The organism is Cellulomonas sp. P1_G12_2 (genome assembly GCF_056405535.1).
Genome location: NZ_JBFUBX010000006.1, coordinates 55,721 through 164,626, shown reverse-complemented (window position 1 = coordinate 164,626; position 108,906 = coordinate 55,721). Strand labels below are relative to the sequence as shown.

Annotated in this window: 120 protein-coding genes, 1 tRNA gene and 1 riboswitch (2 of these 122 only partly in view); of the genes, 62 read left to right on the top strand and 59 right to left on the bottom strand. The window is 72.9% G+C overall.

Annotated features, from left to right (window positions below; genetic code table 11):
• From AC1DXT_RS17705 to AC1DXT_RS17685, 5 genes are all read left to right on the top strand, one after another.
• Positions 1-623, top strand: partial view of an ABC transporter ATP-binding protein gene (locus tag AC1DXT_RS17705; protein WP_477062613.1) — the final stretch only. 1,261 nt of this gene lie to the left of the window's left edge; the window shows 623 of its 1,884 coding nt (coding positions 1,262-1,884); its start codon lies beyond the left edge, outside the window; the stop codon is at positions 621-623.
• Positions 620-2,407 carry an ABC transporter ATP-binding protein gene (locus tag AC1DXT_RS17700; RefSeq protein WP_477062612.1) on the top strand — a complete coding sequence of 596 codons (1,788 nt, stop codon included), beginning with the start codon at positions 620-622 and terminating at the stop codon, positions 2,405-2,407. The genes AC1DXT_RS17705 and AC1DXT_RS17700 overlap by 4 nt, the downstream gene beginning before the upstream one ends.
• 80 nt (positions 2,408-2,487) lie before the next feature.
• The gene (locus AC1DXT_RS17695) at positions 2,488-3,483 is read left to right on the top strand and encodes a chymotrypsin family serine protease (RefSeq protein ID WP_477062611.1); all 996 of its coding nucleotides are present in this window, start codon (positions 2,488-2,490) and stop codon (positions 3,481-3,483) included.
• Positions 3,484-3,539: 56 nt separating this feature from the next.
• Entirely contained in the window at positions 3,540-3,755 is a 216-nt protein-coding gene (locus AC1DXT_RS17690; protein ID WP_477062610.1) for a hypothetical protein, read from the top strand.
• 103 nt (positions 3,756-3,858) lie between these two features.
• Entirely contained in the window at positions 3,859-5,295 is a 1,437-nt protein-coding gene (locus AC1DXT_RS17685; RefSeq protein WP_477062609.1) for a GGDEF domain-containing protein, read from the top strand.
• A gap of 27 nt (positions 5,296-5,322) precedes the next feature.
• Here AC1DXT_RS17685 and AC1DXT_RS17680 read toward each other — a convergent pair whose 3' ends face one another.
• From AC1DXT_RS17680 to AC1DXT_RS17665, 4 genes are read right to left on the bottom strand one after another with little or no spacing between them, the layout of a single operon-like run.
• Positions 5,323-7,272, bottom strand: coding sequence for an NHL domain-containing thioredoxin family protein (locus tag AC1DXT_RS17680; protein ID WP_477062608.1), 1,950 nt, complete (start codon positions 7,270-7,272; stop codon positions 5,323-5,325).
• A 28-nt stretch (positions 7,273-7,300) separates the two neighbouring features.
• Positions 7,301-7,966, bottom strand: coding sequence for a hypothetical protein (locus AC1DXT_RS17675; protein ID WP_477062607.1), 666 nt, complete (start codon positions 7,964-7,966; stop codon positions 7,301-7,303).
• Positions 7,967-7,998: 32 nt separating this feature from the next.
• The gene (locus tag AC1DXT_RS17670; protein WP_477062606.1) at positions 7,999-9,141 is read right to left on the bottom strand and encodes a methyltransferase; all 1,143 of its coding nucleotides are present in this window, start codon (positions 9,139-9,141) and stop codon (positions 7,999-8,001) included.
• A gap of 4 nt (positions 9,142-9,145) precedes the next feature.
• Positions 9,146-9,763: a TetR/AcrR family transcriptional regulator gene (locus tag AC1DXT_RS17665; protein ID WP_477062605.1), complete on the bottom strand. Its 618-nt coding sequence runs from the start codon at positions 9,761-9,763 to the stop codon at positions 9,146-9,148.
• Positions 9,764-9,899: 136 nt separating this feature from the next.
• Here AC1DXT_RS17665 and AC1DXT_RS17660 point away from each other — a divergent pair, with 136 nt between their 5' ends.
• The 5 genes from AC1DXT_RS17660 to AC1DXT_RS17640 all read left to right on the top strand — a co-directional run bounded on the left by AC1DXT_RS17660 (position 9,900) and on the right by AC1DXT_RS17640 (position 14,914).
• Positions 9,900-11,153 carry a sigma-54-dependent transcriptional regulator family protein gene (locus tag AC1DXT_RS17660; protein WP_477062604.1) on the top strand — a complete coding sequence of 418 codons (1,254 nt, stop codon included), beginning with the start codon at positions 9,900-9,902 and terminating at the stop codon, positions 11,151-11,153.
• A gap of 120 nt (positions 11,154-11,273) precedes the next feature.
• Complete coding sequence (gene exaC / locus AC1DXT_RS17655) at positions 11,274-12,797, top strand: acetaldehyde dehydrogenase ExaC (RefSeq protein ID WP_477062603.1); 1,524 nt, start codon at positions 11,274-11,276, stop codon at positions 12,795-12,797.
• Positions 12,798-12,865: 68 nt separating this feature from the next.
• Positions 12,866-13,255, top strand: a complete 390-nt coding sequence (locus AC1DXT_RS17650) for a DUF779 domain-containing protein (protein ID WP_477062602.1) — start codon at positions 12,866-12,868, stop codon at positions 13,253-13,255.
• 64 nt (positions 13,256-13,319) lie between these two features.
• On the top strand, positions 13,320-13,847 hold the full coding sequence (locus tag AC1DXT_RS17645; RefSeq protein ID WP_477062601.1) for a DinB family protein: 528 nt from the start codon (positions 13,320-13,322) through the stop codon (positions 13,845-13,847).
• A 137-nt stretch (positions 13,848-13,984) separates the two neighbouring features.
• Positions 13,985-14,914, top strand: a complete 930-nt coding sequence (locus AC1DXT_RS17640) for a hypothetical protein (RefSeq protein WP_477062600.1) — start codon at positions 13,985-13,987, stop codon at positions 14,912-14,914.
• On the opposite strand, the gene AC1DXT_RS17635 is transcribed toward AC1DXT_RS17640, so the two are convergent.
• Together AC1DXT_RS17635 and AC1DXT_RS17630 are read right to left on the bottom strand one after the other, a co-directional pair.
• Entirely contained in the window at positions 14,911-15,825 is a 915-nt protein-coding gene (locus tag AC1DXT_RS17635; RefSeq protein ID WP_477062599.1) for a transglutaminase family protein, read from the bottom strand. The two genes, AC1DXT_RS17640 and AC1DXT_RS17635, sit on opposite strands and share 4 nt — an antisense overlap.
• Positions 15,822-18,407 carry a circularly permuted type 2 ATP-grasp protein gene (locus tag AC1DXT_RS17630; RefSeq protein ID WP_477062598.1) on the bottom strand — a complete coding sequence of 862 codons (2,586 nt, stop codon included), beginning with the start codon at positions 18,405-18,407 and terminating at the stop codon, positions 15,822-15,824. Before AC1DXT_RS17630 ends, AC1DXT_RS17635 begins: the two co-directional genes overlap by 4 nt.
• Before the next feature lie 103 nt (positions 18,408-18,510).
• On the opposite strand from AC1DXT_RS17630, the gene AC1DXT_RS17625 reads away from it, so the two are divergent.
• Positions 18,511-18,888 carry a nuclear transport factor 2 family protein gene (locus AC1DXT_RS17625; protein ID WP_477062597.1) on the top strand — a complete coding sequence of 126 codons (378 nt, stop codon included), beginning with the start codon at positions 18,511-18,513 and terminating at the stop codon, positions 18,886-18,888.
• Positions 18,889-18,895: 7 nt separating this feature from the next.
• Here the strand turns inward: AC1DXT_RS17625 and AC1DXT_RS17620 are convergent, their stop codons facing one another.
• A complete protein-coding gene (locus AC1DXT_RS17620) occupies positions 18,896-19,135 on the bottom strand; it encodes a hypothetical protein (protein WP_477062596.1) in 240 nt (79 codons plus the stop codon).
• 73 nt (positions 19,136-19,208) lie between these two features.
• Between AC1DXT_RS17620 and AC1DXT_RS17615 the strand changes: the two genes are divergently transcribed.
• Positions 19,209-19,814 (top strand): GNAT family N-acetyltransferase, encoded by a 606-nt coding sequence (locus AC1DXT_RS17615; protein WP_477062595.1) that lies wholly within the window; start codon positions 19,209-19,211, stop codon positions 19,812-19,814.
• Positions 19,815-19,823: 9 nt separating this feature from the next.
• On the opposite strand, the gene AC1DXT_RS17610 is transcribed toward AC1DXT_RS17615, so the two are convergent.
• Positions 19,824-20,591, bottom strand: a complete 768-nt coding sequence (locus tag AC1DXT_RS17610; RefSeq protein ID WP_477062594.1) for an ion transporter — start codon at positions 20,589-20,591, stop codon at positions 19,824-19,826.
• A 318-nt stretch (positions 20,592-20,909) separates the two neighbouring features.
• Between AC1DXT_RS17610 and AC1DXT_RS17605 the strand changes: the two genes are divergently transcribed.
• Positions 20,910-22,514 carry a methyl-accepting chemotaxis protein gene (locus AC1DXT_RS17605; RefSeq protein ID WP_477062593.1) on the top strand — a complete coding sequence of 535 codons (1,605 nt, stop codon included), beginning with the start codon at positions 20,910-20,912 and terminating at the stop codon, positions 22,512-22,514.
• A 68-nt stretch (positions 22,515-22,582) separates the two neighbouring features.
• Here AC1DXT_RS17605 and AC1DXT_RS17600 read toward each other — a convergent pair whose 3' ends face one another.
• The 3 genes from AC1DXT_RS17600 to AC1DXT_RS17590 all read right to left on the bottom strand — a co-directional run bounded on the left by AC1DXT_RS17600 (position 22,583) and on the right by AC1DXT_RS17590 (position 24,104).
• Positions 22,583-23,374 (bottom strand): SRPBCC family protein, encoded by a 792-nt coding sequence (locus AC1DXT_RS17600; RefSeq protein WP_477062592.1) that lies wholly within the window; start codon positions 23,372-23,374, stop codon positions 22,583-22,585.
• Entirely contained in the window at positions 23,371-23,949 is a 579-nt protein-coding gene (locus AC1DXT_RS17595) for a winged helix-turn-helix domain-containing protein (RefSeq protein ID WP_477062591.1), read from the bottom strand. The genes AC1DXT_RS17600 and AC1DXT_RS17595 overlap by 4 nt, the downstream gene beginning before the upstream one ends.
• 81 nt (positions 23,950-24,030) lie before the next feature.
• Positions 24,031-24,104: transfer RNA gene (locus AC1DXT_RS17590), tRNA-Gly, on the bottom strand.
• Between the two features lie 124 nt (positions 24,105-24,228).
• On the opposite strand from AC1DXT_RS17590, the gene AC1DXT_RS17585 reads away from it, so the two are divergent.
• Positions 24,229-25,920 (top strand): SulP family inorganic anion transporter, encoded by a 1,692-nt coding sequence (locus tag AC1DXT_RS17585; protein WP_477062590.1) that lies wholly within the window; start codon positions 24,229-24,231, stop codon positions 25,918-25,920.
• 3 nt (positions 25,921-25,923) lie between these two features.
• On the opposite strand, the gene AC1DXT_RS17580 is transcribed toward AC1DXT_RS17585, so the two are convergent.
• The gene (locus tag AC1DXT_RS17580; protein ID WP_477062589.1) at positions 25,924-26,907 is read right to left on the bottom strand and encodes an aldose epimerase family protein; all 984 of its coding nucleotides are present in this window, start codon (positions 26,905-26,907) and stop codon (positions 25,924-25,926) included.
• Positions 26,908-26,935: 28 nt separating this feature from the next.
• Positions 26,936-29,398, bottom strand: a complete 2,463-nt coding sequence (locus AC1DXT_RS17575) for a glycoside hydrolase family 94 protein (protein WP_477062588.1) — start codon at positions 29,396-29,398, stop codon at positions 26,936-26,938.
• Positions 29,399-29,673: 275 nt separating this feature from the next.
• Between AC1DXT_RS17575 and dcd the strand changes: the two genes are divergently transcribed.
• From dcd to AC1DXT_RS17555, 4 genes are read left to right on the top strand one after another with little or no spacing between them, the layout of a single operon-like run.
• Positions 29,674-30,249: a dCTP deaminase gene (dcd, locus tag AC1DXT_RS17570; protein WP_056086984.1), complete on the top strand. Its 576-nt coding sequence runs from the start codon at positions 29,674-29,676 to the stop codon at positions 30,247-30,249.
• Between the two features lie 3 nt (positions 30,250-30,252).
• Complete coding sequence (locus tag AC1DXT_RS17565; RefSeq protein ID WP_477062587.1) at positions 30,253-31,392, top strand: hypothetical protein; 1,140 nt, start codon at positions 30,253-30,255, stop codon at positions 31,390-31,392.
• A gap of 13 nt (positions 31,393-31,405) precedes the next feature.
• Positions 31,406-31,921, top strand: coding sequence for an AAA family ATPase (locus AC1DXT_RS17560; RefSeq protein ID WP_477062586.1), 516 nt, complete (start codon positions 31,406-31,408; stop codon positions 31,919-31,921).
• On the top strand, positions 31,918-32,379 hold the full coding sequence (locus tag AC1DXT_RS17555; protein WP_477062585.1) for an NUDIX hydrolase: 462 nt from the start codon (positions 31,918-31,920) through the stop codon (positions 32,377-32,379). Before AC1DXT_RS17560 ends, AC1DXT_RS17555 begins: the two co-directional genes overlap by 4 nt.
• On the opposite strand, the gene AC1DXT_RS17550 is transcribed toward AC1DXT_RS17555, so the two are convergent.
• Genes AC1DXT_RS17550 through AC1DXT_RS17525 form a run of 6 tightly spaced genes read right to left on the bottom strand, consistent with a single transcriptional unit; the run spans position 32,372 to position 37,247 of the window.
• Complete coding sequence (locus tag AC1DXT_RS17550; RefSeq protein ID WP_477062584.1) at positions 32,372-33,187, bottom strand: MBL fold metallo-hydrolase; 816 nt, start codon at positions 33,185-33,187, stop codon at positions 32,372-32,374. The genes AC1DXT_RS17555 and AC1DXT_RS17550 overlap by 8 nt on opposite strands.
• 4 nt (positions 33,188-33,191) lie before the next feature.
• Entirely contained in the window at positions 33,192-33,809 is a 618-nt protein-coding gene (locus AC1DXT_RS17545; RefSeq protein ID WP_477062583.1) for a DinB family protein, read from the bottom strand.
• Positions 33,810-33,850: 41 nt separating this feature from the next.
• Positions 33,851-34,492, bottom strand: coding sequence for a hypothetical protein (locus tag AC1DXT_RS17540; protein ID WP_477062582.1), 642 nt, complete (start codon positions 34,490-34,492; stop codon positions 33,851-33,853).
• On the bottom strand, positions 34,489-34,977 hold the full coding sequence (locus AC1DXT_RS17535) for an RNA polymerase sigma factor (protein WP_477062581.1): 489 nt from the start codon (positions 34,975-34,977) through the stop codon (positions 34,489-34,491). Before AC1DXT_RS17535 ends, AC1DXT_RS17540 begins: the two co-directional genes overlap by 4 nt.
• Before the next feature lie 30 nt (positions 34,978-35,007).
• Positions 35,008-35,355: a VOC family protein gene (locus AC1DXT_RS17530; RefSeq protein ID WP_477062580.1), complete on the bottom strand. Its 348-nt coding sequence runs from the start codon at positions 35,353-35,355 to the stop codon at positions 35,008-35,010.
• Entirely contained in the window at positions 35,352-37,247 is a 1,896-nt protein-coding gene (locus AC1DXT_RS17525; protein WP_477062623.1) for an ABC transporter ATP-binding protein, read from the bottom strand. The genes AC1DXT_RS17530 and AC1DXT_RS17525 overlap by 4 nt, the downstream gene beginning before the upstream one ends.
• Positions 37,248-37,399: 152 nt before the next feature.
• Here AC1DXT_RS17525 and AC1DXT_RS17520 point away from each other — a divergent pair, with 152 nt between their 5' ends.
• The 4 genes from AC1DXT_RS17520 (at position 37,400) to AC1DXT_RS17505 (ending at position 41,193) form a co-directional block, all read left to right on the top strand.
• Positions 37,400-37,813, top strand: coding sequence for a MarR family winged helix-turn-helix transcriptional regulator (locus AC1DXT_RS17520; protein ID WP_477062579.1), 414 nt, complete (start codon positions 37,400-37,402; stop codon positions 37,811-37,813).
• A 125-nt stretch (positions 37,814-37,938) separates the two neighbouring features.
• Positions 37,939-39,471, top strand: coding sequence for an HNH endonuclease signature motif containing protein (locus tag AC1DXT_RS17515; protein ID WP_477062578.1), 1,533 nt, complete (start codon positions 37,939-37,941; stop codon positions 39,469-39,471).
• A 140-nt stretch (positions 39,472-39,611) separates the two neighbouring features.
• Positions 39,612-40,877 (top strand): threonine/serine exporter family protein, encoded by a 1,266-nt coding sequence (locus tag AC1DXT_RS17510; RefSeq protein WP_477062577.1) that lies wholly within the window; start codon positions 39,612-39,614, stop codon positions 40,875-40,877.
• A gap of 124 nt (positions 40,878-41,001) precedes the next feature.
• Positions 41,002-41,193: a hypothetical protein gene (locus AC1DXT_RS17505; protein WP_477062576.1), complete on the top strand. Its 192-nt coding sequence runs from the start codon at positions 41,002-41,004 to the stop codon at positions 41,191-41,193.
• Positions 41,194-41,211: 18 nt separating this feature from the next.
• Here AC1DXT_RS17505 and AC1DXT_RS17500 read toward each other — a convergent pair whose 3' ends face one another.
• From AC1DXT_RS17500 to AC1DXT_RS17490, 3 genes are all read right to left on the bottom strand, one after another.
• The gene (locus tag AC1DXT_RS17500; RefSeq protein ID WP_477062575.1) at positions 41,212-42,984 is read right to left on the bottom strand and encodes an ABC transporter ATP-binding protein; all 1,773 of its coding nucleotides are present in this window, start codon (positions 42,982-42,984) and stop codon (positions 41,212-41,214) included.
• Positions 42,985-43,201: 217 nt separating this feature from the next.
• Positions 43,202-43,645, bottom strand: coding sequence for a pyridoxamine 5'-phosphate oxidase family protein (locus tag AC1DXT_RS17495; protein WP_477062574.1), 444 nt, complete (start codon positions 43,643-43,645; stop codon positions 43,202-43,204).
• A complete protein-coding gene (locus AC1DXT_RS17490; RefSeq protein WP_477062573.1) occupies positions 43,642-45,729 on the bottom strand; it encodes a (Fe-S)-binding protein in 2,088 nt (695 codons plus the stop codon). Before AC1DXT_RS17490 ends, AC1DXT_RS17495 begins: the two co-directional genes overlap by 4 nt.
• Before the next feature lie 209 nt (positions 45,730-45,938).
• On the opposite strand from AC1DXT_RS17490, the gene AC1DXT_RS17485 reads away from it, so the two are divergent.
• From AC1DXT_RS17485 to AC1DXT_RS17455, 7 genes are read left to right on the top strand one after another with little or no spacing between them, the layout of a single operon-like run.
• Positions 45,939-49,016, top strand: coding sequence for a Na+/H+ antiporter subunit A (locus AC1DXT_RS17485; protein ID WP_477062572.1), 3,078 nt, complete (start codon positions 45,939-45,941; stop codon positions 49,014-49,016).
• A gap of 5 nt (positions 49,017-49,021) precedes the next feature.
• Positions 49,022-49,501: a Na(+)/H(+) antiporter subunit C gene (locus AC1DXT_RS17480; protein ID WP_477062571.1), complete on the top strand. Its 480-nt coding sequence runs from the start codon at positions 49,022-49,024 to the stop codon at positions 49,499-49,501.
• Positions 49,498-51,042 (top strand): Na+/H+ antiporter subunit D, encoded by a 1,545-nt coding sequence (locus AC1DXT_RS17475; RefSeq protein ID WP_477062570.1) that lies wholly within the window; start codon positions 49,498-49,500, stop codon positions 51,040-51,042. The genes AC1DXT_RS17480 and AC1DXT_RS17475 overlap by 4 nt, the downstream gene beginning before the upstream one ends.
• The gene (locus AC1DXT_RS17470; protein WP_477062569.1) at positions 51,039-51,590 is read left to right on the top strand and encodes a Na+/H+ antiporter subunit E; all 552 of its coding nucleotides are present in this window, start codon (positions 51,039-51,041) and stop codon (positions 51,588-51,590) included. Before AC1DXT_RS17475 ends, AC1DXT_RS17470 begins: the two co-directional genes overlap by 4 nt.
• Positions 51,587-51,997 carry an MrpF/PhaF family protein gene (locus tag AC1DXT_RS17465; protein WP_477062568.1) on the top strand — a complete coding sequence of 137 codons (411 nt, stop codon included), beginning with the start codon at positions 51,587-51,589 and terminating at the stop codon, positions 51,995-51,997. The genes AC1DXT_RS17470 and AC1DXT_RS17465 overlap by 4 nt, the downstream gene beginning before the upstream one ends.
• The gene (gene mnhG, locus AC1DXT_RS17460) at positions 51,994-52,395 is read left to right on the top strand and encodes a monovalent cation/H(+) antiporter subunit G (protein ID WP_477062567.1); all 402 of its coding nucleotides are present in this window, start codon (positions 51,994-51,996) and stop codon (positions 52,393-52,395) included. Before AC1DXT_RS17465 ends, mnhG begins: the two co-directional genes overlap by 4 nt.
• A gap of 16 nt (positions 52,396-52,411) precedes the next feature.
• The gene (locus tag AC1DXT_RS17455; RefSeq protein ID WP_477062566.1) at positions 52,412-53,908 is read left to right on the top strand and encodes a phytoene desaturase family protein; all 1,497 of its coding nucleotides are present in this window, start codon (positions 52,412-52,414) and stop codon (positions 53,906-53,908) included.
• On the opposite strand, the gene AC1DXT_RS17450 is transcribed toward AC1DXT_RS17455, so the two are convergent.
• Positions 53,862-54,149, bottom strand: coding sequence for a DUF4235 domain-containing protein (locus tag AC1DXT_RS17450; RefSeq protein ID WP_056087069.1), 288 nt, complete (start codon positions 54,147-54,149; stop codon positions 53,862-53,864). The two genes, AC1DXT_RS17455 and AC1DXT_RS17450, sit on opposite strands and share 47 nt — an antisense overlap.
• Before the next feature lie 87 nt (positions 54,150-54,236).
• Positions 54,237-54,352, top strand: a riboswitch (TPP riboswitch).
• Positions 54,353-54,418: 66 nt separating this feature from the next.
• On the opposite strand from AC1DXT_RS17450, the gene AC1DXT_RS17445 reads away from it, so the two are divergent.
• Genes AC1DXT_RS17445 through AC1DXT_RS17430 form a run of 4 tightly spaced genes read left to right on the top strand, consistent with a single transcriptional unit; the run spans position 54,419 to position 59,030 of the window.
• Positions 54,419-55,447, top strand: coding sequence for a thiamine ABC transporter substrate-binding protein (locus AC1DXT_RS17445; RefSeq protein ID WP_477062565.1), 1,029 nt, complete (start codon positions 54,419-54,421; stop codon positions 55,445-55,447).
• A gap of 5 nt (positions 55,448-55,452) precedes the next feature.
• Positions 55,453-57,195: an ABC transporter permease gene (locus tag AC1DXT_RS17440; RefSeq protein WP_477062564.1), complete on the top strand. Its 1,743-nt coding sequence runs from the start codon at positions 55,453-55,455 to the stop codon at positions 57,193-57,195.
• A complete protein-coding gene (locus AC1DXT_RS17435; protein WP_477062563.1) occupies positions 57,189-58,178 on the top strand; it encodes an ABC transporter ATP-binding protein in 990 nt (329 codons plus the stop codon). Before AC1DXT_RS17440 ends, AC1DXT_RS17435 begins: the two co-directional genes overlap by 7 nt.
• 45 nt (positions 58,179-58,223) lie before the next feature.
• Positions 58,224-59,030 carry a hypothetical protein gene (locus AC1DXT_RS17430; protein WP_477062562.1) on the top strand — a complete coding sequence of 269 codons (807 nt, stop codon included), beginning with the start codon at positions 58,224-58,226 and terminating at the stop codon, positions 59,028-59,030.
• On the opposite strand, the gene AC1DXT_RS17425 is transcribed toward AC1DXT_RS17430, so the two are convergent.
• Positions 59,017-60,126, bottom strand: coding sequence for an N-acetyltransferase family protein (locus tag AC1DXT_RS17425; RefSeq protein WP_477062561.1), 1,110 nt, complete (start codon positions 60,124-60,126; stop codon positions 59,017-59,019). The two genes, AC1DXT_RS17430 and AC1DXT_RS17425, sit on opposite strands and share 14 nt — an antisense overlap.
• Before the next feature lie 69 nt (positions 60,127-60,195).
• On the opposite strand from AC1DXT_RS17425, the gene AC1DXT_RS17420 reads away from it, so the two are divergent.
• Together AC1DXT_RS17420 and AC1DXT_RS17415 are read left to right on the top strand one after the other, a co-directional pair.
• Positions 60,196-60,828 (top strand): hypothetical protein, encoded by a 633-nt coding sequence (locus AC1DXT_RS17420; RefSeq protein WP_477062560.1) that lies wholly within the window; start codon positions 60,196-60,198, stop codon positions 60,826-60,828.
• Positions 60,829-60,986: 158 nt separating this feature from the next.
• Positions 60,987-62,234 (top strand): Nramp family divalent metal transporter, encoded by a 1,248-nt coding sequence (locus AC1DXT_RS17415; RefSeq protein ID WP_477062559.1) that lies wholly within the window; start codon positions 60,987-60,989, stop codon positions 62,232-62,234.
• Positions 62,235-62,344: 110 nt separating this feature from the next.
• Here AC1DXT_RS17415 and AC1DXT_RS17410 read toward each other — a convergent pair whose 3' ends face one another.
• The 6 genes from AC1DXT_RS17410 to AC1DXT_RS17385 all read right to left on the bottom strand — a co-directional run bounded on the left by AC1DXT_RS17410 (position 62,345) and on the right by AC1DXT_RS17385 (position 66,338).
• Positions 62,345-62,566 (bottom strand): hypothetical protein, encoded by a 222-nt coding sequence (locus AC1DXT_RS17410; RefSeq protein WP_477062558.1) that lies wholly within the window; start codon positions 62,564-62,566, stop codon positions 62,345-62,347.
• Positions 62,567-63,412: 846 nt separating this feature from the next.
• Positions 63,413-64,939, bottom strand: coding sequence for an RNA polymerase sigma factor (locus AC1DXT_RS17405; RefSeq protein WP_477062557.1), 1,527 nt, complete (start codon positions 64,937-64,939; stop codon positions 63,413-63,415).
• Positions 64,936-65,163 carry a YciI family protein gene (locus AC1DXT_RS17400; protein ID WP_477062556.1) on the bottom strand — a complete coding sequence of 76 codons (228 nt, stop codon included), beginning with the start codon at positions 65,161-65,163 and terminating at the stop codon, positions 64,936-64,938. The genes AC1DXT_RS17405 and AC1DXT_RS17400 overlap by 4 nt, the downstream gene beginning before the upstream one ends.
• Positions 65,160-65,558, bottom strand: coding sequence for a YciI family protein (locus AC1DXT_RS17395; protein WP_477062555.1), 399 nt, complete (start codon positions 65,556-65,558; stop codon positions 65,160-65,162). The genes AC1DXT_RS17400 and AC1DXT_RS17395 overlap by 4 nt, the downstream gene beginning before the upstream one ends.
• Positions 65,559-65,637: 79 nt before the next feature.
• Positions 65,638-65,988 carry a YciI family protein gene (locus tag AC1DXT_RS17390; protein WP_477062554.1) on the bottom strand — a complete coding sequence of 117 codons (351 nt, stop codon included), beginning with the start codon at positions 65,986-65,988 and terminating at the stop codon, positions 65,638-65,640.
• Entirely contained in the window at positions 65,985-66,338 is a 354-nt protein-coding gene (locus AC1DXT_RS17385; protein WP_477062553.1) for a YciI family protein, read from the bottom strand. The genes AC1DXT_RS17390 and AC1DXT_RS17385 overlap by 4 nt, the downstream gene beginning before the upstream one ends.
• Before the next feature lie 110 nt (positions 66,339-66,448).
• Here AC1DXT_RS17385 and AC1DXT_RS17380 point away from each other — a divergent pair, with 110 nt between their 5' ends.
• The 4 genes from AC1DXT_RS17380 (at position 66,449) to AC1DXT_RS17365 (ending at position 68,739) form a co-directional block, all read left to right on the top strand.
• Positions 66,449-66,739, top strand: a complete 291-nt coding sequence (locus AC1DXT_RS17380) for an ArsR/SmtB family transcription factor (protein ID WP_477062552.1) — start codon at positions 66,449-66,451, stop codon at positions 66,737-66,739.
• The gene (locus AC1DXT_RS17375) at positions 66,736-67,128 is read left to right on the top strand and encodes a VOC family protein (protein ID WP_477062551.1); all 393 of its coding nucleotides are present in this window, start codon (positions 66,736-66,738) and stop codon (positions 67,126-67,128) included. The genes AC1DXT_RS17380 and AC1DXT_RS17375 overlap by 4 nt, the downstream gene beginning before the upstream one ends.
• Before the next feature lie 35 nt (positions 67,129-67,163).
• On the top strand, positions 67,164-67,871 hold the full coding sequence (locus AC1DXT_RS17370; RefSeq protein ID WP_477062550.1) for an SDR family NAD(P)-dependent oxidoreductase: 708 nt from the start codon (positions 67,164-67,166) through the stop codon (positions 67,869-67,871).
• A gap of 136 nt (positions 67,872-68,007) precedes the next feature.
• Positions 68,008-68,739 (top strand): PadR family transcriptional regulator, encoded by a 732-nt coding sequence (locus AC1DXT_RS17365; RefSeq protein WP_477062549.1) that lies wholly within the window; start codon positions 68,008-68,010, stop codon positions 68,737-68,739.
• Between the two features lie 51 nt (positions 68,740-68,790).
• Here the strand turns inward: AC1DXT_RS17365 and AC1DXT_RS17360 are convergent, their stop codons facing one another.
• The 3 genes from AC1DXT_RS17360 to AC1DXT_RS17350 all read right to left on the bottom strand — a co-directional run bounded on the left by AC1DXT_RS17360 (position 68,791) and on the right by AC1DXT_RS17350 (position 71,604).
• Positions 68,791-69,963 (bottom strand): low temperature requirement protein A, encoded by a 1,173-nt coding sequence (locus AC1DXT_RS17360; RefSeq protein WP_477062548.1) that lies wholly within the window; start codon positions 69,961-69,963, stop codon positions 68,791-68,793.
• 41 nt (positions 69,964-70,004) lie between these two features.
• On the bottom strand, positions 70,005-70,724 hold the full coding sequence (locus tag AC1DXT_RS17355; RefSeq protein ID WP_477062547.1) for a YqjF family protein: 720 nt from the start codon (positions 70,722-70,724) through the stop codon (positions 70,005-70,007).
• 148 nt (positions 70,725-70,872) lie between these two features.
• Positions 70,873-71,604, bottom strand: a complete 732-nt coding sequence (locus AC1DXT_RS17350) for a hypothetical protein (protein WP_477062546.1) — start codon at positions 71,602-71,604, stop codon at positions 70,873-70,875.
• Positions 71,605-71,712: 108 nt separating this feature from the next.
• Here AC1DXT_RS17350 and AC1DXT_RS17345 point away from each other — a divergent pair, with 108 nt between their 5' ends.
• A complete protein-coding gene (locus AC1DXT_RS17345) occupies positions 71,713-72,429 on the top strand; it encodes a TetR/AcrR family transcriptional regulator (protein ID WP_477062545.1) in 717 nt (238 codons plus the stop codon).
• 148 nt (positions 72,430-72,577) lie between these two features.
• On the opposite strand, the gene AC1DXT_RS17340 is transcribed toward AC1DXT_RS17345, so the two are convergent.
• The 3 genes from AC1DXT_RS17340 to AC1DXT_RS17330 all read right to left on the bottom strand — a co-directional run bounded on the left by AC1DXT_RS17340 (position 72,578) and on the right by AC1DXT_RS17330 (position 74,890).
• A complete protein-coding gene (locus tag AC1DXT_RS17340; RefSeq protein ID WP_477062544.1) occupies positions 72,578-73,630 on the bottom strand; it encodes an NAD(P)-dependent alcohol dehydrogenase in 1,053 nt (350 codons plus the stop codon).
• Positions 73,631-73,667: 37 nt separating this feature from the next.
• A complete protein-coding gene (locus tag AC1DXT_RS17335) occupies positions 73,668-74,489 on the bottom strand; it encodes an SDR family NAD(P)-dependent oxidoreductase (protein ID WP_477062543.1) in 822 nt (273 codons plus the stop codon).
• A gap of 62 nt (positions 74,490-74,551) precedes the next feature.
• A complete protein-coding gene (locus tag AC1DXT_RS17330) occupies positions 74,552-74,890 on the bottom strand; it encodes a VOC family protein (protein ID WP_477062542.1) in 339 nt (112 codons plus the stop codon).
• A 149-nt stretch (positions 74,891-75,039) separates the two neighbouring features.
• Between AC1DXT_RS17330 and AC1DXT_RS17325 the strand changes: the two genes are divergently transcribed.
• Together AC1DXT_RS17325 and AC1DXT_RS17320 are read left to right on the top strand one after the other, a co-directional pair.
• Entirely contained in the window at positions 75,040-76,233 is a 1,194-nt protein-coding gene (locus AC1DXT_RS17325; RefSeq protein WP_477062541.1) for a sensor histidine kinase, read from the top strand.
• Positions 76,230-76,877: a response regulator gene (locus tag AC1DXT_RS17320; protein ID WP_477062540.1), complete on the top strand. Its 648-nt coding sequence runs from the start codon at positions 76,230-76,232 to the stop codon at positions 76,875-76,877. The genes AC1DXT_RS17325 and AC1DXT_RS17320 overlap by 4 nt, the downstream gene beginning before the upstream one ends.
• On the opposite strand, the gene AC1DXT_RS17315 is transcribed toward AC1DXT_RS17320, so the two are convergent.
• Genes AC1DXT_RS17315 through AC1DXT_RS17305 form a run of 3 tightly spaced genes read right to left on the bottom strand, consistent with a single transcriptional unit; the run spans position 76,874 to position 78,752 of the window.
• Entirely contained in the window at positions 76,874-77,209 is a 336-nt protein-coding gene (locus AC1DXT_RS17315) for a hypothetical protein (protein ID WP_477062539.1), read from the bottom strand. The two genes, AC1DXT_RS17320 and AC1DXT_RS17315, sit on opposite strands and share 4 nt — an antisense overlap.
• Positions 77,206-78,048, bottom strand: a complete 843-nt coding sequence (locus tag AC1DXT_RS17310; RefSeq protein WP_477062538.1) for a class I SAM-dependent methyltransferase — start codon at positions 78,046-78,048, stop codon at positions 77,206-77,208. Before AC1DXT_RS17310 ends, AC1DXT_RS17315 begins: the two co-directional genes overlap by 4 nt.
• On the bottom strand, positions 78,048-78,752 hold the full coding sequence (locus AC1DXT_RS17305; RefSeq protein WP_477062537.1) for an SAM-dependent methyltransferase: 705 nt from the start codon (positions 78,750-78,752) through the stop codon (positions 78,048-78,050). Before AC1DXT_RS17305 ends, AC1DXT_RS17310 begins: the two co-directional genes overlap by 1 nt.
• Positions 78,753-78,873: 121 nt before the next feature.
• Between AC1DXT_RS17305 and AC1DXT_RS17300 the strand changes: the two genes are divergently transcribed.
• Both AC1DXT_RS17300 and AC1DXT_RS17295 read left to right on the top strand, forming a co-directional pair.
• The gene (locus AC1DXT_RS17300; RefSeq protein WP_477062536.1) at positions 78,874-79,662 is read left to right on the top strand and encodes a DUF6345 domain-containing protein; all 789 of its coding nucleotides are present in this window, start codon (positions 78,874-78,876) and stop codon (positions 79,660-79,662) included.
• 28 nt (positions 79,663-79,690) lie between these two features.
• On the top strand, positions 79,691-80,482 hold the full coding sequence (locus tag AC1DXT_RS17295) for a hypothetical protein (RefSeq protein ID WP_477062535.1): 792 nt from the start codon (positions 79,691-79,693) through the stop codon (positions 80,480-80,482).
• A gap of 54 nt (positions 80,483-80,536) precedes the next feature.
• Here AC1DXT_RS17295 and AC1DXT_RS17290 read toward each other — a convergent pair whose 3' ends face one another.
• Positions 80,537-81,184: an NADPH-dependent F420 reductase gene (locus tag AC1DXT_RS17290; protein ID WP_477062534.1), complete on the bottom strand. Its 648-nt coding sequence runs from the start codon at positions 81,182-81,184 to the stop codon at positions 80,537-80,539.
• Between the two features lie 52 nt (positions 81,185-81,236).
• Between AC1DXT_RS17290 and AC1DXT_RS17285 the strand changes: the two genes are divergently transcribed.
• The 3 genes from AC1DXT_RS17285 to crcB are packed head-to-tail and all read left to right on the top strand — an operon-like array spanning position 81,237 to position 82,515.
• Complete coding sequence (locus AC1DXT_RS17285; RefSeq protein WP_477062533.1) at positions 81,237-81,746, top strand: universal stress protein; 510 nt, start codon at positions 81,237-81,239, stop codon at positions 81,744-81,746.
• Positions 81,743-82,153 (top strand): fluoride efflux transporter FluC, encoded by a 411-nt coding sequence (locus AC1DXT_RS17280; RefSeq protein ID WP_477062532.1) that lies wholly within the window; start codon positions 81,743-81,745, stop codon positions 82,151-82,153. Before AC1DXT_RS17285 ends, AC1DXT_RS17280 begins: the two co-directional genes overlap by 4 nt.
• A complete protein-coding gene (gene crcB, locus AC1DXT_RS17275; RefSeq protein ID WP_477062531.1) occupies positions 82,150-82,515 on the top strand; it encodes a fluoride efflux transporter CrcB in 366 nt (121 codons plus the stop codon). The genes AC1DXT_RS17280 and crcB overlap by 4 nt, the downstream gene beginning before the upstream one ends.
• On the opposite strand, the gene AC1DXT_RS17270 is transcribed toward crcB, so the two are convergent.
• The 3 genes from AC1DXT_RS17270 to fabI form a co-directional block, all read right to left on the bottom strand.
• A complete protein-coding gene (locus tag AC1DXT_RS17270) occupies positions 82,512-82,823 on the bottom strand; it encodes a DUF2249 domain-containing protein (RefSeq protein WP_477062530.1) in 312 nt (103 codons plus the stop codon). The two genes, crcB and AC1DXT_RS17270, sit on opposite strands and share 4 nt — an antisense overlap.
• A 76-nt stretch (positions 82,824-82,899) precedes the next feature.
• On the bottom strand, positions 82,900-84,354 hold the full coding sequence (locus AC1DXT_RS17265) for a nitronate monooxygenase (protein ID WP_477062529.1): 1,455 nt from the start codon (positions 84,352-84,354) through the stop codon (positions 82,900-82,902).
• 86 nt (positions 84,355-84,440) lie between these two features.
• Complete coding sequence (gene fabI, locus AC1DXT_RS17260) at positions 84,441-85,208, bottom strand: enoyl-ACP reductase FabI (RefSeq protein WP_477062528.1); 768 nt, start codon at positions 85,206-85,208, stop codon at positions 84,441-84,443.
• Between the two features lie 111 nt (positions 85,209-85,319).
• Between fabI and AC1DXT_RS17255 the strand changes: the two genes are divergently transcribed.
• Together AC1DXT_RS17255 and AC1DXT_RS17250 are read left to right on the top strand one after the other, a co-directional pair.
• Positions 85,320-85,904 carry a TetR/AcrR family transcriptional regulator gene (locus AC1DXT_RS17255; RefSeq protein ID WP_477062527.1) on the top strand — a complete coding sequence of 195 codons (585 nt, stop codon included), beginning with the start codon at positions 85,320-85,322 and terminating at the stop codon, positions 85,902-85,904.
• Positions 85,905-85,924: 20 nt separating this feature from the next.
• Entirely contained in the window at positions 85,925-86,794 is an 870-nt protein-coding gene (locus AC1DXT_RS17250; RefSeq protein WP_477062526.1) for an alpha/beta fold hydrolase, read from the top strand.
• Here AC1DXT_RS17250 and AC1DXT_RS17245 read toward each other — a convergent pair.
• Both AC1DXT_RS17245 and AC1DXT_RS17240 read right to left on the bottom strand, forming a co-directional pair.
• Positions 86,791-87,432, bottom strand: a complete 642-nt coding sequence (locus AC1DXT_RS17245; RefSeq protein WP_477062525.1) for a cation efflux transmembrane domain-containing protein — start codon at positions 87,430-87,432, stop codon at positions 86,791-86,793. The two genes, AC1DXT_RS17250 and AC1DXT_RS17245, sit on opposite strands and share 4 nt — an antisense overlap.
• Positions 87,417-87,749: an ArsR/SmtB family transcription factor gene (locus AC1DXT_RS17240; RefSeq protein ID WP_477062524.1), complete on the bottom strand. Its 333-nt coding sequence runs from the start codon at positions 87,747-87,749 to the stop codon at positions 87,417-87,419. The genes AC1DXT_RS17245 and AC1DXT_RS17240 overlap by 16 nt, the downstream gene beginning before the upstream one ends.
• Positions 87,750-87,810: 61 nt before the next feature.
• On the opposite strand from AC1DXT_RS17240, the gene AC1DXT_RS17235 reads away from it, so the two are divergent.
• Positions 87,811-89,013: an MFS transporter gene (locus AC1DXT_RS17235; RefSeq protein WP_477062523.1), complete on the top strand. Its 1,203-nt coding sequence runs from the start codon at positions 87,811-87,813 to the stop codon at positions 89,011-89,013.
• Positions 89,010-89,336, top strand: a complete 327-nt coding sequence (locus AC1DXT_RS17230) for an ArsR/SmtB family transcription factor (protein ID WP_421742948.1) — start codon at positions 89,010-89,012, stop codon at positions 89,334-89,336. The genes AC1DXT_RS17235 and AC1DXT_RS17230 overlap by 4 nt, the downstream gene beginning before the upstream one ends.
• A 1-nt stretch (position 89,337) precedes the next feature.
• Here AC1DXT_RS17230 and AC1DXT_RS17225 read toward each other — a convergent pair whose 3' ends face one another.
• Both AC1DXT_RS17225 and AC1DXT_RS17220 read right to left on the bottom strand, forming a co-directional pair.
• On the bottom strand, positions 89,338-89,823 hold the full coding sequence (locus AC1DXT_RS17225) for an N-acetyltransferase family protein (RefSeq protein WP_477062522.1): 486 nt from the start codon (positions 89,821-89,823) through the stop codon (positions 89,338-89,340).
• An 8-nt stretch (positions 89,824-89,831) separates the two neighbouring features.
• The gene (locus tag AC1DXT_RS17220) at positions 89,832-90,206 is read right to left on the bottom strand and encodes an ArsR/SmtB family transcription factor (protein WP_477062521.1); all 375 of its coding nucleotides are present in this window, start codon (positions 90,204-90,206) and stop codon (positions 89,832-89,834) included.
• 106 nt (positions 90,207-90,312) lie between these two features.
• Between AC1DXT_RS17220 and arsM the strand changes: the two genes are divergently transcribed.
• Positions 90,313-91,080 carry an arsenite methyltransferase gene (arsM, locus tag AC1DXT_RS17215; RefSeq protein WP_477062622.1) on the top strand — a complete coding sequence of 256 codons (768 nt, stop codon included), beginning with the start codon at positions 90,313-90,315 and terminating at the stop codon, positions 91,078-91,080.
• 3 nt (positions 91,081-91,083) lie between these two features.
• Positions 91,084-91,257: a hypothetical protein gene (locus AC1DXT_RS17210; protein WP_421742950.1), complete on the top strand. Its 174-nt coding sequence runs from the start codon at positions 91,084-91,086 to the stop codon at positions 91,255-91,257.
• A gap of 15 nt (positions 91,258-91,272) precedes the next feature.
• Here AC1DXT_RS17210 and AC1DXT_RS17205 read toward each other — a convergent pair whose 3' ends face one another.
• The 8 genes from AC1DXT_RS17205 to AC1DXT_RS17170 form a co-directional block, all read right to left on the bottom strand.
• On the bottom strand, positions 91,273-92,502 hold the full coding sequence (locus AC1DXT_RS17205; RefSeq protein WP_477062520.1) for an APC family permease: 1,230 nt from the start codon (positions 92,500-92,502) through the stop codon (positions 91,273-91,275).
• The gene (locus AC1DXT_RS17200; protein WP_477062519.1) at positions 92,499-92,912 is read right to left on the bottom strand and encodes an arsenate reductase ArsC; all 414 of its coding nucleotides are present in this window, start codon (positions 92,910-92,912) and stop codon (positions 92,499-92,501) included. Before AC1DXT_RS17200 ends, AC1DXT_RS17205 begins: the two co-directional genes overlap by 4 nt.
• Positions 92,909-93,814, bottom strand: a complete 906-nt coding sequence (locus tag AC1DXT_RS17195) for a metalloregulator ArsR/SmtB family transcription factor (protein ID WP_477062621.1) — start codon at positions 93,812-93,814, stop codon at positions 92,909-92,911. The genes AC1DXT_RS17200 and AC1DXT_RS17195 overlap by 4 nt, the downstream gene beginning before the upstream one ends.
• Positions 93,815-93,860: 46 nt before the next feature.
• Positions 93,861-95,105, bottom strand: a complete 1,245-nt coding sequence (locus AC1DXT_RS17190) for an MFS transporter (RefSeq protein WP_477062518.1) — start codon at positions 95,103-95,105, stop codon at positions 93,861-93,863.
• A 34-nt stretch (positions 95,106-95,139) separates the two neighbouring features.
• Complete coding sequence (locus tag AC1DXT_RS17185) at positions 95,140-95,580, bottom strand: type II toxin-antitoxin system PemK/MazF family toxin (RefSeq protein WP_477062517.1); 441 nt, start codon at positions 95,578-95,580, stop codon at positions 95,140-95,142.
• 18 nt (positions 95,581-95,598) lie between these two features.
• A complete protein-coding gene (locus tag AC1DXT_RS17180) occupies positions 95,599-96,072 on the bottom strand; it encodes a hypothetical protein (RefSeq protein ID WP_477062516.1) in 474 nt (157 codons plus the stop codon).
• A gap of 82 nt (positions 96,073-96,154) precedes the next feature.
• Complete coding sequence (locus AC1DXT_RS17175) at positions 96,155-96,718, bottom strand: GNAT family N-acetyltransferase (protein ID WP_477062515.1); 564 nt, start codon at positions 96,716-96,718, stop codon at positions 96,155-96,157.
• Positions 96,715-97,122: a type II toxin-antitoxin system VapC family toxin gene (locus AC1DXT_RS17170; protein ID WP_477062514.1), complete on the bottom strand. Its 408-nt coding sequence runs from the start codon at positions 97,120-97,122 to the stop codon at positions 96,715-96,717. Before AC1DXT_RS17170 ends, AC1DXT_RS17175 begins: the two co-directional genes overlap by 4 nt.
• A gap of 45 nt (positions 97,123-97,167) precedes the next feature.
• Between AC1DXT_RS17170 and AC1DXT_RS17165 the strand changes: the two genes are divergently transcribed.
• From AC1DXT_RS17165 to AC1DXT_RS17135, 7 genes are all read left to right on the top strand, one after another.
• Complete coding sequence (locus AC1DXT_RS17165; protein ID WP_477062513.1) at positions 97,168-97,596, top strand: nitroreductase/quinone reductase family protein; 429 nt, start codon at positions 97,168-97,170, stop codon at positions 97,594-97,596.
• Positions 97,597-97,625: 29 nt separating this feature from the next.
• The gene (locus AC1DXT_RS17160; protein WP_477062512.1) at positions 97,626-98,735 is read left to right on the top strand and encodes an AAA family ATPase; all 1,110 of its coding nucleotides are present in this window, start codon (positions 97,626-97,628) and stop codon (positions 98,733-98,735) included.
• A complete protein-coding gene (locus AC1DXT_RS17155) occupies positions 98,714-99,340 on the top strand; it encodes a class I SAM-dependent methyltransferase (protein ID WP_477062511.1) in 627 nt (208 codons plus the stop codon). The genes AC1DXT_RS17160 and AC1DXT_RS17155 overlap by 22 nt, the downstream gene beginning before the upstream one ends.
• A 79-nt stretch (positions 99,341-99,419) precedes the next feature.
• On the top strand, positions 99,420-99,839 hold the full coding sequence (locus AC1DXT_RS17150) for a YciI family protein (protein ID WP_477062510.1): 420 nt from the start codon (positions 99,420-99,422) through the stop codon (positions 99,837-99,839).
• 23 nt (positions 99,840-99,862) lie between these two features.
• On the top strand, positions 99,863-101,134 hold the full coding sequence (locus tag AC1DXT_RS17145; RefSeq protein ID WP_477062620.1) for an RNA polymerase sigma factor: 1,272 nt from the start codon (positions 99,863-99,865) through the stop codon (positions 101,132-101,134).
• 92 nt (positions 101,135-101,226) lie between these two features.
• On the top strand, positions 101,227-102,210 hold the full coding sequence (locus AC1DXT_RS17140) for an ABC transporter ATP-binding protein (protein WP_477062509.1): 984 nt from the start codon (positions 101,227-101,229) through the stop codon (positions 102,208-102,210).
• Complete coding sequence (locus AC1DXT_RS17135) at positions 102,207-103,205, top strand: ABC transporter permease subunit (protein WP_477062508.1); 999 nt, start codon at positions 102,207-102,209, stop codon at positions 103,203-103,205. The genes AC1DXT_RS17140 and AC1DXT_RS17135 overlap by 4 nt, the downstream gene beginning before the upstream one ends.
• Before the next feature lie 5 nt (positions 103,206-103,210).
• Here AC1DXT_RS17135 and AC1DXT_RS17130 read toward each other — a convergent pair whose 3' ends face one another.
• Complete coding sequence (locus AC1DXT_RS17130) at positions 103,211-103,987, bottom strand: ABC transporter permease (RefSeq protein ID WP_477062507.1); 777 nt, start codon at positions 103,985-103,987, stop codon at positions 103,211-103,213.
• Positions 103,984-104,925, bottom strand: coding sequence for an ATP-binding cassette domain-containing protein (locus AC1DXT_RS17125; RefSeq protein WP_477062506.1), 942 nt, complete (start codon positions 104,923-104,925; stop codon positions 103,984-103,986). The genes AC1DXT_RS17130 and AC1DXT_RS17125 overlap by 4 nt, the downstream gene beginning before the upstream one ends.
• Positions 104,926-105,011: 86 nt before the next feature.
• Here AC1DXT_RS17125 and AC1DXT_RS17120 point away from each other — a divergent pair, with 86 nt between their 5' ends.
• Together AC1DXT_RS17120 and AC1DXT_RS17115 are read left to right on the top strand one after the other, a co-directional pair.
• Positions 105,012-105,788: a TetR/AcrR family transcriptional regulator gene (locus AC1DXT_RS17120; RefSeq protein WP_477062505.1), complete on the top strand. Its 777-nt coding sequence runs from the start codon at positions 105,012-105,014 to the stop codon at positions 105,786-105,788.
• Between the two features lie 9 nt (positions 105,789-105,797).
• Entirely contained in the window at positions 105,798-106,058 is a 261-nt protein-coding gene (locus tag AC1DXT_RS17115; RefSeq protein ID WP_477062504.1) for a GlsB/YeaQ/YmgE family stress response membrane protein, read from the top strand.
• Between the two features lie 43 nt (positions 106,059-106,101).
• On the opposite strand, the gene AC1DXT_RS17110 is transcribed toward AC1DXT_RS17115, so the two are convergent.
• Positions 106,102-107,994, bottom strand: coding sequence for a glycoside hydrolase family 11 protein (locus AC1DXT_RS17110; protein WP_477062503.1), 1,893 nt, complete (start codon positions 107,992-107,994; stop codon positions 106,102-106,104).
• A 176-nt stretch (positions 107,995-108,170) separates the two neighbouring features.
• A protein-coding gene (locus AC1DXT_RS17105) for a hypothetical protein (protein ID WP_477062502.1) crosses the window boundary here: on the bottom strand, positions 108,171-108,906 show its 3' portion. It continues 344 nt past the right edge of the window; 736 of the gene's 1,080 nt are visible here — the last part of the coding sequence; its start codon lies off the right edge, out of view; the stop codon is at positions 108,171-108,173.

The window sequence follows — 108,906 nt, the reverse complement described above, 5'->3', positions numbered from 1 at the left end:
CGGGCCGCCTGACTGTGGACGGGACCGACCTGGCGGACCTCGACGTCGTCGCCTGGCGCCGCCAGGTCAGCGTGGTCTTCCAGGACTTCGTCCGGTACGAGCTGTCGGCGGCGGACAACATCCTCGTCGGCGCCGTCCACGCCCCGCGGGACCCGGCCGTGGTCCGGGGTGCCGCGGAGCGGGCCGGGATCGCCGACGCCATCGACGCCCTGCCGGCCGGCTTCGACACCACCCTGTCCCGCGCTTACGAGGGCGGCGCCGACCTGTCCGGGGGCCAGTGGCAGCGGATCGCCATCGCCCGCTCGCTGTACGCGCTCGAGGCGGGAGCGCGGCTGCTGGTGCTCGACGAGCCGACCTCGGCGCTCGACGTCCGCGCGGAGGCGGACTTCTTCGACCGGTTCGTCGAGCTCACGCGGGGAGCGACCTCGGTGCTCATCTCGCACCGGTTCTCCAGCGTGCGCCGGGCGGACCGGATCGTCGTGATCGACGCCGGCCGGGTGGTCGAGCAGGGCACGCACGACGAGCTCGTCGCGGCCGACGGGCACTACGCCCGGCTGTTCCGGTTGCAGGCGGAACGGTTCGCCGCCGGGCTGGACGCCGACGGGAACGCGGTGGACGCATGAGGCAGACGGCGCAGGGGAGCTGGGCGCTGCTCCGGCTGGCGGCGAGCATCAGCCCCGGCAAGCTGGTGCTCTCCGCGGTCCTGATGGTGCTGCAGTCGGTGGCGCTTCCGCTGGCCGCGCCCGCGCTGGCCGCGCTGACCGACGCCGCCGTGGCGGGGGACGCCCGGAGTGCGTCGGTGGCGGCGGTGCTCGTCGCGGTGCTGGTCGTCGCCGCGCTCACGGCCGGGCACTTCGCGCACATCTTCTACTTCGAGCTGGGCGACGAGGCGGTGATGCGCCTGGAGCGGGACCTCATCGGCCTCTCCCACGACTCGCCGGGGATCGAGCACCACGAGCGGCCGGAGTACGCGGACCGGCTGCAGGTGCTGCGCACCGAGCTGGACCGGTCGGGCTGGGGCTCCATGCAGGCGCTGCTGTCGGCGATCGGGCTCGGCGTCGCGCTGCTCATCACGGGGGTCCTGCTGGCCCAGCTGAACCCGTGGCTGCTGCTCCTGCCGCTCGCCGCCGTGCCGCCGCTGGTCCTGGGCCGCCGTGCGGAGAGCGTGCTGGGTGCCGCGCGGACCGCCGCCGCGACCGACAACCGCCGCGCGCGCCACCTGTTCGTCCTGTCGCTCGACGCGTCAGCCGCCAAGGAGCTGCGCACCTGCGGGCTGGGCGAGGAGGTGCGCTCCCGGCTGGCGCGCTCGTGGGACGCGGCGACGGCCGTGCTCTGGGCGGGGGAGGTGCGCGCGGACGCCCTGCGCGCCGCCGGTCAGCTCGCGTTCGCGGTCGCGTACGTCGCCGCGACCCTGCTCGTCCTGCGCGACGCCGTCGCCGGCCGGCGCACGGTCGGTGACGTGGTGCTGGTGATCACGCTGGCGTCGCAGGTGAACCAGCAGGTCACCGCCGCGGTGACCATCCTCCAGCAGCTGCAGCGGGCCGCCCGGACCATGACCGACCTCGCCTGGATGCGGTCGCTCGTGCAGGCACAGACCGTGCAGGGGTCGTCGGTCCCCGCCCCGGACGTGCTGCGCGTCGGCATCCGGTTCGACGGAGTCTCGTTCACCTACCCCGGGACGGACGCTCCGGTCCTGGAGGGCGTCGACCTCGTGCTGCCGGCCGGGACCAGCGTCGCCATCGTCGGCGAGAACGGTGCCGGCAAGACCACGCTGGTCAAGCTCCTGTGCCGGTTCTACGCACCGACGACCGGCACGATCACGGTGGACGGCATCGACCTGCACGACCTCGACCCCGTGGCCTGGCGGGACCGGACGGCGGCGGGCTTCCAGGACTTCTGCCGGTTCGAGCTGCTCGCGCGGCAGAACGTCGGCGTCGGGGACCTGCCCCGGATCGGATCCGACGACGCGGTGCTCGGCGCCCTGGACCGGGCGCACTCGGCGGACGTCCTGGACAGGCTGGAGGACGGGCTCGACACGCAGCTCGGCACCAGCCACGCGGACGGCGCCCAGCTGTCCGGCGGGCAGTGGCAGAAGCTCGCGCTCGGCCGGGCGATGATGCGTGAGCAGCCGCTGCTGGTGGTGCTCGACGAGCCGACGTCGGCCCTGGACGCTCAGGCGGAGCACGACCTGTACGAGCGGTACGCGGCCCACGCGAAGGCCGTCGGCGCGACCACCGGGGCGGTGACGCTGCTGGTCTCGCACCGGTTCTCGACCGTCCGCATGGCCGACCTGATCCTGGTCGTCGCCGACCGCCGGATCGTCGAGTCCGGCTCGCACGAGGAGCTGGTGGCGCGCGGCGGCCTGTACGCCGAGCTGTTCGGGATCCAGGCGGCGGCGTACCTCTGAACCCCTGCGCGTGTGGGCGGCGACCGGCAGACTGGCAGCGCTCCGGGACGGACCGGGCGAACCGACCAGCAGGGGGATGCATGGACAAGGGCACGGCACGCGAGGTCAAGGCGCAGGCGACGGACTTCGCTCGGGAGCTGTCCGAGCGGGTGGTGCGGCCGTCCGACGTCGCCGACGGTGGCCTGGCGCTGGCCATCGGTCTCGCACCGCAGCCCGACGGCTCGTACGCGCTGGCGGTCCGCTACCGCCTCGGCCTGCCGTCCGTCCGGAGCATCGCGCGCAAGGTCGTCGCCGAGGTCGGGCAGGACGTGGACGTCCGCCGCACGGGCCGGATCTCCACCCTGGCCGACGACCCGTCCAAGGTGCGGCCGCGCCCCCCGGTCATCACCGCCCGCGCCCTGGGCGAGACGGGCCGCGTGCGCCCGCTGCGCCCCGGCATCTCGATCGCCCACGTCGACGTCACCGCCGGCACGCTCGGCGCGTTCGTGCACAAGGACGGGGTCGTCCACGCGCTGTCCAACTACCACGTGCTCTCGGGGCGGCCGGAGGCCCAGGTGGGTGACGTCATCGTGCAGCCCGGGCCGGCCGACGGCGGGCGTGCGCCGCGGGACCGGGTCGGCACGCTGGCCGCGCGCGTGGAGCTCGAGCCCGGCGGCGACGCCACGGTGGACTGCGCGATCGCGCTCCTGGACGACCAGGAGGTGGACCCGGAGTACCCGGTCGGCCGGATCACCACCACGGCGGTCGTCCTGGGCGGCGAGAAGGTGAGCAAGATCGGGCGCACGACGTCGATCACCTACGGGCACGTGACGGCCATCGAGCTCGACAACGTGGTCGTGGGGTACGGCGACGAGCTCGGGGAGCTGAGCTTCGACAACCAGATCGAGGTCGAGTCCACGGGGACCGGTCCGTTCTCCCGCGGGGGCGACTCCGGCTCGCTCGTGTACCGCGAGGACGGGGTCGCCCTGGGTCTGCTCTTTGCAGGCTCCGAGTCGGGGGGAGAGAATGGCACCGGGTTGACGTACATCAACCCCATCGATGCCGTTCTGGACCGGCTCGGGGTCACACTGGTCTGACGATCGTCGGACCAGCCGCCCCCGCGGCCGTCACGGTCGGCGGGAGGCGGGACACCATGGCGGACCTCGAGCAGGCCCGGGCAGCGAAAGAGCACCTGCGCATGACGTTGAAGGGGCGCCCGGACGTGCGAGGGATCGGCATCGCACGGGCCTCCGACGGGTACCAGCTCCAGGTGAACGTGTCCCGAGGCCCCGGTCCGGACCTGCCGGGTGCGGTCGACGGCGTGGACGTGCGAGTCCGCGTGGTCGGCGCTGTCCGGGCGAGCGCCTGACAGCGTCCCTACCCGTCCGCAACCGTTGTCGCTTCCCCAGGACGGGTGATCTCACGGACCTCTCATCCGTCTGCGTCGCTCGGGGTGGGGTCGAGGGTCGATGATGGGCGACGTGACGCGACCAGGCACGGCCGCTCAGGGTGCGCGCGCGGGAAGCAGGTCAGCCGCGGGCCTCGTCGGCGTGCGCGCGCTCGCCCTCGCGGCACACCGGCTGGAGCGCTGCCGGTCCGTCGAGGAGGTCGCCCAGGTCGCAGGGTCCACGGGCGTCGAGATGCTCGACGCCAAGAGCGTCGCGATCTGCCGGATCGACCAGGACACCTGCCGCGTGCTGCTCGTCGAGCCCGCGCCCACCGACCCGCGCGCGGTGTGGATGGCCCGGGCCTCGTACCGCGCCGCCGATCGCCCCGCGCTGCGTGCCCTCATCCGGGACCGCTCCAGCTGGGTGGCCCACGCCCGCACCGTGCACGACGAGCTGACCGTGCCGGACGACCCCGACGCGGGCGACCCGGTCGAGGTGGACACGCTCAAGGAGCTCGACGCCTCCACCGCGCTCGCGTCGCCGCTCGTGGTCAACGGCAGCGTCTGGGGTTCGATCTACGCGGTCCGGATGCGGCCGGGTGCTCCGTTCCGGGTCGACGACATCGCGCGCGCGGAGGTGCTCGCAGCGCTCGTCGCCGGTGCGATCGCGCGCGTGGACCTCGAGGCGCAGGTGCGCCACCTGGTCGCGGACGACCCGCTGACCGGCCTGGCCAACCGCCGGATCGCCGACGCCGAGGCCGAGGCGGCGCTCGAGTCCGGCCAGGAGACGTGCATCGTCATGTGCGACGTCGACGGGCTCAAGCGGGTGAACGACGAACTGGGGCACGACACCGGCGACGACCTGCTGCGGTCGGTGGCGGACGTCCTCAGCCGCGCGTCCGCCGCGCTGCCCGGGTCCACCGCCGCGCGCATCGGCGGCGACGAGTTCTGCCTGGTCACCGTCGGGCGCCGGCGCGCCGAGGTGGCGGACGTCATGGCCGCGACCATCGCCGAGTTCCCCCTGCCGCACGGCGCCGCGATCTCCTACGGCATCGCCTCCACGGCCGTGACCGGGTCGGTGTCCGCACGGCACCTGTTCCGCCAGGCCGACACCGCGCAGTACAAGGCCAAGCGGGCTCGTGCGCGGGCGCTGCGGTCGATGGTGCCGGCCGCGGCGGACCCCGCGGTCACCGCCGAGCGCGTGCTGGTGGCCGGGACCGCCGCGATCGTCGCCGCGCAGTCCGGCGTCGTCCCCCGCCTGTGCGCGTTCGCGGCGGCCGCGACCGAGACGCTCGGCGGGTCCGCGTGGGCGGTGCTCACGCGCCGCAGCCCCGACGAGCCGCCGTCCGCGGTCGCCCGCGGCGGCAGCCCGGCCGAGCTGGGCGTGGAGTCGTCGACCGCCGTCGTCATCCACGATCTGTGGCAGGTCGAGATCGGCATGTCGGCGACGGCCGCCACCGGCGAGGTCGTCGCGACCTCCCTGGACGCCCTCGCGGCGGTGGCGGTACTCGGAGCGCGCTGAGCGCCTGCGGCGGCTCCGCGGTCGGGGTCAGCCGTGCAGCGGCAGCGTCAGGGTGGCCGGTGCGCCCTCGACGAGCCGGATCGGCACGCCCCAGTCCTGCGCGTTGAGGTGGCATGCGGGGTACTCGATCGCGGGGTCGGCGTCGCAGCTGGCCGCGTGCGCGGTGACGTGCAGGACGCCCTCGGTCACGGTCGGGTCCAGCCGCAGCACCCGGTCGAGCGGGACGTCGTCGCCGGCACCCTCCAGCAGCAGCCCCGGCGGGGTCGACGAGACCTGCAGACGGGTGGATGGGCCGTAGCGGTCGTCGTACTTCTGCCCGGCCGCCGGGGTGAACACCACGTCGAGCCGCACCTCGCCCGGCGCCAGCTCGGTGACCGGGCGCTGCGTGCGGTGGCTGCCCGAGTCGAGGATCTGGCCGACCAGCGTGGCGGGCAGGGCGATCCGCGTGAGCCGGTGCGCCGCGGACTCGACGACCAGCAGGGTCGAGCCGCCGTCGAGCACGACGATCCCGCTGGGCTCCGCGAGGTCGGTGGCCAGCGTGCTGACCTCCCCGTCGGCATACCGGCGGACGGCGCCGTTGTACGTGTCGGCGACGACCACGGAGCCGTCGGGCAGGACCGCCACGCCGAGCGGGTGCTGCAGCCGCGCCTCGGCGGCGGGGCCGTCGCGGTGGCCGAAGTCGAAGAGCCCCTCGCCGACGACCGTGTGCACGGTCCGCTCCACCGGGTCCACCCAGCGCAGCGCCGAGGTCTCCGAGTCGGCCAGCCAGAGCCTGTCGTCCGCCCCGACGGCGAGCCCGGACGGCTGCGCGAACCACGCCTCGTGCAGCGGACCGTCGAGCAGCCCCTCGTTCATGGTGCCGCCGAGCAGCTCGATCGAGCCCTGCAAGTCGTCGAACGCCCAGAGCGTGTGGTTGCCGGCCATGGCGACGACGAACGCGCCGAGCGGCTCCGACCAGGCGACGTCCCAGGGGGAGGACAGCTTGTGCCGACGAGGGCCGGGGACGAACGTGCCGGTGCCGGCGGTGAGTCCCGCGACGGCGTCGCCCGGTTCCCCGATCACCGGGATCGACGCGAGCTCCTCGTCGGCCTCGTCCTCGTCCGACGCCAGGAAGTTGTCGGCCGCGCCGACCATGTACTGCTCGCCGGTCCCGGCCACGGTGGTGACCGCCCCGTCGGCGAGCCGGAGCCCGCGCAGCGCGTGGTTGACCGTGTCGGCGACGAGCACGTCGTACCCGAGAGAGGGCCGCAGCTCGTCGGGGACCAGGCACAGGCCGTTCGGCTCGCTGAACCGCGCCTCGTCGGGGCCGCCGTCGACCAGCCCGCGCTCGCCCGAGCCGATGCGGCGGACCAGCGTCTCCCCGTCGGCCTCCAGCTCGGCCAGGCTGTGGTGCCCGGCGTCCGCGACCAGCAGGCGCCCATCGGGGAGCACGATCGCCTTGGCGGGGAACCGGAGCGTGCCCTCGGCCGGCGCGGGGGCCACGTACGGCCCGTCGCCGCGGTGCAGCGTGCCCTTGGCCTCGTGCTCCGCGATCAGCTCACCGACCAGGATCTCTACGTTGCGCTTGTGCCCCTCGCCGGCCATCTGCGCGACGACGTAGCCCTCGGGGTCGATCACGACGAGCGTCGGCCAGGCACGCGCGGTGTACGCCGACCACGTGACCAGCTGCGGGTCGTCCAGCACCGGGTGGTGAACCTCGTACCGCTCGACGGCGGCGGCCAGCGCCACGGGATCGGCCTCGTGCACGAACTTGGGCGAGTGCACGCCGACGATCACCAGCACGTCGCGGTGCTGCTCCTCGAGCTCGCGCAGCTCGTCGAGGACGTGCAGGCAGTTGATGCAGCAGAACGTCCAGAAGTCGAGGATGACGATCTTGCCGCGCAGGTCGGCCAGCGTCACGTCACGGCCGCCGGTGTTCAGCCACCCCCGCCCGACCAGCTCGGACGCACGGACCCGGGGCAGTCTGCTCTCACGCACGGGACCATTCTCACCGACTCCGGTCAGGTCAGAGCGCGTTGTCCGCCTCCGGGAGGCCCCGGCGGGCGGACTCGACGAGGGCCGGCAGGCCGAGGATCGGGACGCCGTCGGGCTGCGGGTCGCCGGTCCACGTGATCGCCCCGATGCCGGACTCGACGGCCTCCTCGCCGAGCAGCGCGTCCAGGAACAGGAACGTCACCTGCCCGCGGACCTCGTCGGGCGCGTCGGCGAAGGCCGGGTGGCTCACGGCGACGTGCACCTGACGACCGTCGACCTGCGGGACGACGGTCATCGAGGCGATGTCCACCTCGGTGTCGCCGAAGCGCAGCGTGGTGCCCGCAGGGTTGGCCACCGGCTGTCGGAAGGCCGCGTACTCGAACGCGTCGTCGGGTGCCGGGGCTGCGGCGAGCCACCGCTGCGCGAGCTCCCGCAGGTCCGGGTCGCCCGCGGCGGTGACGACGAGCACGTGCCGCGCGAGCCGGCCGGGCCCGGTCTCGAACGCGAGGCCCAGCGGGTCGATCCTGCGGGAGACGGACTTGGCGAACGCGTTCAGGTCCTGCGACGTCCGCGCGTCGTCGTCGAACACGGCCGCAGCCTGCTCGTGGCCCTCCGCCGACCACCACGACCAGAAGTCGGCGATGGCGGCGTCCTGGCGTGCTCGGACCTGCTCGGCAGAGCGGCGGAAGAGTCCCATGGCCGGGGAACGTAGCAGGTCGGAGCGGCCGATCAGGTGCGGTCGAGGACGTAGATGCGCGGGTGGTGGCCCTTGGCGAACACGCGCGTGGTGGAGCGGATCCGCCAGAGGGCGTCGGCGTCGCGCAGGCAGCGCTCCATGACCTTGACCTCGTGCGTGAGGACGACGAACCGTGCACCGGGAGCGGCGGCGTCGTAGGCGGCCCGGAGCATGCCGGCGTGCACCTCGGCGTTGGTCGCGTGCGTGCCGTGCAGGGTGCCCCACGGGGGGTCGGCGAGGAGCAGGTCCCAGCCGGTGCCGACCGCCTCGACCAGCGCGGGGCCGGTGCAGTCGGCGCTCAGCAGACGGGCGTCACCCGCGTGCGCGGCGGCTCCGAGGTTCTCCGTCGACGCGGTCAGGGCGTCGGCGGACAGGTCGACGCCCACGGCCTCGGCGGCGGGGCCGGCCATGAGGCGCTCGATCAGGAGCGTGCCGGAGCCGCACATGAGGTTGAGCACACGGTCCGTCGGCAGCACCTCACCGAGCCGCACCATCGCGGCCGCGATCGTCGCGTTCACCGCGCCGGGGTAGTCGGTCACACGCCAGCGGCGGGCGGACAGCGGCCGGGAGCCGAGCCGGACCAGGACGTCCCAGCCGGGGTCGCCGGACGGTCCGGGGCGCACGCCGCGGCGCACCCGCAGGACGAGCTCACCCTGGGCCTCGTCGTAGCGCAGCCCGGTGGCCTCGGCGAGCAGGTCGGCCAGCCGCGCGAAGACCGCGGAGTCGCTGCCCGCGGCCTCGAACCGGAACGTGGACGAGCTGCCGGTCCGCAGCGACGTGTACATGGCGTCGACGATCCGGGACAAGTGGTCCCCGCTGGTCAGCGACTTGGGGCGCGGGACGTCGAACCTCAGGACGAGGAACGCGGCGACCGCGGTGCGCAGGCCGAGCACGTCGGCCGGCGGCCCCCACGTCGAGACGTCGAGCGCGTCCTCCCGGCCGGGAACGGGCGTCGGCGCGCCGTCGAGCATGAGGACCTCGGCGGCCTCGTCGGCCACGACGTCCTCGAGCCCGGGCAGGAACGTCAGCTCGAGCGCCGTGGAGCGGCGGGCTGTCGGGCGGGACCGCGGTCGTCGTTCGGACGGGTGGCTGCCGTGGTGGGCGGGGGGTGGTCCGCCGCGCGCGCGCTTGGCCACCAGGTCAGGCCGGCACGGGGACAGGTGCAGCGGCGTCTGCTCCGACAGCCCTGAGCACGAACGCCTCGGTCTGCTCGATCGCGCGCTCGCGCTCGGGCCCGTCGGAGGGCACGCCGCGTCCGGAGAGGCAGGCGTTGACCAGGGGCACCGTGACGTCGAGGTCCTGCGGGGGGAACGCGCCCGACTCGATGCCGGCCGCGAGGATGCGCCGCAGGATCTGCTCGACCACCATCACGTGCTCGCGGACGCGCTGCTGGGTGCCGCGCGAGAGGACCGACCGCAGCTCCGGCCCGGGCGCCAGGTGGTAGACGCGGGTGAGCGCGGCCTGCTGACGGACGTAGGTCTGCAGCTGCTCGGTCGGGTCCTCGATGTCGTCGAGCGCACGCTGCAGCGTGGCCGCGTACTGCTCGGTCTCGTGCGTGATGAACCCGAGCAGGAGGGACTCCTTGTCGGGGAAGTGGTTGTAGACCGCTGTGCGACCGACGCCCGCGGCGGCCGCGATCTCGGCGAGCGTGATGGCGTCGAACCCCTGCTCGGCCATCAGCGCGGAGAGCGCCGCGAAGAGCTTCTGGCGCGTCTGCTCCCGGTGCTCGTGCAGGGAACCGCCGATGATCTTGGGCATCGTGACATCATCGCACGTTCTGTCACTAAAGTCGTACGGCCGAGTGGCCGGGATCTTCGTACACTGCGTACAGCGCGGGGGCCGGTCGGCCACCGCGCGCGTGCATGTTCTCGACGACGAAGTCGAGGGGAGACCGATGACGGAGCTCGCCGACGCCGCACGGCTGCGCGCTGCGCACGAGCGGTTCGTCACCACCGGCCGCGCCCCCGACCGCACCGTCCGGACCCTCGTCGCCGACTCGTGGCGCCGGAGCCTGCGCAGCGGGGTGGACCCGGAGGTCGAGAACGCGCCGGTGGACATGGCCGGGAACGCGCTCGACGGGTACCGGAACGGGCTCCCGCTCGCGGCCGCGATGCCCGTGGTCCGGGAGCTCCTGGTGGCCCCGGGGTCCGGCGCCGGCTGGGTCACGGCCCTCACCGACGACGTCGGACGCCTGCTGTGGGTCGAGGGCGACCGCGCGCTGCGCGACCGGGTCGAGGGTGTCGGGTTCGTCGAGGGTGCGGTGTGGCGCGAGGACCTCGCCGGCACCAACGCCCCCGGTACCGCGCTCGCCACCGACCAGCCGGTGCAGGTGGTGGGCAGCGAGCACTACGCGCGCAAGGTCCAGCCGTGGAACTGCACGGCCGTCCCGGTGCACTCCCCGACGGGTCAGGTGCTCGGGGTCCTTGATGTGACCGGTGGGCCGGCGGTGGCGTCGGCCCTCGTCATGTCGCTGGTGCGCGCGACGGTCGCGGCCGTCGAGGCCGAGCTCGCCCGGGTCGTGGCCCGCCCGTTCCTCGTCGCGCGGTCCGCGCCGACCCCGTCGAGGCTGCGGGTGCTCGGCACGCCGCTGCTGCACCTGGGCGGCTCGGACCTGCGCCTCAGCCTGCGGCACGCGGAGATCCTGCTGCTGCTCGCGCGCCATCCGAGCGGACTGTCCGCCGACGAGCTCGCCGTGCTGCTCAGCGAGCACGAGCTCTCCGACGTCACCGTCCGTGCCGAGGTGTCACGGCTGCGCCGGCTCGTCGGCCCGCTGCTCAGCGAGTCGCGCCCCTACCGGCTGACCGGACCGCTGCGCACCGACGCCGACCGTGTCCAGGAGCTGCTCGCGGCGGGCGACCCCGACTCCGCCCTGGCCTCGTACCCCGGTCCGGTGCTCCCGCGGTCGGTGGCACCGGGGGTCGAGCGGATCCGCGAGGACCTGTCGGCCGACCTGCGGGCCGCGGTCCTGGCCAGCCCCCTGCCGGGCGTGGTCAGCCGCTGGGTCGCGTCCGACGAGGGCGCCGACGACTGGCAGGCCTGGGAGCGTCTGGCGTGGCTGGCGCCGAAGGGCTCCCCGGTCCACGTGCGCGCGGCGGGGCGCCTCGACCTGCTGGGCAGACGGCTCGGTACCCGGCCGCCTACACGCTGACCGCTCTGCAACCCTCCTGCAACCCTGCCCGACCTAGCGTCCGAGACCGGACGCGGCAATGGTGCCGCGGCCGCGGGCGCCCACCCTCAGGGCGCGCCCGCTGACCTGCCAGGAGGCGCGATGACCGTCTACGCAGCACCCGGGACGCCCGGGAGCATCGCCACGTACCGCGACCGTTACGACCACTGGATCGGTGGCGAGTTCGTCGCCCCCGCGGCCGGCCGCTACTTCGAGAACCCGAGCCCCGTGACCGGCCGGACGTTCTGCGAGGTCGCGCGCGGCGACGCCGACGACATCGAGCGGGCGCTCGACGCGGCCCACGGTGCGGCGCGCAGCTGGGGCAAGACCTCCCCGACCGAGCGCGCGGTGATCCTCAACAAGATCGCCGACCGCATGGAGCAGAACCTCGAGATGCTCGCGGTGGCCGAGTCGTGGGAGAACGGCAAGCCGGTCCGCGAGACCCTCGCGTGCGACATCCCGCTGGCCATCGACCACTTCCGCTACTTCGCCGGGGCGATCCGCGCGCAGGAGGGGTCGATCTCGCAGCTCGACGAGGACACCGTGGCGTACCACTTCCACGAGCCGCTGGGCGTGGTCGGCCAGATCATCCCGTGGAACTTCCCGATCCTCATGGCCACCTGGAAGCTGGCCCCGGCGCTCGCGGCGGGCAACTGCGTGGTGCTCAAGCCGGCCGAGCAGACGCCCGCGTCGATCCTGCTGCTCATGGATCTCGTCGGGGACCTCATCCCGGCGGGCGTGCTCAACATCGTCAACGGGTTCGGGGTGGAGGCCGGCAAGCCGCTGGCGTCGTCGCCGCGGATCCGCAAGATCGCGTTCACCGGCGAGACGACGACCGGGCGGCTGATCATGCAGTACGCGTCGCAGAACATCATCCCGGTGACCCTGGAGCTGGGCGGCAAGAGCCCGAACCTGTTCTTCGAGGACGTCGCGCGCGAGCAGGACGAGTTCTACGACAAGGCGCTCGAGGGCTTCGGCATGTTCGCGCTCAACCAGGGCGAGGTGTGCACGTGCCCGTCGAGGGCGCTCATCCAGGAGTCGATCTACGACGGCTTCCTGGCCGACGCGATCACGCGCACCGAGGCGATCGTGCAGGGCAACCCGCTGGACACCGAGACGATGATCGGCGCGCAGGCGTCCAACGACCAGCTGGAGAAGATCCTCAGCTACATCGACATCGGCAAGGCCGAGGGCGCCAAGGTGCTCACGGGGGGCGGGCGCCGGCACCTCGACGGCGACCTCGCCGACGGCTACTACGTGCAGCCGACGATCTTCGAGGGCAAGAACTCGATGCGGATCTTCCAGGAGGAGATCTTCGGCCCGGTGGTCGCGGTGACCAGCTTCTCCGACTACTCGGACGCCATCCACATGGCCAACGACACCCTGTACGGCCTCGGTGCCGGCGTGTGGACCCGGGAGGCGAACATCGCCTACCGCGCGGGCCGGGACATCCAGGCGGGTCGCGTCTGGACCAACTGCTACCACGCGTACCCGGCGGCGGCCGCGTTCGGCGGCTACAAGGGCTCGGGCGTCGGCCGCGAGAACCACAAGATGATGCTCGACCACTACCAGCAGACCAAGAACCTGCTGGTGTCGTACTCGGGCGCCAAGCTCGGCTTCTTCTGACCGAGGACGTCGGCCGGGCGACGGGTGGAGGGGATCCGTCGCCCGGCCGGCTCAGAGAGGGGGACCTCGTGGGCGTGCCCGACCGGGTCGACCTGACCGGCGCCGCGGCGACCCTGCTGCGGCAGCTGCGCGCGCAGCACGGCGAGCTGATGTTCCACCAGTCGGGGGGCTGCTGCGACGGCTCGTCGCCCATGTGCTTCGCGCAGGGCGACTTCCTCACGGGCGACGCCGACGCGTACCTGGGCGACCTCACGCTCGGTGACGGCGGCGTCGTGCCGTTCTGGATGAGCAAGGCGCAGTACGAGTACTGGAAGCACACGCACCTCACGGTCGACGTGGTGCCGGGCCGCGGCGCCGGGTTCTCGCTGGAAGCCCCCGAGGGCGTCCGGTTCATGATCCGGTCGCGGCTGCTCACCGACGACGAGGTGGGGGACCTGCGCGCGGCCGGCGTGCTCTGAGGGTGGCGGGAACTGCATGGTCGATGGCGGACGATCGGGCGGTCCGTCGTCTAGCGTGCCGTGCATGAGCAACGAGGAGATCCAGCCCGACACCAAGGACTGGACCTGGGTCCTGTCGCAGCGCTGCCCCGAGTGCGGGTTCACCGCCACGGACGTCGCCGGTCCGGCGATCGGCGCCACGGTGCGGGACCTGACGCCGCGATGGGTGTCCGCGCTGCACCGCCCGGACGCGCGGGACCGACCGGCGCCGACCACGTGGTCGACGCTGGAGTACGGCGCGCACGTGCGGGACGTCTTCCGGATCTTCGACGGACGCCTCGAGCTTCTGCTCACGCAGGACGACCCCCTGTTCGAGAACTGGGACCAGGACGCCACGGCGGTCGCGGACCGGTACGACCTGCAGGACCCGCTGAGGGTCGCCGACGAGCTGGTGGACGCGGCCGACGTGATCGCCGACCGGTTCGACTCGGTGGCTGACCAGCAGTGGGACCGCGCGGGACGCCGCTCGAACGGATCGGAGTTCACCGTGCGGACGCTCGGGCAGTACTTCCTGCACGACGTGGTCCACCACCTGCACGACGTCCGCGGCTGAGTTGTCCACAACTTCCGTCCACACCCGTGTGCAATATCGTTTAGGTTGTGGATAACCGCGTGACCAGCCTCGACTCGCCGAGAAGGCGCGCCGCGACGTAACACGCCCGCATCACTACGTGTGTACCGTCCGGCCGCATGAGCCTGCCGCAGGTCGTCCTCCCGGGGGAGCTCGACGGCCGCCACGTCCTCGTCGTGCCGCGGGGCACCGACGTCGTCGCCATGGCCACGGCGTGGTTCCCCGAGACCGCGTGGACGCGAGAGCCGGTGACCGCCGCGCAGGCGACGGCGAGCGCGCGACCCATGACCGGTGCACGGTTCCGCGGGATCGTCGCCGACGTGGCAGAACCCGCTCCGGGTGTGCTCCGGCTGGACGGGGCGGCCTCGCTCGAAGGCCCGACGCCGGCCGGGCACGCGGTCGCGCACGCGGCGGGGCTGTCCGCGCAGGATGTCGACCTGTACGCCCTCGTGCCCGCCGACCCGAGCGTGGCGCTCGACGTGGTCTACGGCTGGATGTCCGCCGCTGCCCGCCGCGCCGCGGGCAGCATCGTCCCCGCGGAGCGGACCCAGGTGGTCGTCCCCGACCCCGGCTCGGCGATCGACCTCACCCTCTGGTCACCCGTCCCGCTGTCCGCGCAGGACGCGCTGCCCCTCGTGCGGCCGGCGATGACCGGTGCCCGGGTGGGTCCCACCGACGTCCCGCACCCGCAGCAGGCCGAGGGGAACGCCGGCCCTCCCACGTTCTCCGTGACCGCGACGTTCGAGTACGACGGTGCGATCACCGTGAAGACGGGCCGGTCCAGCGAGGTGCCCGTGGCGCTGTCGCGGCTGGACTGGCGCGAGTTCGGGCCCTGGTCGTACCACGTCAGCTGGCAGCCGCCGGAGCCGGCGGAGCTGCGCAACGAGCACCCCTCCCAGCTCCACCTGATCGCGCGCTCGCGGGTGGAGCCGTCGATCGCCCGCGTCGCGGCGGCGCTGTGGCGGGCTGTCGGCGGGACGGTGGTGGACAGCGGCGGGTTCGTCGTGACGCCCGACGAGCTGCGCGACCGGGCGACCGCGCGCCGCTAGGCGAACGGCTCGCTGCCGGACGGCACGAGGTCGACGGAGACGGTCAGGCGCGAGCCCGAGCCCTCGGTGAAGATGACCCCGCGCAGCGGCGGCACGTCGTCGTAGTCGCGGCCCCAGCCGAGCAGCACGTACCGGTCGTCCACCAGCTGGTCGTTGGTGGGGTCGACCTCCACCCAGCCGGCGCCCGGCACCCACGCGGACACCCAGGCGTGCGAGGCGTCGGCACCCCGCAGCTTCTCCCGGCCGGCGGGCGGGCGGGTCTCGATGTAGCCGCTGGAGTACCGCGCGGGCAGCCCGTGCAGGCGCAGCGCCGCGATCATCAGGTGCGCGAAGTCCTGGCAGACGCCGGCCTTCTGCGCGAGCAGCTGGGCCTGCGTCGTGTGCACGGTGGTGGAGCCGGACCGGTACGCGATCTCGGTCCGGATCCGGTGCGCCAGCTCGACGAGCACCTCGACGACCGGCCGGTCGGTCTCGAACGTCGGGGCGGCCCAGTCCCGGACCTCGTCGGCGAACGCCACGTGCGGGGACGGCAGCAGGGCCTCGCGCAGGTCGACGATGCTCGGGTCCAGCCGTCCGACCTCGCCCGCGGCCACGCGCCGCGCGACCTCGTGCCAGCCCACGGTCGGCAGCGCCGCGGGGTCGGGCGCGTGCCGTGTGACCTCGATGGTGGAGCGCGCGGTCACGACGAGCCTGGTGTGCGGCGTCGTGACCCCGAAGTACGTCGTCCGGTTGCCCCAGTAGTCCACGTGCGCGGCGGTGTCGGCGGGGGGCGGCTCGATCTCCACGGTCGTCGACAGGCACGCCTGCCCCGGCACGTCCCGGGGGGTCATCGTGGTGCGGCCGTAGGAGTCCGTCACCACGTTCGCGTAGGTGTACGTGGTGCGGTGCACGAGGTCGTAGGTGCGGGTCACTCGCCACCACCGTCCCGCGCGTCCCAGGGGTCCTCGAGCGCGCGGCTGGGGGCCAGCCGGACGAAGTGCACGCGTTCGATCTCGTCGGCCGCGGCGTGCAGCCGCCAGAGCATCGACTCGAGGGTCTCCGCCAGCCGCGCCCGCCGGCCGTCCTCGGTGACCGCTGCGGCGATCGCTGCCGGGTCCACCTCGGCGAGCAGGTCGACCACGTCGGACAGCAGGTGGTCGCGCTGGTCCGGTGCTCGGCCGGCGAGCGGGACGAGGGCCAGCGACTCCTGCAGGCGGTCCAGCTGGTAGGCCAGCGACCGGGGGTTGGTGGGGTCGAGGAGCAGGAGCTCGAGCACCTCGGCCAGGCCCGCGCCGGTCTGGTGCCGGCGGCGGAACGTGATCGCCGACTCGTGCGCCAGCAGCACGGACTCGCGGACCACCGAGTCGACGTCCGCCGGGCGCTGCTGCACGACCGTGGCCAGCAGGCTCTCCACCAGGTGCTGGGCGCGCTCGATGCGCCGACCGGCGTCGAGGAACTGCCAGCCGACGTCCCGCACCAGCCCCTCGGCGGTGATCCCGGCGATGGCGAGCAGCCCTTCCAGGACCTTGTCGAGCGCGGGCCGCAGGCCTGCCGTCGCGGTGCTCCCGCTGACGACGCCGAGGTCGAGCGAGTCCGCGCCGGGGGTGCGGCCACGGGTCTTGTTCCGCTCGTCGCGCAGCGCGCGCTCGATGCGGGCGAGCGGACCGAACGTGTCGGTCGAGAGCTGGTCGCGGACCGCGGCGGCCGACGCGGCGAGGCGACGGATCGAGCGGGCGACCGTGCCGGTGGCCTGCGGGTCCAGCACGAGGTCGCGGAAGCCCGGGGACGTCTGCTCGGTCGGGGTGAGGGACGAGATGAGGACGGCGAGCGCCCGGCCACCGGCGGACGCCGGGCGCTGGTGGAAGTCGTCCCACCGGTCGACGACGACGCGCAGCACGCGGCTGGAGTCCTCGGCCCGCTCGGCGTAGCGGCCCATCCAGTACAGGTTCTCGGCGGTGCGCGGAGAGATGCCGGTGGCCGGGCGGCGCTGCGCGGGGACCTCGCCGGCGGCGGACTCGTCGGACGGCACCCACGGCTCGACCGGCGCGTCCGGCTGGGTGGAGAGCACCCACACGTCCTTGGCGGCGGCGCCGAGGGCCGACGAGACGACGTGCCCGGACGCGACGCGCGCGAGCCCGCCGGCCATCACCGTGTACGTCTGCCGGTGCGCCACCGCGTACGTGCGCAGCACCGCGGCGCGCGGCCCGAGGTCGGCGGGTCCGATGCCCTCGGCGGACGGCAGGTCGCTGCCGACGCCCACCGGTGCACCGTCGATCGTCGGCCCGGCCGGGCCGACCGGCTCCTGGCCCACCCACAGCCACGGCTCCGCGCTGATCCGCGCCGCCAGCTGCTCGCGCTCCCGGTGGCTCAGGGTCCAGCCGAGGATGGTGCCGACGTCGGTGCCGCGCACGGTCGGCAGGATCACCAGCTGGTCCAGCCGCGTCAGCACGTGCTGGAGCGACCTCGGCTCACCGCACCACCACGTGGGGGCCGACGCCAGCGCGAGGTCCTGGTCCAGCACCGCGTTGGCCAGGCGCGGGAGGTAGGTGAGCAGGGCCGGGTTCTCCAGCACCGAGCTGCCCAGCGGGTTGACCACGCTCACGGCACCGGCACGCACCGCCCGGACCAGTCCGGGGACGCCCAGCCGGGAGCCCTGCCGCAGGTCCAGCGGGTCGCACCACTCGGCGTCGACGCGCCGCAGGATCACGTCGACCGGCTCGAGGCCCTCGACGCCGCGCATCCACACGCGGCCGTCGCGGACCAGCAGGTCGGAGCCCTCGACCAGCGGCAGGCCGAGCATGGACGCCAGGTAGGCCTGGTCGAACGCGGTCTCGCTGGACGGCCCCGACGTCAGCAGGACCACCCGCGGCTGCTCGGCCTGGCCGGGGGCGACGGCCCGCAGCGCCAGCCGCAGCGCACGGAAGAACGGGCCGAGGCGCTGGATCGACGCCTGCCGGTACACCCCCGAGAGCACCTGCGCCACGATGCGCCGGTCCTCCATCGCGTACCCGACGCCCGACGGCGCCTGCGTCCGGTCGGCCACCGCGCACCAGGCGCCCGCCGCGTCGCGCACCAGGTCGGTGGCGGTGAGCACCAGCTCCCGGCCGCCCGGCAGCCGCAGCCCGTCGACCGCGCGCACGAACCCCGGGTGGCCCAGCACGACCGTCGGGGGGAGCAGCCTGTCGGTGAGCAGGAGCCGGTGGCCGTAGGCGTCCTGCAGGATCGCGTCCAGCAGCTCGGCGCGCTGCACCAGCCCGGCGTCCAGGCGGGCCCACTCCGGCTCGTCGACGATGACCGGCAGGGGGTCCAGGTGCCAGGGGTGCTCGCCGTCCTCCTGGTCCGCGCCGTACGTGACGCCGTGGTCGGCGAGCAGCCGCTCGGCCTCGTCGCGAGCGCGCGCCAGTCCCGACGCGCTCGGGATGTCCGCGGGGTCGGGGAGCCACGACCAGTCGGCTCGGTGGTCGACCGCCCCCGGCTCGCCCAGGGGGCGCGGGGAGGAGAGCAGGTCGGTCACACAGAGGAGTGTGTCTTACGAGCGCGTCAGGTGCGCAGGTCGGCGCGCTGTGGGTGCCCGGGTGGAGACTCGGTCCCACGAGCACCGAGCACAGGAGGCGTCGATGGGCAGGGATGCGGTCACGGGCTGGGTGGAGCGGTACGAGCACGCGTGGCGCACGCAGGACGTGGACGGGCTCGACCGCCTGTTCGCGGAGGACGCGCGGTACCTGCGCTCGCCGTACGACCCGGAGCCACTGGTGGGGATCGAGGCGATCCGCGGGTTCTGGGTGGACCCCACGCCGTTCACCATGACGGCCGAGGTCATCGCGGCCGACGGGCAGGACGCGGTGGTGCGGGTGGAGGTGCAGTACGGCGGCGACAAGCCGCAGGAGTACAAGGACCTGTGGGTGCTGCGCTTCGGGCCGGACGGGCGCGCCGAGCTGTTCGAGGAGTGGGCGTACTGGCCGGAGAAGACGTACTCGGCCTCCGAGGACGCCTGACCGCGGCTCAGTGCAGCAGGCTGACGATCTCCCACGACCCAGGGTCGGGCTGGAGGGCGATCCGGTCGCGTGCGAGGGCGAACGCTTCCTCGGGCGTCGAGACGACACCGCTGGCGTGGAAGGTGGTCGCGGTGCTCAGCACGCTGTAGAAGGGGCCCAGGGGGTTCCCGTCATCGTCACACTTGCCGACGGCGACGATGAACGCCTGGTGCATCAGGTCGGGGGTGGTGTCGGTGAGGAGCGTCACACCCTAGTCATCGGCAGATCGGCGGCGGACCTGGAACCCGGAGTGCGGGTGAGGCCGTGAGAGGGTCGTCGACATGCCTGCAGCCATCCGGCCGTTCCACCCGTCCGACCTGCCCGCGCTCTACCGGATCTGCCTTCTGACCGGCGAGGCCGGCGGCGACGCCACGACGCTCTACCGCGACCCTGACCTGCTGGGACACGTCTACGCGGGGCCGTACCCGATCGCCGATCCCGGCCTGACGTTCGTCGTCGTCGACGAGCTCGGCCCGGTGGGCTACATCCTGGCGACGGCGGACACCGAGCGGTTCGAGCAGTGGCTGGAACGGGCGTGGTGGCCGGCGCTGCGGGCGCGCTACCCGCTGGCCGAGGACCCGCACGACGGCACCGAGGACCACGTGCTCGTCGGCCGGATCCACGGGTGGACGGTCGCCGACGAGTCACTGGCGGACCGGTTCCCCGCCCACATGCACATCGACCTGCTCCCCCGCGCGCAGGGCCAGGGCCTGGGGCGGCGGCTCATCGAGACGCTCTCGGCGGCGCTGCGCGAGCGCGGGGTGCCCGGCCTGCACCTCGGCGTCGACAGCCGGAACGAGGGCGCGATCGCGTTCTACTCGCGCGTCGGGTTCACGGAGGCGCAGCGGCACGGCTGGGGCAGGACGCTGACGCTCGACCTGACCTGACCTGAGCGCTCAGTCCCGGCGCCCGTCGCGGTGCAGGGCGAGCACGCGACCGACATCCTCGACCGTGACGCCCGGCAGGTCGAGGACGTGCCGCAGCTGCGTGAGCGCATCGACCTGCTCGGGAGCCTTGCGCGGGGACAGGAACAGGTTGGCCAGGTAGCCGGTGAACGTCCCGAAGATGGCGACACCGACCACGATGATGATGGCGCCGACGATCCGGCCGGCGGTCGTCACGGGGTACTGGTCGCCGTAGCCGACGGTCGAGATGGTGACGACGGTGTACCAGAGGGAGTCCGAGGCGGTCGTGATGTTGGCGCCCGGGGCGTCGCTCTCGATGCGCAGCATCAAGAGGCTGCCGAACTGGAGCACGAGGATGCCCGTCAGCAGCAGGGTGAACAGCGCGCTGCCTGCCCGGTCCCGCACGAGGGTCCGCAGGACGGAGCGGCCGCCGACCCCCCGCATGAGCCGGAAGACGCGGACCAGGCGGAAGATGCGCAGGAACTTGAGCTGGGCCAGCGGAAGGCTGGCCAGCAGGTCGGCCCAGCCGAAGTGCCGGAAGAAGTAGTCCTTGCGCGAAGGTGCGGTGGTGAGCCGGTAGGTGAAGTCGATGAGGAAGACCACGCTGAAGATCGCGTCCATCGCCAGCAGGACGTTCTGCAGGTCGCCGTCGCCCCGGGCGACCGCGACGAGGACCAGGTTGACGATCGACAGCAGCGACAGCGCGCCGATGAAGATCTCGTACCCGATGTTCTTCAGCTCGCTGCGCGGCGCGCTCACGCGACGAGTGTGGCACCCGGCCGGGGGCCGACAGGTGCCCGGCACTCCGTGTCGCCGCACTTCCCCGTCATGGCGCGGGTATGACGGCCGTCAATGACTACTTGACTCCGAGGCGGACGAGGGGCACGCTGGTCATGACGTCGCAGGGCCGGTCCCCAGGAGGGTGGGGACCGGCCCTGCGCGACGTGCAGGTCGCCCGCCGGTACGCCTCAGTTCGAGCGGAGCGCGGCCGATCAGAGCAGGTGCCCGCGTGTGCAACGTCGCCAGCGACGCACCTGCGGTGCGCTCGGGCGCCACTGTCACGTCAGGAGCCCTCCCGTGTCCGTCTCGACCCGACTCTCCCGCGCCTCGATCCGCGTCAAGATCCTGGGACTCGTCGCCGTGTTCGCCATCGCGTCGAGCGCGCTGGGCGCCTTCGCCGTCGTGCAGGTGCAGAACATCAAGGACGACGCGACGGAGATGGCTGCCACCCAGGACACGGTCGGAACGTCGCTCGCGGCGCTCAAGGACGCGCTCTGGACCGTGCGGATGTTCATCCCGCTGGTGATGGCGTACGAGGGGGAGGGCAAGCAGGCGCAGTTCGACAAGCTGCAGGCCGCCTACGCGTCGATGGACACGGCGTCCAGCGGCTTCGCGACGGCATACCAGGGAGCCCACGGCGGCGACCTCCCGGCCAACTGGGACGAGTTCACGACGTCGTGGGCGAAGTACCGCGCCATGGTGGACGGTGACCTCATGGCCGCCGCGATGGCCGACGACCGGCCGCTGTTCGCGGAGGTGCGCGCCGGTGGCGCGGCCGATCTCGGCGCCGCGATGATCGCCAGCCTGACCGAGGTCGATGCTCAGGTCACCCAGTCGATGGACGCGATCACCGACCGGGTCGAGGCCGAGGCGTCGGCGTCGGCGAGGTGGACCGTGGCGATCCTGCTCGTCGGCGTCGTGCTGGCGTCCCTGCTCGGCATCCTGCTCGCCGGGTCGATCCGACGCGCCGTGGTGGACGTCAAGCGTGCCGTCGACGCGATGGCGACCGGCGACCTCACCGTCCCGGCGACGCCCCGCTCCGGCGACGAGATCGGCCAGATGGCCACGGCGCTCGGCGTCGCCCAGACCGCCCTGCGGGCGGTGATCTCCAAGGTCATCGAGATGTCGCACACCGTGGCAGCCGCTGCCGAGGAGCTGTCCGCGGCCAACGGAGAGGTCGCAGCGGGGTCGGAGGAGACGAGCGTCCAGGCCGGCGTCGTGGCCGCCGCCTCGGAGCAGGTGTCCCGGAACGTGCAGACGGTGGCGGCGGGTGCGGAGCAGATGGACGCCTCCATCCGCGAGATCGCGCAGAACGCCAACGATGCCGCCCGGGTCGCGGAGCGCGCCACGGGCGTCGTCGCGAGCACCAATGCGACGGTCGGCAAGCTCGGCACCAGCTCGCAGGAGATCGGCAACGTGGTCAAAGCGATCGCGTCGATCGCGGAGCAGACCAACCTGCTGGCCCTCAACGCGACCATCGAGGCCGCTCGGGCCGGGGAGTCGGGCAAGGGGTTCGCCGTCGTCGCCGGTGAGGTCAAGGAGCTCGCGCGGGAGACCGCCCAGGCGACCGAGGAGATCACCCGCCAGGTCGAGGCGATCCAGGCCGACACCGGGGGTGCGGTCGACGCGATCGGGGAGATCTCCGCGATCATCGCGTCGATCAACGACTACCAGACGACGATCGCCGCCGCGGTCGAGGAGCAGACCGCGACCACCAAGGAGATGTCCCGCTCGGTCGCGGAGGCCGCCACCGGGTCGGGGGAGATCGCCGTCAACATCTCCGGTGTGGCGTCGGGTGCGGCGTCGTCGTCCCAGACGCTGGTGCAGATGGGTGCCTCCGTGGACGAGCTCGCGCGGCTGTCCGGCGACCTGCGTGCGGAGCTGGCGGCGTTCACGTACTGAGCTGCGGTACCGCCGACCGACGGAGCGGGTGACCCCGGGGACGATGGGGTCACCCGCTCCGTCGAGGATCAGGCCGGGACCGAGAGCCCCTCCAGCCAGGCCTTCCAGGCCGGCTCCTCGCTCCGCGCGAAGTCCGCTGCGTCGGCCGAGAACAGGTACGCACGGACTCCCGCCGTCGCGGTGCCGTCGCCCATGCCCCACGAGTAGACGCTGAGCATCCCGGGCACCGGCGCAGTCAGCCGGATCAGCGTCTGTCGCTCGCCGGCCCGCTCGACCGTGCCGGTGGCCCCGCGCACGTCGACCGTCGCGCCCTCGTCGCCCAGCCCCAGCGCGGTGCGCATTGTCGACCAGAGGGCATCCGGGTCTCCGGGGTGGGTGGCCGCGGCCTCCAGGTGGGTGGCCTCCTGGCCCGGGAAGTGCGCCAGGTAGAGGCGCAGGTTGTCGAAGAACGGCATCCAGCCGGGGGCGAGCGTGTCCCACCACTCCTGCTCCCAGTCCGCGCCGATGCCGAAGCCGCTGCTGGTGACGCGCACGACGCAGGTGCCGCCGGACTTCGCCTCGACCACGAACTCGGACGTCAGCGGGCTGAGGGAATCCGGGTCCTTGCCCATCAGGGCGGCCCAGTCCTCCTCGTACTCGATCCGTCGCGGCGGGTCCCAGCCGGTGACCCGGCCGGTCGAGTCCATCTCGGGGCCCATGACGAAGCGCAGGGAGCCGCCCTCGCGCTCCTCCAGCTCGGTCGGCCCGAACCACGCGCTCATGCCCTTGGCGGTGGCGATGGCGTCCCAGACCTGCTCGGGGGTGCCGGGGACCTCGACGCTGAACTCCAGGCGGTACGGGACGTTCGTGATCGTGCTCATGTCTCCTCCTCAGGAACGGGGTGGGCGGCGACGACGAGCCGGTGCAGGCGCCCGTCGTCGTGGTGGTAGCGCGCGGCCAGGTCGAGCACCGCGGCGGTCAGGTCGTCCGCGAAGGCAGCCCGGTCGGCGGCCGACCGGAACCCGATCTGCGTGTCGATGGTCAGCGTGGGCAGTCGCGTGCCGGACGCGCCGGCCCGGCGGGCCAGGGCGCCGACCTCGCGCACCAGCCGGCCGGCCAGCGCGACGAGGTAGCCCGCCGAGAGGTGGTCGGCGTTGGCGCCTGGGTCGGCTGCGGACGCGCTGACGGCCGCCGGCGACACGACGTACGACGCCGCCGACGCCTGCAGCACCCGCTCGGTGATGCCTCCGTGCCGGCGTTCCTCGGACAGCTCCACGAGGCCGTGCGCCTCGAGCGTCTTGAGGTAGTAGTTGACCTTCTGGCGGGGGATGCCGACCCGGGCGGCGAGCCCGGCGGCGGAGGCCGGGACGGCCAGCTCGCTGAGCAGCCGGGCCCGGACCGGATCCAGCGCGGCGGCGGCTGCCTCCGCGCTCTCGATGACCTCGACGTCCTGCATGGGAACCACGATGCTCTTGACGAAAAAACTTGTCAAGGGTCGCGTACGCGCGTGCGCAGGGGAAGGGGGAGGTGGTCGATCTGGAGCGGGTGACGAGAATCGAACTCGCGCTATCAGCTTGGGAAGCTGAAGTTCTGCCACTGAACTACACCCGCGCGACCGACAGGATCGGTCCGGCAGAGAGCATACCCGGCCGGATCGTCGCGGCGAACTCCGCGTGCACAAACCCGACATCCGACAGACTGGACCGCGTCCGGGCCGCACGTCTGGAGGTGGGCGATGGCTGCGCAGCGCTCGATGCTCCCCGCAGCGCTCCGCGGCTACCGGCGCTCGTGGTTGGCCCCGGACATCGTCGCGGGGGTGACGCTCGCCGCCGTCGCCATCCCGGAGACGATGGGGTACACGGCGATCTCGCAGACGCCCGTGGTCACCGGGATCTACACCCTCATCTTCCCGACGATCGTGTTCGCCCTGCTCGGCTCGTCGCGGCTCCTGGTGGTCGGCGCCGACTCCGCGACGGCGGCGGTCCTGGCCGCCGGGCTGGCCGGGGTGGGGATCGCCGGCCTGGAACCGAGCTCGGCGGAGTGGCTCGCGTGGACGAGCCTGGTCGCGCTGGTGTGCGGCGTGCTGCTCGTCGTCGCCCGGCTGCTGCGGCTGGGCTTCCTCGGTGACTTCCTCAGCTCCGCGGTGCTCGTCGGGTTCCTCACCGGCGTGGGGATCCAGGTGTTCGCCGGGCAGCTGCCGGACATGCTCGGCATCCCGAAGGGGTCCGGCAGCTGGTTCCAGCAGCAGTGGCACCTGATCACGCACGTCGGTGACGCCAACCTGTGGACCGTCGGGTTCGCGGTCGGCACGATCGTCATCATCGTCGGCTGCAAGCGCCTCGCCCCCCGGGTGCCCGGCGCGGTGATCGCCGTGATCGCGTCGATCGTCATCTCCGCGAGCCTCGACGCCGCCTCCCACGGGGTCGGCGTGATCGGCGCGGTGCAGGGCGGGTTCCCGCCGATCGGGCTGCCGGCCGGCATCGACTGGGGCGACGTGCCCAAGGTCCTCGGGATCGCGTTCTCGTGCTTCGTCCTGATCATCGCCCAGAGTGCCGCGACGTCGCGCAGCTTCGCCATGAAGCACAGCGAGCGGGTCGACGTGAACCGCGACATCGTCGGGCTGAGCGCGGCAAACCTCGCGGCCGGGCTCACCGGAACGTTCGTCGTCAACGGGAGCCCTACCAAGACGCAGATCCTCGACGAGCAGCACGGCCGCACCCAGGTGGCCAACATCGCGATGGCGCTCGTCGCGCTGGCCGTGGTCCTGTTCCTCACGGGGCTGCTCACCGACATGCCCACCGCGGTCCTCGCGGCGATCGTCTTCCTCATCGGGATCGGGCTCATCGACGTCCAGGGACTGCGCCGGATCAGGGCGGCACGTGTCAGCGAGTTCGTGATCGCGCTGCTCACCGCGGTCGTGGTGTTCTCGGTCGGCGTGCAGGAGGGCATCGTGCTCGCCGTGGTGCTCTCGATCCTCGAGATCATCCGCCGGGCGTACTCGCCGGAGGGGTTCCTGGTGGGCGTGAGCAAGGACGGTTCCCCCACCTACGTGCCGGCTGTGCCGGGCGCGGAGAGCCTGCCGGGGCTGCTCGTCTTCCGGTACGACGCCGAGCTGTTCTACGCCAACGCCAACCGGTTCTCCGACGACGTCCAGGCGCTCATGGCGGGCGCCCCGAGCCGGGTCCGGTGGCTGGTGCTCGACTGCTCGTCGCTGACGGACGTCGACTACTCCGCCAGCCTGGCCCTGGCCGGCCTGATCACCGCGGTGCACGCGCAGGGCGGGGTGTTCGCGATCGCGGCCGCCGACCCCTCCCTGCTCGCCGGCCTCCGCCGCTACGGCACGCTCGAGGGGTTCGACAACACGCACATCTTCCCGACGGTCGAGGCCGCCGTCAGCGCGTTCCGGGCCGCGACGCCGGCCGCGTGAGCGTCAGCTTCGCAGCGTCATGGTGAACGCCCCGCAGCGCTCCTCACCGGGCTCCAGGACGAAGACGCCGGTGCCCGGCACGCCCGCGGCGTGCAGCGAGAACCCGTTGTTCACGTTGGTCACCGGCTCCACCGCGAAGTACGGCCGCTTGCGGGGGGCGTACAGGACCAGGTGGGCGTAGACGGGGTCGGCGTGCAGGTCGACGCTCACGCCGAGGTCCTCGTAGCTGATCCGCACGGGCGCGCCGGGCTCCCACGCGGTGAGCACGTCGTCGACGAACGTCGAGGTCAGCGGGCGGGCCACCCGGAAGTCCGCGCGCTGCGGCACGGCACCGGCCGGGCCCGACGCGAGGGCGTTGACCAGCGAGTAGCCCTTCTGCGCCGGCACCTCGAGGACGGGCTGCCCGGGCGTCGGGGGCGCCGAGGTGCCGACCGGGGACAACGTGCGCTGGAAGTACGGGTGGTGGCCGAACCCGGCCGGGAACGGCTCGCGGTCGACGTTGCGCACCGAGGTCCCCACGACCAGGCGGTCGCCGGCCAGTGCGTAGGTGATCTGCGCGCGGAACTGCCACGGGAAGTTCACGCCGACCAGGCCGGTGGTGTCGAGCTCGAGGACCACCCGCGTCTCGGTCCGGTCCGTCACCGTCCACGCGGAGTGCCGGGCGGCGCCGTGGATGGCCGTGCCGTCGGCGCCGTTGCGCTGGAGCTGCCAGGTGCGGTCGCCGAACGGCAGCACCCCGTCGCGGATGCGGTTGGACCACGGGACCATCGGGAAGCTCGAGCACTTCTCGGGCTCGCCCAGCGCCGTCCGCCGGGTCGGTCGCAGGAGGTCGCGCCAGACCCCGTCGGATGTGCGGATGCGCCCTCCCGCGAGGGACGCCCCCGTCGCGGGCAGCACGTCCAGCTCCCACGAGTCGTTGCGGAGGGTGACCGTCCGCGACGACTCGACGGTGGGCGCAAGCGCTTCGATCTCCTGGACAGCCGTCATCACAGCACCCGTCAGTCCCCCCGCGGGGTCAGACGGTGACCTCGACGCGGACGACCGAGCCCTCGGCGGCGTACGGGACGAGGTTGCCCTCGACCAGGGTGCCGTCGACCGTCAGGGTGCCGCGGGCACCCTCGACGCCGGAGTTCGTCACGTGGATCTCGTACGTGGCGCCGCGGGCGACGCGCGTGACGGTGAACGAGGGGACGTCCGGGCCGATCTGCGGGTCCACGACGAGACCGTCGTAGTCGGGGCGCACGCCCAGCAGGTACTGCGACACCGCGACGAAGTTCCAGGCGGCGGTGCCGGTCAGCCAGGAGTTCTTGGCCTCGCCCGCACGGGACGCCTGCTTGCCCGCGATCATCTGCGCGTACACGTACGGCTCGAGCTTGTGGACGTCGGAGATGTCCTCGCGGTACGCCGGGGTGATCCGCTTGTAGTAGTCGAACGCCTTGGCGCCGCGGCCCACCACGGTCTCGCCGATGATCACCCAGGGGTTGTTGTGGCAGAAGATGCCACCGTTCTCCTTGTACCCGGGCGGGTAGGTGGAGACCTCGCCGAGCTCGATCTGGTAGGTCGTGTACGCCGGGTACTGGAGCACCAGGCCGTGCGGGGTGCCCAGCATCTCGCCGACGGAGTCGAGCGCCTTGATGGCGGGGGAGGTCTTCTCAAGGCCGTCGACACCGATGCCGGCCATGACCGCGAAGCCCTGCGGCTCGATCCAGATCTTGCCCTCGGGCTTGGCGTCGGTGCCCACGGGGTTGCCGTAGAAGTCGTACGCGCGCAGGAACCACTCGCCGTCCCAGCCGTGCTCGAGCACCGCCTCGCGGACCTCGTCGACCACCTTGCGGGCCTGCGCGGCGACCTCGGTCAGTCCGCGACGCGAGGCCAGCTCGGCGAACTCCGCGCCGTAGAGCACGAACTGCGCGGCGATGAACACCGACTCCGCGTGGCCGCCGGCCTGGTTCTCCGTCGTCTGGAACGACTCGCCCGGGGTCGTCGAGAAGCAGTTGAGGTTCAGGCAGTCGTTCCAGTCCGCGCGGCCGATGAGCGGCAGGCCGTGCGGGCCGCGGTTGTCGACCGTGAACTGGAACGAGCGGACCAGGTGCTCGAAGAGGGGCACCTCGGACCCGGGCGCGTTGTCGAACGGCACGGGCTCGTCGAGGATCGCGACGTCGCCGGTCTCCTTGATGTACGCGGCCACGCCGGCGATGAGCCACAGCGGGTCGTCGTTGAAGCCGGACCCGATGTCGTTGTTCCCGCGCTTCGTCAGCGGCTGGTACTGGTGGTACGCCGAGCCGTCCTCGAACTGCGTGGACGCGATGTCGATGATGCGCTCGCGGGCACGCTCGGGGATGAGGTGCACGAATCCCAGCAAGTCCTGGTTGGAGTCGCGGAAGCCCATCCCGCGGCCGATCCCGGTCTCGAAGAACGACGCCGAGCGCGACATGTTGAACGTGACCATGCACTGGTACTGGTTCCAGATGTTGACCATCCGGTCCAGCTTCTCGTCGTCCGACTTCACCGAGTAGGTGGACAGCAGGCCGGTCCAGTGCGCGCGCAGCTGCTCGAAGGCGGCGTCGGTCTGCTCGGTCGTGGCGAACCGGCCCAGCAGCGCGTGCGCGCGCTCCTTGTTGATGACCTGGTGGGCGTCGTCGGCCCACTTCTCCTCGTCGGGGTTCTCGATGTACCCCAGGACGTAGGTCAGCGCGCGGGACTCGCCCGGCTCCAGGGTGATGTCCACATGGTGCGAGCCGATCGGGTACCAGCCGGACGCCACCGAACCGGTGGACGTCCCGGAGCGCGGGACGGCGGCCTCGCCGAGGCCGTTGTAGGCGCCGACGAACGTGTCGCGGTCGGTGTCGAAGCCGTCGGCCCGCGTGTTCACGCCGTAGACGGCGTAGTGGTCGCGGCGCTCGCGGTACTCGGTCTTGTGGAACACGGCGGACCCGTACGGCCCGTCCTGCTCGACCTCGACCTCGCCGATCGACAGGTTGCGCTGGTAGTTGGTCTGGTCGTCCTGCGCGTTCCAGAGGCAGAACTCGACGAACGAGAAGAGGCTGATCGACTTCTCGACGTCCGAGGTGTTGGTGACCGTGACCTTCTGGATCTCGGCGGTCTCGCCGATGGGCACGAAGAACAGGGTCTCGACCGAGATCCCGCCGCGCTCACCCGTGATGCGCGTGTAGCCGAGGCCGTGGCGCGTCTCGAAGTGGTCCAGGTCCGCCTTGACCGGCAGCCACGACGGGGTCCACACGTCGCCGCCGTCGTTCACGTAGAAGTACCGGCCGCCCGCGTCCGCGGGGATGTTGTTGTAGCGGTACCGCGTCAGGCGGCGCATCTTGGCGTCGCGGTAGAACGAGTACCCGCCGGACTGGTGCGAGATCAGCGAGAAGAACTGCTCGGAGCCCAGGTAGTTGATCCACGGATAGGGCGTGTGAGGCGTCTCGATGACGTACTCGCGTGCCTCGTCGTCAAAATGGCCGTACCGCATGGACTTGCCCCTCGAGTGCTCGGCAGTGGCGCCTGCGGCTCCCCGACCTCCCCCCGCACCAGTGCGGGTGGTGCGTCGTGCTTCCGGCGCGATATCAGTGTGCGAGAGCGCTCCCACGCATCTCCCGGACAGGAGCATAGCCGCCCGCATCCGATGGTGGAACAGGCCACGGGGTCCACAAGGAGAAGATCCCCCGCGGAGCACCCGCGATCGTGCCCCCGGTCCACCGACCGGACCTGCCCTGAGCCCGGCGCGAACCGGACTACCGTGTCTCCGTGCTGCTCTCCGACCGCGACATCAAGGCCGAGCTCGAGTCGGGCCGCGTGGCCCTCGACCCCTACGAGCCCGCCATGCTCCAGCCCTCGAGCATCGACGTGCGCCTGGACCGGTACTTCCGGCTCTTCGACAACCACAAGTACCCGTTCATCGACCCCGCGGCCGACCAGCCCGAGCTCACGCGGCTGGTCGAGGTCGGGGCGGGCGAGTCGTTCGTCCTGCACCCCGGCGAGTTCGTCCTCGGGTCGACGTACGAGGCCGTGACGCTGCCCGACGACATCGCCGCGCGGCTCGAGGGGAAGTCGTCGCTGGGCCGGCTCGGCCTGCTCACGCACTCGACCGCGGGGTTCATCGACCCCGGGTTCTCCGGGCACGTCACCCTGGAGCTGTCCAACGTGGCCACGCTGCCGATCCTGCTGTGGCCCGGCATGAAGATCGGCCAGATGTGCTTCTTCCGGCTGTCGTCGGCGTCCGAGCACCCGTACGGGTCCTCGGAGTACGGCTCGCGGTACCAGGGCCAGCGCGGGCCGACGGCGTCGCGCTCGTGGCAGAACTTCCACCGGACGGACGTCTGAGCCATGGCGAGCCCGCCTCGCATCCAGGCCGCTGACCCCGAGCTGCGCAGCCGCCACCTCCTCGGGCTCCCGGAGGACGTGGGCGCCGACGAGGTCGAGGTGCTGGCGATCAGCCGCTTCGCCCAGGCGCACTGGGAGGAGGCGGACGTCGTCCCGCAGCCCCGCGGGATCATGGGCCCGATGACCGCGGCGCTCGGCATCCGCGCCGTCGGGTCGTCGACCACCMCCGCCCGCACGCTCCGGCTGGCCCGGCTGTCCACCCTGACCGGTCCGTACCGCGTCGAGGCCGAGGACGCGGTCAGCCTCGGCCTGCCGACCACGTCCACGCTCGCCTACGTGCTGGTGGCGCCGCGGGAGCGCGGCGAGAAGCCGTACCCCGGTGGCGACCGCGACGGGCTCAAGCGCGCGTTCCCCGAGGGCATGCCGATCCGCGAGGAGGAACGCGTCCTGCAGTGGCTCGTGGCCGCGGCTCGGCGGCTGGGCGGCTCCGTGCGGATCGGGGAGCACGGCACGATCCTCACGCCCGACGTGGACAGCGCGATCGACCTGACCGTCCTGTCCGACTCCTGGCTGGAGCCCGCCGAGGCGCTCGCCGTGGTCCAGTCCGTGCAGGCGCGGGCGCGGCTGAGCGAGGCGACCGGGACGTGGGACGGACCGCTGCCCGGGGTCGGGCGCGACGCCACCGGACGGCCCGGCTGGGTCGCCGAGGCCGGTGGGCGCGGGCTGTCCGCCGCGCTCCAGCGGTACGGGGTCGAGGACGAGGCCGAGCGGCAGCGCCTGATGGACGAGGCCTCGGCGTTCGACGAGCTGATGCTGGCCGTGCCACCCGTGCCCGAGGCGTTCGGGGTGCTCGTCGACCTTGGGCACGACGGGATGCTCTCCGTGGAGGCGGGCGTCGAGACCACCCTGCCGCCGCTGATGCGCGACCTGCCGTGGACCCGGAACGGCATCGTGGCGTACCGCGTGCACTGGGAGCCGCCGTTCATCGAGGAGCTCGAGGCCGAGCGGCCGTCGTTCGAGCACCGCGTGGCGCGCTCCCGGGCCGCCCCGCTGGTGCAGGCGGTGGCGCGGGCGGTGCACGGGGCGATCGGCGGGGAGATCGCCGACGAGGCCGACTTCCTGGTCGACCCCGAGGACGTCTGACCGTGGCGGGCACGTGACCGGCACCGTGGTCCTGGTCACCGGGATCATGGCCGCCGGGAAGTCGACCGTGGCGCAGCTGCTGGCCGAGCGGCTGCCGCGGTCCGCGCACGTGCGGGGCGACCTGTTCCGACGGATGGTCGTCTCGGGACGCGCGGAGGTCGGGGTCGACCTGTCGGTGGAGTCCCTGGCGCAGCTTCGACTCCGGTACCGCCTGTCGGCGATGGTGGCCGACGAGTACGCGGACGCGGGATTCACGGCAGTCGTCCAGGACATCGCGCTCGGGGACGACCTGCCCTCGTGGGTGGCGATGTTCCGGAACGCGCCGCAGGTGGTCGTGCTGGCGCCGTCGCCGTCGACCGTGGCAGCGCGCGAGGCCGGCCGAGGCAAGACCGGGTACGGCGAGTGGACCGTCGAGGACCTCGACGCCGGGCTGCGTGACGGGACGCCGCGGATCGGGCTCTGGCTCGACACGTCGGACCAGACGCCGGCGGAGACTGTCGACGCGATCCTCGCGGGGCTGTCGCTGTGACGCCCCGGACGAGCGCCGGGATCCTGCTGTTCCGGCGCACTGCCGGGCTCGAGGTGCTGCTCGGGCACATGGGCGGACCGTTCTGGGCGCGCAAGGACGAGGGCGCGTGGACGATCCCGAAGGGGGAGCCCTCGCCCGGCGAGGACCCGTTCGAGACCGCGCTGCGGGAGTTCGCGGAGGAGCTCGGGGCGCCGGCGCCCTCGTCGGACCCCCTCCCGCTCGGGGACGTGAAGCAGAGCGGCGGCAAGGTGGTGACCGCGTGGGCGCTCGAGGGGGACCTGGACGCGTCCGCGATCGCCAGCAACCTCGTCGAGATCGCGTGGCCGCCGCGGTCGGGGAAGACGCTGCTGGTGCCCGAGCTCGACCGGGCGGGGTGGTTCTCGCCCGACGAGGCGCGGCGGCTGGTGGTGAAGGCTCAGGCGGCGTTCGTGGACCGGCTCGAGGAGCTGCTCACGTGAGGTGGTCGAAGTCGCCGTTCACCCAGCCGATGTGGCGCTCCGCGGAGCGGCGGACGACCGCCTTGGCGTCGGACGCGATCACGTTGGCGAAGTTGCCGTAGAGGCGGTCGAACTCCAGGCCGTCGAGGTGGTCGGCGACCCGGCGCGCGACGGCGCCGGACAGCGGCAGGTGGTTCGGGTAGCTGCGCATGAACGCGACCGACTTCCGGTCCGGGTTGGCGAAGACCGTGTCGCCGCTGAGCACCACGCCCCTGCCGCCCGCGCCGGCCGCCCAGTGCACGATCGCGCTGCCGGGGAAGTGGCCACCGGGCTGCGAGAGCGTCACGCCGGGCAGGATCTCGCGCTCGCCCGACCAGGTCTCGATGACCGGGTCGGGGCGGGCGACCCACCCCGCGTCCGCCTCGGCCACGAGCACCGGCGGGCCGCCGAGAGCGCGGCTCCACTCCACCTGGACGCCGAACATGTGCGGGTGGCTCGCCGCGATCGCCCGGACGGGCCCGAGGCGCAGGATCCGGGCGACGACCTCCTCGTCGAAGAAGCCGACCGGGTCCCACAGGAGGCTGCCCTCGGGCGTGCGGAGCAGCTTGGACTGCTGCGCGATGCCGGCCCCGGGCGTGCTGGTCACCGCGTACAGGTCCTTCTCGAGCTCGGCGAGCTGGCTGCGGTAGCCCAGCTCGCGGAGGTCCTGGAGGGTGATCCAGCGCTGCCCGGACGCGGGGACCCACTGGCGCTCGTCTGCGCAGATGGCACACACCGCGGTCGGCTCGGCACTCTCGACCGCGCACGTCTCGCAGATCCAGAAGCTCATGCGATCACGCTAGTCGCAGGTACAGGTCGCGCAGGAGGGCGATCTCGGCGCCGTGGTGGACGACCTCCTGGTTGGTCCACCAGACGACGTCGAGGAAGGCGTCCTCGGCGTCGGACCCGTTCGGGTACGTGCTGTAGCCGATCATGTCGAGGGCGGCGTCGTCGGCCCCCACGAGCGTCGCGCGCCACGCCGCGAGGGCCGCGGTCAGGTGCTCGATCGCGCCGGTGGCGGTGCCCTGCGGCTCGTCTGCCTGCTCCGTGTGGGTGTGCGTGCCGTCGGTGTGGTCCGCGCGGCCGGCCAGCGTCTTGGTCACGTGGTTGATCCGCCAGCCGATCGACGTGACCGGCGGCGGCCAGGGGTGCGGGCGGCCGCCGTCGTGACCCCACTCGCCCGATCCGACCAGCCGGGTCGCGCCCAGGCCTCCGGGTCCGTCCGACTGCCGGCGGATCGTCCAGGCGCCCGGGACCGGTTCCCAGAGGAGCTCGGCGTCGGTGAGCGGCGGGACCTCCACCTGGAGACCGTCGCCGCTGTCCACGGTCGGTCCGGTGAGGCGGTGCAGGAGGCGCTCGCTGGCGAAGTCGTACTCGGCGAGCAGCGGGGCGAGGCGTGCGGGGATGGTCACGGGACGACAGTGGTCTTCGATCCCGCAGGTCGCAAGGGGATTCACGACAGGCCGAGGGCCGCCAGGGTCTCCGGGGCGAGGGGGACCGTGTTGTCGGGGCCCGGTACAGCCCGCCCGTCGACGACCGTGTAGAAACCCTGGGACGCGTTGACGGGTGTGGGTGGCCAGTCGCCCTCCAGGTCGGCGAGGTCGTCGAGCAGGAGGACGTACTCGCCGCCCACCTCGAGGTCGGTCCGTTCGCCGGCGCCGGCGCTCGTGTAGGCGATCTCGAGGGTGGTCCCGGGCTCGACCGGCCCTTTCGCGGAGGCGGTGACGTCGACGGTCGCGATCGCGCGCGGGTAGCCCGCGGAGTCGTCCGGGGTGATCGCGGTGAAGGTGCCGCGGACGATGAGGTCCGCGACGCCCTCGAGCTCGGCGGTGGTGGCGTAGTGCGGGTAGTCGGCCACGGACGACGAGCCCGGGGCGTCGCGGAGCAGCGGGACGACGACCGCGATCCCGAGGACGACGACGGCGGTGGCCAGGAGCGCCACGGCGAGCCGGATCCCGCCCCGGCGGCCGGAGGGGACGAGCTCATGGTCCGGCACCAGGGCCCGCAGCTCGGCGCGGGCTCGGGGGGTCAGCGGCGCGTCGCGAACCTCGGGGACGGGGTTGGCGGCGTGGAGCAAGGTGCGGGTGGTCGTCATGACGGGTCCTTCCCGTACGTGCTGCGGAATGCGCGACGGGCTCGGTGCAGGCGCACCCAGACCGCCGACGTGGAGATGCCGAGGACCTGCGCGAGCTCGGCGCCGCTGAGCTCGTCCCAGTAGCGGAGCATCAGGAGGCTGCGGGTGGCGTCGTCGAGGCGGTCGAGCGCGTCGAGGACGTCGTCGTCGGGGGCAGGGTCGTGGTGCGTCTGCGCCACCGCCGACTGCAGCCGCTGGGCGCGCACCGCGGAGCGGTGGTGGTTGCGCACGACGTTCTCCGCGGTGACGAACAGCCAGCCCGTGGTGACGTCGACCCCGTCGCACGTGCGGGTCCAGGCGATGCGGAACACGTCCGCGGCGACGTCCTCGGCGTCCGCAGGCCCGATCCTGCGCGCCGCGAAGCGCACGATGCGGCCGTACGTCGCCCGGTAGAGCGCGGCGAACTCCGCCTCGACGCGGGGGTCGGCGGTCCCGATGACGTTCACACCCCTAGATGTCCGCTCGCGGCCCGGACCTTACGCGGGCTTCACCACGCACCACTCGTTGCCCTCCGGGTCGAGCAGCACCTGGAACGAGCCGGCGGTGTCGACGTGGATCGTGCCGAACCTCGTCGCGCCCAGCGCCTCGGCCTGCTCGGTGGCCTCCGCGATGTCGGCGACCTCGACGTCGAGGTGCAGGCGGTTCTTCACCGCCTTGCCCTCGGGCACCCGCTGGAACGCGATCCGGGTCCAGCCGGGCGGATCGACGTAGTGCCACGCGTCGTCGCGAGCCTGCGGGGTGCCGCCCAGGACGTCGGCCCAGAAGCGCGCGAGCGACCCCGGGTCCGCGCAGTCGAAGACGACCTCGTCGATGCGTCCGATCATGCGGCGACGGTAGCGGGCGCTGCTCCTTCGGTGCTGGCGAACTGCGTCCGGTACAGCTCCGCGTACACGCCGCCGCGGGCCAGCAGCTCGGCGTGCGTGCCCTGGTCGATCACCCGGCCGTGGTCGAGGACCACGATCGAGTCGGCCTGCCGCACGGTCGAGAGGCGGTGGGCGATGACGATGCTCGTGCGGCCGGACAGGGCCTCGTCGAGCGCCGCCTGCACGGCGGCCTCCGAGCCGGAGTCCAGGTGTGCGGTGGCCTCGTCGAGGATGACGACGTCGGGCGCCTTGAGCAGCATGCGGGCGATGGCGAGCCGCTGGCGCTCCCCGCCGGAGAGGCGGTAGCCGCGGTCGCCGACCACGGTGTGGATGCCGTCGGGCAGGGTCGCGACGAGGTCCGCGATGTGGGCCTGCTGCAGCGCGCGCTCGATGTCCGCGTCGGTGGCCTCCGGGCGGGCGTAGCGCAGGTTCTCCGCGATCGAGTCGTGGAACAGGTGCGCCTCCTGGCTGACCACGCCCACCGTGGCGCGCAGGGACTCGTGCGTGACGTCCCGCAGGTCGGTGCCGGCGATCCGGACGGCGCCGCGCGTCGGGTCGTACATGCGGGTGACCAGCTGGGAGATCGTCGTCTTGCCGGCACCGGAGTGGCCGACGAGCGCGACCATGTGGCCGGCGGGGACGGTGAAGCTGACGTCGCGCAGGGTGTCGTCGATCGGCTCGGTGCGCAGGGTCGCGACGGACTCCAGGGAGGCCAGCGAGACCTCGTCGGCCCCCGGGTAGCGGAAGTCGACCGCGTCGAGCTCGACGGTCGCGCCGTGCACCGCCTTCCGGGCGCGCAGGTCGACCGCGTCGGGCTTCTCGGTCACCGTCGGCTCCAGGTCGAGGACCTCGAGCACGCGCTCGAAGCTGACCAGCGCGGTCATGACGTCCACCTGGACGTTCGACATCGCGGTGAGCGGCCCGTAGAGGCGGCCGAGGTAGGCGGTCAGGGCGACGACGACGCCGACGGTCAGCTGGCCCTGGATCGCCATGACGCCGCCGAGGCCGTAGACGATCGCCACCGCGACGCTGGCCAGCGTGGTCAGGCCGACGCGGAACCAGGTGGAGTACAGGGCGCGCGTGACGCCGATGTCCCGGACGCGGCCCACCTGCTCGGCGTAGTTCCGCGACTCGCGCTCCGGGTCGCCGAAGATCTTCACCAGGTGGGCGCCGGCGACGTTGAACCGCTCGTTCATGATCTGCGCGGCGTCGGCGTTGAGGGCGTAGCTCTCCCGGGTGATCGCCGCGATCTTCTTGCCGAACCAGCGGGCGGGGAAGACGAACGCCGGCAGCAGGACGAGGCTCAGCAGGGTCAGCTGCCAGGACATGCTGAGCATGGCTGCGAGCACGAAGACGATGGTGAGCGAGTTGCTCACCACGTTCTGGAGGGTGGAGGTGAACGCCTGCTGCGCGCCGAGCACGTCGCCGTTGAGCCGCTGCACCAGCGCACCGGTCTTGGCGCGGCTGAAGAACGCGAGCGGCATGCGCTGCACGTGGTCGAACACCGCGGTGCGCAGGTCGAGGATCAGGCCCTCGCCCACCTGCGACGACACCCAGCGGTCGGCGACGGACAGGCCGGCGCTCACGATCGCGAGGACCGCGACGACGGCCGCGATGACGACGACGACCCGGGTGTTGCCGGCCGTGATGCCGTCGTCGATGAGGTACTTGAACAGCAGGGGCGTGACGGCGCCGGCCGCCGCCTCGAGGGCGATGAGGCCGACGAAGACCGCGAGCTTGGCCTTGTAGGGGCGCGCGAACTGGAGGATCCGCCGCAGGGTGTCGCGGGTCAGCTTGTGGTCCGCGACGGTGCGGTCCTTGGCGAAGCTGCGCATGTTGGGGCTGCCGGTCATGGACACGGGCCCACCTCCTCGGTTCTGGTGCGTCCCCTTGCCGGAACTGGTTGTTGCGTCGGCTCATTCCGGGGAGCGCGGCCTCGTGGGCCGCTCGATGCTGAGGTTAACTCACTATGTGTCTGGTTCACAACTTGAGATAGTCTCTGCCCGTGAACGAGTCCGGTGAGCTGCTCGAGCTCCTCCACGGCGTGCTCCGTGGGGTGCGGCGGGATACCGCTGCCCAGCTCGAGGTGCAGGGCACGACGCCCGGACAGCTGCGGATGCTGCGCACGCTGGAGCGGTGCGACGGGCCGTGCCGGCTGGGCGAGCTGGCGGCGTCGCTCGACGTGGCGCCGCGGTCGGTGACGTCGAAGGTGGATGCCGCCGAGGCGGACGGGCTGGTCCGGCGACTGCCCGACCCGACCGACCGGCGCGCGACGCTGCTGGAGCTCACGCCGGCGGGGCGCTCGTTGCTGACGGCCATCTCTGCGCAGCGGCACGAGGGGGCGGCGGAGCGGCTGGGGCGGTTGTCGCCGGAGGACCAGGCGGAGCTGCTGCGGCTGCTGCGGGTGGTGGGGGACTAGGGCGTCGCCTTCCCCCCCTTCGTCCACAGGCGTGCGCTTGTGGGCGGCCCGGCGAGCGCGGCTGTGGATATGTTTGTGCAGGTCAGAGGTTGTTTCCGATGTCCGGTTCGCGTAGAGTCGTACGCATGTTCGAAGCAATGCACGCGGAGGCGACACGGGCTGCCGAGCCCCTCGCCGACCTGCGTGCGTCGGCGTCGGCGCTGGTCGAGCGGGTCGCCGAGTGTGCGGACTGGTCCGGCTCCGAGCGGTCGGCAGCCCTGAGCTCTCTCGATCTCGTAGCCGCGCAGCTGTCCCGGGCACGCGCGCGTCTGCTCGTGGCCGAGCGGGACGCGGGGACGTCGCAGCGACCCGGGGATCGCTCGTTCGAGGCGGCCCGGGCGCGGCTGACCCGCACGGGTACCGCGGAGGCGACCCGGGAGGTCCGGCAGGCGGATGCGCTGGTGTCGATGCCGGCGGTGGCGGACGCGGTCGGCGAGGGGCGTGTCCCGCTCGGTCACCTCGACGTCCTGGCCCGTGTCGCCGCGACCGCGTCCCCGGAGGTCGCGCAGGCGCTGCGGTCGGCTGAGCTGCAGGCGACCGTCGTCTCGATGGCGGAGCGGCAGTCGGTGCCGGACTTCGCACGGTCGATCGCTCAGCTGGCGGCCGCACGGGACCCGCAGGCGCTGGAGGAGTCGCACGAGGCGGCCCGGCGCGAGCGGTCGTTGGTGCTCTCGCACCAGGCGCGGGGGACGTACCTGAAGGGGTTTCTCGACCGGGTGGCCGGCGAGGCGCTGCAGGCGGCGCTCGACTCCGCCGGCCAGGCGCCGGACGAGACGCGGTCCCCGGCGCAGGCGAACGCCGACGCCCTGGTGGCAGTGGCCCGCCGCGCGTGCGCGGGGTGGGAGCCGGGACGAGTCGGGGACGATGGCGGCACCGGTAGTGCTGCGCCCGGAGCGGCTAGCAGGGCGCACGTGTCGCTGATCGTGCCCGCGGAGACGTTCTCCGCCCTGCGTGAGCACCACCGCCGGCGGGAAGCGGCTGGCGCCGGGCTCGGGGCTCGTTCCGGACTCGTCGACGATGCCGGACTCGTGGACGATGCCGGGCTCGTGGACGATGCCGGGCTCGTGGACGGAGCCGGCCTCGTGGATCGAGCCGAGACCCCGGATGACGCCACGTCGTGGGTGCCTGTGGTGCCCGCGACGCTGGAGGACGGCACGCCAGTCGCCATGTCGGAGCTGGCACAGGCATTGTGCGACTGCGAGATCACGCGGATCGTCATGAGCGCCGAGGGGGTGCCGCTCGACCTCGGGCGGACCAAGCGGACCTTCGCGGGGGTGCACCGGAGGGCGGTCGTCGCGCGGGACCGGCAGTGCGCGTGGAACGGGTGCCACACGTCGGCTCGGTGGGCGCAGGTCCACCACATCCGGTGGTGGGACCGCGACGGAGGCTCGACGTCGATCGAGAACGGCGTGCTCCTGTGCGACTACCACCACCACGAGGTGCACCGGCTCGATCTGACGATCGAGCGTCACGCCAAGCCGCCCGGCCACGTCCGTCGACAGAGGTCGTCGGGCAGGCCGCCCGACACGGGGCCCGTGTTCTCGCCGATGCGCTACACGTTTCGCCGACGACCGGACGGCCGCACCGTCAACGCGCCGGACGCGGTTCGGCGCGAGTGACGCGCACACCCAGTGGCCATCGCGCACCGGGCGACCGCGCGACGACCGATCGACCTCGTGCGGCCGCGGGGTTCTCGCGCCTGGCGACCCGCGGGACGATCGACCCACCGGTGGCCGCGTCGGCACACCATCATGGGTTCATGCCCACCGCGCCGGACGACGCCGAGCTCGAGCTGATCCGTCGCTCCGGCGCCGTGCTGCGGGTCGGTCGACTGAGCCTGTCGGCCGGGACGGGCTCGTACCGGGTCAAGGCCTCGATGGCCCGGGTGGCCCGTGCGCTGGGCATCGACCGGCACGAGGCGCACGTGACGCTCACGGAGATCACGACGACGTCGCACCGGGGGCCGAGCTTCCGGACGGAGGTCATCGAGGTCCGCACGATCGGCGTCAACGTCGACCGGCTGACGAGCCTGGAGCACCTCGCGGGACGGCTGGAGACAGCCGGTCGTGCGACGGTGGAAGAGGTCAACGCCGAGCTGGATCGGATCGCCGGCAAGCCTCCGCTCTACCCGGTCGTGCTCAACGCGCTGTGGGCCGCGATCGCCTGCGCCGCCTTCTCGTTCCTGAACAGCGGCGGGGTCGTCGAGGTGCTCGGCGTGTTCGTCGGGGCGTTCCTCGGTCAGGCGCTCCGCCGCACGCTGCTCCACCGCGGGTTCAATCAGTTCGGCGTCACCATGCTCTGCGCGACCCTCGCGTGCTTCGGTTACATCGCTTTCGTCGGGCTGCTGCAGGTGACCGGTGTCACCGGTTCGGGTCACGACGCCGGGTACGTGTCCGCCGTGCTGTTCCTGATCCCGGGGTTCCCGCTGGTCACCGGCTTCCTCGACCTGGCGAAGCTGGACTTCTCGGCGGGGGTCGCGCGGCTCACGTACGCGCTGATGATCCTGACGTCCGCGGCGCTCGCGGTCTGGGCGTTGTCGCTGGTCGTCGGGCTCACCCCCGATCCGCCCACCCCGGCCGACCTGGACGCCGGTCTCCTGCTGACCTTGAGGTTCGTCGCCAGCTTCCTGGGTGTGCTCGGCTTCGCGCTCATGTTCAACAGCCCGTGGCGGATCGCGCTCGCCGCGGCAGGCGTCGGCATGGTCGCCAACGTGCTGCGGCTCGCGCTGGTCGAGGGCACCGTCCCGCCGCAGGCCGCCGCCGCGATCGCCGCGCTGGTGGTCGGGCTGCTCGCGGCCGTCATCGCGCCGCGGCTCGACGTCCCCCGGATCACGGTCTACGTCCCGGCCGTGACGATCATGGTGCCGGGCGTGCTGGCCTACCGGGCGGTCTTCCACATCTCCAACGGCGAGACGGCGGAGGCCTTGTCGTACGGGGTGCAGGCCGCGCTGGTGGTGGCCGCGCTGGCGATCGGGTTGGCGATCGCGCGCATGCTCACCGACCGCACCTGGGCGTACGAGCGCTGAGCCGGCGGAGACCGGCGAGCCATCGACCGCGTCTCACCTCCGTGGAGTCGCCCCGGGCCTCATCGAAACAAGCCTTGGCCGCCTGTGGTTGAGGTGAGAGAGAGCCGGATCGAGGAGGGTGCACGTGACGACAGGACCCGCGGTCGACGTCGACTGGGTGGACCCGCGCGACGAGGTCGAGGTCGTGGTGCTCCTCGCGAACGGTCGGCTCGCCGGTCGGTCGTTCGCCAACCGCGCGGAGGCGGAGGCGTGGGCGCGGCCCGAGGAGGGCGAGCAGGTGCTGGAGCAGAACCTCGTGTGCGGGTGCGACCGGTGACCACCCGCCGCTGAGCGGTCAGACCTGCTGCGCGCGCTGCAACCGGGCGTAGCGACCGTCGGCGGCGAGCAGGTCGTCGTGGGTGCCGACCTCCACCACGCGGGCGTCGTCGAGGACCACGATCCGGTCGGCGGAGCGGATCGTCGACAGGCGATGTGCGACGACGAGCGTGGTCCGCCCGCGCATCAGCCGCGCGAGGGCCTCCTTGACGGCGGCCTCCGACTCCGGGTCGAGGGCGGACGTGGCCTCGTCGAGCAGCAGGATGCGGGGGTCGCGGACCAGGGCGCGGGCGATGGCGATCCGTTGGCGCTGGCCGCCGGACAGCCGCGCGCCGCGCTCACCCACCACGGTGTCCCAGCCGTCGGGGAGGGCGTCGACGATCTCCGCGGCGTTGGCGTCGACGAGCGCCTGCCGGACGCGCGCGTCGGTCGCCCTCGGCATGCCGTAGGCCACGTTGTCTCGGATGGAGCCCTCGAACAGCACCGACTCCTGCGGCACGACGGACACGTGCCGGCGGACGGAGCGCAGGTCGAGGTGGGCGGTGTCGACGCCGTCGAGCAGCAGCCGCCCGCCGGTGGGGCGCAGGAAGCCGAGCGCCAGGTTGAGCACGGTCGACTTGCCGGACCCGGACGGGCCCACGAACGCGACGGTCTGCCCGGCCTCGATGTCGAGGTCGACGCCGTCGAGCGCGTCGGTGTCGGCGTCGGGGTACCGGAAGTGCACGTGCTCGAGGGTCAGCCGGCCGTCCACGTGGTCGACGCGGCGCTTGCCGGCGTTCTCCTCGAGGTCGGGCTCCTGCATGACCTCCGCGATGGACCGGACGGACTCGAGGCCCTTGGCGCCGACGGGCAGGAGCATGAGCAGGTTGGTCACCGAGCCGGTGATGAGCGCGAAGTACGAGCTGAGCAGCACCACCTGCCCGGGGGTGATGGTGAGGAACCCGGTGATCGAGACCCAGGCGGCGAGCACGAGGCACAGGACGCCGAGCAGCTGCAGGCTCACCCAGCTCAGCGACGCGAACCGCCCGTTGAGCACGTCGAGCCGGTAGCCGGCGGACCGCACACCCTCGGCGCCGACGGCGACGCGCTCCTCGGCGGTGGCCTCCAGGCCGTGCGCACGGGTGATCGGCATGAGCGTGGCCATCTCGCCGACGCGGGCGGAGAAGTGCTCGACCTCCCGGCGGAACGACTCGTTGCGCTCGCGCGACCGGCGCGCCAGGACGAACCGCAGCAGGACGGCGAGCGGGATGGTCAGCGCGTAGACCGGCAGGAACTCGGGGACGGCCAGCGCGGTCATCACGATCGCGCCGAGCATCACCATGGTCGCGGACAGCAGCGGGTGGGCGATCTGCTGGAGCATCACCTCGACGTTCTCGACGTCGCGGACCACCTTCGTCTGCACGATCGAGGCGCTGACCCGCGAGTGGAAACCGATCGAGAGGCTCTGCAACCGGGCGGTCAGGCCGTTGCGCAGGTCGGCGCCGATCTGCCGGACGGCGCCCATGAAGAGCTTGGTCCACTGCACGTGGTTGGGGTAGTTCTGCAGCAGCGCGGCGACCGCGACGGCCGCCCACAGCCACAGCTCGCTGGTCGGGCCGCCCGCGACGACGACGTCGATGACCTTGCCGGTGATCACCGGCATGAGCCAGAGCGGGATGTCCTTCATGGTGAAGAACGCGACGGCGGTCAGGACCCGGCGGCGGTGTGCGCCGAGCAGCCGGACGACGGACCGGACCGGGTGGTTGCCGTCGATGTCGATCACGGCGAGGTGCGGGTGGGGGCCGGCTGTCACGGGTTCCATCGTGACATCCGCGACCGCTCGGGGGATAGCGCCTTCCGAGGTGAGATCGCATCGATTCGACGCGTGGGGCAACCCCGAGGGCGCCATGACCTCTGGCGGCCGCTGAATGCGCCGAGGTAGCAGCCGCGCTCGTGTGAAGACTTCGTCGCACCCAGCGGAGCAAAGTCTTCACGTGAGCGTGAGCGTGAGCGTGAGCGTGAGCCCGTGACTAGCGCCAGACCCCGTCGCGCATCACCCAGCGCCCGGCCAGCTCGTCCTCCTCGCGCCACACCTGGATCGTGCGCGGGGTGAGCCGGAAGTACGGGAAGGCGGTCGCGATCGTGCGGGGGTCGAAGCCGGTCTTCGTCGCGAACGCGTCCCCGAGCGGCTCCGGCACGGTCGGCACGACCTCGACGGTCCCCTGCACCAGGACCACGTCCCGGGTCTGCCCGATGCCGACCTGCACGGACGGGTTGGCCGCGAGGTTCCGGCCGGTGGCGCCGAACGCGGACGTGGCGAGCAGCAGCGTCTCGTCGTGCCACAGGAAGGACAGCGGGGTCAGGCGGGGTGCGCCGGTGTCGGTGTCGGTCGTCGCGACCCAGGCGTCGATGTCGTGGCCGAGCCGGTAGAGCGCGTCCTTGCGGCGCTGCTCGGTGCTGCGGGGGCCGATCACGGTGCCTCCTTCACGCGGTCGAGGAGCAGCAGGGCGATGTCGGTGACCTCCGGGACGCCGACGGTCTGGTCCGAGGCGGCGACGCCGTCGGAGAGCATCACCGTGCAGAACGGGCAGGCGGTGGCGACGATGGACGCACCCGTGGCGATGGCCTCCTCGGCCCGGGCGGTGCCGATGCGGGTCCCCAGAGACTCCTCCATCCACACGCGCGCACCGCCGCCCCCGCAGCAGAACGCCTGCTCGCGGTTGCGCGGCATCTCGGCCAGCTGGACGCCGGGGATCGCGCCGAGCAGCTCGCGCGGGGGCGCGTAGACCTGGTTGTGCCGGCCGAGGTAGCAGGGGTCGTGGTAGGTCACGGTGCGCTCGTCGGTCGACGGCAGCGGGGTCAGCCGGCCGTCGGCGACCAGGGTGTTCAGCAGCTCGGTGTGGTGGACCACCTCGTAGCGGCCGCCCAGCTGGGGGTACTCGCGGGCGATCGTGTTGAAGCAGTGCGCGCAGGTCACGACGATCCGCTGCGCGCCGACCTCGTTGAGCGTCTCGACGTTGGCGCTCGCGAGCATCTGGAACAGCAGCTCGTTGCCCGCCCGTCGTGCCGGGTCACCCGTGCAGGACTCGCCGTCCCCCAGCACCGCGAAGCTGACTCCGGCCGTGTGCAACAGCTCGGCGACGGCCTTGGTCGTCCGGATCGCCCGGTCCTCGTACGCGCCGGCGCAGCCCACCCAGAACAGGTACTCGACCTCGACCGCCGACTCCACGTCGACCCCGACCACCGGCACCTCGAACTCCAGCCCCTTCGCCCAGGCGAGGCGGTTGCGCGCCGGGAGGCCCCACGGGTTGCCCTGCCGCTCCAGCTTGCTGAACGTGCCGCCCAGCTCCTTCGGGAACGCCGACTCCATGAGCACCTGGTAGCGCCGCATGTCGACGATCGCGTCCACGTGCTCGATGTCGACCGGGCACTGCTGCACGCACGCGCCGCACATGGTGCAGGCCCAGAGGGCGTCGGGGTCGATGACTCCCGTGCCGAGGAGGTCGAGCCCCTGATGAGAAGCGGAGCCGGCCTGCAGGTAGGGAGCCGTGGCCGCCGCGTGGTCCCGCAGCGCCAGCGTGACGAGCTTGGGGCTGAGCGGCTTTCCCGTCGCCCACGCCGGGCACTGGTCCTGGCAGCGACCGCACTCGGTGCAGGTGGAGAAGTCGAGCAGGCCCTTCCAGGTGAAGTCCTCGATGGCGCCGACGCCGAGGCGGGCGTCGTCGGGAAGGTCCTCCAGCGCGGACAGGTCGACCGGTGCTCCGTCGATCCGGATCGGCTGCAGCGCACCGAGCGCGGGTCCGCCGGCGGGCTCGCGGCGCGCGTACACGTTGACGATCGCGAGGAACCGGTGCCACGCGACGCCCATCGTGGGCTGCAGGCCGACGACGACGAACCAGGACATCGACACGGCGATCTTGATGGTCGCGACGACGACGATCGCGTTCTCCAGCGTCGCCGTCGGCAGACCGGCCCACGCCGACCCGAACCACGCGGTCAGCGGGAAGTGCCACGCCTCCCCGCCGCCCAGCGCGTACTCAAGCCCGCGCAGCACCAGCACCGCCAGCACGACGGCCAGCACCGTCGCCTCGACGAAGAACGCCTGCGCCTGGTTCGACCCGAAGAACCGCGAGTCCTTGCGGCGGGAGCCCAGCCGGATCCGCAGCACGATCAGGGCCAGGATCCCGAGCAGCGACGCCCACGCGATCGCCTCGATCGCCCACTCCAGCGGCGCGAAGTGCCCGATCAGCGGCAGGGCGAAGCCCGGATCGACCACCTGCCCGTACCCGGTGACCAGTGTGAGGAACAGCACCGGGAACGAGACCATCACCACCCAGTGCGCCACCTTGACCACCGGCTTGTGCTGGAACCGCCCGTGCCCCAGCACCTCGCGCGTCAGGGTCGCCAGCCGCGGTCCCACGGGGGTCCAGCGACCGGAGACGGGCCCACCGATCCGCACGGTCCGCACGATCGCGCCGATCCCGCGCGCGAACACCGCGACCCCGACGACGGTCGCGACGATCACCAGGACCAGGCACACCACCTGCAGCGCATTCACGCCGCCACGCTAGCGGCGTCGGGCCCGTCGACCGTGGGACCGACCACCCGTGGGAAGTGGCATGGGAATCCGGTTGGTAGAGTCTTGACCAAATCTTCAGTGCATCGCGGGGGCGCTAGCCATGGCTTCCGACGCGTGCCCGTACCTGCGCCTCACACCAAGAACTCGACGACCGACCGACCACCCGCCCCTACAGGACGGAGCCGGACGTGCTGCTGCTGCTCGCCGTTCACCTGGCCGCAGCCGTCGTCGCGCCCGCTCTGCTGCACTGGATGGGCCGCAAGGCGTTCTGGGTCCTTGCCCTCGCACCCGCGTCCGCGGCGGTCTGGGCGCTGACGTGGACGTCGCGGGTGCAGGCCGGCAACGGACCGGTCGAGCAGGTCGAGTGGATCCCCACGCTCGGGCTCGAGCTCACGTTCCGGCTGGACACGCTGTCGTGGCTGATGACCCTGGTGGTCGGCGGTGTCGGTGCCCTCGTGCTCGTCTACTGCGCGGCGTACTTCAAGTCCAGCGCCTCCGGGCTGGGCAGGTTCGGCGGCGTCTTCGTCGCGTTCTCGGGCTCGATGCTCGGCCTGGTCACGTCCGACGACATGCTGCTGATGTTCGTGTTCTGGGAGCTGACGACGGTGACGTCGTACGTGCTCATCGGGCACTACGCCGACCGCAAGGCGAGCCGCCGGGCAGCCATGCAGGCCATCGTCATCACCACCGCGGGCGGGCTGGCCATGCTCGTCGGTGTCGTCCTGCTGGGCGAGGCGGCCGGCACCTACCGGCTGTCCGAGGTGATCGCCGACCCGCCGCAGGGCACCACCGCGGTGACCGTCGCGATCGTCTGCCTGCTGGCCGGTGCGGTCACCAAGTCCGCGCTGGTCCCGTTCCACTTCTGGCTGCCCGCCGCCATGGCCGCCCCGACGCCCGTGAGCGCGTACCTGCACGCCGCGGCGATGGTGAAGGCCGGTGTGTACCTGGTCGCCCGGTTCGCGCCGGCGTACTCCACGACCCCGGTGTGGCAGTGGATCATCGTGGTCCTCGGCTGCAGCACGCTCCTGCTCGGCGGCTACCGCGCGCTGCGCCAGCACGACCTCAAGCTCATCCTCGCGTTCGGCACGGTCAGCCAGCTGGGCCTCATCGTGCTCCTGGTGGGGCTGGGCACGCGGGCGACCGCCCTCGCGGGGCTGGCGATGCTCGGCGCGCACGCGATGTTCAAGGCGGCGCTGTTCCTGGTGGTCGGCGTGGTCGACGCCGCCACCGGTACGCGTGACCTGCGGCGGCTCTCGGGGGTCGGCCGCGAGCTCAAGCTGACCGCGCTCGCGGGCGCCCTGGCCACAGCCTCGATGATCGGGCTGCCCCCGTTCGCGGGCTACGTGGCCAAGGAGGCCGGGCTCGAGGCGGTCGGGCACCTCGACGCACCGGTCGGGACGATCGTGCTGGTCGCGGTGGCCGTCGGGTCGGTCCTCACGGTCGCGTACGGGCTGCGGCTGTGGTGGGGCGCGTTCTCCACCAAGCCGGCCGTGGTCCCGGAGGCGGTCAGCGAGTCCACGGAGCCCGGGACGTCGATCCACGAGGCCGCGCACGACGAGGCGGAGCCGGCCCGCATCACGCACCCGTCGCTGCTGCTGGTGTGGCCAGCGATGATCCTCGCGGTCCTCGGCCTGGCCGTCGCGCTGCTGCCGCAGCTGGGCGAGCACCTGCTGGAGCCGTACGCGGCCACCTACCCCGAGGGCGAGCCCGGGCACCTGGTGCTCTGGGCCGGGCTCACGCCGACGTTCGTCCTCACGCTCGGGATCCTGCTGGCCGGAGCGCTGCTGTTCCTGGTGCGCGACCGCGTCGAGCGCTGGCAGACAGCGGCGTACCACGGACCCGAGGCCGACCGCGTGTACCGGCGGTTCATGCGGCGGCTCGACGACGTGGCGGCCGACGTCACCGCAGTCACCCAGCGCGGTTCGTTGCCCCTGTACCTCGGTCTGATCCTCGTCGTGTTCGTCGTGGCGGTCGGTGGCACGGCGCTGGGCAGCACGGTGTTCCCGTCGCAGTTCACGGTCTGGGACAACCCCGCGCAGGTGGTGTTCGCGGCCGGCACCATCGTGTCCGCGCTGCTGGTCACGCGCGCACGGCGGCGGCTCAAGGCGGTCATCCTGCTGGGCATCGGCGGGTACTCGGTGGCCGGCCTGTACCTGCTGCACGGTGCCCCGGACCTGGCCCTCACGCAGGTGCTCGTGGAGACGGTCACGCTCGTGGTCTTCGTCCTGGTCCTGCGCAGGCTCCCCCCGTACTTCTCCGACCGGCCGCTCGCCGCCAGCCGGTGGGTGCGGCTGGCCCTGGGCGTCGCGGTCGGGCTGACGGTGGCGGGGATCGCGCTCGTCGCGCCCGGTGCGCGGATCCACCTCCCGGTCTCCAAGGACTTCGCGGAGGAGGCCGTCACCTTCGGCGGCGGCAAGAACATCGTCAACGTCACGCTGGTCGATATCCGCGCGTGGGACACCATGGGCGAGATCTCGGTCCTGCTGGTGGCCGCCACGGGTGTCGCGTCGCTCGTCTTCCTCTCCCGCCGCGGCGGGGCGATCTACCGGGCCGACGAGGCTCGCACCGACCGCTCCGTCTGGGGCGGGAGCGCTGACCCCATGGCGGCGCTGCGCCGGCCCGGGGGCGACTCGGCCGCGGTCGACGCCGGGGGGATGGTGGCCGACCGCGACGAGTCCGCGGTGCCGTCGAGCGCGTCCCGCGGCCGCGAGTGGCTGCAGGCCGGCCGGACGCTGGCGCCGCAGCGACGCTCCGTGGTGTTCGAGGTCGTCGTCCGGCTGCTCTTCCACACGATGATCGTCTACTCGGTGTACCTGCTGTTCAGCGGCCACAACGCACCCGGTGGCGGGTTCGCGGCGGGGCTGGTGACCGGCATCGCGCTCATCGTCCGGTACCTCGCCGGCGGCCGGTACGAGCTGGGCGAGGCCGCGCCGGTGCAGCCCGGTCTGCTGCTCGGCCTCGGGCTGTTCCTGTCGGCCGGCGTCGGGCTGCTCGCCCTGCTGGCCGGGGGCGAGGTGCTGCAGTCCTGGATCATCGACATCCACCTGCCGGTGATCGGCGACCTCCACCTGGTCACCTCGCTGTTCTTCGACGTCGGCGTGTACCTGGTGGTCGTCGGCCTGGTGCTCGACATCCTGCGCAGCCTCGGGGCGGAGATCGACCGCCGCGCGGAGACGGGCGAGGACCCCGTGCCGGGCGACCCGGACCTGCCCGAGCGAGTGGCCGCGGGCGCCAAGCCCGCCGGCTGGGACGGAGGCGTGCCGTGATCGACATGAGCCCGAACATCGTGCTGGTCGTCACCATCGGCGTGCTGTTCGCCGCGGGGGTCTACCTGATGCTGGAGCGGAGCCTGTCGCGGGTGCTCATCGGCGTCATCCTCATCGGCAACGGCGCCAACCTGCTGTTCCTGGTGGCGGGCGGCGCCGCCGGTCGGCCGCCGATCGTGGGTGCGACGCCCGAGGGGCAGATGAGCGACCCCCTGCCGCAGGCCATGGTGCTCACCGCCATCGTGATCACGCTCGGCATGACCGCGTTCCTGCTGGCCATGGCGTACCGCTCCTGGCAGCTGCACCGGCACGACGAGGTGCAGGACGACGTCGAGGACCGCCGCATCGCCCGGCTCGCCGCCACGGACGAGCGGGCCGTCACCGACGCGGACACCGAGGTCGCCGCGGAGACGCTGGACGAGGAGGCCGCCGAGGCCCGCGACGAGACCGACGAGGGCGCGCCGGCGCGAGAGGTGCACGCATGAGCGACCTCTCGTGGATCGTCCCGCTGCCGGTCGTCATCCCGCTGTCCGCGGCGGGGCTCGCGCTCGCGCTCTACCGCCGCCCGAACGTCCAGCGGCTCGTGTCCGTGACCGCGCTGAGCCTCGTGCTGGTCGTCAGCGTGACGCTCCTCGTCCTCGCCGACGGCGCCCCCCTGGTGGTCGACGTCGGCGGCTGGGCCGCACCGGTGGGCATCGACCTGGTGGCGGACCGGCTGTCCGCGCTCATGCTCACCATCTCCAGCGCGGTCACGCTCTGCGTGCTCCTGTACTCGCTGGCGCAGGGTGGCGAGGACGACGAGGAGTCCGCGCCCGTCTCCATCTACCACCCGACGTACCTCGTCCTGACGGCGGGCGTGGCCAACGCGTTCCTGTCCGGCGACCTGTTCAACCTCTACGTCGGGTTCGAGATCCTGCTGGCCGCCAGCTACGTGCTCATCACGCTGGGCGGTACCGGCGAGCGCATCCGGGCGGGGACCATCTACATCGTCGTGGCGCTGCTCAGCTCCGTGCTGTTCCTGGTGGCGATCGCGATGATCTACGCCGCCACCGGCACCGTGAACCTGGCGCAGCTGGCGCTCCGGCTGCCCGAGATCGACCCCGGCGTCCGGCTGGTGCTCCAGGTGCTGCTCCTGCTCGCGTTCGCCATCAAGGCGGCGATCTTCCCGCTGTCCGCGTGGCTGCCCGACTCCTACCCGACCGCCCCCGCGCCGGTCACGGCGGTGTTCGCGGGCCTGCTGACCAAGGTCGGCGTCTACGCGATCATCCGCGCGCAGACCCTGCTGTTCCCCGACGGCCGGCTGGACGACGCCCTGCTGTGGGCGGCGTTGGCGACGATGGTGATCGGCATCCTCGGCGCGGTGGCGCAGGACGACATCAAGCGACTCCTGTCGTTCACGCTGGTCAGCCACATCGGCTTCATGGTGTTCGGCATCGCGCTGGCCACCGACCTGGGCTACACCGCCGCCATCTACTACGTCGCGCACCACATCACCGTCCAGACCGCGCTGTTCCTGGTGGTGGGCCTGGTGGAACGCGCGGGCGGCTCGACGTCCCTGACCAAGCTGGGTGGGCTGGCCAAGCTCACGCCCGTGCTGGCGATCCTGTTCTTCGTGCCCGCCATGAACCTGGCGGGCATCCCGCCGCTGTCCGGGTTCCTCGGCAAGGTCGGCCTGCTCGAAGCCGGTGTACAAGTGGGGACGCCGCTGGCGTACGTCCTGGTCGCCGGCAGCGTGGTGACGTCCCTGCTCACGCTCTACGCGCTGGTGAAGGCGTGGAACAAGGCGTTCTGGCAGACCCCGTCCGAGCCCCGCCCGCCGGTGCGCCTGCCGTTCGGGATGGTCGCGCCCACGGCCGCGCTGGTGGGTGTCGGGCTGCTGCTCACCGTCGCCGCCGGCCCGCTGTACGCCTACACCGAGCGCGCCGCGGTGGACCTCGCCGAGCAGAGCCCGTACGTCGACGCCGTGCTGCCCGACGGCGAGCGCGGCCAGGGCGTGTCCGACGACGTGGCGGAGGTGGGCCCGTGAGCCTGCACCCGCGTCGGCACCGCTGGCGCACCCAGTGGGCCACGATCGTCTGGCTGACCGTGGTCTGGGTCTTCCTGTGGGGCGACCTCACGATCGGCAACATCCTGGCCGGGCTGGTCATCGCGCTGGCGGTCACCACCGGGTTGCGGATGGCCCCGATCGACTTCCACGGCCGGTTCCGACCGCTCGGCGTCCTGCGGCTCGTCGTGCGCTTCGCGGCCGACCTGGTCCGCGCGTCGTTCGAGGTCAGCCTCATCGCGCTGCGGCCGCGGTACGTGCCGCGCGGCGCGGTGATCGGCGTGCAGCTGCGCAGCCACTCGGACCTGTACCTCACCCTCACCGCGGAGCTGGCGTCGCTGGTGCCGGGCTCGCTGGTGGTCGAGGCGCACCGCCTGACCGGGATGCTCTACCTGCACGTGCTCGACGTGCAGCAGAGCGGCGGCATCGAGGCGGCGCGGCAGTCGGTGCTGGACCAGGAGGAGCGGGTCATGCGGGCGTTCGCGTCCGACGAGGAGCTCGACGCGGCCGGCCTGGGGGTGCACTCATGACCGTCGTCGTCGTGGTCTGCGGGGTGCTCCTCACCCTCGGCGCGTTCCTGGCCGTGGTCCGGGCCGAGAAGGGTCCGTCGATGCTCGACCGGACCATCGCGCTGGACATCTTCGTCACCACGATGATCGCCGCGGTGGCGCTGTACGCGGCGGTCAACCGTCGCGCGGACGTGGTGCCGATCCTCGTGGTCCTGTCGCTGGTCGGGTTCGTGGGGTCGGTGACCATCGCGCGGTTCGCGTCCGTGGAGCCCGAGGGTGAGGGCCGCGTGCGCACCCGCGAGGAGATCGCGGCGCAGGAGGCCGAGCGCATCGACGGCGAGGACTTCGCCGAGGAGAGCCGCCGGTCCGGGCGTCGCGAGGAGACCGACGAGCACCACGGCGGCGGCGCGGAGGGGGAGGTCCGATGACCACCGACCAGTGGACGACGGTCGCCGACGTGGTCTCGGCGGTGTGCCTGCTCGGCGGCGCGTTCCTCGCGTTCGCGGCGGGCGTCGGGGTGCTGCGGTTCCCCGACCTGCTGGCCCGCATGCACGCCGGCACCAAGCCGCAGGTGCTCGGGCTGATCCTCGTGCTCATCGGCCTGGCGCTGCGGCTGCGGTCGGGCGGAGCCGTCTGGGCGCTGGTCCTGGTGGCGGTTTTCCAGATGCTCACCGCGCCCGTGGCGGCGCACATGGTGGGCCGGGCGGGGTACCGGACCGGCAAGGTGCGCAGCGACCTGCTGGTGGTCGACGAGCTCACCAGCGACCAGGAGCTGGCGCGCGCGCGGGACCATGGTCGCGCGCAGGACGAGGACCCCGGAGACTGAGGGTCAGGAGGCACGCATGATGCGACGGGACGTGGTGGTCGTCGGCTCGGGCCCCAACGGGCTCGCCGCGGCGGTCACCCTGGCGCGTGCGGGGCTGGGCGTGCTGGTCCTGGAGGCGGAGCCGACCGTCGGCGGGGGCGCGCGGACGCTGGACCTCGGGCTGGCCGACGGGATCACCCACGACGTCTGCTCGGCGGTGCACCCGATGGCGTGGGCGTCGCCGTTCTTCCAGGAGTTCGACCTGGCCGCGCGCGGTGTCGAGCTGCTGGTGCCCGAGGTGTCGTACGCCCAGCCGCTGCCGGGTGGCCGTGCGGGGATCGCGTTCCGGGACCTGGAGCGCACGGTCGAGGCGCTCGGGGTCGACGGCCCGACGTGGCGGTCGCTCGTCGGCGGCGCCGCGGACCCGGCGGTGCGCGTGGCGCTCGGGGACAAGCGGTCGGTCCCGATGGTCGACCCGCGGGCCGCGCTGCGCTTCGGGCTCGGCGTGCTCGAGCAGGGCACGCGGGCGTGGGACCGGCGGTTCGTCGACGACGTCGCCCCGGCGCTGCTCACGGGCGTCGCGGCCCACGCGATCTGCCCGCTGCCGTCGTTCGCGGCCGCCGGCACGGCGCTCCTGCTGGCCACGTTGGCGCACGCCGCGGGCGGCTGGCCCCTCCCGCGCGGGGGCTCCGGCGCGCTCGTCGCGGCGCTGCGCCAGGACCTCGAGGCCCACGACGGCACGATCCGCACCGACCACCGGGTGCGCCGGTTCGCCGACCTCCCACCCGCGCACTGCTACGTCTTCGACACCACCCCGCGGACGCTGGTCGACGTGCTGGGCGACCGGCTCCCCACCCGGGCCAGGACCGCGCTGGAGGCGTTCCGGTACGGCAACGCGGCCGCGAAGGTGGACTTCGTCCTCGACGGGCCGGTGCCGTGGACGGTGCCGGAGGTCGGGCTGGCGGGGACCGTGCACGTGGGGGGCACGCGGGCGGAGATGGCGCAGGCGGAGGGCGCGGTCGTCCACGGCGAGCACGCCGACCTGCCGATGACGCTGGTCAGCGACCCGACCGTGGTGGACGGGACCCGGCTGGTCGACGGTCGGCGCCCGCTGTGGACCTACGCGCACGTGCCCGCGGGGTCGGACGTGGACGTGACCGAGGCGGTGACCCGGCACATCGAGCGGTACGCGCCCGGGTTCCGCGACGTCGTCGTCACGTCCCGGTGCACCCCGGCGTCGCGGATGAGCGAGCACAACCAGAACTACGTGGACGGCGACATCTCCGCGGGCGCCGCGAGCATCCGCCAGCTGTTCGCGCGGCCGACCCGGCGGTGGGACCCGTACTCCTCCGGCCGCGACGGCGTGTACCTGTGCTCGGCGTCGACCCCGCCCGGGCCGGGCGTGCACGGCCTCGGCGGCTGGTACGCGGCGAAGCGGGTGCTGCGGGAGTTCGGGATCACCCGGCTACCGAGCGTGGCACCGGAGCTCAGTCGAGCGGGTTCAGGTCCGGCTTCGAGTCCACGCGCGCGGTGAACCGGGCGGTCCCGCGGGTGGCCAGCACGCGGGCCATCGCGACGAGCGCGCCGGTGAGCGCGGCGGCCGCGACGACCTCGGAGAGCCCGGCGTCGCCCTGGTCGTCGGCCTTCGGCGGCTTGTGACCGGTCTTGGCCTTCCACGCCTGCGCGAGCACCTGCTGGACCACGAACGCGGCGGCCAGGGCCGCGCCGGTGCCGATGAGCTTGGCGACGAGGGACTGGGTCTGCTTGTCGTCCACGAGTGAGCCTCCGAGGTGGGTGACGGTCTGGTCACGACCGTAGTCGGGCGCGAGCGTTCGCGCTGCTCCAGACGGCGTAGGATCTCGGGCGAACGACAGGGGAGCGTCGGACCCAACGGTCTGGACGCTGAGAGTGCGGAGAACCGCAGACCCTCGAACCTGATCCGGTTGATACCGGCGTAGGGAGTCGGGCTTCTCAGTCCTCGTGATCGGCCACCCGGCTGATCGCGGCGACCCCCTCCTTTTGCTATCGAGGAGGAGCATCACCCATGGCGAGGATCCACTCGCTCCTTGTTCTCGCCGCTGTCGCGGCTCTGGCCGGCTGCTCGGCCATCGGGTCCGACGAGCCGAGCCCCAGCGCGTCCGGCGGGACCGTCACCCTCGTCACGCACGACTCGTTCGCGCTCTCGGACGGCATCCTCGCCGACTTCGAGGAGCAGACCGGGCTGACCGTCGACGTGGTCCAGCCGGGCGACGGCGGCACGCTGGTCAACCAGCTCGTGCTCACCAAGGACGCACCGCTGGGCGACATCGTGTTCGGCATCGACAACACGTTCGCGTCCCGAGCCGTCGACGAGGGCGTCGTCGCGCCCACGACCACCGACGCCGAGGGCGTGTTCGAGGACGCGCTGGTCCCGATCGACTACGGCGACGTGTGCATCAACGTGGACCACTCCTGGTTCGCCGCGAAGGGACTGGCCGAGCCGGTGACCCTCGAGGACCTGGCCAAGCCGGAGTACAAGGACCTGCTCGTGGTCCCCAACGCGGTGACGTCGTCGCCCGGGCTCGCGTTCCTGCTGGCCACCGTCGGGGCGTTCGGTGCGGACGGCTGGCAGGAATACTGGTCGGCGCTCCGGGACAACGGGGTCAAGGTGGCCGACGGCTGGTCCGACGCCTACTACACGGACTTCTCCGGCGGGGGCGCCGACGGCCCGCGGCCGATCGTCCTGTCCTACGCGTCGTCGCCGCCGTACACCGTGCCCGAGGGTGGGACGGCGCCGACCACCGGTGCGCTGCTGGACACCTGCTTCCGGCAGACCGAGTACGCGGGCGTGCTGGCCGGCGCGGCCAACCCGACGGGTGCGCAGCAGCTGCTCGACTTCCTGCGCACCGACGAGGTCCAGAACGACATCCCGCTGTCCATGTACATGTACCCCGCGAGCCCGACCGCGACGCTCCCCGAGGAGTGGGCGGCATTCGCACCGCTGGCCACCGACCCGTTCGACGTCGACCCGGCCGAGATCACCGAGAACCGTGAGGCGTGGCTGACCGAGTGGTCGGACACGGTGATCGGCTGACCGCGATGACCCTGACGCTCGACCGTCCCGACGCCCCCTCCGCGGTGGGGTCGGGACGGTCGCGCGTCGTCGCGTTCTGGGCGCTGGCGGTCGCGGTGCCGCTCGTGTTCCTCGGGCTGTTCTTCGCGTGGCCCGTGGTCGAGATGATCGCAAAGGGGTTCGTCGTCGACGGGCGCCTGGACCTCAGCGGGTTCGCGGACGTGTTCTCTCGCCCGCGGACCTGGCGGATCATCGGGCTGACGGTCGCGCAGGCGTCCTTGGGGACCCTGCTGTCGGTCGCGCTCGGCGTGCCCGGCGCGTACGTGCTCTACCGGCACACGTTCCGCGGTCGTGCCCTGGTGCGGGCGTTCGTGACCGTGCCGTTCGTCCTGCCGACCGTCGTGGTCGGTGTCGCGTTCCGGTCGCTGCTGGTCAGCGGCGGGCCGCTCGGCTTCCTGCACCTGGACGGCACGTTCGTCGCCATCGTCGCCGCCCTCGTGTTCTTCAACTACGCGGTCGTCGTGCGCGCGGTCGGCGGGCTCTGGGAGCGGCTGGACCCCCGGGCCGAGCAGGCGGCGCGCGCGCTGGGCGCCTCGCCGTGGCGGGCGTTCCGGACCGTGACGCTCCCCGCGCTCACCCCCGCGATCGCGTCCGCCGCCTCCCTGACCTTCCTCTACTGCGCGACCGCGTTCGGCACCGTGCTGGTGCTCGGCGGGCTGCAGTTCGGCACCATCGAGACCGAGATCTGGGTGCAGACGACGCAGTTCCTCGACCTGCGGGCCGCGGCCGTGCTGTCGGTCGTGCAGCTGGTGGTCGTCGCCGTCGCGCTGACGCTCGCCGGCCGGGCGCGGTCGCGGCGCGAGCGGGCGCTGGCGCTCACCCATCCGGAGGCGTCGGTGCGTCCGCTGCGGCTGCGTCGGCCCATGGGCATGCCGGCCGGCGACGGGCACGCGCTGACCCTCGTCGCGACCGCGGTCACGGCGCTGGTCGTCCTGCTGCTCGCCCTCCCGCTGGTCAACCTCGTGGTCCGGTCGCTGCGGACCGACGCCGGCTGGGGGCTGGACCACTACACCGCGCTCGGCACCACCGGCGGGGCGCTGACGGTGACCGTCTGGCAGGCCACGCTGAACTCGCTGCGGGTCGCGCTGGACGCCACGGTGATCGCCCTCGTGGTCGGCGGGCTGGTCGCGCTCGTCGTGTCGCGACGACCGCGCCGAGCGATCGGGCGGCGCGCGGTGGTCGGCCTGGACGCGCTGTTCATGCTCCCCCTCGGGGTGTCCGCCGTGACCGTCGGGTTCGGGTTCCTGCTGTCGATGCACCACCCGTTCGGGCTGCCGGTGGACCTGCGGACCAGCCCGCTGCTGGTGCCGGTCGCGCAGGCGGTCGTCGCCGTGCCCCTGGTCGTGCGGACGGTCCTGCCTGTGCTCCGGGCCATCGACCCCCGGCTGCGCGAGGCGGCCGCCACCCTCGGCGCCGCGCCCGGTCGGGTGCTGCGGACGGTCGACCTGTCGATCGCCACCCGGTCCCTCGGCCTCGCGATCGGGTTCGCGTTCGCCGCCTCGCTGGGGGAGTTCGGCGCCACGTCCTTCCTCGCCCGCCCGGACAGGCCGACGCTGCCGGTGGTGATCTTCCGGCTCATCGGGCGGCCGGGCCCCGAGTCGTACGGCATGGCGCTCGCCGCGTCCGTGGTGCTCGCGCTGCTCACGGCGGGGATCGTGGCACTCTGCGAACGGCTGCGCGCGCCCGGCGCGGGAGGTGAGTGGTGGTGAACGGTCTGACCCTGCGGGACGTCGTCGTCCGGTACGGCACGGTCGCCGCGGTCGACGGGGTGTCGCTCGACGTGCCGACGGGCTCGGTCGTCGCCCTGCTCGGGCCGTCCGGCTGCGGGAAGTCGTCACTGCTGCGCGCGGTCGCGGGGCTCGAGCCGCTCGCCGGCGGCACGGTCGCGTGGGACGGCGTCTCTGTCGCGGGGCTGCCCGTGCACCGGCGCGGGTTCGGGCTGATGTTCCAGGACGGGCAGCTCTTCGCGCACCGGACCGTCGGCGGGAACGTCGCGTACGGCCTGCCGGCGCGGTCCGCAGAGCGCGTGGCGGAGCTGCTCGAGCTCGTCGGCCTGGGCGGCTACGAGTCCCGCGGTGTCGCGACCCTGTCGGGCGGGGAACGGCAGCGGGTTGCCCTTGCTCGCGCCCTCGCGCCCGCCCCGCGGCTGCTCCTGCTCGACGAGCCGCTGTCCGCCCTCGACCGCGCCCTGCGCGAGCGCCTCGCCGTCGACCTGCGGGCGGCCCTCGTCGCCACCGGCACCACCGCCGTGTTCGTCACGCACGACCAGGACGAGGCCTTCGCGGTCGCCGACCGGGTGGCCGTCATGTCGGCCGGGAAGCTGCTCCAGGTCGACGCGCCCGCGGACCTCTGGAGCCGGCCGGCCTCGCGCGAGGTCGCGTCGTTCCTCGGCTACGAGGCGTTCGTCCCGCTGGACAGCCCCGCCGCGGCGCCCCTGCGCGAGGCCGTCGGTGCCCCGGCGTCGTCGGCGACGCTGGCGCTGGCGGAGGGTGCGTTCGTCGTCGGACGGTCCGGCGTGGCCAAGGGGACGGTCCGCGGCGTCTCGTCGCGCCGCGGCCGGTCGGAGGTCCGGGTCGAGGTCGACGGCATCGGCGTGGTCACCGCGCTGGGGCCCGTCGGTGGTCGGTGGTCGGCGGGGGACGTCGTGGAGCTGGGCGTCGAGCCGGACGCGATGGCGGTCCTCGACGACTGATCGCGGTTGTGGTCGCGTCGGGCTACGGTCGGAGTGTCCGGTCTGGTGGCGAGCACCGAGGTGATGGCGATGACGCTGGAGCTCCGTGAGGTCGTGTCGGTCGACATCCCCCTGTCGCTGGGGAAGGTCTGGCCGTACCTGCGGGATCCGGCGCTGGTACGCCGCTGGTACGGGTGGGACCACCCGGGACTCGACGCCGAGATCCGGCAGCTGTTCGTCGACGGCGCCCTCGAGTCCCAGGACGTCATCGGCGACGAGACCATCCACGCGCTCACCCTGCCGACGCACGACAGGCTCACCTTGCGCACCGCCGCGCACCAGCCGCACCGCACGCACGTGACCGTCACGCGGCGCAGCCACCAGGGCCTCGCCCTCTTCGACGGGGTGCGCGACGAGATCGACGAGGGCTGGATCGCGTTCGCGCACCAGCTGCAGTTCGCGCTCACCATCCACCCCGACCAGGACCGTCGGACCCTGAGCGTCTTCGGCCTCGACGCGGGCGAGCGGGGGAACCGGCTGCTCGACCGGGCCGGCCTGATGGGGATCCACGGGGTGCCCGTCGGCGGTCACGTCCAGGCCCGGCGTCCCGACGGGACCCTGCTCGGCGGCACCCTGATCTACCGGACGCCCCTGCAGGTCGGCCTGCGGCTGCACGGGATCACCGAGTCGTTCCTGGTGGTGATGGAGACGCCCGCAGGCAGCTCCCCGCCCCACGGCAGCGTCGACGCGATCCTGTCCACCTACGGGCTCGACGACGCCACGCTCGCCGAGGTGGAGCAGCGCTGGTCCGGCTGGTGGCAGCAGTCGGTGCCGCACTCTCAGACCAGCACTGCCCACGTCAGCTCAGCTTGAGCTGCCACTCCCCGGAGCCACCGGCCGGCCGGAACCCGAGCGCCACGTTGATGCCGAGCATGTAGGAGTTCTCCTCGGCGTTCCACGTGCCGACGCGCCGGACCGACGGCCGCTCCGCCGCGAGCCGCTGCAGGTTGGCCGTCTTGACGAGCATCCCGAGGCGCTTCCCGCGGTGCTCCTTGAGCACGAGGGTGTCGTCCTGGTGCACGAACTCGTCGCTGTTCGGGACCGCCATGAAGCAGGTGAACGCCGCGAGCGTGTGCGTCGGGACGTGCTCGGCGGCGAGCACCAGCAGCTCCAGCCCGCGCTCGTCGTACTGCCTCTCGTAGGTGCGGATCCGCTCCGCGTCCCAGACGTCCTCCTCGAGGTCGAGCCCACCCAGCGGCGCGTCCGTGCTCATCCGCGTGTTCAGCAGCGCGTACGAGTCGATCCACTCCTCCGGCACGTGGCTCTGCCAGGTCACCAGGCGGTAGTCGGGGCCGGCGTGCGCCTCCGCCTCCGCGCGCTGCTTCGCCATGAGGTCCGGGTCGAAGGGCAGGTCGAACACCGAGTACCGCTCGACCTGCTCGAGGGCGAAGCCGCGCTTGCGCAGGAACCGGGGGCCGTCGGCGTCGATCGCCACCCGGCCGACGCCGGTCGTCGCGGCGAGCGTGCCGGGACCCTCGGGCGGCTCGACCTGCTGGTCGGTGGAGGCCGTGACCTGCGTCCGGCCGGCGTCGCGGACCAGCGCGAGAGCCGCGTCGAAGAGCGACGACCCGACGCCCTGGCGGCGGTGGTCCGGGCGGACGCCGACCTCCACGTGACCGGTGTGGGTGTTGTCCTGCTGCGGGAGGTTGATCATCGCGTAGCCCAGGACACGGTCCGGGTCCGGGGTGTCGCGCGCGTCGTCGGCCACCGCGACCAGGCGGGGCTTCCGGTCGTACCTCTGGTCGTGCATCGACCCCAGGATCTCGGTGGCCGTGCGCTCGAAGTCCCGGTTGCCCCACGCGTGGAGGAGGCCGTCGTTCATCGCTCCGGTGTAGCCGTGCAGCAGCCACGCCTCGGGCGCGTCCGGCGTCTCGGACACCGGTACCTCGCGGATCGACCACGTCGTCATGCCGTCCACGATCCGCCCGTCGGCACCGCGCTGGCGAGACCTTTTCCTGGACGTCGCTAGGCTCGCCGGATGGTGTGGTGGGAGATCGTCGGCTGGATCGGCTCGTTGCTGGTCATCATCTCGCTCACGCAGGCCAGGGTGCTGCGCTTCCGGGTGATCAACCTCGTGGGCGCCGTGATCGCCACGGCGTACAACGTGGTGATCGAGATCTGGCCGTTCGCGGTGATGAACGGAGTCATCGCGATCATCGACGTCTACTGGCTGGTCCGGCTGCAGCGGGAGCGCCACGACGCCCTGGTGTACGGGGTGCTCGAGGTGCCCTCCGACGACGCCGTCCTGCAGCACCTGCTGGAGTCGCACGCCCCCGACATCGCCCGGTTCCACCCGGGGTTCAGCGCCGCCGACCCCGCGCCGTCGGCGTCGTTCGTCGTGGTCCGCGGCGACGAGCTGGTCGGTGCGGTCGTGGTGCGGTCCGCCGGTGACGGGGTCGGGCGCGTGGACCTCGACTACGTGACGCCGCGGTACCGGGACTTCACGCCGGGGGAGTTCGTGTACCGGGACAGCGGGGTGTTCGCCTCGCACGGGTTCCGCCGGCTGGTGGTGGGCGGCTCGCCCGCGAGCGAGGCGCGCGCGTACCTGGAACGCGTCGGCTTCCGGCCCACCGCCGACGGCTGGGAGCGCGAGGTGCCGACGGCTGCGTGACGGGCCGGCGTGCGCGCTCTCACCGCCGACGGCTGGGAGCGCAAGGGTGCCGACGGCCGCGTGACGGGCCGGCGTGCGCGCCCCGCCATGTCGTTGCGCCTGAGGTTCCGTGCGTCCGCTAGCATGAGTTCGGTAGACCGAACTTTCTGAGGTGGAGCATGGTCAGCAGCGCGACGGACGACGCCGTCCAGGTCGGGACGCCACGGCGTCGTCGCGCCCCGCTGCTGCTCGGACCGGCGTTCGTCGCCGCGATCGCGTACGTCGACCCCGGAAACGTCGCCGCGAACCTCACCGCCGGAGCCCGCTACGGCTACCTCCTGCTGTGGGTGCTCGTCGCGGCGAACGCGATGGCCGTGCTCGTCCAGTACCAGTCCGCCAAGCTCGGGCTCGTCACCGGCGACTCGCTGCCGGGAGTGCTCGGCCAGCGCATGCGGCGCGGGCCGCGGCTGGCGTTCTGGGTGCAGGCCGAGGTGGTCGCGGCGGCCACCGACATCGCCGAGGTGGTCGGCGGCGCGATCGCCCTGAACCTCCTGTTCGGGGTCCCGCTGCCGCTCGGCGGGCTGATCGTCGGCGTCGTGTCGATGCTCCTGCTCGCCACGCAGAACCGATACGGGCAGCGGCGCTTCGAGCACGTGATCGTCGCGCTGCTCGCCGTCATCAGCATCGGATTCCTGGCCGGGCTGTTCGTGTCGCCGCCCGACGCCCGCGGCGTCCTGTCCGGTCTGGTCCCGCGCTTCGACGGCACCGACTCGGTGCTGCTCGCCGCCTCGATGCTCGGCGCGACGGTCATGCCGCACGCGATCTACGTGCACTCGGCGCTGGTCCGGGACCGCCACGGTCGGCACTCCGGGCCTGCGCTCACCCACCTGCTGCGCTCGACCCGGTGGGACGTCGGCGCCGCGCTGGTGGTCGCCGGCATCGTGAACATCGGCCTCCTGCTGCTGGCCGCGTCCGGCCTGCGCGGAGTCCCCGGCACCGACTCGATCCCGGGCGCCTACGACGCCATCGTCGCCGCGCTCGGCATCGGCATCGGCATCGCGTTCGCCATCGGCCTGCTGGCGTCCGGCCTGGCCTCGACCTCGGTCGGCGCCTACGCGGGCGCGACGATCATGGAGGGGCTGATCCACCGCCGGATCCCCCTGCTGGTCCGCCGCGTGGTCACCCTGATCCCCGCGATCGTGCTCCTGGCCGTCGGCGCCGACGCCACCTGGACCCTGGTCCTCTCGCAGGTGGTGCTGAGTTTCGGCATCCCCTTCGCGGTCATCCCCCTGGTCGCCCTGACCCGCTCCCGCGCGGTGATGGGCCCCCACCGCAACGGCCCCTGGCTGCACGCCACCCTGGTGCTGGTGGTGGTGCTGGTGGTGGCCCTGAACGTGACCCTGCTGGCCCTGCTCCTGCTGGGCTGACCCGGACCCGCCGCGRCCCCGGTTGCGCGAGTTCGTGGCTTCGGAGCCGGATCGTGGGTTCGCACTCACGATCTCGCGCTGAAGCCACGAGTTCACGCCGCCGGTGTCCGTCAGCGGAGCTCACGGCGAGGGCGCAGACCGGCGGTCACCGAGGCGGGCAGCAGGCCGGCGACTCGTCCGAGGAGCGAACTCGGACGTCGGACGTCGTCCCGCATGACGTGGATCATCCGCCAGCCCTCCTCGACGATGGCGTCGTGCCGCCTCTTCTCCCGGATGAACTCGTCGGCCTCCCGCCCTGAGTACTTGGACCGCCCGTCGTACTCGAGAAGCACGCGCCACTGCTCCCAGCCCAGGCAGGCCCGCGCGCAGGAGCGTGAACCGGCACGCGGTCTCCCAAGCCGACTCGGCGCCATCGTCTGCGAGGCGAAGGATCGCTCGTGCGCGGGCAGAGCCACGTCGGCCGGCGGCAGCCGCGGCGCGACCCTCGAGCTCGGCCTTGTTCGCCCCAGCGCGGAGCGCAGCGTCGGCGACGACCAGACCTCCCAGCGGCCGCAGAGTCGCCGCGCAGTCCCACGCCGTCCGGCCCAGAATCGTCGCGGGGATACCGCCGAGCACGGTGATGTCCTCCTCCTGAGGGAACGGGGTGTGCCTGACCACCTCGGACGAGTGCTCTTGGCTTGCCGACGAGCGCTGGAAGACGTGGGTGACCGGGCCGACATCCCACAGCGGCAGTCCGAGCAACACCGCTGCGGAGGTGTGGCTGAAGCAGGTGTCTGCAGTCAGTCGGGCATGCAGGCCGACGATCCGGGCGAGGGCGTCGGCCCGCTTGTCGGTCGCCTCCGTCGTCGGGACGTAGATGCCTCGCCCGACGCGCCGCCAGTGCTTCTCGGCCACCTGCCTGGCGACGACGTGTCGGGGGAAGTCGCGCGCCAGGTGAACGGCCGGGCGAGCCGGCGCGACTGGCGGTGGGGATCCAGGGCGGCGTGGCACGGCAGGATCGTCGACTCCCTGGCGGTCACGCGGGCGCCCTGACGCGACGCTGGTGAGCTCCCCGCCACAGCGCGGGGCAGTGGGCGGCTCGACGAGATYGTGCGTTCGACTCGAGTCCGTCGGTTCGCACCCACGATCTCGTGCTGAACCCACGATCTGGCGCGGATCGGCGAGCTGGAGTGGTCAGGTCAGGCCTCGTCCAGGGCGGCCAGGCGCGTCTGCAGGTGGGCGCGTTCTGTGGGGTTGGTGACYAGCGACAGGGCTGCTCGGTAGGCGTCGGCGGCTGCCGAGCGGTGGCCGGCGCGGGTCAGGAGCTCGGCGCGGACTGCGGGGACTCGGTGGTGGCGGGGGAGGGCGTCGTCGAGGCCCTCCAGGAGCTGCAGGCCGGCCTCCGGGCCCGACGCCTCCGACACCGCCACCGCACGGGCCAGGCGGACGACCGGCGAGCCGGTGAGGGCCTCGAGCTGGGCGTAGAGGTCGGCGATGACGGACCAGCGGGTGTCCGCCGAGGTGGGGGCGGTCGCGTGCTCGGCCGCGATGAGGGCCTGGAGGCGGTACTCGGTCGCGAGACGGGTCTGGTGCCCTGGGGCTGGCGCGTCGGCGAGCGGTGACGCGTGCGTCCTCGAGGCCGGTCCGGTCGGCGTGGCCGCGCCCCCCGCAGGCGCGGTGGCGATGCCGGCAGCCGCAGGCGGCGCGGCGATGCCGCCACCCGTAGGGGCCGTGGCGATGCCACCCTCCGCAGGCGCCGCCGCGATGCCACCCCCCGCGGGCGCGGTGGCGGTGCCACCCCCCGCGGGCGCCGTGGCGATGTCGCCAGCCGCAGGCGCCGAGCGGCCGTCCGCGCCAGCAGAGGCGACACCCGCGGTCAGCGACTCCAGCAGTGCGACCCCCTCGGCGATCTCGTCGCGGTGCCAGCGGGAGCGGTCCTGGTCGGGGAGCAGGACCAGCGCCCCGGCGGCGTCCAGACGGGTGTCGCGGCGGGAGTGCTGCAGGAGCAGCAGCGCGAGCAGGGAGCGGACCACGGCGCGTCCGGGCAGCAGGTCGTCCAGCACGCGCAGCAGGCGGATCGCCTCGTCGCCGAGGTCGACGCGCAGCGGGACCGCGCCCTCGCCGGGGTGGTACCCGGACGTGAAGGCGAGGTAGACGACGGTCGCGACGACGTCGAGCCGCTCGTCCAGCCGAGCGGCCGGGGGCGTCGCGAAGGGGATGCCCGAGGAGGCCAGCCGCTTCTTCGCGCGGGTCAGCCGGGCGGCCATGGTCGCTTCCTGGACGAGCAGGAGACGACCGATCTCGGCGGTGGTGAGGCCGACGACGAACCGGAGGGTCAGGGCGACGCGGTCGTCGGGTGCGATCGCGGGGTGGCAGCAGGCGAAGATCAGCCGGAGCTGCTCGTCGGCCACGTGGGCGCCGGGGTCGACGACGGCCGCGGCGGCGGCACGCATCTCGTCGTCGACCACCATCAACGGCTCCTTCCGGCGCTGCACCGCCTCCGAGCGCAGGCGGTCGAGGACTCGGCGGCGCGCGGCCGTGAGCAGCCACGCGCCGGTGTTCGTCGGCACCCCGTCCACCGGCCAGTGCCGCGCGGCCGACTCGAACGCGTCGGAGACGGCGTCCTCCGCCAGGTCGGGGCGCGCGAACTGGCCGATGAGCAGGCCGATCAGGCGGGACCAGTGGGCCTGCCAGGCGTCGGCCAGGGCGGTGTCGAGGGTGGTCACCAAGCGGGTCGCACCTCGAACGTGCCGGTCGCGGGCAGGGTCTCCAGCACCGCGTCGAGGTCCGACGCCTCGACCACCTGGAGGCCGGTGAGCGCCGACGCCGGCCCCTCGAACGTGCCGTCCCGCAGGCCGCGGTCCTGCACCGACGTCGCCGTGTCCACGGACCCCAGTCTGATGCCGGCGCGCAGCTCTGCGGAGCCGAACGCGAGGACGACGAACCTCACGAGGCCGAGACCGCGTCGACCCCGTCCACGGGGACGCCGTCGACGAACCGCACGGTCGGCCGGATCTCGACGGACTCGCCGTTGAGCACCAGGGCGGCGACGGCCTCGGTCAGCGCGTCGAGCTGCGTGCGGGCGACCAGGTAGAAGCCCGCGACCTGCTCCGCCGTCTCGGCGTAGGGGCCGTCGGTGACGACCACCCCGGCGCGGCCGTCGGACCGCAGCGACCGACCCCGGACCGCCGCGCCGAGGGCGCGCGTCGTCACGATCTCCCAGCCCTGCTCGGCGCAGTGCTGCTGGAAGCCGAGGTGGGCCGCCCACGCGCGATCGCGTTCCTCGTCCGTCAGCTGCGCGTCGTGCGCGTCGTCGCGGTAGAGCACCACGGTGAACTCGGCCATGTCATCTCCTAGGAGGTGGGAGGACGCCTGGTGCGTCCCGCTGCCCCGATGACGCGCGGGCGGCGGAGGGATCGACAGATCACATCGGCATGATCTCGCGGACCTCGATCGTGTACTCGGGCAGCAGCATGGCGTGCTTGAGCACCGACTCCCGGTCCGGCGCCGTGACCAGGTAGAAGCCGCCCAGCTGTTCGGCAGTCTCCGCGAACGGGCCGTCGGTGATCTCCGCGTCCTCGCCCGTGCGGCGCAGGGTGACGGCGGTCGTGACGGACTGGAGCGCCTCGCCGGCCAGGAACGTCACGCCGAAGTCGGCGGCCTGGTCGTCGTAGTCGCCGTGCTGCCGGTAGTACTCGGCCTTGGTCGCCTCGTCGGCCGCGTCCCAGTCGCCTTCGTCCGCGTAGATCAGGACGAGGAACGTCTGCGTGCTCATGACTCGTGCACGATCACGGGGCGCAGCTCGGCGCCGCCGCCGTCGGTCAGGAGGAGCTTTCCCGTCAGCTGGGCCAGTCCCTGCACGTCGTCGGTCTCGATGACGTAGTAGCCACCGAGGTGCTCGGCCAGCTCCGCGAACGGGCCCTCGGTGATGGACCCGTCGGGGCGCACCGTGACCGCGTTCTTGGAGAAGCCCAGCTCCTCGCCGCCCAGGATCGTGTAGCCGCGCTCGTCGCACGCGTCCGAGTACGCCTGGTGCTCGGCCATGATGCGGTCGCGGACCTCGGGGGACGCGTTCTCCCAGAACGCCTCATCGCCCCACAGCAGGACCATCCATCGGTCGGTCATGTCGCCCTCTCCCTCATGCGTCCACTGTGCCGGTCGAGGTGATGACGCGCGAGGGTTCCGGAAATCGACAGCTCTTGACAGGCAAGTGTGGGCTTGCCTATACAGGAGGCGTGGCAGCAGACATCTACAAGGCCCTCGCCGATGCCACGCGCCGCGCGATCCTCGACGAGCTCCAGGACCGTGACGGGCAGTCGCTGTTCGAGCTGTGCACCCGGCTGACCATGCGGCACGGGCTCGGGTCCACGCGGCAGGCCGTCTCGCAGCACCTCGACGTGCTGCAGGAGGCCGGGCTCGTCACGGTCCGCCGCGAGGGCCGCTACAAGTTCCACCACCTCGACACCGGGCCCCTGCGCGAGATCACCGCGCGCTGGCCCGCCCCCGACCAAGGAGAGCCCTCATGATCCGCCTCACCGTGACCAGCGTGTTCGTCGACGACCAGAGCAAGGCCCTTGACTTCTACACGAGCGTGCTCGGATTCGTGCCGAAGAACGACATCCCGCTCGGCGGCGACGACCGCTGGCTGACCGTGGTGTCGCCGGCGGCCCCGGACGGGGTTGAGCTGCTCCTCGAGCCCAGCAGCCACCCCGCGGTCGGCCCGTACAAGGCGGCGCTGGTCGAGGACGGGATCCCGGCTGCGTCGTTCGGGGTGGACGACCTCGCCGCCGAGTACGCGCGGCTCACTGCCCTCGGCGTGCGGTTCGTGCAGCCGCCGACGGACATGGGACCGGTGATCGTCGCGACGCTCGACGACACCTGCGGCAACCTGGTCCAGCTGGCGCAGACCACCTGATCGACAGGCCRCCGCCGAGGTGCTTCGGTGGGCCGATGAGGACGGCGGTGGTGACGGGCGGTGGGACGGGAATCGGGCGCGCGGTGGCGCGGCGGCTGGCGGCCGACGGGGACGACGTGGTGATCGTCGGGCGGCGCCGCGAGGTGCTCGAGGAGGCGGCGGCCGGCGCGATGCGCGTCGAGGTGGCCGACCTGCGCGAGCCGGCGGAGGTCCAGGCGCTCGCGGACAGGCTGGGGTCGGTCGACGTGCTGGTGCTCAACGCGGGCGGCTCGCTGGAGCCGGCGGGCGACRACCTGGCGGCGACCGCGCAGCTGTGGACCGAGGAGTTCCGGCTCAACGTGCTCACGACCGTGCTGCTGGGGGAGGCGCTGCTGCCGGCGATGCCGCGGCCGGGCGGGCGGATCATCGCGATGAGCTCGGTGGCCGCGCTGCGGGGGGCCGGCTCGTACGGTGCGGCCAAGGCGGCGATCAACTCCTGGGTGACCGGCACGGCCGCTGCGGTGGCCGCCGACGGGATCGCGGTGAACGCCGTCGCGCCCGGGTTCGTGCCGGACACCGAGTTCTGGGCGGGGCGCCTGGACGATGCCGAGTACCAGCGCCGTCTGGCACGCGTGCCGATGGGCCGGCCGGGGACGGTCGACGAGATCGCGGCGGCGGTCGCCTACCTGGCGTCGCCGGACGGCGGGTGGACGACCGGCCAGGTCCTCGGGGTGCACGGTGGGGCGGTGCTGGCGCGGCTCTGAGACCGATGTATCGCTAGGGGTTGTCAAAGATCTATCGACGATATATCTTTGAGTCATCCGGTCGAGATCGAGAGACCTCCCGGATCCGCGTCAGGGCCGCACCGGCCGGCGGACCACATCCTCAAGGAGACATCCCATGCGACACCCCCACTCCCACCCCGACGGCCGCTTCGCCGGCCCCTCGTTCGACACCATCGACCCGACCGCCTCGCGCGGCCGCAACCGTCGCCGCCGCGGCGACTTCCCCGAGGCCCCCTACGAGGAGGGCTTCGACCCCCGGCGCGGCGGACCCCGCGGCGCCTTCCCGCACGAGCACCACGGCCGCGGCTTCGGCCCTGGCTTCGGCCCGGGCGGGCCGCGCGGCTTCGGCGGTCCCGGTGGCCGCGGCCCCGGCCGTCGCGCCGGCCGCGGTGACATCCGCGCCGCGATCCTGCTGCTCCTCGCCGAGGAGCCCATGCACGGCTACCAGCTGATCCAGCAGATCGGCGAGCGGTCGGGCGGCACGTGGCGGCCCAGCCCCGGTGCCATCTACCCGGCGCTCAACCTGCTCGAGGACGAGGGCCTGGTGGCGATCACCGCCGAGTCCGGCCGCAAGATGGCCACGCTCACCGAGGCGGGCGGCACCTACGTCACCGAGAACGCCGAGCAGCTCGGCAGCCCCTGGGAGGACGCCGCGAACCGGCCCGCCTCTCCGGGGCGCGCGCTGCGCGGTGCGCTCGAGGCGCTCGGCGCGGCGGCCCACCAGGTCGCCCGCACCGGCACGGACGAGCAGGCGACGAAGGCGCTCGAGGTCCTCGACCGCGCGCGCCGGGACCTGTACCTGATCCTGGCCGGCGAGGCGTCGCCCGCGCCCACCCCGGAGGACTGACCTCCGCATCCCGACGAGGCACCCCCGCGATGGCGGGGGTGCCTCGTCGCGTCACGACGACAGTGCAACGACCGGCGTCCGGAGCTCCGCGGCCGCCCACCCGAACCCGACGACGGTCACGGCGGCCAGCGCGCCGAGCGCGGGGACGGCCGCGAGCACCGGGACCAGCGCGAGGGTGAGCGCTGCGCCGACCAGCCGGGCGACCGGCCAGCCCGACCCGGCGGAGCGCAGGAACACGGCGGTTCCGACGAGGTACGTGGCGACGCCACCGGCGAGCGCCGCTGCCCCGAACGCGCCGAACGCCTCGGACGACCCCACGTCCGCCATCGCCTCCTCGACCCCGAGGGCCGCGACGACCACCCCCGCGATCAGCACGTAGTGCAGGTAGGTGTACGCGAGCGTCGCGTACTCGGCCCGGGGGACCCCGTCGAGCCGCGCGAGGGCGTGCTCGGGGCCGTCGGCGGACCGTAGGAAGTAGACCCACCACAGGACGAGCGCGAGCGCGATGCACAGGGCGGCGCCGGCGATCACTGGTGCGCCGATCGGCAGGCGCGAGGCGCCTACGCCGATCGCGACGACCGACTCGCCCAGGGCCAGGATGACGACCAGGCCGTACCGCTCGGCCCAGTGCGCCGGGGAGTGCAGCCGCCAGTCGCCGCCCCAGCCCGTCAGGAGCGTCAGCCCCACGTCCCAGACCAGGGCGCCGAGCCAGATCCAGGTCTGCGCGGGCTGACCGACGAGCGCGCCGACCACCAGCAGGACGATCGACGGCAGCATCGCGACGAACTGTGTCAGCACCACCTGCCGCTGCAGCGCCCGGTCGCCTGCGCCCGCGACCAGGTACAACGAGGCGTGCACCACCCGGACGACGGCGTACGCGACGACGAGCACGAGCGGCCCGTCCAGCCCGCCGGGCAGGTCCTCGAACGACTCGGGGACGGCCAGGGTGGCGACGAAGATCGCGGCCATCGCGACCGCCATCCCCACGCGGAGGACGCCCTGGTCCGCGGGAGACTGGTTGGCGAGCCAGCTGTAGGACGTCCACGTCCACCAGAGCAGACCGAGCACGATCAGCGCCTGGAGCACGCCGAGCCCAGAGTGGGTCTCGGCCATCAAGTGACTGACCTGCGTGAACGCGAAGACGTACACCAGGTCGAAGAAGAGCTCGAACGTCGTGACGCGGTGCCCCTCGTCGGAGGTCCGCAGGCCGAGGCGTCGGATCACGGGCCTACCCTGCCGGACTCCGAGCCCCGCGTGCGAGGGGTTCAGGCGAGTGGCATCGCGAACCGGGCGTGCACCCCCGGCGAGTAGAGCACCGAGTCCGGCGCGCGGTCGGTGACGCCCGGCAGCCCGCCGGCGGCGACCAGCTCGTCGTCCAGCGACACCACCGACGCCCGCCGCAGCGGCCACGGCTCGTGCTCGTTGGGCACGAACCGCGTCCTTCCCCGCAGCACGGTGTGCATGCCCCAGCGCGCGGTGAGGAAGTCGGCCAGCGGGTCGTCGGTGACAGGCTCCGACGACGGCCGGACCACGAGGTGCGACGACGGTCGCGTGCCGGTCAGGCGGGTCGACCGGTAGTCGATCGCGTCGCCGTCGCGCCGGATGGACATCCGCGCCCACTGGTACGGCACGTTCATCACCGTCCGCGCGCCGAGCACGGTCACCACGCGCGACGCCTCGAGCGACCGGAACAGCACCCCGCGCCGGCCGTCGTCGTCGACCGTGTAGAGCCGGACGTTGATCTCGGGGAAGTCGCCGATGTACGGCAGCGCCGGGCCGGGAACGATCGTGAACCGCGCCATCTGGAACGCGATGAGGCCCACCCACGAGGAGCCGTCGCACTCGTCCGGACGCGTGCCTGGGGGCAGCAGCGGCGCGACGACGTCGGACGGCACCCGCCAGTGCAGGAAGCTCGCCCGCAACCAGTCCTGCGACAGGATCACCCGCCCGGTCAGCGGCGGGGCGACGGCCTGGATGGGATCCACGTGGCCACCGTAGACGCGCGCCGGGTCGGTTCCCCGCGGCCGAGCTCGGCAGTTGCAGCCGAGCTCGGCAGCTGCAACCACCGAGTTCGGCCCGAACTGCCGAGCTGGGCTGCGCGCGGGCGGTCGGCTGCTGCCTGTGGTCGGCGGGTCAGGCGGGCGTGGCGACGGGGGCGGCCGTGCGGGACGGAGAGCGCAGCAGCGCCACGCCGAGGACCAGCAGAGCCAGGTACCAGACGGAGTAGATCGACGAGCCGATCGCGGTCAGCGCGTCGGAGGCCACCCAGCCCGCGGGGACCAGCGTGACCACCCACGCGCCGGCGACGATCGCCAGCGTCCGACGCAGCCAGGCGGGTGCGACGTCGGCCGCGCGCCAGGCGAGGATCCCGAGCCCGACGGCCCACACCCCCTGCAGCAGCCAGCCGAGGTTCTCACCGAGCGCCCCGCCGGCGTAGGCGTTGATCAGCTCGTAGGTTGCGGCGGTGGCCTCCGTGGTCGCGGCGGAGGCGGTCGGGTCGAGAAAGCGCTCGGCCAGGCCGGGCACGACGAGCGGCCAGCGGATCCAGCCGAGGCTCTGGATGACGGGTGCGAGGACACCGAACGCGGTGACGGTCAGGAGTGCGGCGTCGGTGCCGCGGCTGCGGGCGAGCAGCAGGTGCAGCGCGATGACGCCGGGGATGAGGACGAGGCTGCCGGCCATCTGCAGCAGGAAGAGCGTCTGCACGGTCCCGGCGATCTCCGCGAACGCGGGCAGGACCTCGGCGGCGGGGGCGTCGAGGATGTCGGGCCAGCCGAACCGCACGCTCAGGCCGATGCTGGCGACGAGGGCGAGGGTGCCGGAGGCGATGAGGGAGAAGGCGGCGGTGCGGCGGTCACTGACCATGGGAGGCTCCTGAGGGGACGAAACGAGAACACTGTTCTCTCTTGTGTGAACAGTGTTCTCGCGAGTCGACCGGAAGTCAAGAACAGTGTTCTCGTTTATGCTGCGTGGATGGCTGCCACCGTGCGCGAGCGACGTCGTCAGGAGACGACCGACGCGATCCTCCGCTCCGCCCGCGCGCACCTCGAGCAGGCCGGAGTCGAGGGGGTCACGCTGCGCGCGGTGGCGCGCGACCTCGACATCGCCGTGTCGGCGCTCTACCGGTACGTCGACAGCCGGGACGACCTGCTCACCGAGCTCCTGGTCGAGGCGTTCACGGAGCACGCCGACGCAGTCGACGCCGCCGTCGACGCAGCGCTCGCCCACGACTCCGACGACATCGCCGCCGCCATCGCCGCCGGGCTGCGCGCCTACCGGGCCTGGTCGGTGGCGCACCCGGCGCAGTTCGGCCTCGCGTTCGGCGCCCCGGTGCCCGGGTACCACGCACCCGCGGGCCGCACGATGGCGGTCGCCGTCCGGCCGGGCGGCCGGATCATGGGGCTCTTCGCGACCGCCCACGAGCGCGGCCTCGTCGACGAGGAGGTGCTGACCGCGCGGGCGGCGACCCTCGACGACGGCACCGCCGCCGGGTTCGATGCGCTGGCCGCGCGGCAGTCCTACCCGCTGCCCGCCCCCGCGATCGCGCTGGCGGTCGACGCGTTCGTCCGCGTGCACGGGTTCACGGTCATGGAGGTCTTCGGCCAGCTCCGCCCGCTGGTCAGCCCGGCCGACGCGTACTACGAGGTGCTGCTGAGCGAGGTCGTCGGAACCCTGGGCCTGCGGGCCTGACGCCGGCACGCGAGATCGTGGGTTCGGCACGAGCGCGGGGGTTCGCCCCCACGATCTCGCGCCGAACCCACTGTCTCGCGGCGCACGAGATCGGCAGTTCCCGACGAGATCGGCAGCTGCCGACGAGCTCGTCGGGCGAGCGACCTGCTCAGCCGGCCGGGATCGTGGACGTGTCGATGACGAAGCGGTACCGGACGTCGCTGTTGACCACGCGGTCGTAGGCCTTGTCGACGTCGTCGGCGGTGATGGTCTCCACGATCGAGCCGATCCCGTGCTCGGCGCAGAAGTCGAGCATCTCCTGGGTCTCGCGGATGCCGCCGATGTTGGAGCCGGACAGGTTCCGACGAGCGCCCGTGAGCGAGAACACCCGGAACGACTGCTTGTTCTCCGGCAGCCCGACGAACACCAGTGACCCCTCGAACCGCAGCAGCGACAGGTACGCGTCGACGTCGATGTCCGCGCCGACCGTGCTGATGATCAGGTCGAACGACCGGCGCAGGTCCCGGAACGTCTGGCTGTCGCTCGTCGCGTAGTAGTGGTCGGCGCCCAGGGACAGCCCGTCCGCCTGCTTGGACAGCGACTGGCTGAGCACGGTGACCTCGGCGCCGAGCGCGTGCGCCAGCTGCACACCCATGTGCCCGAGGCCGCCCATGCCGACGATCGCGACCTTCTTGCCCGGCCCGGCACCCCAGTGCTTCAGCGGTGAGTAGAGAGTGATGCCGGCACAGAGCAGCGGCGCGGCGACGTCCAGCGCGATTCCGGAAGGGATCCGCAGCAGGTAGTTCTCGTCGACCACGATCTGCGTGGAGTACCCGCCGTAGGTGGGGGTGCCGTCGTAGGCCTTGGAGTTGTAGGTGCCGACGTTGCCCGTCAGGCAGAACTGCTCCTCGCCTGCCAGGCACATCTCGCACTCCCGGCAGGAGTCGACGAAGCAGCCGATGCCCCCGCGGTCGCCCACCGCGTGCTTGGTCACGCCGGACCCGACGGCGGAGACGATGCCCGCGATCTCGTGGCCGGGGACCATGGGGAACCTCGCCTTGCCCCACTCCTCGCGTGCCTGGTGGATGTCGGAGTGGCAGATGCCGGCGTAGGCGATGTCGAGGAGCACGTCGTGCGGACCCAGCTCCCTGCGCTCGACCGTGCCGCGCTCGAAGGGGGCGCCGGCGGAGGGGGTGAGCAGGGCGGGCACGGTCAGGGGCACAGGGGACTCCTCGGCGACGAACGGGTGGCTGCTCCCATCATGCTCCAGCGGCGATCCATCCGCGGGTCAGCGTCTGCACCGCGGAACCGTCGAGGTCGGCCAGCTTGACCCCGGCGAACGCCCGCGCGGCCGCGCTCGTCTGGACGCGGACCGGCGGGTCCTCCTCGACCAGCAGCTCCACGAGCATGGCCGCGACGTCGGCGGCGGACTGTGCGTTCGCGAACGCTCCTGCCGTCCGTTCCAGGTAGGACGCGAGGAGGGCTCTGTAGGGACCGTCGGCGGGAGGCTCGATGCCCGCGTTGGCGACGAACTCGCTGGCCACCGCGCCGGGCTCGACGATGACGACCGGCACGCCGAGCGCGGCCGCGACGGGCGCGAGGCTCTCCAGGAACCCCTCGACCGCGAACTTCGCCGCGCAGTACGCCTCGTTGAACGGCTGGCCGACGACGCCGCCGACCGAGCTGATCGTGATCAGCCGCCCACCGGACGCGCGCAGGTGCGGCAGCGACGCCTGGGTGAGGGCGACGACGCCGAAGTAGTTGACCTCCATGCAGGACCGGAACGCGTCCATGCTCAGGGTCTCTGCGGTGCCCACCCATGCGGCGCCCGCGTTGTTGATCACCGCGTCGAGCGTGCCGTGATCGGCGACGACGCCCGCCACGACGGCGTCGACGGCGTCGTGGTCGGTCACGTCGAGCTGCCGGATGTCGAGCGGGAACCCGCCGCCGCGGGACCGCAGCTCGTCGGCCCTGGACAGGTCGCGCATCGTCGCCACGGTCGTCCAGCCCTCGTCCGCGGCGGCGAGCGCGGTCTCCAGGCCGATGCCGGTCGAGGTGCCGGTGATCAGGACAGTGGGCATGAGGACCTCCGGGGACGGCGAGGGGCGGACGTTCCATCCTCCGCCCGCCGTGCCCGGTGTGCTCAGGAGTCCTCGGCGAGGCCCACCGTGTGGCCGTCGGGGTCCGTCAGCGTGGCGATCGTCCGTCCGCCGCCGACCGGCGTCGCGTCCTGGACGACCGTGGCGCCCGCCGCCACGAGCGCGTCGCGGGTGGCCGCGAGGTCCGCCACGTGCCAGTAGTAGACCGGTCCGGCGCTCACGTCGCCGTTCGGGTTCAGTCCGAAGTGCACTCCGGGGGCCTCGAAGCCCACGTAGTACGGGGCGTCGTGGGCGGGCTCGACGCCGAGCAGCTGCGTGTAGAACGCCTTCGCCGTGGCCAGGTCGCTCACCGGGACCACCACGGTCTTGATGCCTTCGGTCATCGTCGTGCTCCTTGTGTCTGGGTGGGATCGGGCCCTCCCACGCTACTGACGTACCAGGTCGGGGCGGCGCGCCGGTCGACCCGAGGACGACTCCGATCTCCGCCGCGCGGCTGAGGTGGCCCGGCTGTCCGACAGGCCACGATGACGCCATGACGACCGCCGGGCACCCCGAGACTCCGCCCCGCTGGCAGGAGTGGGTGCCGTCCGTCGCGGTGGCGACGGTGGTGGCGGTGCTCATCCTCATCACGCCGAACGTCACCTCGTACACCTCGTTCGACGGAGGGTCGTCGTGGTCCACGCCCGGCGGCATCGACCGGTTCACGCTGGTCGGCAGTCTGAGCGTGGTCGTGGGCGTGACCCTCGCGCGTCGCTGGCCGGTCTGGGCGACCGTGCTCACGGTCCTGCCGTTCATCCAGGTGCCGTGGAACGGCGGTTTCGTCTGGGGGTGGTGGCTCGGAATCCTGGCGGTGGCCGCGCTCGCCGCTCTGGACGGCGTCGTGCGGGCCGTGGTGCCGACGGCCGCCGCGCTCTTGGTCGCCGCCTGGTACTGCGGCACGGAGATGCCGGCGTATCTACCGATCGGGCCGGTCACCTCGGGGACCGGGGCGGACTTCGAGTGGGCCGCCCTGGCGATGTACGCGTTCTGGGTGCTGGCGGTCGTCGGGGTCGCGGCGGCCATCGGTGCGAGCCAGCGCTCACGGCGACGCCAGGCGGATGCGCACCTCACCGAGCGCCACGCCCTCCAGGTGGAGTCCCTCGCCGGTGAGCGCGCCCGGCTCGCCCGCGACCTGCACGACGTCGTCGCCCACCACGTGTCGCTCGTCGCGGTCCGGGCGGAGTCGGCGCCCTTCATCCACCCGGACCTGAACGACGACGCGCGCGAGGTCCTGGCCGCCATCGCGACCGACGCCCGCGAGGCCCTCACCGAGCTGCGTCAGGTGCTCGTCGTCCTGCAGCGCACGTCCGACGAGGGCGAGCGCATCCCGCAGCCGACCGCCTGCGACGTCGACGACCTGGTGGCCAGCGCGGTCGCGGCCGGTCAGCCGGTCGCCCTCGACGGCGAGTGGCGCGACGTCCCGCCCGCCGCCGGCTACGTCCTGTACCGGGCTGTGCAGGAAGGGCTGACCAACGCCCGCCGGCACGCACCGGGGGTGACCGCGCGGCTGAGCCGGACGCTGACCGACGGTGCGGTCGGCTTCCGGATGACCAACCCCGCCGGGCGCGACGCGGAGCCGGGGCGCGGGCTGATCGGGATGCGCGAACGCGTCGAGGCGCTGGGTGGCACGATGACGGCCGTGGTGATCGACAAGGAGTTCGTGCTCGAGGTTGCGGTGCCCCGGTGACCCGCGTCGTCGTCGCCGACGACCAACCGGTCGTCCTGCTGGGCTTCGCCGCCATCCTCGGCGCGGCACCCGACCTGCAGGTGGTCGGCGCGGCCCACGACGGCCGCGAGCTGCTGTCGCTCGTGGCCGCCGAGCGGCCGGACGTCGCGGTGGTCGACGTGCGGATGCCGCACCTGGACGGGATCGCCGCGACCGCCCGGATCACGGCCGAGCACCCGGCCACCCGCGTGCTGATCCTCACCACCTTCGACCTGGACGAGTACGTCTACGACGCCCTGCGGGCCGGTGCGAGCGGGTTCCTGCTCAAGGACGTCACGGCGGAGCGGCTGGTGGAGGCGGTGCGGATGGTCGCGGACGGGTCGATGCTGCTGGGCCCGACGGTGACGCGGAGGCTGGTAGAGGACTTCACCGCGCGCGTCCCGGCGCCCGTGCCGGTGGTCGGTATCGCGGACCTGACGCCCCGCGAGCTGGAGATCCTGCGCGCGGTGGCTCGTGGGCTGTCGAACGCGGAGATCGGCGCCGAGCTGTGGATCGCCGAGCCCACGGTGAAGTCCCACGTCTCGGAGGCCCTGCGCAAGCTCGGCTGCCGCGACCGTGTGCAGCTGGTGATCGCGGCCTACGAGTCGGGGCTGGTCGGGGTCTAGGAGCAGAGCTGCAGCGGCTCGTCCGCACCGGGCCGCAGGTCGAAGTGCTCCTCGTGACCGTCGACGTCGGTGAACACCGCCTCGTCGCCGGTCACCGTGAGCGTGCCCACCTGGGACGGGTTGTCCCAGCCGGCCGGCGGGTTGCCGGAGCCGTCGTCGAGCACTCCGCCCTGCCGCACGTACCAGTCGCCGCCGTAGTTCAGCTCGTGGATGCCGCAGTGCGTGTAGAGCGAGAACGTCGCGTCGAGCCTGGTCGGGAAGGGCTCGGCAGGAGCACCCGCGCAGCCCGCGAGCGCGACGCACGCGACGACGACGACCAGGGCGCGCCTCATGCCTGGTCTGTGTCCGCACGCGCACCGATCTTGCGTCCGACGTACAGCAGGTGGCCGGCGGTCGCGAGCGTGCCGGGGTCCGACGCCGTCTCCACCACCCGGTCGAGCAGCCGGCAGTACGCGGCGGGGTCCTCGACCCGCAACGCCTCGAACCCGCCCTCCACTCCGGTGAGGAACCCGTGCGTCGACGCCAGCAGCAGCGACGAGAACCCGTGCGACTCGAAGAACGGGCACACCTCGGTCGGCTGCACCCCGTGCACGTGCGTGAAGCGACCGGGCACCGCGTTCTCGAAGACGCCCTCGTCCAGCAGCCGGTCGACGAACGCCGGGTCGGCCAGCTGCCACCGCTCGTCGGGGAGCGAGAGCACCCGCCGGACGGAGGTGTACCGCGGCATGAGTGCGACGGCGACGAGCCCGTCGGGACGGGTGACACGGGCCAGCTCGGACGCGGCGAGCGCGCGGTCGTGCGCGTCGGACAGGTGGTACATCGGGCCGAGGGACAGGACCGCGTCGAACGTCCCGTCGGCCCAGCGCGACAGGTCACGGGCGTCGATCTCGACCACCTCCTGGACCGTGCCGGCGGGCAGCGACGACTCGGCGATGGCCAGCAGCTCGGGGGACAGGTCGGCCAGCGAGACGTCCCAGCCGAGCTCCGCCAGCCACACGGAGTACGGACCGGTGCCGCCGCCCAGGTCGAGCGCTCGCCCGGGCGTGCCGAGGTGCGGCTCCAGCAGGCGGGTCGTCAGGATCCGTTCGAGGAGGCCCTCGGGGGAGAGCAGCCGGTCCCGCTCGTGCTCGCTCTTCGCCGCGTAGTACGCGCGCACCGCCGAGGGGTCCATCAGGGGCGCCGCACGAGCGCGAAGACGCCCCAGCCGAGGTTCGGGCGCTGGTTCGTCACGTAGTCGAGGGGTGCCGTCGACAGCTCCTCGCGGAAGGCCGGCGCCAGCTCGTCGTCGGGGTGCTCGTCGAGGAACCGGCGGACGTTCAGCCACTGCGCGGCCACGTACCGGTCCCAGCTGTGCTCGTCGGCCAGCACCATCTCCACCAGGTCCCAGCCGGCGTCGCCGAACTGCCGGACCAGGTCGGGCAGGGACAGGAACTCGTTGGGCGGTCCGGCCTTCCAGAACGGCTCGCCGATGAGCGCGATGCCGCGCGGCTTCAGGGACCGGCCGAGCAGCTCCAGGGTGCCGACGACCCCGCCGCCGATCCACGTCGCCCCGACGCACGAGGCGACGTCCACCGGCTCGTCGGCGACGTACGAGGAGGCGTCGCCCTGCACGAACGCCACGTCGACGTTCAACGAGGTGGCCCGCTCCCGTGCCGCGGCGACGAACACCGTGCTCAGGTCCACCCCGGTCCCGACCGTCCCGTGGTCCCGCGCCCAGGTGCACAGGAGCTCGCCCTTGCCGCACGCGAGGTCGAGCACGGTCGCGCCCGGATCGAGGTGCAGCGCGCGGCCGAGGGTGGCCAGCTGCGCGTCGGTGAAGGGGTCGAGGATCCGGTGGCTGCGCTCGCGGATCGTGTGGTGACGGGGCAGGTCCATGAGCCGGACGGTACGACCGGCGGCGCACGCGAGCGAGCAGATATGACCCGCCGCGCGCGTATCACCACCCCGTGGTGCCTCTCTTCCCAGGTGACAGGTTCGACGACGAAGGGGGATGGCGATGTCGTACGGCATCGGCACGGAGTGGATCAACGCGTACAACAACCTCAATCCGCTGACGCACGAGCACGAGGACGCGGGCGGGTTCTGGGACGAGCTCCGCAACCACGACAGCGGGAACGGGATCTTCAACTGGGGCGACGGGAACGCGTTCGAGGACGACTTCAAGGCGAACGCCCGCGGCGGCCACGCCGACCAGTGGGTGGAGCAGGCCGACATCGTGTACTTCACGGGCCACGGCAGCCCGAGCGGCTTCTACTTCCGCAGCGACGTGCCGGACGACTCGCAGGTGCAGGGCGACTTCACGACGAGCGCGGCCGGCAACGACGGCGACCTGCGCCTGGGCCACGGCGACCTGGAGTGGCTGGGCCTGGAGGTCTGCAACACCCTGCAGATGGACGCGGTCCAACAGGGCGCCAACCGGGACGTGTTCGACCGCTGGGCCGACGCGTTCGAGGGCCTGCACGCGATCCTCAGCTTCACCACCACCAGCCTCGACCTGGCCAACCCCGGACGGGCGTTCGCGTCCGCGATGGACGGGCGCTGGCTCACGGCCATGTTCGGCATCCCCGAGTGGCTCATCGGGCGCCACCCGATGCGCGTGGTCGACGCGTGGTTCTGGATGGCCGAGTTCACGCAGCCCAGCTGGGTGGAGTCCGCCGTGCTCTACGCCAACAGCTCCGGCACCAACACGGGCGCCGACTTCCTGCACGACCACGGCTTCGTCAGCTCCGACCCGCACCGCGGCGGCTCCTGGTTCTCGTGGACCTGGATCCCGCACGCCTGCTGAGCACCCACCACCTTCGGAAGGAACAGCCATGACCACGATCTCGGTCGCCCGCGTGCGACCTGCTGCCCTGGACGACGAGCGCCTTCGCGCACTCGCCGAGGCGTTCCGCATCGACGGCGACGTCGTGCGCACCGAGGAGGCGTTCGCGCTCGTCGGCAAGGAGGCGACGCTCGTGCACGGCGGGCCGGGCAACCGGCTGGCCGGCGTCACGGCCCTCGTCGACACCGTCCGGGGCGTCGCCGCCGCCGACCCCGAGAAGGGTCACCCCGAGCCGCTGCCCGCCGACAAGGCCGTCGGCGTGACCGGCGAGCTGACCGAGCGGTACGGGCTCGGTCCGAAAGTCGCCCGGTTCGACGGCGTCCGGCTGGAGACGAGCATCGACGCGACCGTCGTGGAGGCGGTGCGCTTCGACGGCAAGGAGCGGACGCGGTTCGCGGTGAAGACCGACGTGCGCTCGCGGGTCACGCTCGACGGCATCCCGGTCACGGGCCCGCGGGCCGGCGTGAACGCGACGTTCCTCGACGACGACCGGCCGCTGCGCCTCATGGCGACCACCTGGGACGCCGTCGAGCTCTACCGCGAGGCCGAGCTGGTCGAGGAGGGCGAGGCGCTCGAGCGGGTGCTCGAGTCCGCCCGGCACCGCAAGAGCCGGACCGAGAAGCTTGCGGTCGTCTCGAGCGTCCTCGCGTACTGGGCGGCGCCCTACGAGGGCGGTGCCGACCTGCTGGAGCCGAGCTGGTTCGTCGAGGTGGCGCACCCCGCCGACGAGTACGGCAACGACGGGCCGAAGCAGCTGGTCAGGGTCCCGGCCGCCCGCTGAGCCACCGGACGGCCTGCGCAGTGAGGGGAGCGCAGGCCGTCCGGTACTTCTGCGTCACATGTCGCGGTAGCGCACAGCCTTCGACAGGGCGGCGCGCAGGCCGTCGGCGTCGAACCGCTGGACGTACGCCGCGGTGTCGCGCTGGTAGCGCCAGCCCTCCGAGAGAGCACCGACGTCGACCGCGTCGAAGCCGAGCTCGTCGATCAGCTCGGCCACCGCGGCCCGGGCCTCGTCCGAGTCGCCCGCGACGGCCAGCGCCCGGCGCGCGGGGGTGCCGGCGGGCACACCCTGCGTCGCGAGGTCGCTGAACATGATGTGGTTGAACGCCTTGACCACGTGCGACGCCGGCAGGTGGGTCTGGAGCAGCTCCGAGACCGTCGTCGACTCGTTGTCGAGCGACTCGATGTGGCCGTCGCGCTGCGGGTAGTAGTTGTTGGTGTCGATGACGACCTTGCCGGCCAGCGGCTCGACCGGCACGTCGTTCACGTTCTTGGTGGGGATCGTCACGACGACGACGTCCCCGGCTGCGGCGGCCTCGGCCGCCGTTCCCGCGCGTGCGCGGTCGCCGAGCTGCTCGACCAGGTCCGTGAGGGTCTCCGGGCCGCGGGAGTTGCTGACGACGACGTCGTAGCCGTGCGAGATCGCGAGCTGGGCGAGCGTGCCGCCGATGTGGCCTGCGCCGATGAATCCGATAGTGGTCATGGGTCACCGCAACCTCCACGACCGGGCGGGTGTTCCCGCGTAGCCTCGGCGGGTGACCCGATCCGCACCGCACGCGTGGCACGGCGTGCCGACGCCGGACGGCCCGACGGTCGTCGTCGGCGTGCTCCCGGGGCAGTCGCCGACCGTCGTGCAGCAGGCCGCGGGTCTCGCTCGCGCGATGCGCGCCGACCTCGTGTGCGTGTGGTCCGACGCCGCGCGCACCGTCGTCGCGCGGGAGCCGGACGGCACCCTCGTGACCACCCCGCTCGACCCGGACCACGTCGACGATCCCGGCGACGAGGTCGAGAGGTCCGTGGCCGTGGAGGTCGAGCGGAACCTCGAGGGCTCCGACGTGCCGTGGCGGTTCGTCTACACGGTCGGTGAGGCCTCGCGCGAGCTGGGCCGCGTCGCGGGCGACGCCGGCGCGGCGATGATCGTGGTCGGCAGCCGGCGCCCCGGGCTCGGCGGGTGGATGAACCATCTGATCGGCGGCTCGACGGCCGGCCACCTCGCCCACACCCAGCCGCTGCCGGTCACGATCGTCCCGCAGGAGCATCGGTGACGCGATCCCCGCACCTCGATCCGAGGCTGGTCGCGGTCGTGGCGCTGGGCGGAGCGGTGGGGACGACGGGCCGCTGGGCGGTCGCCGAGTGGCTGGGCACGTCCCCCGGCGGGTGGCCGACGGCGACGTTCGTCGTGAACGTCCTCGGGTCGTTCCTGCTCGGCGTCCTGCTCGAGGCGCTGCTGCGGCGCGGGGAGGAGTCGCGACGGGGTCGGCTGGTGCGGCTCGGCGCCGGCACGGGGGTGCTCGGCGGGTTCACCACGTTCTCCAGCCTGGCCCTCGAGCTGGAGCGACTGCTCGCGGCCGGTCAGGTGACCATGGCCGTGGCCTACGGGGTGCTGAGCGTGGTGCTCGGGCTGCTCGCCTGCGTCGCCGGCGTCGCGCTCGGTTCGCGGCGGGTGCGATGACCGTCCTGCTCATCGCCCTCTTCGGCGGGATCGGTGCCGCCACCCGGTTCGTCGTCGACGGCTCGGTCCGCTCGCGGTGGAACCGGGTGTTCCCGCTGGCCACGCTCGCGGTGAACGTGTCGGGGTCGTTCCTCATCGGCCTGCTCGCCGGCGCGCACGTCTACCACGGGCTCGGCGAGACCTGGCAGGTGGTGGCCGCGACCGGGTTCTGCGGCGGGTACACGACGTTCTCCACGGCGATGGTGGAGACCGTCCGGCTGATCCAGGCGGGCGAGCTGCGCCGCGCCACTGCGAACGCCGTCGGCTCGGTGCTGCTCTGCCTCGGCGCCGCGGCGTCGGGCGTCGCGCTGATGGCTCTCTAGACGCGCGTCAGGCGCACGCGGCAGTCGTCGCGCTCGTCGACCAGGAACTCGATCTCCAGCGCACCGGGAGCGTCCTGCTCCAGCTCCGCGAGCAGCCGGACCGGCTTGTGCGGTGCGACGAGGATCATGGACTGGCCGACGGGGATCGCGCTGAACGCACCGCGGATCGCCGCGTGCCGGACCGGGCGCGGCAGGCTGCGCGCGTCGACCACGATCTCCTCCTCGGACGCGTGCCCGCAGCCGCACACGTGGCCCTCGGTCGCCGCGGCGGGCGTGCCGGTCGAGATCTCGACGTGCTGCGTGGTCATGAGGTCCTCCGAGGTCGGTGACGGGCGCCCCCCGAGTATCCGGCGCCCCCTCCTCCCGAGACCGGGACCTAGGGCTCTACAGCGCCGGCTCCAGGAGCCAGTCGAGCACCTGGTCGGCGGACCAGCCGTCGGGGTACAGCTCGGCCAGGCGGCTCGCGCCGTCGAGGTCCGTGCCGAGGGTGACCAGCGCCTCCTCCTCGCGCCCGTCGGGCCGGGTCTGGCCCAGACCGACGTCAGCCGAGAGCGCGTTGCACAGGCACACCCGGCCCTCGGTGTCCTGCTCGGAGCCGCCCTTCTTGACGTACATGGCGACCGGTTCGGCCGGGCACCGGAACCCCACCCGGTTGTCGTCCCTCAGGTACGGCGACCGCAGGTAGCCCAGGTCGCAGAGGCGCGGCCGGGCGCTGCGGATCGCGGGGTCGGAGAGCGTGCCGGTCAGCTGGGCGACCTTGAACGGGAAGCCCGTCGGGGAGGCGTCCCCGTCGGTGAGGACCTCGAGCTCGCCGGCGCGCAGCAGGGCGAGGAGGCGGTCGCGCAGCTCGTCGGTCAGGCCCGAGTCCGAGCTGAGCGCGAAGGCGGTGCCCACCTGGACGCCGGTCGCGCCGGCGGCGAGGGCCTCCTGGACCGCCTCGGGCGTGCCCAGCGACCCGGCGAGCCAGAACGGCAGGCCGACCGCGGCGACCTTGCTGACGTCCGCCTGGTCCCGGGCGCCGAACACCGGCTGGCCGCGCTCGTCGCGCACCGGGCGACCCCGCGGCGGAGCGTTGTGACCGCCCGCGCGAGGGCCCTCGATGACGAACCCGTCCGGGCGGATCGTGGGGTCACGGGTGAGGTAGGCGGCCAGGACCTCGCTCGACACGATCGCGAGGAACAGCGGTCGGTCCAGCGCCGGCAGGTCGGGGCCGAGCAGGTCCGGCGGGTCGATCTCGACCACGTGGTCACCGCCGGGGTCGCCGGCGACGTCGACGGGCAGCTGCGTGGGGCGGTTCGCGGCGAGCTCGTCGAGCAGGTGCGGCAGGTGGCGCGGGATGCCGGCGCCGACCAGCACCGCGTCGACCCCGGCGAGCATGGCGCCGTACACCGCCGCCGGCATCGCCATCTGGACCTTCTCCAGGCAGTTGATGCCGATCGGGCCGTCGTGACCCTCCTTGGCCAGCCACACCTCGACGAAGCTGGCCAGCACGGTCAGCTCCTGGACCGAGCGCCCCGGGCGCATGCTCAGCCGCGGGACCGGTGTGTACGCCACGCCCGCCGCGCGGCCACCCGGGCGCAGGTGCCGCTTGAGCACGCGCTCGACGATCGCCGGGACGGGGAACGCGGCCATCGCGCGGCGGACCGAGCCGTCGAGGTCACCGTCCTCGAGCCGGCGGGCCAGCACGAGGTCCAGCGCGGTGCCGGACACGACGCCCAGCTGCCCGCGACGCGCGACCGCGGACGCCAGGCGCCACGACGAGACCGCGACGCCCATCCCGCCCTGGATGATCGTCGGCAGCGCGCGGCGCAGGGACCGGACGGGCGGTGGTGTCGGCATCGGACCTCTCCAGACCTACGGGAGCGTAAGTTACGCAACCGTAGGTGAAAGGTCCGGCGTGGAGCCGGGACCAACGACCCTGGCTGTCACATCCCCATCGCGTGGACGCCGCCGTCGACGTGCACGATCTCGCCGGTGGTGGCGGGGAACCAGTCCGAGAGCAGCGCGACCACCGCGCGGGCGGTCGGACCGGCGTCGCCGACGTCCCAGCCCAGGGGAGCCCGAGCATCCCAGCCGCCCTCGATCGCCTCGAAGCCGGGGATCGCCTTGGCCGCGGTCGACCGGATCGGGCCGGCCGCGACGAGATTGCAGCGGATCCCGTCGGGCCCGAGGTCGCGGGCGAGGTAGCGGGACGTCGACTCCAGGGCCGCCTTGGCCACGCCCATCCAGTCGTAGACCGGCCATGCGACGGTCGCGTCGAACGTCAGGCCGACCACCGAGCTGCCCCGGACCATGAGCGGCTGCGCGGCGACGGCCAGCGCCTTGAGCGAGTACGCCGAGATCTCCAGGGCCGTGGCCACATCGGACCACTCGCCGCCGAGGAAGTTCCCGCCGAGCACCGCCTGCGGGGCGAAGCCGATCGAGTGGACCACCCCGTCGAGCCGGTCGGCGTGCTCGCCGACCGCACCCGCGAGCGCGGCCAGGTCCTCGGCCGAGGTGACGTCGAGGCGGACCACCGGTGCCGGTGCCGGGAGGCGTCGGGCGATGACCTCGGTCAGCCGCTGCTGGCGTCCGAACGAGGTGAGCACCACCTGGGCGCCCTGCTCCTGCGCCAGCCGGGCGACGTGGAACGCGATCGAGCCCTCGGTGAGCACGCCGGTCACGAGGATCGTCTTGTTGTCGAGCAGCGCCATGGCGTCGACGGTAGCGCCCGGGGGACGGTTGCCTTGGGTCGTCCGGCCGGATGATCCCGTCGGACGACGTGGTAGATGCGCCGGACCGCACGATCGTGCTATTCATGGACTATGGGCAAAGGTGACGACACGCGTCAGGCGGTGATCGACCAGGCGGTCGAGATCGCCGGGCGCCTCGGCGTCGCCGGTCTGACCATCGGCACGCTCGCGTCCGCCACGGGCATGTCCAAGTCCGGCCTCTACGCGCACTTCCGGTCCAAGGAGGCGCTCCAGCTGGCCGTGCTCGCGAGCGCGCGGGAGCACTTCGTCGACCAGGTGATCCGCCCGGCGCTCGCGGCACCCCGTGGTGAGCAGCGCGTCCGCACCCTGTTCGAGCGGTGGCTCACCACCTCGTCCTCCGGTGCGGCCGGCTGCCTGTTCGTGTCGGCGGCCACGGAGTTCGACGACCAGCCCGGCCCGGTCCGCGACCAGCTGGTCCGGGACCACTGGGACCTCGCCGAGTCGCTCGCGCAGGTCTACCGCTCCGGTGCCAAGGACGGGGCGTTCCGGGACGATCTCGCGCCCGAGCAGTTCGCGCACGACCTGCACGGGCTGATGCTCGCGCACTTCCACGCCTTCCGGCTGCTGCGTGACCCGGCGGCCGAACCGCACACCCGCTTCGCCTTCGAGCGGCTGCTGCAGTCCCTCCTCCGCTGACTTCCCCTGGGAGACCTGAAATGACCCAGCTGTCGACCGAAAAAAGCACGACCGTTCGTACGCAGCTCCCGCCCGTCCCGCCGCTGGTCCGGTCCGCGGTGCGGGCCCTGGACCGGGTGGCCCCCGAGCTCGTCGCCCGCGGGGCGCTGCGGCTCTGGTGCACCCCTGCTCGCGCGAAGCACCCGTCGGCCATCCCCGGCGGCACCGCGTTCCGCACCGGTCCCATCGTCGGGCAGGTCTGGGGCGACGGACCGAGCGTCTACCTGGTGCACGGCTGGGGCGGCCACCGCGGGCAGCTGCGCTCGCTGGTCGAGCCGCTCCTGGCGGCGGGCCTCCGGGTGGTCGCGTACGACGCACCCGCGCACGGCGACTCGGGGCCTGGCGCCCTCGGTCGCCGGCGGACGACCCTGCCCGAGATGATGTCCGCGCTCGGCACGGTCATCGACGCGCACGGTCCGGCCCACGCGGTCGTCGGCCACTCCATGGGCGCGGCCGCGAGCGCGCTCGCCGTCCTGGACGGGACGCCGACCGAACGGCTCGTGCTGGTCACGCCGCTGGCCGACCCGTCCACCTACACGGTGGGCTTCGCGCACACGCTGGGGTTCAGCGAGCGGACCCGGCACCGGTTCGTCGTCCGCATGGAGAAGCTGGCGGGCCGCCGGCTGGCGGACCTCGACATCCCCGTGCGGGCCGCCAACGCGCGCCGGCCGCTGCCCGCGACGCTCGTGCTGAGCGACCGCGCCGACAAGGAGGCCGACCACGCCGACGGCACCCGCATCGCCCGCGCGTGGCCGGGTGCGGAGCTGGTGGTCAGCGACGGGCTGGGCCACCGCCGGATCCTGCGGGACGACGAGACGATCAAGCGGATCGTCGCGCACGTGACCGGCTAGTCGGCGTCCGACTCCAGCAGGGCGCTGACCGGGACCGTGCAGGCCTCACCGCGCCACGCCTCGAGGCCCTCGCGCACCGCGAACCAGGCGATGACCAGCGCGGCGAGCGGATCGGCCCACGTCCACCCGAGGGTGCTGTTCAGGACGAGGCCCACCAGCAGGACGCCGGACAGGTAGGCGCAGAGCAGGGTCTGCTTCGAGTCGGCGACCGCCGAGGCGGAGCCCAGCTCGCGTCCGGTCCGGCGCTCGAACCAGGAGAACAGCGGCATGATCACCAGGCTCGCGGCGGCGAGCACGATGCCGACCGTCGAGTGCTCCGGCTCGGAGCCGCCGAGCAGCGTCCGCACCGAGTCGAGGGTGACCACGAGGGCGAGCCCGAAGAACGAGACGGCGATCAGTCGCAGGGCGGTGCGCTCGCGGCTCTCGGGGTCGGGTGCCGCGAACTGCCACGCGACCGCGGCGGCCGACAGGACCTCGACCACCGAGTCGAGCCCGAACGCCAGGAGTGCCGACGACGATGCCATCCGCCCGGCGACCAGAGCGACGACCGCCTCGACCACGTTGTAACCGATGGTCAGGGCGACGACCCATCGGATGCGCCGCTGCAGGACCGTGCGTCGGGTCAGGAGCACGTGCACCCCGCCGATCCGCAGCAGGTGGGGTCGACGGTGACGACGAGCCGGAGCAGGTCGTCGAGGGCAGGCGCCAGGTGGGCGTCGGCCAGCCGGTACCAGGTCCGCCGGCCGTCCGGGACCGCCTCGACCAGGCCGCAGCCGCGCAGGCAGGCGAGCTGGTTGGACATCACCTGACGGGAGACGCCGAGCGCGTCTGCCAGGTCGGACGGGTAGGCCGGGGCCTCGCGCAGGACGAGCAGGACGCGGGTGCGGGTCTCGTCCGAGAGCGCGTGCCCGAGCCGCGCGAGCGCGGCCGTGTGGGTGAGGGTGACCGTCTCCATGGACGCGAGAGTACAGACAATCGTGTATTCATTGCTTGCGTAGATGCGCAATGATGGAAGGATGCTCAGCCCGCTCAGACACCCGGTGTACCGCAGGCTCTTCGCCGCGCAGGTCGTGGCGCTCGCCGGGACCGGGCTGGCGACGGTCGCCCTCGGTCTCCTGGCCTACGACCTCGCGGGCGCCGACGCGGGCTCGGTGCTGGGCACGGCCCTGGCGATCAAGATGCTCGCGTACGTCCTCGTCGCGCCGGTCGCGGCCGTCGTGGTGGCGCGCCTGCCCCGGCGCGCGGTGCTCATCGGTGCGGACCTGGTACGGCTGCTGGTGGCCTCGATGCTGCCGTTCGTCGGCGAGGTCTGGCAGGTGTTCGTCCTGATCTTCGTGCTGCAGGCGGCGTCGGCGACGTTCACCCCGACCTTCCAGTCGGTGATCCCGCAGGTGCTTCCCGACGAGGACGACTACACCTCCGCGCTGTCCCTGTCCCGGCTGGCCTACGACCTCGAGGCGGTGCTCGCACCGGTGCTCGCGGCGGCCCTGCTGCTCCTGGTCCCGTCCGACGCGCTCTTCATCGGCACCGCGATCGGGTTCGCCGGGTCCGCGCTGCTGGTGGGCTCGGTGGTCCTGCCGCGCGGGGTTCCACCCGTCCAGGGGCGGTTCACGCACGAGGTGCGGCGGGGTGCCGCTCTGTTCGTCCGGACGCCGGCGCTGCGGCCGGTGCTCGCGCTCAACCTGGTGGTCGCGGCCGCCGGGGCGTTCGTGCTGGTGCAGACCGTGGTGATCGTCCGCGGTGAGCTCGGTCTCGGGGACGGCGTCGTCGCGCTGGTGCTTGCCGCCAACGGGCTCGGCTCGATGGCGGCGGCGTTCACGCTCCCGCGGCTGCTGCGCCGGATCGCCGAGCGTCGCGTGATGCTGGGCGGGGCGGTCCTGCTCGCAGTCGCCACCGCCGCGATCCCCGTCGCGCTGCACAGCCTCGCCGCCGTGAGCGTGCTCTGGGTGCTCGTCGGGCTCGGCTGGGCCGCCGTCGAGACCCCCGTCGGTCGGCTCGTGCGCCGCGAGGTGTCCACCGAGGACCTCCCCGCGGCGTTCGCGGCGCAGTTCTCCCTGTCGCACGCGTGCTGGCTGGTCACCTACCCGCTCGCCGGCTGGCTCGGCACGCTCGGCCTCGGGGTCGCCGCCGTCGTGCTGGCCGTCGTCGCGACGGCGGGGACGATCGCCGCGACGCTGCTGTGGCCGAGCCCCGCACGGGTGCGCAGCCTGCGATCATGACGACGATGGCCACGAACCCCGCCGATCTCGACCACGCGGTCGACATCCTGCGCCTGCTCGCCGACCGGACCCGGCTGGCCGTCCTCGCCCTGCTGGACGGGACCGAGCTGTCCGTGACGGCGATCGCGGAAGCGCTCGACCGGCCGACGCCCGCCGTCTCCCAGCACCTGGCCAAGCTGCGCGCCGGCCACCTGGTCACGGCCCGCCGCGAGGGCACGACGATCTACTACTCGCAGGCCAACGAGCACGTGTCCGCGCTGGTCACCAACGTCCTCCAGCACACCGAGCACACGCTCTACCCGGTGCCGCCGCACCACCGCTGAGTCAGAGGCGCTTCTCCACGAGGACGACGTCCCGCCACTGGTCGGCCAGCGGGCCGTACGTCATCCGTCCGAGGCGCTCGCGCGTGCCGACCACCCGGAACCCGGCGGCCGCGTGCACGGCGAGGCTCGTCGCGTTCTCGGGGAAGATGCCGGACTGCACGGTCCAGATCCCCTCCGCGCGGGCGTTCTCGAGCAGCGCGGCCAGCAGCGTCCGCCCGATCCCGCGGCCCTGGGCGGCGGGATCGACGTAGACCGAGTGCTCGATGACCCCGGCGTACGCGCACCGGTCCGAGACGGGGACCGCGGCCGCCCAGCCGACGACGGCGCCGTCCTCGTCGACCGCGACGAGCCGGTGGGCCGGGAGCCGTGCCGCGTCGAACGCCTCCCATGTGGGCGGGGCGGACTCGAAGGTCGCGTGCCCGGTGGCGATCCCGGCGGCGTAGATGCGCTCGACGGCGGGCCAGTGCTCGGCGGTCAGGGGGAGCATCGACACGCTCATGCGGCGGCGCCGGCGGTCAGGTGGGTGCCCAGCTGGTGCGTGACCGCGTCGAGCGCCCCGGGGACCAGGGCGTAGTAGGCCCAGACGCCGCGCTTGTCGCGGGTGACCAGGCCGGCGTCGACCAGGACCTTGAGATGGTGCGACACCGTCGGCTGGCTGAGCCCGACCGGCTCGGTCAGGTCGCAGACGCACGCCTCGGCGCCGTCGTGCGACGCGATGAGCGACAGCAGGCGCAGGCGGGCCGGGTCGGCCAGCGCCTTGAGCACCTGCGACAGGTCGGCGGCCGCCTGCTCCGTGATCGCGTCGCGGGTGAGCGGGGTGCAGCACGCCCCGCCGGAGGCGGAGACGACGGGCAGGAGATCGAGAGCCATGGCACCAGTGTGCCTCAGACATTCACGTCTGTCGATATTGACAACCGTCGATGGATGGGTGCATCTTGTCCATCGATGGTTGTCGATGCCTGAGGAGGCGGACGAGATGGACGAGGTGCGGGAGCAGGTGCGTCAGCGCTACGCGTTGGCGGCGGTGGAGACGCAGGCCGGTCTCGGGGGGTGTTGTGGCGACGGAGGCTGCTGCGCGCCGGGAGCGGTCGTCGACGTCGACGAGAAGTTCGGGGCGGGTCTCTACAGCGCGCAGGACGCCGTGAGCGTCCCTGTCGAGGCGCTGGCTGCCTCGCTGGGCTGCGGGAACCCGCTGGCGATCGCGGAGCTGAGGGCGGGCGAGCGCGTGCTCGACCTCGGGTCCGGTGGCGGGATCGACGTCCTGCTGTCGGCGCGTCGGGTCGGCCCGGAGGGGTTCGCCTACGGGGTCGACATGACCGACGAGATGCTCGACCTGGCCCGCGCCAACGCGGTCAAGGCGGGGGCCACCAACGTGGAGTTCCGCAAGGGCACCATCGAGGACCTGCCCCTGGACGACGCCACGGTGGACGTCGTCATCTCCAACTGCGTGGTCAACCTGTCCACCGACAAGCAGGCCGTGCTCGCGGAGGCGTTCCGGGTGCTCACGCCGGGCGGGCGGGTGGGGATCTCGGACATCGTCGCCGAGGACCACCTCACGCCGGAACAGCGCGGCGAGCGCGGCTCGTACGTCGGCTGCATCGCGGGCGCCCTGTCCCGCACGGAGTACGTCGACGGCCTCACCCGCGCCGGGTTCACCGACGCGGAGGTCACGTTCACCCACCAGGTCGCGGACGGCATGCACGGCGCCGTGGTCCGCGCCCGCAAGCCCCGCACGGAGGAGTAGGCCATGCACCCGGAGCTGTTCGCAGTCCTGTACGACGAGCGCGAGCGTGAGCTGGAGGTCGAGCTGCGGCGCCGGCTCCTCCTCGCGGAGCGCGCGCCGCGGCCGGTGCGTTCCTGGCCGCGGCTGCCGCGGCTGACGTTCCGGGCGACGCCTACCGTCTGCTGCGCCCCCGCATGACGAGCGCGGCCGCGGTCACCCGCGGCCGCGCCCTCGGCGCACGGCCCAGACGCCGGCGCCGACGAGCGCCACCGCCAGCCCGCCGAGCACGGACGGCAGCGGGAGCGTGAGCGCGAGGACCACGCAGCCGACCAGCCCGAGCGCGGCCACCCAGCGCGGCGGCCGGCCCTCGTCGGCCCCCAGGCGCAGCGCGCTGGCGTTGGTCAGGGCGTAGTAGGTGAGCACGCCGAACGACGAGAACCCGATCGCGCCGCGCACGTCCAGGGTCGCGACGAGCACGATGACGACGGCCGCGACGGCGAGCTCCGCCCGGTAGGGGACGCCGTGCCGCGGGTGCACCGCTGCGAGGAACGGCGGCAGCTCGTGGTCGCGGGCCATCGCGAAGGCGGTGCGCGACACCCCGAGCACCAGCGCCAGCAGGGCGCCCAGCGACGCGACGGCGGCACCGACCTGCACGACCGGGCTGAGGGCCGCCCAGGACCCCGCCTCGACCACCGCGCGCAGGGGTGCGGCGGTCGCGGCCAGGACGTCCGGTCCCACCGCGAGGAGCGCGCAGACGCCGACGACGAGGTAGACCACCAGCACGATGCCGAGCGCGAGCGGGATCGCCCGGGGGATCGTGCGGCGCGGATCGACCACCTCCTCGCCCAGCGTGGCGATCCGCGCGTACCCGGCGAACGCGAAGAACAGCAGCCCCGCGGACTGCAGCACGCCACCGAGGTCGACGCCTGCGAGGTTCTCCGTCGACGCGGTCCCGCCGGCCACCGACGCCGCGACGACGACCGCGAGCGTCACGAGCGTGAGGGCGACGATCACCCGCGTGACCAGGGCCGTCTTCTGCACGCCGCGATAGTTCAGCGCGGTGATCGCGACGACCGCGAGGATGCCGACCAGGCGCGCCTGCCCGGGCGCTGCGTAGGACGCGAACGTCAGGGCCATCGCCGCGCAGCTCGCCGTCTTGCCGACGACGAACGACCAGCCGGCCTGGAACCCCCAGAACCGGCCGAGCCGCCGCCCCGCGTAGACGTAGGTGCCCCCCGACTCCGGGTACAGCGCCGCCAGCCGTGCCGACGACGTCGCGTTGCAGAACGCCACCACCGCGGCGATCGCCAGCCCGATCAGCAGACCCGACCCGGCGGCCTCGGCCGCGGGCGCGAAGGCGGCGAACACCCCGGCGCCCAGCATCGCGCCGAGCCCCACGACGACGGCGTCGGCGACCCCCAGCCGCCGGACGAGGGCGGTCACGCGCCGACCGGCTCCACGCCCAGCTCGTCGAGCAGGGTCAGGATCCGGCCGCGGATCTCGTCGCGGATCGGACGGACCGACTCGATGCCCTGGCCCGCGGGGTCCTCGAGCACCCAGTCCTCGTACCGCTTGCCCGGGAAGTACGGGCACGCGTCGCCGCAGCCCATGGTCACCACCACGTCGGAGGCCTGCACGGCCTCGGTGGTGAGCACCTTCGGCTGCTCCGCGCGGATGTCGATGCCGACCTCCGCCATCGCGTCGACCGCGACCGGGTTGACCTTGTCCGCGGGCATCGACCCGGCCGACAGGACCTCCACGGCGCCGCCGGACAGGGCTTTCAGGAAGCCGGCCGCCATCTGGGACCGGCCGGCGTTGTGCACGCAGACGAACAGGACGCTGGGCTGGGTCATGACACTCCAAGGGTGGTGAGCAGGGTCTGGACGCGGGAGTCGATGTCGGCGCGGATCGCCGCGACGCCGTCGGGGGAGGCGAGGGCGGGGTCGCCGACCGCCCAGTCCTCGTACCGGATGCCGGGGTAGACCGGGCAGACGTCGCCGCAGCCCATGGTCACCACGACGTCGGCGGCGCGCACGGCGTCGTCGGTCAGCGGCTTCGGGAAGCCGTCGACGCCCAGGGCGTCGAGCTCGGGACGGACGTGGGTGTGGATCGCGGCGGCGGGCGCCGAGCCCGCGGACCGGGCGAGGACCGCGTCGCCGGCGTAGCGCCGGAGCAGGGCGGCGGCCAGCTGCGAGCGACCGGCGTTGGCGACGCAGACGAACAGCACGCGGGGGACTGTCGTCGCGCCTTCGATGCGGGCGAGGTCGTCGAGGCGCTGCCGCGCGAACCGCTCGGCGAGGCCGACCGTGCGCGAGCCGGCGCCCGTCCTGGCGAGGGCCGTCGCGGAGTCGCGGACGACGTCGCGGACCCGGAGGGGGTCGATCGTCGGGTACCGCGGTGCGAGCTCGGCGGTGATGCGGTCGAGGCGGGCGTCGAGGTCCGGGATCGCCGCCGCCGTGCGCTCCTCGGTGCCGGCGAACGACTCCAGCACCGTGCGGACCGCGCCGCGGTGCTCCGGCGCGAGCCGGTACCAGACCCACGTGCCCCGGCGCTCGGCCGTGACCAGGCCCGCGTCCTTGAGCACCTTGAGGTGGTGGGAGACGGTCGGCTGCGACACCGACGTGAGCTCGCTGACGTCCTCGACGCAGACCTCGCCGGACGGGCTGGCGGCGATGAGCGAGAGCGCGCGCAGGCGCAGGGGGTCCGCGAGGGCCTTGAGCGAGCGAGCCACCTGGTCCGCGGACGCGGGGCTCATGGCGATGCTCGTCACGGGCCTATATTGATGGATCTCGATCCAAGGATCAAGCCGGTTCGGGCGCGTGCAGCTCGTCGGTGTGCGCCACGTGCCGCAGCTGGTGCCAGATGAGCACGACGAAGATCGCCGAGCCGACGAACGCGAACCAGAACGGCGCCGTCACCCCGTACCGCTGCGCGAGCAGGCCGCCGATCGCCGCGCCGACCACCAGCCCGCCGAACACCCCCACCAGGTTCACGCTCCCGACCCGCCCCTGGAGCTCGGTCGGCACCGCCCGCTGCCGGATGGTCACGGAGGTGGTGCCCCAGACGAACGCGTGCGCACCGAACACGAAGACGACCACCAGCGCGAACCAGGCGGTCGTGGTGAGCGCCAGCGCGAGGTGCGTGAGGGTCTCCACGATGAGCCCGATCCGCATGAGGTTGGCCAGGCTGACCCGTCGGGTGATCCAGCCGTAGGACACCGTCCCGACCAGCCCGCCGACGGCCCCGACCGTGGTGATGAGCCCGAACCCGATCGCCCCGAGGCCCAGCTGCTCCCGCGCGTAGAGCACGAGCACCGACCACGCGGCGCCGAACGTCACGTTGAAGATGAGGATGGTCAGCACCAGGGTCCGCACCGCTGCGTGGTGCCGGACCCAGCGGACACCCTCGGCGATGTCGTGCCGCAGGTGCGTGGTTCTCGGCTCGGTCAGGTGCGGGGGCAGCGAGATCCGCGAGACGAGCACCGCTCCGGCCGCCACCAGCAGCGCGTCCGCGGCGAACGGCCACGCCTGTCCGGCCGCGAACAGGAACGCCCCGAGGGGCGGGCCGACGAGCTGGTTCACGGTGACGAACCCGGCCAGGATGCGGCTGTTGGCCAGCGCCAGGTCGTCGCGCTGGACCAGCATCGGCACCATCGTGCCCGAGGCGTTGTCGGCGAACGTCTCCGCGGTGCCGAGCAGGAACATCGCCACCAGGACGAGCACGATGGTGGCCACGTCGAAGGCCACGGCGGCGGCCAGCAGGATCAGGACGACGGTACGCAGCGAGTCCACGAGGATCACGAGCCGACGCCGGTCCAGCCGGTCGGTGAGCGCGCCGGCCCACAGGCCGAACAGCAGCGGCGGCAGCCACTGGAGCAGGGCCGCGAGCGCGACGAGGAACGCGTCCTCGGTGCGCGACGCCACGAGGAGCGGGCCGGCGGCGATGACGATGCCGTCGCCGAGGTTGGAGCTCCACGACGAGGCGAGCAGCCACCGGAACCCGGTGCCCAGCCTGCGCGGGACGACGACGTCGACGATCCGGCTCACAAGGGCGAGACGCTAGTCGACGCCGACGAACAGGTCACCCGAGATCGGCGGCGGAGCCGCGGTACCAGTGGACGAACGCCTCTCCCGGCTCGCCGAGGTACCGGCGGAACGCGGACGGGTGGAGCGTGATCGGCCGGCGGTCCAGCCAGCTCGCCTTCGGCAGCCCGGGCACCCCCTGCGGGACCCGGAGGTAGTCACGGCGGCCGGTGCGGTCCTGCGACGTGAACCTCGCGACCTCGCACGTCGTGCCGACCACGGACAGGACGAGCACGGGGCGGTCCTTGCTGCCGGTGCCCTCCTCGAACGGCACCTGGGCGAACCAGACCTCCCCGGTCCGCGGTCGCGTCCCGCGTGGCCGGGTCGGGCGCTGACCGGCCCCCCGGGGGCGGCGTAGCCAGCCGATCAGGAGGATCGCGGCGATGACGCCGAGGGTGGCCCACGGGTGCTCGGCAGGCAGCTGCGCGATCTCGCTCACGCGAGCGAGCGTAGGGCTTCACTCTCCGTCTCGGACGGAGCGCTCCTCCGGTGCCCGGACGCCCAGCACGTCGCGCTCGAGCGCCACCAGCGCCTCGTCGACCACGCGGACGGTGGCAGCACGGTGACCCAGTGGGTGTGGCCGTCGGTACTGCTCGCGTTGCTCGTTCGTCAGGTACCACGGAGGCGCGGACGTCGACAGCAGCCGGTCCACCGCAGTGACCTTGGTGACTGCGTCGGGTGAGCCCAGCACCTTGACGCGCAGCAGGAGGAAGCGCAGGTCACCGGAGACCGAGCTGTCGGACGGCACCTTCCGGAGCGCCTCTGTCCTGGCCCGCTGCAGCACGGGCACGGCCTCGACGTACAGCTCGTACCGCCGCTCGCGACGCCACGCCTCCCGCTGCGCCCGCACGGAGAACCGGTGGCTGAGCCATGCGCCCACCACCACGCCGACGAGGCCGACGACCACGGTCACGGCTGCAGACGTGTCCACCGGTCCAGGCTACGGACCCCGCTCGTTCGCCGCCTCGGACTGCGGGACCAGCATGCCGCCGAGTCGCACCCCGAGGCGAGGGTCATCGCACGGGCTCGGCCTCCCGGGCGACCGGGACCACCGGGACCAGCACGAGCGAAGGCGCCGGGTCGGTGGCCAGCCGCGCGTGCGTCTCGACGTGGTACCGGTCGCTGCCGTACCGGAGCTTCGCGCGTTCGATCCCCTCGGCGGAGAACCCGGCGTTGGAGGCCACCCGGCAGGACGCGGGGTTGTTCACGCGGTGCCCGAGCTCGAGCCGGAACAGGCCGAGGGTGTCGAACGCGTAGGCGGCGACCGTGGCGAGCGCGCGGGACGCCAGGCCGTGGCCGCGGCGGCTGGCCGACACCCAGTACGAGGCCCACGCGGTGTCGTGCCGGCGCTCGATGTGGCTCAGCGCCACGTGGCCGACCGCCGTCCCGTCGACGCGGATCGCGAACGTGATCGTCCCCTCGTCGTGGGTGAGGTACCGCTCGATGTAGCTGCGGGCGGCCTCGGGCGTGCCGAGGGCCTCGTCGCCGAGCTGGACCGCGAGGTCGGGACTGTCCCGCACGGCGGCGGCGAGGGCCTCGTCGTCGTCGGTCGACCACGGGCTGAGCGTCACGTTCATGCGGCGGGGTCCAGCAACGCGTCGAACGGTGCGGTCGCCACGACGCCGGCGACCGTGCGCGCGAGCTCGTCGTCGAGGGTCACGAGGTAGTCGGCCTGCAGTCGCGTCAGGGCGACGTACTCCGCGGCGTAGGTGGACGCCCAGCCGAGCTCGTCGGCGATCTTCCAGGCCGTGTTCCGCAGGACGCCGTCACCGAGGAGCCGGATGGACATCCGGTTCAGTCGCGCGAGCCGCTCGCGGGCCTCCGAGGACGTGAGGTCGCCGCGGTGGACGGCCTCGTGCATCGCGGACAGCGCCTGCGAGCGCAGCAGGGTCGGGGCGAGCAGCTCGTGGTTCTCGGGCATCGCAGAGCCCGACTCCGCGAGCCGCAGGGCGGCAGCGGCGTCGACGACGAATCGGGTCATCCGAGAATCGTCGCACCGCGGTGCGACACGTGCTCTCATCTAGGCATGACCAGCACCGTCCTCATGCGGTCCTTGAGCTGGCTGCACCGCGCGCTCCTGCGGCTGACCGGCGGGCGGTTCGGCGGTGAGCTCGTGGGTCTGCCGTCGCTCGAGCTGGTGACGACAGGACGCCGGTCGGGCAGGCCTCGATCGTCGATGCTGACCGCGCCGGTCACGCTGGGGGAGACGCTCGTGATCGTGGCGTCCGCCGGGGGGAACGACGAGCACCCGTCCTGGTTCCTCAACCTGCGCGACCACCCGCAGGTGCAGGTCGCGCTCGGCGGCGGCCCCGCCCGTCCGATGCTGGCCCGGGTGGCGACGACGGACGAGCGCGACCGGCTCTGGCCGCGGATCGTCGAGGCGCTGCCGAACTACGCGCGGTACCAGGAGCGGACGTCCCGCGTGATCCCCGTGGTCCTCCTCGAACCGGTCTGAGCGTCGGCGCCCGCCGCTAGGGTCGCGCCATGATCCGGACGCTCGCGGTCGAGGGGTACCGCAGCCTGCGCTCCCTCGTCCTGGGCCTGGACGACCTCACGGTGGTCACCGGTGCCAACGGGAGCGGCAAGACGAGCGTCTACCGGGCACTCCGCCTGCTCGCCGAGGTGGCTCGTGACGGTGCCGTCTCGTCGCTGGCGCGCGAGGGCGGGATGCGGTCCGCGATGCACGCCGGCCGGCGCTCGGAGGGGCCGGTCGCGGTCCGGCTGGGCATCGCCACCGAGGACCTCTCGTACGCGATCGACCTGGGACTGCCGCAGCTGGGTCCGTTCAAGCTCGACCCCGAGATCAAGTCCGAGGTCGTGTGGGCCGGCGCCGTGCTGCGGCCGTCGACGGTCCTGACCGAGCGCACCGGATCGCGGATCCGCACGCGCGACGACTCCGGCGCGTGGACGACCGTCCCGCTCACCGTCGGCGACCACGAGTCGGTCATGGCGCTCCTGGCCGACCCCGCCGCGACGCCCGACCTGTTCGCGCTGCGGGAGCAGGCCCGCCGCTGGCGGTTCTACGACCACCTGCGGACCGACGCCGAGTCCCCGGCGCGGCGGCCGGGGATCGCCACCTTCACGCCGGTGCTCTCCGCCAGCGGCGACGACCTCGCCGCGGCGCTGCTGACGATCGACCGGGTCGGAGACGCCGATGCGCTGCAGGCGTCGGTCGACGTGGCGTTCCCGGGCTCGCGTCTCGTGGTCACGGAGGAGGACGACGGCGTCTGCCGCGTCGGCATGACCCAGCCCGGGCTTCGCCGCCCCCTGTCCGCCGCCGAGCTGTCCGACGGCACGCTCACGTTCCTGCTGCTGGTCGCCGCCGCGCACGCCACCCGACCGCCGGACCTGCTGGTCCTCAACGAGCCGGAGTCGAGCCTGCACCCGAGCCTCATGCCCGCCGTGGGTGCCCTCATCGCGGCGGCGGCGGCGGAGCGGTCGCAGGTGCTCGTCGTCACCCACTCCGAGGACCTGGTCCGGGCCCTGCGTTCGGCGGGCGCCACCACCATCGAGCTCACCAAGGGAGGCGGTGCGACCTCGGTGGACGGAGCCGGGCTGCTCGACGGTCCCCCGTGGACGTGGCCGAAGCGATGAGCGAGGCGTACTGGGACGGCCAGGCGGCGACCTACGACCGCACGACCGCGTTCCTCGAACCCCGGCTGCTCGCGCCGGCGCGGCAGTGGATCGCCGAGCGCGTCTCGGGCCGGACTCTCGAGGTCGGCGTCGGCACCGGGGCCAACCTGCCCTACTACGCCGACCGCGTCACCGACCTCACGCTCACCGACGTCAGCGCCGCCATGCTCCGGGCAGCCTCCGCACGGGCCGCGGCGATCGGCGTCCCGGTGCGCCTGCTGCAGGCCGACTCCGCGCACCTGGACCTGCCGGACGCCTCGTTCGACACCGTCGTGAGCACGCTGGCCCTGTGCTGCGTGGACGACGAGCTCGCCGTGCTGGCCGAGCTCGCGCGCGTGCTGCGCCCGGGCGGCCTGCTGCTGATGGCCGACCACGTGGAGTCGTCCGCCGGCTTCGGCCGCGCGGTGCAGGGCATGCTCGAGCGCGTTACGCCTCGTCACGCGGGAGAGCACTACCGCCGACGGCCTCTGCTGCTGCTGGAACCGGCCGGCCTCGAGCTCGTCGAGAGCGCCGCGTCGCGCTGGCGGCTGGTCGAGCGGCTGTCCGCGAAAGTCGTCGGGACGTGATGTCGATCCGGTGGTTCCACCGCTCGACTGACGGGTGAGAGGGTCCGATGGGGGCCCACGACACAGCCAGGAGACGACCGTGAAGTACATGCTGATCATGCGCGCGACCGACGAGGCGCTCGAGGCGTTCCAGAGCGTCGACTTCGAGCAGATCATGGAGGCGATGGGTCGGTTCAACGACGAGATGATCTCCGCCGGCGTCCTGGTGGCCGCCGAGGGCCTGGACGACGCGGCCGACGGGGTCGTCATCGACTTCTCCTCGCAGCCGCCCGTCGTCAGCGACGGCCCGTACGGCGAGACCAAGGAGCTGTTCGGCGGCTTCTGGATCCTCGACGTCGCGTCCAAGGAGGAGGCCGTCGAGTGGGCCAAGCGCGCACCCATGACGGGCCCCGGCCAGAAGACCGAGATCCGCCGGGTGACGACCATCGAGGAGTTCCCGCAGGACAACGAGTGGATCCAGAAGGAGCGCGCGTGGCGGGAGCGGACCGGGCAGCTCTGACCGGCGGGAAGGCGAGCGAACCCGTGGCGGGAGCGGAGCGGCCAGCTCGGACCGGCTCCGGCTCGGGTCGCGACGCGGTCGAGGCCGTCTGGCGGATCGAGTCCGCGCGCATCGTCGCGACCCTGGCCCGGTTCACCGGGGACTTCTCGCTCGCGGAGGACCTGGCCCAGGAGGCGCTGGCCGCGGCGCTCGTGGCGTGGCCGCGCGACGGCGTGCCGAGCAACCCCGCGGGCTGGCTGCTCACGGTGGGTCGTCGGCGCGCGATCGATGCCTACCGTCGCCGGTCGGCACTCGACGAGCGGTACGCCCTCCTCGCCCGGGACCTGGGCGAGGAGGGTGACGACGACTGGGACCCCGACCGGATCGACGACGACGTGCTGGCCCTGATGTTCATCGCGTGCCACCCGGTGCTCTCGCGGGAGGCCCAGATCACGATGACGCTCCGGGTGGTCGGCGGCCTGACCAGCGACGAGATCGCCCGGGCGCTCCTGGTGCCCACCGCCACGGTCCAGGCGCGGATCACCCGCGCCAAGAAGACGCTCGCGGCGGCACAGGTGCGGTTCGACGTGCCGCCCGCCGACGAGCGCCGCGCACGCCTCGGCTCGGTGCTCCACGTCCTATACCTGGTGTTCACCGAGGGCTCGTCGGCCACGACCGGCGCCGACTGGATCCGGACCGACCTGGCCCACGAGGCGATCCGGCAGACCCGTGTGCTGGCGCAGCTGGTGCCCGACGAGGCCGAGGTGCACGGGCTGCTCGCCCTGCTCGAGCTCACCGCCGCCCGGTTCCCGGCGCGGGTGCGCGACGACGGTGCCCCGGTGCTGCTCGAGGCGCAGGACCGCAGGCGCTGGGACCGCGCGGCGATCCGGCGCGGGCGGGCCGCCCTCGCCACCGCCGGGCRTGTGGGCCGTGGGCTCGGGGCGTACGGCGCCCAGGCGGCGATCGCCGAGTGCCACGCGGTCGCGCCCTCCGTGGCTGCGACCGACTGGGACCGGATCGTGCTGCTGTACGAGGCGCTCGGCCGCCTGGCACCGTCTCCCGTGGTGGAGCTCAACCGGGCGGTGGCGGTCTCCATGGCGCAGGGGCCGGCGGCGGCGCTGCCCCTGGTCGACGAGCTCGTCGCCACCGATCGGCTCTCGGGATCGCACCTGCTGCCGAGCGTCCGCGGCGAGCTGCTGACCCGGCTGGGCCGGACCGACGAGGCCCGGCGCGAGCTGGAGCTCGCGGTCCGGCTGTGCGGAAACGCGCGGGAGCGGGGTGTGCTGGAGGGCAAGCTCGCCGCGCTGACGCGCTGAACTGCCCGTCTGGTCCCTGGGGAACCGCTACGGTGCACGCGACCGGGCGCTGTGCTCGTTCCTCGCGTCCGACCGTCAAGGGGCACACCGACGTGTCAACGGAACTCGCCATCTCCACCCGCGGCCTGCGCAAGACGTACCGCAGCCGGACCGGCAAGCGAGCGGTCGCGGTCGGGGGCCTGGACCTGGACGTCCCGGTCGGCGGGGTGCACGGGTTCCTCGGCCCGAACGGCGCCGGCAAGACGACCACGATCCGCATGCTGCTGGGCCTGATCCGCGCGGACTCCGGGACCATGTCGCTGTTCGGCGAGGAGGTGCCACAGCGCCTGCCGGAGGTGATCGGCCGCGTCGGCGCGATCGTCGAGCAGCCCAAGTTCTTCCCCAGCTTCTCCGGCCGCAAGAACCTGTCGATGCTGGCCCGGGCCATCGACGCCCCGACGCGGCTGGTCGACGTGGTGCTCTCGGACGTCGGTCTGCTGGACCGTGCCGACGACCGCTACAAGGGCTACTCGCTCGGGATGAAGCAGCGGCTCGCCATCGCCGCCACGCTGCTCAAGGACCCGGACCTGCTCATCTTCGACGAGCCGACCAACGGGCTCGACCCCGCCGGGATCCGGGAGATCCGCGGCACGATGCGGGGGCTCGCCGACCGCGGCAAGACCGTGCTCGTCTCCAGCCACATCCTGGCCGAGGTCGAGCAGGTGGCCGACACCGTCTCGATCATCGCGCGCGGCGAGCTCATCGCGAGCGGCCGCGTGGCGGACCTCATCGGCACCGGGGTGGCGGCCACGGTCCGGGTGGGCGTGGCCGATCCGCAGCGCGCGCAGCAGGTGCTCGGCGCGCAGGGCTGGACGGTGCGTCCCGACGGCCGGTACCTCCTGGTCGACGGCGGGGTGCCCCCGGCGCACATCACGCAGGCGCTCGCGGCACACCAGCTGTTCGTCGAGGAGCTGGTGCCTCTGCGCGCCGGCCTGGAGTCGGTCTTCCTCGAGCTCACGGCGGGCCGAGGCCCGGGGACGCACGCGCCACCGACCGGGGACGCCAGACCCGCGCACCACGTGGGGGCGGAGTCGTGAGCCGGTTGCTGCGGGTCGAGCTCGATCGGTTCGCGTCCCGCACCCTGATCCGGGTCGGCGTCGTCGCCGTCCTGGTCATCAGCTGCTTCGCCGTCGTCTCGGCGTGGAACTCCGCCTCCCCGCCGTCGCAGGCCGAGCAGGACCAGGCGCGGGTCTACTACGAGCAGGCGCTCACGGACTGGGAGCAGAACGGCGAGCAGTACGTCGCGGACTGCCGCGCGCAGGAGGAGACCGACAGGGCGACCGCCGAGGACCCCGCGATGGTCGACTACGGGTGCGACGACATGACCGCGCCCGAGCTCGCGCAGTGGATACCGGCCAGGCCCACCTTCGACCGGGACACCGTCGTGCTGCTCACGTCGGTGTCCGCGCTGTTCGTCCTGGCCCCCGTGCTGCTGGCGGCGAGCTTCGTCTCGGCGGAGTTCTCGACCGGCTCGATCGGCAACTGGCTCACGTTCGCCCCGCGCCGGGTGCGCGTCTACCTGAGCAAGGTCGTCGCGGCCGCGCTGGCGGTCGTGCCGGTGGCTCTGGTCGCCGTGGCGATCGTCCTCGGCGGGTCGTGGGCGGCCTACCGGCACTTCGACACGATCAACGCCGGAGCCTCGACCGACCTGGGCTCCCCGATCGCCGTGGCTCTGCGCATCGTCGCCCTGACGCCGGTCACCGCCGTGATCGGTGCCGCCCTCGGCTTCCTCGCGCGACACACCGCGGCCGTGCTCGGCGTGGTCCTGGGGTGGCTGGTGCTGGTCGAGACCATCCTGGTCAACTGGGTCCAGCACCTCCAGCCGTGGACGCTGGGCCTCAACGTGTCGGCGTGGGTCTCGGGCGGCGCGACGTACTTCACGCTCGAGTGCACGACGACGGCGTCCGGCCGGTCGTGCCAGAGCGTCGAGCACGTGCTGTCGCAGACGCAGGGCGCGGTGTACCTGCTCGTGCTCACCGCGGTGGTCGCCGGCGTCGCGCTCCTGGTGTTCCGGCGGCGCGACGTCGGCTGACCCCGTCAGCGGCCCAGGTGCGCCCAGCGCCGGACCGCGAGCGTGCCGAAGATCGCGACGAGCACGATCGGCCAGACGACGGCCAGGAGCACCACGTTGTCGGACGCCCACCCACTGGCGGCCACGGTCGGGTTGCCGAACAGCTCGCGCGTCGCGGCCACGGTCGCCGTCACCGGGTTCCACGCCGACAGCGCCTGCAGCCAGCCGGGCATGGTCGAGATCGGCACGAACGCGTTCGACAGGAACACGAACGGCCACACCAGGATCTGCACCGCCATCACGCCGCCCTGCCCGCGGAACAGCAGGCCGAGGTAGATGCCGACCCACAGGAACGCGAACCGCAGGAGCAGCAGGAGGCCCACGCCGGCCAGCGCGCTGCCGAGCCCCTCGTGCACCCGCCACCCGACCGCCAGCCCGGCGACCAGCAGCACCGCGAGGCCGACGACGCTCGCGAGCATGTCCGCGGTCGCCCGACCGAGCAGCACCGCGGCGCGGGACATCGGCAGCGACCGGAACCGGTCGGTCACCCCGCGCTGCACGTCCTGCGACACCGCGGTCATGGTGCTCTCCAGCCCGAACGCCATGGTCACGGCGAGCATGCCGGGGAACAGGAACTCGATGTAGCCGCCGGGCACCTCGATGGCGCCGCCCAGCAGGAACCCGAACATCAGCAACAGCAGGATCGGGAACGCGAGCCCGATGAGCAGGTCCCACGGCTGGCGCCGCCAGTGCCCGAGGTCGCGCAGGGTCACGGTCCAGGAGTCACGCAGGGCCCAGGTCATGCGGCCTCCTTCGTCGTTCCGGTCAGGTGCAGGAAGACCTCGTCGAGGGTCGGCCGGCGCAGGATCACGTCGTCGACGGCGATCCCGGCGTCGTCGAGCGTCCGGACCACGTGCGTGAGGGCTGCGACGCGGTCGGTGACCGTCGCGGTGACCCGGCGACCGTCGAGATCGACCTCCGCGTCCCCCGCGACTGCCCGCAGCGCAGACCGAGCGGCCGGCAGGTCCACCTCGTCGCGGACGACGACGTCCAGCCGGTCCTGCCCGATCGATGCCTTGAGCGCGTCAGGGGTGCCCTCCGCGGCGACGCGGCCCTGGTTCAGCACGGTGACCTGCGACGCGAGCTGGTCCACCTCTTCGAGGTACTGGGTGGTGAGCAGCACGGCGGTCCCGCCCGCGACGAGCGCCCGCACGGACTGCCACACCTCGCGCCGGCCGCCGGGGTCGAGGCCCGTGGTCGGCTCGTCGAGCAGCAGGACCGTCGGGTCGAGGACGAGCCCCGCCGCCAGGTCGAGCCGGCGCCGCATGCCGCCGGAGTAGGTGGAGACGGGCCGGTCGGCGGCGTCGAGGAGGTCGAACCGCTCCAGCAGCTCCTCCGCGCGCAGGCGCGCCTGCCGGGTGCCCAGGTGGCTCAGCCGGCCGAACATCACCAGGTTGTCGCGGCCGCCGAGGATCTCGTCGACGGCCGCGTGCTGGCCGACGAGCCCCAGGTGGCGGCGCACCTGGGCCGGCTGCCTGACGACGTCGAAGCCGGCGACGCTCGCCGAGCCGCCGTGCGGGTCCAGGAGCGTCGACAGGATGCGCACGGTCGTCGTCTTGCCCGCGCCGTTGGGGCCGAGCAGGCCGTGCACGGTGCCCGGCTCCACCGAGAGGTCGAGGCCGTCGAGCACGGTGGTGTCGCCGTACCGGCGGGTCAGTCCGAGGGTCTGGATGGCTGTCATGGGCTCCTCCGTCGTCTAGCCGTACACTGTACGGTAAGAAACGCACGACGTCACCCCGGTGTTCCCGACGGGGGAGGATGGGTGCCATGACGGAGATCACGGGCATCGGGGACCCCGCCCGGAGCATGGCTCTGCTGTGGCGCGAGTCGGAGCCGGCACCCCGCGGACGGGGTGCCGCGGCCGGGCTCTCGGTCGACCGCGTGGTGACCGCCGGGATCGCGCTCGCGGACGGCGAGGGGCTCGGCGCGCTGTCGATGCGCCGGCTCGCCACCGACCTGGGCGTCGGCGCGATGACCGTCTACACGTACGTCCCCGGCAAGGCGGAGCTGGTCGACCTCATGGTGGACTCCGTGCTCGCGGAGACCGCGGACCTGTACGCCCCGACCTCCGACGACTGGCGCGCCCGGCTCGAGGCCGTCGCCCGCGCCAACTGGTCGCTGTACGAGCGGCACCCGTGGCTCCTGCACGTCGCCGCGTCGGGGCGCCCACCGCTGGGCCCGGGCGTGATGGCCAAGTACGAGCTCGAGCTCCGCGCGGTGGACGGCAGCGGGCTCGACGAGGTCGCGATGGACGCCGTGGTCACGCTCGTCGGCGGCTTCGTGGCCGGCACCGCGCGGGGCGTCGTCGAGCAGGCCGCCGCCCAGCAGGCCACCGGGATCAGCGAGGCCGAGTGGTGGGCCGCCACCGAGCCGTTCGTCGCGCGGGTGTTCGACGCCGAGGCGTACCCGACGGTCGCACGCGTCGGACCGATCGCCGGCGAGGCCCAGCAGGCGGCCTACGACCCGCGCCGCGCGTTCGAGTTCGGCCTCACGCGGCTGCTCGACGGCGTCGCGGTGCTGGTCGAGGGGACAAACCGGCCATAGTCTCAGGCCATGCTCATCCTCGGACTGATCCTCTTCGGCATGCTGATCGGTGCCCTGGCCCAGCTCATCCTCGGCAAGGACCGCAAGGGGATCGACTGGACCATGGCGATCGTCGCCGGGCTTGTCGGCTCGTTCGTCGGTGGGCTGCTGGCCAGCCTGCTCTCCGGCGACGGGCTCGAGCTGCGCCCGAGCGGCATCATCGGCTCGATCGTGGGCGCGCTGATCGTCACCGCGATCTGGCGCGGCACCCGGGGCCGCGCGAGGGCCTGAGGACGACAGCCCCCCGCGGGGGACTGCCGTCCTCGTCCTTGATTCAGCCGGTCGCGCAGGTGGCGCTCGGCGTGGTGGTGCTGCCGTTCTTCATGATCGTGACGCCGAACGTGTTGCCGGCGCCGTTCGGCCTCGCCTGACGGGTGGAGCCGCTGCCGCTGAGCGTCGCGTTCCAGCTGTTCTGGACGCTCTGGCTCCCCGACAGGTTCAGCGTGACCACCCAGCTGCTGCTGCCGCTGACCGAGTAGCTCACGTTGAACCGGTCCGACCACTCGTCAGCGCGCGCGGCGGTCACGGTGCAGGACCCCGCCGGCGGGTTCGTCGTCCCGCCCCCACCGCCGGCGCTGGACGGTGCGACCGCCCGGCCCGTGCTGCTCGAGATGTGACCGGTGCAGAGGTTCCGCGACGCCAGGTCGTTCAGGATGTTCGGCAGCGCCTGCTGGGTCGCGGCCGGCCAGTCGTGCATGAGGATGATCTGGCCGTTGGTGAGCCGGGCGGCTGCCTGCCGGATGGCGTCTGCACTCGCGTTGTTCCAGTCGTTCGAGTCGACGTCCCAGATGATCTCGCGCAGGCCGAGCGAGGACTCGACGTTCTTGAGCGTCTGGTTGGTCTCGCCGTACGGCGGCCGGAAGAGCGTCGGGGTGACCCCGGCGGTCTGCTGGATTGCGGTCTGGGTGCGCGTGAGCTGCGACTGGATGTCTGACTGGCTCAGGTTCACCAGGTGCGGGTGGTCCCAGCTGTGGTTGCCGATCTGCAGGCCGGCGTTCTTGTACGCCTGCATGAGCGACGCGTTCGACTGGGCGTTGGAGCCGGTCGGGAACACGGTTGCCGTCGCGCCGGCGTTGCGCAGCGTGGAGATGAGCTGGTTGGTGGTGCCGGTGTTCGGGCCGTCGTCGAACGTCAGGCCCACGTAGCCGGCGGAGCAGCTCGACGTCGTCGGCGGTGGGGTCGTCGTGCCGCCGCCGCTGGAGGTGCCGCACGTGGCCGACGGAGTGGTGTTGTTGCCGTTCTTCATGATGGTGACGCCGAACGTGTTGGAGCCGGTCGACGTGACGGTCCGCCCGTTGACCGACGCGTTCCAGCTGTTCTGTACGGTCTGGCTGCCGTTGAGGTTGAGGGTGGCGGTCCAGGAGCTGGCGCCGCTGACCGTGTAGCTGACGTTGAACCGGTCGGACCACTCCTCGCCGCGGGTGGCGGTGATGCTGCAGCCGCCGGTGCTCGGGGGCGGTGTGGTGGTGCCCCCGCCGCCGGACCCCTCGCTCACGGTGATGTTCGAGCTGCCGCTGCTCTGGTAGCCCTCGGTCGCCATGATCATGTAGTTGTGGGTGCCGAGGTTCATGCCCTTGCTGGCCCAGGCGTCGAAGTGGTTGCCGGACGTGATGGTGCCGCCGGTCTTCTTCGACTGCCGCACGCTCCAGTACTGGTAGAACGTCGCGGTGCCCTGGATCGAGGGCTGGTTCACGCGCTGGGTGCGGTAGATGTCGTACGTGCCGCCGTCGCTGTTCACTGTGCCCATGAACGTGCCCGTGGGCCGGTACGTGCCCCAGTTGTCGACGATGTAGTACTCGATCAGCGGGCTCGTGGTCCAGCCGTACAGGGTCAGGTACGCGTTGCCCGAGGGGTTGAAGCTGCCGGAGTAGTTGACGGTCTTGCGCCCGCCCGTGCTCCAGCCCTTGCCGGCGACGAAGTTGCCGGTGTTGCTCCACTGGGTGGTGTAGTTGCCGCCCGACCCCAGGTTCATGGAGACGGTGCCGGGGGAGTCGGTCCAGAACGAGTAGAAGTACCCGTTGTTCGTGCCGGTCTCGTTCGACGACACGGCGCTGGCCGGGGTGGCGACGGCGAGCCCGGCGACCACCATCGCGCTCGCGGCGCCGAGGGCTGCGAGGGCGCGGAACGACCGGCGTCGTCGCGGCGCGGTACCGATACTTTCGGACATCCTGCACTCCTTTGTGCGTGGGGATCTGCACCGGCATCCGTGGGGAGGTCAGCGCCGTCTCGACGCGTGGAGCGTCGATAACGTTATCGACGCCAGTGTGCAGAGGCGATCTCGCGAAGGGAACAGTGCAGGGACGAAGCGAACCGTTTAGGTTGTCGGGCTCCGAAACTATCGGACTACGCCACCGCGGGAACGGGCTCGGCCTCCGACGGCGCGGACGCCCGTCGCGCCCACGCCAGCACTCCGAGGACGAGCAGGGCGGGGATCCAGCCGTAGAACGCGCCCGACGCCCCGCCGTCCGTCGGTCCGTACAGCTGGGACTGCCCGATCGCCCACCGACCGTCGCCCTCGGGGTCCAGGCCGGTCGAGGCGAGCACGGTGGGGAGCGCGCCGACGGTCGCGCCGACGATCGCCGCCGCCCAGACGCCGAGGAACAGGACGAGCCGACCGCCCGTCACGACCGTGGTGCGCACGGCGAGCCAGACCAGCCCGCCGACGATCCCCCCGACGAGGAGGCCGCTGAGCAGCACGACCGCACTGGGCGCGTCGCGCGTGGTGGTGACCGGCAGCGCCCAGTCGGCGGCCAGGCGCACGGTGAGCGCGAACTCGGACCGTGCCGTCGTCACGTAGCGGTCGACCGTGCTGTCCACGGCCGCGTGCGCGGCCGCGACGGCCCACCACCCGATCGCCGCGACGACTCCGGCGGTGATCGCGGCCGCGAGCGCACCGGCAGGTCGGCTCGCGGGAGCCGGCTCCTCGCCGCGCCGGGCGACCGCGACGGCGGCCAGCCCCACGATCCAGCCGTACACGACGCCCCACGCCCACCCCGCCCGGAGCGGCTCGAGATACCCGAGGGTCAGCAGCCACAGACCCGCGTCGGGGGTGCCGTAGGCGAACAGCCGGCCGCCCTCG

Bases quoted from the DNA above. Each gene is read 5' to 3' on its own strand.
- AC1DXT_RS17700 (WP_477062612.1), top strand. From the start codon at position 620: ATGAGGCAGACGGCGCAGGGGAGCTGGGCGCTGCTCCGGCTGGCGGCG.
- AC1DXT_RS17695 (WP_477062611.1), top strand. From the start codon at position 2,488: ATGGACAAGGGCACGGCACGCGAGGTCAAGGCGCAGGCGACGGACTTC.
- AC1DXT_RS17690 (WP_477062610.1), top strand. From the start codon at position 3,540: ATGGCGGACCTCGAGCAGGCCCGGGCAGCGAAAGAGCACCTGCGCATG.
- AC1DXT_RS17685 (WP_477062609.1), top strand. From the start codon at position 3,859: ATGGGCGACGTGACGCGACCAGGCACGGCCGCTCAGGGTGCGCGCGCG.
- AC1DXT_RS17675 (WP_477062607.1), bottom strand. From the start codon at position 7,966: ATGGGACTCTTCCGCCGCTCTGCCGAGCAGGTCCGAGCACGCCAGGAC.
- AC1DXT_RS17665 (WP_477062605.1), bottom strand. From the start codon at position 9,763: ATGCCCAAGATCATCGGCGGTTCCCTGCACGAGCACCGGGAGCAGACG.
- AC1DXT_RS17660 (WP_477062604.1), top strand. From the start codon at position 9,900: ATGACGGAGCTCGCCGACGCCGCACGGCTGCGCGCTGCGCACGAGCGG.
- exaC (WP_477062603.1), top strand. From the start codon at position 11,274: ATGACCGTCTACGCAGCACCCGGGACGCCCGGGAGCATCGCCACGTAC.
- AC1DXT_RS17645 (WP_477062601.1), top strand. From the start codon at position 13,320: ATGAGCAACGAGGAGATCCAGCCCGACACCAAGGACTGGACCTGGGTC.
- AC1DXT_RS17640 (WP_477062600.1), top strand. From the start codon at position 13,985: ATGAGCCTGCCGCAGGTCGTCCTCCCGGGGGAGCTCGACGGCCGCCAC.
- AC1DXT_RS17625 (WP_477062597.1), top strand. From the start codon at position 18,511: ATGGGCAGGGATGCGGTCACGGGCTGGGTGGAGCGGTACGAGCACGCG.
- AC1DXT_RS17615 (WP_477062595.1), top strand. From the start codon at position 19,209: ATGCCTGCAGCCATCCGGCCGTTCCACCCGTCCGACCTGCCCGCGCTC.
- AC1DXT_RS17600 (WP_477062592.1), bottom strand. From the start codon at position 23,374: ATGAGCACGATCACGAACGTCCCGTACCGCCTGGAGTTCAGCGTCGAG.
- AC1DXT_RS17595 (WP_477062591.1), bottom strand. From the start codon at position 23,949: ATGCAGGACGTCGAGGTCATCGAGAGCGCGGAGGCAGCCGCCGCCGCG.
- AC1DXT_RS17585 (WP_477062590.1), top strand. From the start codon at position 24,229: ATGGCTGCGCAGCGCTCGATGCTCCCCGCAGCGCTCCGCGGCTACCGG.
- AC1DXT_RS17580 (WP_477062589.1), bottom strand. From the start codon at position 26,907: ATGACGGCTGTCCAGGAGATCGAAGCGCTTGCGCCCACCGTCGAGTCG.
- AC1DXT_RS17575 (WP_477062588.1), bottom strand. From the start codon at position 29,398: ATGCGGTACGGCCATTTTGACGACGAGGCACGCGAGTACGTCATCGAG.
- AC1DXT_RS17550 (WP_477062584.1), bottom strand. From the start codon at position 33,187: ATGAGCTTCTGGATCTGCGAGACGTGCGCGGTCGAGAGTGCCGAGCCG.
- AC1DXT_RS17540 (WP_477062582.1), bottom strand. From the start codon at position 34,492: ATGACGACCACCCGCACCTTGCTCCACGCCGCCAACCCCGTCCCCGAG.
- AC1DXT_RS17530 (WP_477062580.1), bottom strand. From the start codon at position 35,355: ATGATCGGACGCATCGACGAGGTCGTCTTCGACTGCGCGGACCCGGGG.
- AC1DXT_RS17525 (WP_477062623.1), bottom strand. From the start codon at position 37,247: ATGACCGGCAGCCCCAACATGCGCAGCTTCGCCAAGGACCGCACCGTC.
- AC1DXT_RS17515 (WP_477062578.1), top strand. From the start codon at position 37,939: ATGTTCGAAGCAATGCACGCGGAGGCGACACGGGCTGCCGAGCCCCTC.
- AC1DXT_RS17510 (WP_477062577.1), top strand. From the start codon at position 39,612: ATGCCCACCGCGCCGGACGACGCCGAGCTCGAGCTGATCCGTCGCTCC.
- AC1DXT_RS17480 (WP_477062571.1), top strand. From the start codon at position 49,022: ATGAGCCCGAACATCGTGCTGGTCGTCACCATCGGCGTGCTGTTCGCC.
- AC1DXT_RS17475 (WP_477062570.1), top strand. From the start codon at position 49,498: ATGAGCGACCTCTCGTGGATCGTCCCGCTGCCGGTCGTCATCCCGCTG.
- AC1DXT_RS17465 (WP_477062568.1), top strand. From the start codon at position 51,587: ATGACCGTCGTCGTCGTGGTCTGCGGGGTGCTCCTCACCCTCGGCGCG.
- mnhG (WP_477062567.1), top strand. From the start codon at position 51,994: ATGACCACCGACCAGTGGACGACGGTCGCCGACGTGGTCTCGGCGGTG.
- AC1DXT_RS17455 (WP_477062566.1), top strand. From the start codon at position 52,412: ATGATGCGACGGGACGTGGTGGTCGTCGGCTCGGGCCCCAACGGGCTC.
- AC1DXT_RS17445 (WP_477062565.1), top strand. From the start codon at position 54,419: ATGGCGAGGATCCACTCGCTCCTTGTTCTCGCCGCTGTCGCGGCTCTG.
- AC1DXT_RS17440 (WP_477062564.1), top strand. From the start codon at position 55,453: ATGACCCTGACGCTCGACCGTCCCGACGCCCCCTCCGCGGTGGGGTCG.
- AC1DXT_RS17425 (WP_477062561.1), bottom strand. From the start codon at position 60,126: ATGACGACGTGGTCGATCCGCGAGGTACCGGTGTCCGAGACGCCGGAC.
- AC1DXT_RS17420 (WP_477062560.1), top strand. From the start codon at position 60,196: ATGGTGTGGTGGGAGATCGTCGGCTGGATCGGCTCGTTGCTGGTCATC.
- AC1DXT_RS17415 (WP_477062559.1), top strand. From the start codon at position 60,987: ATGGTCAGCAGCGCGACGGACGACGCCGTCCAGGTCGGGACGCCACGG.
- AC1DXT_RS17395 (WP_477062555.1), bottom strand. From the start codon at position 65,558: ATGGCCGAGTTCACCGTGGTGCTCTACCGCGACGACGCGCACGACGCG.
- AC1DXT_RS17390 (WP_477062554.1), bottom strand. From the start codon at position 65,988: ATGAGCACGCAGACGTTCCTCGTCCTGATCTACGCGGACGAAGGCGAC.
- AC1DXT_RS17385 (WP_477062553.1), bottom strand. From the start codon at position 66,338: ATGACCGACCGATGGATGGTCCTGCTGTGGGGCGATGAGGCGTTCTGG.
- AC1DXT_RS17375 (WP_477062551.1), top strand. From the start codon at position 66,736: ATGATCCGCCTCACCGTGACCAGCGTGTTCGTCGACGACCAGAGCAAG.
- AC1DXT_RS17365 (WP_477062549.1), top strand. From the start codon at position 68,008: ATGCGACACCCCCACTCCCACCCCGACGGCCGCTTCGCCGGCCCCTCG.
- AC1DXT_RS17350 (WP_477062546.1), bottom strand. From the start codon at position 71,604: ATGGTCAGTGACCGCCGCACCGCCGCCTTCTCCCTCATCGCCTCCGGC.
- AC1DXT_RS17345 (WP_477062545.1), top strand. From the start codon at position 71,713: ATGGCTGCCACCGTGCGCGAGCGACGTCGTCAGGAGACGACCGACGCG.
- AC1DXT_RS17335 (WP_477062543.1), bottom strand. From the start codon at position 74,489: ATGCCCACTGTCCTGATCACCGGCACCTCGACCGGCATCGGCCTGGAG.
- AC1DXT_RS17330 (WP_477062542.1), bottom strand. From the start codon at position 74,890: ATGACCGAAGGCATCAAGACCGTGGTGGTCCCGGTGAGCGACCTGGCC.
- AC1DXT_RS17325 (WP_477062541.1), top strand. From the start codon at position 75,040: ATGACGACCGCCGGGCACCCCGAGACTCCGCCCCGCTGGCAGGAGTGG.
- AC1DXT_RS17315 (WP_477062539.1), bottom strand. From the start codon at position 77,209: ATGAGGCGCGCCCTGGTCGTCGTCGTCGCGTGCGTCGCGCTCGCGGGC.
- AC1DXT_RS17310 (WP_477062538.1), bottom strand. From the start codon at position 78,048: ATGGACCCCTCGGCGGTGCGCGCGTACTACGCGGCGAAGAGCGAGCAC.
- AC1DXT_RS17305 (WP_477062537.1), bottom strand. From the start codon at position 78,752: ATGGACCTGCCCCGTCACCACACGATCCGCGAGCGCAGCCACCGGATC.
- AC1DXT_RS17300 (WP_477062536.1), top strand. From the start codon at position 78,874: ATGTCGTACGGCATCGGCACGGAGTGGATCAACGCGTACAACAACCTC.
- AC1DXT_RS17295 (WP_477062535.1), top strand. From the start codon at position 79,691: ATGACCACGATCTCGGTCGCCCGCGTGCGACCTGCTGCCCTGGACGAC.
- AC1DXT_RS17290 (WP_477062534.1), bottom strand. From the start codon at position 81,184: ATGACCACTATCGGATTCATCGGCGCAGGCCACATCGGCGGCACGCTC.
- crcB (WP_477062531.1), top strand. From the start codon at position 82,150: ATGACCGTCCTGCTCATCGCCCTCTTCGGCGGGATCGGTGCCGCCACC.
- AC1DXT_RS17270 (WP_477062530.1), bottom strand. From the start codon at position 82,823: ATGACCACGCAGCACGTCGAGATCTCGACCGGCACGCCCGCCGCGGCG.
- AC1DXT_RS17265 (WP_477062529.1), bottom strand. From the start codon at position 84,354: ATGCCGACACCACCGCCCGTCCGGTCCCTGCGCCGCGCGCTGCCGACG.
- fabI (WP_477062528.1), bottom strand. From the start codon at position 85,208: ATGGCGCTGCTCGACAACAAGACGATCCTCGTGACCGGCGTGCTCACC.
- AC1DXT_RS17255 (WP_477062527.1), top strand. From the start codon at position 85,320: ATGGGCAAAGGTGACGACACGCGTCAGGCGGTGATCGACCAGGCGGTC.
- AC1DXT_RS17250 (WP_477062526.1), top strand. From the start codon at position 85,925: ATGACCCAGCTGTCGACCGAAAAAAGCACGACCGTTCGTACGCAGCTC.
- AC1DXT_RS17240 (WP_477062524.1), bottom strand. From the start codon at position 87,749: ATGGAGACGGTCACCCTCACCCACACGGCCGCGCTCGCGCGGCTCGGG.
- AC1DXT_RS17235 (WP_477062523.1), top strand. From the start codon at position 87,811: ATGCTCAGCCCGCTCAGACACCCGGTGTACCGCAGGCTCTTCGCCGCG.
- AC1DXT_RS17230 (WP_421742948.1), top strand. From the start codon at position 89,010: ATGACGACGATGGCCACGAACCCCGCCGATCTCGACCACGCGGTCGAC.
- AC1DXT_RS17225 (WP_477062522.1), bottom strand. From the start codon at position 89,823: ATGCTCCCCCTGACCGCCGAGCACTGGCCCGCCGTCGAGCGCATCTAC.
- AC1DXT_RS17220 (WP_477062521.1), bottom strand. From the start codon at position 90,206: ATGGCTCTCGATCTCCTGCCCGTCGTCTCCGCCTCCGGCGGGGCGTGC.
- arsM (WP_477062622.1), top strand. From the start codon at position 90,313: ATGGACGAGGTGCGGGAGCAGGTGCGTCAGCGCTACGCGTTGGCGGCG.
- AC1DXT_RS17210 (WP_421742950.1), top strand. From the start codon at position 91,084: ATGCACCCGGAGCTGTTCGCAGTCCTGTACGACGAGCGCGAGCGTGAG.
- AC1DXT_RS17200 (WP_477062519.1), bottom strand. From the start codon at position 92,912: ATGACCCAGCCCAGCGTCCTGTTCGTCTGCGTGCACAACGCCGGCCGG.
- AC1DXT_RS17195 (WP_477062621.1), bottom strand. From the start codon at position 93,814: ATGAGCCCCGCGTCCGCGGACCAGGTGGCTCGCTCGCTCAAGGCCCTC.
- AC1DXT_RS17175 (WP_477062515.1), bottom strand. From the start codon at position 96,718: ATGAACGTGACGCTCAGCCCGTGGTCGACCGACGACGACGAGGCCCTC.
- AC1DXT_RS17170 (WP_477062514.1), bottom strand. From the start codon at position 97,122: ATGACCCGATTCGTCGTCGACGCCGCTGCCGCCCTGCGGCTCGCGGAG.
- AC1DXT_RS17165 (WP_477062513.1), top strand. From the start codon at position 97,168: ATGACCAGCACCGTCCTCATGCGGTCCTTGAGCTGGCTGCACCGCGCG.
- AC1DXT_RS17160 (WP_477062512.1), top strand. From the start codon at position 97,626: ATGATCCGGACGCTCGCGGTCGAGGGGTACCGCAGCCTGCGCTCCCTC.
- AC1DXT_RS17130 (WP_477062507.1), bottom strand. From the start codon at position 103,987: ATGACCTGGGCCCTGCGTGACTCCTGGACCGTGACCCTGCGCGACCTC.
- AC1DXT_RS17125 (WP_477062506.1), bottom strand. From the start codon at position 104,925: ATGACAGCCATCCAGACCCTCGGACTGACCCGCCGGTACGGCGACACC.
- AC1DXT_RS17120 (WP_477062505.1), top strand. From the start codon at position 105,012: ATGACGGAGATCACGGGCATCGGGGACCCCGCCCGGAGCATGGCTCTG.
- AC1DXT_RS17115 (WP_477062504.1), top strand. From the start codon at position 105,798: ATGCTCATCCTCGGACTGATCCTCTTCGGCATGCTGATCGGTGCCCTG.
- AC1DXT_RS17110 (WP_477062503.1), bottom strand. From the start codon at position 107,994: ATGTCCGAAAGTATCGGTACCGCGCCGCGACGACGCCGGTCGTTCCGC.